This is a genomic window from Sporolactobacillus sp. PKPK-6, assembly GCF_056678885.1.
The window spans coordinates 807402-922744 of record NZ_JBWXPA010000001.1 but is presented as its reverse complement, the minus strand read 5'-3'; the positions used below and the strand labels follow the sequence as shown (position 1 = coordinate 922744).

The 115343-nt window shown below is 43.4% G+C and carries 112 protein-coding genes, 1 tRNA gene, 1 other RNA gene, 3 pseudogenes and 2 riboswitches (2 of these 119 cut by a window edge); of the genes and pseudogenes, 80 read left to right on the top strand and 37 right to left on the bottom strand.

The window, feature by feature from the left end; genetic code table 11:
* The 5 genes and pseudogenes from csrA to AC1MBV_RS04420 all read left to right on the top strand — a co-directional run.
* On the top strand, positions 1-157 hold the 3' portion of the coding sequence (csrA, locus tag AC1MBV_RS04440; protein WP_480947616.1) for a carbon storage regulator CsrA. 83 nt of this gene lie to the left of the window's left edge; only the last 157 of its 240 coding nucleotides appear in the window; its start codon lies beyond the left edge, outside the window; its stop codon occupies positions 155-157.
* 210 nt (positions 158-367) lie between these two features.
* Positions 368-450: riboswitch (cyclic di-GMP riboswitch) on the top strand.
* 197 nt (positions 451-647) lie between these two features.
* A pseudogene (locus AC1MBV_RS04435) lies at positions 648-1241 on the top strand (EAL domain-containing protein); the annotation flags it as partial.
* Between the two features lie 12 nt (positions 1242-1253).
* Positions 1254-1826 (top strand): PilZ domain-containing protein, encoded by a 573-nt coding sequence (locus tag AC1MBV_RS04430; RefSeq protein WP_255747480.1) that lies wholly within the window; start codon positions 1254-1256, stop codon positions 1824-1826.
* A gap of 182 nt (positions 1827-2008) precedes the next feature.
* Entirely contained in the window at positions 2009-2284 is a 276-nt protein-coding gene (locus tag AC1MBV_RS04425) for a LysR family transcriptional regulator (RefSeq protein ID WP_370645958.1), read from the top strand.
* A gap of 288 nt (positions 2285-2572) precedes the next feature.
* Positions 2573-2911 carry a hypothetical protein gene (locus tag AC1MBV_RS04420; RefSeq protein WP_255747478.1) on the top strand — a complete coding sequence of 113 codons (339 nt, stop codon included), beginning with the start codon at positions 2573-2575 and terminating at the stop codon, positions 2909-2911.
* A 60-nt stretch (positions 2912-2971) separates the two neighbouring features.
* Here the strand turns inward: AC1MBV_RS04420 and AC1MBV_RS04415 are convergent, their stop codons facing one another.
* The 4 genes from AC1MBV_RS04415 to AC1MBV_RS04400 all read right to left on the bottom strand — a co-directional run bounded on the left by AC1MBV_RS04415 (position 2972) and on the right by AC1MBV_RS04400 (position 7898).
* Positions 2972-3838 carry an aldose epimerase family protein gene (locus AC1MBV_RS04415; RefSeq protein ID WP_255747476.1) on the bottom strand — a complete coding sequence of 289 codons (867 nt, stop codon included), beginning with the start codon at positions 3836-3838 and terminating at the stop codon, positions 2972-2974.
* A gap of 167 nt (positions 3839-4005) precedes the next feature.
* A complete protein-coding gene (locus AC1MBV_RS04410) occupies positions 4006-5376 on the bottom strand; it encodes a dipeptidase (protein WP_480947613.1) in 1371 nt (456 codons plus the stop codon).
* A gap of 170 nt (positions 5377-5546) precedes the next feature.
* Positions 5547-6326 (bottom strand): hypothetical protein, encoded by a 780-nt coding sequence (locus AC1MBV_RS04405; protein ID WP_480947612.1) that lies wholly within the window; start codon positions 6324-6326, stop codon positions 5547-5549.
* Between the two features lie 108 nt (positions 6327-6434).
* Positions 6435-7898 carry an MFS transporter gene (locus tag AC1MBV_RS04400; protein ID WP_480947610.1) on the bottom strand — a complete coding sequence of 488 codons (1464 nt, stop codon included), beginning with the start codon at positions 7896-7898 and terminating at the stop codon, positions 6435-6437.
* 243 nt (positions 7899-8141) lie between these two features.
* On the opposite strand from AC1MBV_RS04400, the gene AC1MBV_RS04395 reads away from it, so the two are divergent.
* Positions 8142-8723 carry an RpnC/YadD family protein gene (locus AC1MBV_RS04395; protein WP_480947608.1) on the top strand — a complete coding sequence of 194 codons (582 nt, stop codon included), beginning with the start codon at positions 8142-8144 and terminating at the stop codon, positions 8721-8723.
* Entirely contained in the window at positions 8701-9051 is a 351-nt protein-coding gene (locus AC1MBV_RS04390) for a hypothetical protein (RefSeq protein ID WP_480947606.1), read from the top strand. The genes AC1MBV_RS04395 and AC1MBV_RS04390 overlap by 23 nt, the downstream gene beginning before the upstream one ends.
* A gap of 221 nt (positions 9052-9272) precedes the next feature.
* Here AC1MBV_RS04390 and AC1MBV_RS04385 read toward each other — a convergent pair whose 3' ends face one another.
* The 3 genes from AC1MBV_RS04385 to AC1MBV_RS04375 all read right to left on the bottom strand — a co-directional run bounded on the left by AC1MBV_RS04385 (position 9273) and on the right by AC1MBV_RS04375 (position 13573).
* Positions 9273-10241, bottom strand: a complete 969-nt coding sequence (locus AC1MBV_RS04385) for a hypothetical protein (RefSeq protein WP_480947604.1) — start codon at positions 10239-10241, stop codon at positions 9273-9275.
* Between the two features lie 124 nt (positions 10242-10365).
* Positions 10366-11631, bottom strand: coding sequence for a cation:dicarboxylate symporter family transporter (locus AC1MBV_RS04380; RefSeq protein WP_480947603.1), 1266 nt, complete (start codon positions 11629-11631; stop codon positions 10366-10368).
* 322 nt (positions 11632-11953) lie between these two features.
* Positions 11954-13573, bottom strand: coding sequence for a DUF7309 domain-containing protein (locus AC1MBV_RS04375; RefSeq protein ID WP_480947601.1), 1620 nt, complete (start codon positions 13571-13573; stop codon positions 11954-11956).
* Positions 13574-13877: 304 nt separating this feature from the next.
* Between AC1MBV_RS04375 and AC1MBV_RS04370 the strand changes: the two genes are divergently transcribed.
* Positions 13878-14141, top strand: a complete 264-nt coding sequence (locus tag AC1MBV_RS04370) for a DUF6429 family protein (RefSeq protein ID WP_255747454.1) — start codon at positions 13878-13880, stop codon at positions 14139-14141.
* A gap of 72 nt (positions 14142-14213) precedes the next feature.
* On the opposite strand, the gene AC1MBV_RS04365 is transcribed toward AC1MBV_RS04370, so the two are convergent.
* Complete coding sequence (locus AC1MBV_RS04365; RefSeq protein WP_480947600.1) at positions 14214-14741, bottom strand: IS1096 element passenger TnpR family protein; 528 nt, start codon at positions 14739-14741, stop codon at positions 14214-14216.
* 388 nt (positions 14742-15129) lie between these two features.
* Between AC1MBV_RS04365 and AC1MBV_RS04360 the strand changes: the two genes are divergently transcribed.
* Positions 15130-15213 (top strand): putative holin-like toxin, encoded by an 84-nt coding sequence (locus AC1MBV_RS04360; protein ID WP_370645969.1) that lies wholly within the window; start codon positions 15130-15132, stop codon positions 15211-15213.
* A gap of 756 nt (positions 15214-15969) precedes the next feature.
* Positions 15970-16689: a hypothetical protein gene (locus tag AC1MBV_RS04355; protein WP_480947599.1), complete on the top strand. Its 720-nt coding sequence runs from the start codon at positions 15970-15972 to the stop codon at positions 16687-16689.
* A gap of 111 nt (positions 16690-16800) precedes the next feature.
* On the opposite strand, the gene AC1MBV_RS04350 is transcribed toward AC1MBV_RS04355, so the two are convergent.
* Positions 16801-17073, bottom strand: coding sequence for a hypothetical protein (locus tag AC1MBV_RS04350; RefSeq protein ID WP_480947598.1), 273 nt, complete (start codon positions 17071-17073; stop codon positions 16801-16803).
* A 304-nt stretch (positions 17074-17377) separates the two neighbouring features.
* Here AC1MBV_RS04350 and AC1MBV_RS04345 point away from each other — a divergent pair, with 304 nt between their 5' ends.
* The 7 genes from AC1MBV_RS04345 (at position 17378) to fliT (ending at position 22841) form a co-directional block, all read left to right on the top strand.
* Positions 17378-17713, top strand: a complete 336-nt coding sequence (locus tag AC1MBV_RS04345) for a hypothetical protein (protein WP_480947597.1) — start codon at positions 17378-17380, stop codon at positions 17711-17713.
* A gap of 180 nt (positions 17714-17893) precedes the next feature.
* Positions 17894-18337 (top strand): hypothetical protein, encoded by a 444-nt coding sequence (locus AC1MBV_RS04340; RefSeq protein WP_480947596.1) that lies wholly within the window; start codon positions 17894-17896, stop codon positions 18335-18337.
* Positions 18338-18511: 174 nt separating this feature from the next.
* Positions 18512-19879 (top strand): flagellin N-terminal helical domain-containing protein, encoded by a 1368-nt coding sequence (locus AC1MBV_RS04335; protein ID WP_480947595.1) that lies wholly within the window; start codon positions 18512-18514, stop codon positions 19877-19879.
* Positions 19880-20082: 203 nt separating this feature from the next.
* Complete coding sequence (gene flaG / locus AC1MBV_RS04330; RefSeq protein WP_480947594.1) at positions 20083-20454, top strand: flagellar protein FlaG; 372 nt, start codon at positions 20083-20085, stop codon at positions 20452-20454.
* Positions 20455-20470: 16 nt separating this feature from the next.
* Positions 20471-22078 carry a flagellar hook-associated protein 2 gene (locus AC1MBV_RS04325; RefSeq protein ID WP_480947593.1) on the top strand — a complete coding sequence of 536 codons (1608 nt, stop codon included), beginning with the start codon at positions 20471-20473 and terminating at the stop codon, positions 22076-22078.
* Between the two features lie 21 nt (positions 22079-22099).
* Positions 22100-22495: a flagellar export chaperone FliS gene (gene fliS / locus AC1MBV_RS04320; RefSeq protein WP_480947592.1), complete on the top strand. Its 396-nt coding sequence runs from the start codon at positions 22100-22102 to the stop codon at positions 22493-22495.
* Positions 22452-22841 carry a flagellar protein FliT gene (gene fliT, locus AC1MBV_RS04315; RefSeq protein WP_480947591.1) on the top strand — a complete coding sequence of 130 codons (390 nt, stop codon included), beginning with the start codon at positions 22452-22454 and terminating at the stop codon, positions 22839-22841. Before fliS ends, fliT begins: the two co-directional genes overlap by 44 nt.
* A 155-nt stretch (positions 22842-22996) precedes the next feature.
* On the opposite strand, the gene AC1MBV_RS04310 is transcribed toward fliT, so the two are convergent.
* Positions 22997-23134: a hypothetical protein gene (locus tag AC1MBV_RS04310; protein WP_480947590.1), complete on the bottom strand. Its 138-nt coding sequence runs from the start codon at positions 23132-23134 to the stop codon at positions 22997-22999.
* A 409-nt stretch (positions 23135-23543) separates the two neighbouring features.
* Here AC1MBV_RS04310 and hpf point away from each other — a divergent pair, with 409 nt between their 5' ends.
* From hpf to AC1MBV_RS04190, 24 genes are all read left to right on the top strand, one after another.
* Positions 23544-24086, top strand: coding sequence for a ribosome hibernation-promoting factor, HPF/YfiA family (hpf, locus tag AC1MBV_RS04305; protein ID WP_255749724.1), 543 nt, complete (start codon positions 23544-23546; stop codon positions 24084-24086).
* A gap of 461 nt (positions 24087-24547) precedes the next feature.
* Positions 24548-27067 carry a preprotein translocase subunit SecA gene (gene secA / locus AC1MBV_RS04300; RefSeq protein WP_480947588.1) on the top strand — a complete coding sequence of 840 codons (2520 nt, stop codon included), beginning with the start codon at positions 24548-24550 and terminating at the stop codon, positions 27065-27067.
* A 28-nt stretch (positions 27068-27095) separates the two neighbouring features.
* Positions 27096-28194, top strand: a protein-coding gene (prfB, locus tag AC1MBV_RS04295) for a peptide chain release factor 2 (protein WP_480948255.1) whose coding sequence is annotated in 2 segments (ribosomal slippage) — positions 27096-27158 and positions 27160-28194 — 1098 coding nt in all. Because the reading frame shifts where the segments join, the coding sequence is not laid out codon by codon here.
* Between the two features lie 194 nt (positions 28195-28388).
* Positions 28389-29285, top strand: coding sequence for a YitT family protein (locus tag AC1MBV_RS04290; protein ID WP_480947587.1), 897 nt, complete (start codon positions 28389-28391; stop codon positions 29283-29285).
* A gap of 747 nt (positions 29286-30032) precedes the next feature.
* On the top strand, positions 30033-30728 hold the full coding sequence (ftsE, locus tag AC1MBV_RS04285) for a cell division ATP-binding protein FtsE (protein ID WP_255746647.1): 696 nt from the start codon (positions 30033-30035) through the stop codon (positions 30726-30728).
* On the top strand, positions 30718-31611 hold the full coding sequence (gene ftsX, locus AC1MBV_RS04280; protein WP_255746648.1) for a permease-like cell division protein FtsX: 894 nt from the start codon (positions 30718-30720) through the stop codon (positions 31609-31611). The genes ftsE and ftsX overlap by 11 nt, the downstream gene beginning before the upstream one ends.
* 170 nt (positions 31612-31781) lie before the next feature.
* Entirely contained in the window at positions 31782-33242 is a 1461-nt protein-coding gene (locus tag AC1MBV_RS04275) for a S41 family peptidase (RefSeq protein ID WP_255746649.1), read from the top strand.
* A 194-nt stretch (positions 33243-33436) separates the two neighbouring features.
* A complete protein-coding gene (locus AC1MBV_RS04270) occupies positions 33437-33796 on the top strand; it encodes a type II toxin-antitoxin system RelE/ParE family toxin (RefSeq protein ID WP_480947585.1) in 360 nt (119 codons plus the stop codon).
* Positions 33793-34161, top strand: a complete 369-nt coding sequence (locus AC1MBV_RS04265; RefSeq protein ID WP_255746652.1) for a helix-turn-helix transcriptional regulator — start codon at positions 33793-33795, stop codon at positions 34159-34161. The genes AC1MBV_RS04270 and AC1MBV_RS04265 overlap by 4 nt, the downstream gene beginning before the upstream one ends.
* 371 nt (positions 34162-34532) lie before the next feature.
* The gene (locus AC1MBV_RS04260; RefSeq protein WP_480947584.1) at positions 34533-35732 is read left to right on the top strand and encodes a cell division protein; all 1200 of its coding nucleotides are present in this window, start codon (positions 34533-34535) and stop codon (positions 35730-35732) included.
* A gap of 340 nt (positions 35733-36072) precedes the next feature.
* Positions 36073-36363, top strand: coding sequence for an AbrB/MazE/SpoVT family DNA-binding domain-containing protein (locus AC1MBV_RS04255; RefSeq protein ID WP_255746655.1), 291 nt, complete (start codon positions 36073-36075; stop codon positions 36361-36363).
* A 268-nt stretch (positions 36364-36631) separates the two neighbouring features.
* Positions 36632-38602, top strand: a complete 1971-nt coding sequence (gene uvrB / locus AC1MBV_RS04250) for an excinuclease ABC subunit UvrB (RefSeq protein ID WP_255746657.1) — start codon at positions 36632-36634, stop codon at positions 38600-38602.
* A gap of 7 nt (positions 38603-38609) precedes the next feature.
* Positions 38610-41504 (top strand): excinuclease ABC subunit UvrA, encoded by a 2895-nt coding sequence (gene uvrA, locus AC1MBV_RS04245; RefSeq protein ID WP_480947583.1) that lies wholly within the window; start codon positions 38610-38612, stop codon positions 41502-41504.
* A 95-nt stretch (positions 41505-41599) separates the two neighbouring features.
* Positions 41600-41791, top strand: coding sequence for a PspC domain-containing protein (locus AC1MBV_RS04240; RefSeq protein WP_255746661.1), 192 nt, complete (start codon positions 41600-41602; stop codon positions 41789-41791).
* Between the two features lie 5 nt (positions 41792-41796).
* Positions 41797-42174, top strand: a complete 378-nt coding sequence (locus AC1MBV_RS04235; RefSeq protein ID WP_255746662.1) for a phage holin family protein — start codon at positions 41797-41799, stop codon at positions 42172-42174.
* A gap of 323 nt (positions 42175-42497) precedes the next feature.
* Positions 42498-43418, top strand: coding sequence for an HPr(Ser) kinase/phosphatase (gene hprK / locus AC1MBV_RS04230; RefSeq protein ID WP_255747076.1), 921 nt, complete (start codon positions 42498-42500; stop codon positions 43416-43418).
* 32 nt (positions 43419-43450) lie between these two features.
* Positions 43451-44260, top strand: coding sequence for a prolipoprotein diacylglyceryl transferase (gene lgt / locus AC1MBV_RS04225; protein WP_480947582.1), 810 nt, complete (start codon positions 43451-43453; stop codon positions 44258-44260).
* 121 nt (positions 44261-44381) lie between these two features.
* Positions 44382-45032 (top strand): pyrophosphatase PpaX, encoded by a 651-nt coding sequence (ppaX, locus tag AC1MBV_RS04220; protein ID WP_480947581.1) that lies wholly within the window; start codon positions 44382-44384, stop codon positions 45030-45032.
* Positions 45033-45097: 65 nt separating this feature from the next.
* Positions 45098-46684: a tetratricopeptide repeat protein gene (locus AC1MBV_RS04215; protein ID WP_255746665.1), complete on the top strand. Its 1587-nt coding sequence runs from the start codon at positions 45098-45100 to the stop codon at positions 46682-46684.
* 139 nt (positions 46685-46823) lie between these two features.
* Entirely contained in the window at positions 46824-47774 is a 951-nt protein-coding gene (gene trxB, locus AC1MBV_RS04210) for a thioredoxin-disulfide reductase (protein WP_255746667.1), read from the top strand.
* Between the two features lie 377 nt (positions 47775-48151).
* Positions 48152-49018, top strand: a complete 867-nt coding sequence (gene rapZ / locus AC1MBV_RS04205) for an RNase adapter RapZ (protein ID WP_255746668.1) — start codon at positions 48152-48154, stop codon at positions 49016-49018.
* 4 nt (positions 49019-49022) lie between these two features.
* Entirely contained in the window at positions 49023-49985 is a 963-nt protein-coding gene (locus AC1MBV_RS04200; protein WP_255746669.1) for a gluconeogenesis factor YvcK family protein, read from the top strand.
* A 17-nt stretch (positions 49986-50002) separates the two neighbouring features.
* A complete protein-coding gene (whiA, locus tag AC1MBV_RS04195; RefSeq protein WP_255746671.1) occupies positions 50003-50935 on the top strand; it encodes a DNA-binding protein WhiA in 933 nt (310 codons plus the stop codon).
* A 43-nt stretch (positions 50936-50978) separates the two neighbouring features.
* Complete coding sequence (locus tag AC1MBV_RS04190; protein WP_255746672.1) at positions 50979-51233, top strand: HPr family phosphocarrier protein; 255 nt, start codon at positions 50979-50981, stop codon at positions 51231-51233.
* 64 nt (positions 51234-51297) lie between these two features.
* Here AC1MBV_RS04190 and clpP read toward each other — a convergent pair whose 3' ends face one another.
* The 3 genes from clpP to AC1MBV_RS04175 all read right to left on the bottom strand — a co-directional run bounded on the left by clpP (position 51298) and on the right by AC1MBV_RS04175 (position 53530).
* Entirely contained in the window at positions 51298-51882 is a 585-nt protein-coding gene (gene clpP, locus AC1MBV_RS04185) for an ATP-dependent Clp endopeptidase proteolytic subunit ClpP (RefSeq protein ID WP_255746674.1), read from the bottom strand.
* 209 nt (positions 51883-52091) lie between these two features.
* Entirely contained in the window at positions 52092-53156 is a 1065-nt protein-coding gene (locus AC1MBV_RS04180; protein WP_255746675.1) for a D-alanine--D-alanine ligase family protein, read from the bottom strand.
* 301 nt (positions 53157-53457) lie between these two features.
* Positions 53458-53530: transfer RNA gene (locus AC1MBV_RS04175), tRNA-Arg, on the bottom strand.
* A gap of 233 nt (positions 53531-53763) precedes the next feature.
* Here AC1MBV_RS04175 and AC1MBV_RS04170 point away from each other — a divergent pair.
* From AC1MBV_RS04170 to rpoN, 3 genes are all read left to right on the top strand, one after another.
* Positions 53764-54312: a CotD family spore coat protein gene (locus AC1MBV_RS04170; protein ID WP_480947580.1), complete on the top strand. Its 549-nt coding sequence runs from the start codon at positions 53764-53766 to the stop codon at positions 54310-54312.
* Between the two features lie 574 nt (positions 54313-54886).
* Entirely contained in the window at positions 54887-55828 is a 942-nt protein-coding gene (locus tag AC1MBV_RS04165) for a magnesium transporter CorA family protein (RefSeq protein WP_480947579.1), read from the top strand.
* A 254-nt stretch (positions 55829-56082) separates the two neighbouring features.
* Positions 56083-57393, top strand: coding sequence for an RNA polymerase factor sigma-54 (gene rpoN / locus AC1MBV_RS04160; protein ID WP_480947578.1), 1311 nt, complete (start codon positions 56083-56085; stop codon positions 57391-57393).
* A gap of 48 nt (positions 57394-57441) precedes the next feature.
* Here rpoN and AC1MBV_RS04155 read toward each other — a convergent pair whose 3' ends face one another.
* Positions 57442-57594, bottom strand: a complete 153-nt coding sequence (locus tag AC1MBV_RS04155; RefSeq protein ID WP_480947577.1) for a hypothetical protein — start codon at positions 57592-57594, stop codon at positions 57442-57444.
* A 181-nt stretch (positions 57595-57775) separates the two neighbouring features.
* Between AC1MBV_RS04155 and AC1MBV_RS04150 the strand changes: the two genes are divergently transcribed.
* From AC1MBV_RS04150 to ssrA, 17 genes are all read left to right on the top strand, one after another.
* Positions 57776-58810, top strand: coding sequence for a sugar-binding transcriptional regulator (locus AC1MBV_RS04150; protein WP_255746683.1), 1035 nt, complete (start codon positions 57776-57778; stop codon positions 58808-58810).
* A 15-nt stretch (positions 58811-58825) separates the two neighbouring features.
* The gene (gene gap / locus AC1MBV_RS04145) at positions 58826-59833 is read left to right on the top strand and encodes a type I glyceraldehyde-3-phosphate dehydrogenase (RefSeq protein WP_255746685.1); all 1008 of its coding nucleotides are present in this window, start codon (positions 58826-58828) and stop codon (positions 59831-59833) included.
* Between the two features lie 147 nt (positions 59834-59980).
* Positions 59981-61168 carry a phosphoglycerate kinase gene (locus AC1MBV_RS04140; protein ID WP_255746688.1) on the top strand — a complete coding sequence of 396 codons (1188 nt, stop codon included), beginning with the start codon at positions 59981-59983 and terminating at the stop codon, positions 61166-61168.
* A gap of 51 nt (positions 61169-61219) precedes the next feature.
* Entirely contained in the window at positions 61220-61981 is a 762-nt protein-coding gene (tpiA, locus tag AC1MBV_RS04135; protein WP_255746690.1) for a triose-phosphate isomerase, read from the top strand.
* 113 nt (positions 61982-62094) lie between these two features.
* Complete coding sequence (eno, locus tag AC1MBV_RS04130) at positions 62095-63378, top strand: phosphopyruvate hydratase (protein WP_255746692.1); 1284 nt, start codon at positions 62095-62097, stop codon at positions 63376-63378.
* Positions 63379-63608: 230 nt separating this feature from the next.
* Positions 63609-63830 carry a twin-arginine translocase TatA/TatE family subunit gene (locus AC1MBV_RS04125; protein ID WP_480947576.1) on the top strand — a complete coding sequence of 74 codons (222 nt, stop codon included), beginning with the start codon at positions 63609-63611 and terminating at the stop codon, positions 63828-63830.
* Positions 63831-63844: 14 nt separating this feature from the next.
* On the top strand, positions 63845-64591 hold the full coding sequence (gene tatC, locus AC1MBV_RS04120) for a twin-arginine translocase subunit TatC (protein ID WP_255746696.1): 747 nt from the start codon (positions 63845-63847) through the stop codon (positions 64589-64591).
* A 109-nt stretch (positions 64592-64700) separates the two neighbouring features.
* On the top strand, positions 64701-64934 hold the full coding sequence (gene secG, locus AC1MBV_RS04115) for a preprotein translocase subunit SecG (protein WP_255746698.1): 234 nt from the start codon (positions 64701-64703) through the stop codon (positions 64932-64934).
* A gap of 291 nt (positions 64935-65225) precedes the next feature.
* On the top strand, positions 65226-65975 hold the full coding sequence (locus tag AC1MBV_RS04110; protein WP_255746700.1) for an alpha/beta hydrolase: 750 nt from the start codon (positions 65226-65228) through the stop codon (positions 65973-65975).
* Between the two features lie 19 nt (positions 65976-65994).
* Positions 65995-68346 (top strand): ribonuclease R, encoded by a 2352-nt coding sequence (rnr, locus tag AC1MBV_RS04105; RefSeq protein WP_255746702.1) that lies wholly within the window; start codon positions 65995-65997, stop codon positions 68344-68346.
* A gap of 312 nt (positions 68347-68658) precedes the next feature.
* Positions 68659-70083 carry a PTS system trehalose-specific EIIBC component gene (gene treP / locus AC1MBV_RS04100; protein WP_255746704.1) on the top strand — a complete coding sequence of 475 codons (1425 nt, stop codon included), beginning with the start codon at positions 68659-68661 and terminating at the stop codon, positions 70081-70083.
* 49 nt (positions 70084-70132) lie between these two features.
* The gene (gene treC / locus AC1MBV_RS04095; protein WP_480947575.1) at positions 70133-71818 is read left to right on the top strand and encodes an alpha,alpha-phosphotrehalase; all 1686 of its coding nucleotides are present in this window, start codon (positions 70133-70135) and stop codon (positions 71816-71818) included.
* A 175-nt stretch (positions 71819-71993) separates the two neighbouring features.
* Complete coding sequence (gene treR / locus AC1MBV_RS04090; protein WP_255746707.1) at positions 71994-72713, top strand: trehalose operon repressor; 720 nt, start codon at positions 71994-71996, stop codon at positions 72711-72713.
* A 16-nt stretch (positions 72714-72729) separates the two neighbouring features.
* On the top strand, positions 72730-73590 hold the full coding sequence (locus AC1MBV_RS04085; protein ID WP_255746709.1) for a Cof-type HAD-IIB family hydrolase: 861 nt from the start codon (positions 72730-72732) through the stop codon (positions 73588-73590).
* 4 nt (positions 73591-73594) lie between these two features.
* The gene (locus tag AC1MBV_RS04080) at positions 73595-73774 is read left to right on the top strand and encodes a hypothetical protein (protein ID WP_480947574.1); all 180 of its coding nucleotides are present in this window, start codon (positions 73595-73597) and stop codon (positions 73772-73774) included.
* 85 nt (positions 73775-73859) lie between these two features.
* Positions 73860-74327 carry an SsrA-binding protein SmpB gene (gene smpB, locus AC1MBV_RS04075; protein WP_480947573.1) on the top strand — a complete coding sequence of 156 codons (468 nt, stop codon included), beginning with the start codon at positions 73860-73862 and terminating at the stop codon, positions 74325-74327.
* A gap of 103 nt (positions 74328-74430) precedes the next feature.
* Positions 74431-74788: a transfer-messenger RNA gene (gene ssrA / locus AC1MBV_RS04070) on the top strand.
* Positions 74789-75020: 232 nt separating this feature from the next.
* Here ssrA and AC1MBV_RS04065 read toward each other — a convergent pair.
* From AC1MBV_RS04065 to istA, 3 genes are all read right to left on the bottom strand, one after another.
* The gene (locus AC1MBV_RS04065; protein WP_480947572.1) at positions 75021-75149 is read right to left on the bottom strand and encodes a hypothetical protein; all 129 of its coding nucleotides are present in this window, start codon (positions 75147-75149) and stop codon (positions 75021-75023) included.
* 718 nt (positions 75150-75867) lie between these two features.
* On the bottom strand, positions 75868-76623 hold the full coding sequence (gene istB / locus AC1MBV_RS04060; RefSeq protein ID WP_480947571.1) for an IS21-like element helper ATPase IstB: 756 nt from the start codon (positions 76621-76623) through the stop codon (positions 75868-75870).
* 63 nt (positions 76624-76686) lie between these two features.
* On the bottom strand, positions 76687-78021 hold the full coding sequence (gene istA / locus AC1MBV_RS04055; protein ID WP_480947570.1) for an IS21 family transposase: 1335 nt from the start codon (positions 78019-78021) through the stop codon (positions 76687-76689).
* Between istA and AC1MBV_RS04050 the strand changes: the two genes are divergently transcribed.
* Both AC1MBV_RS04050 and AC1MBV_RS04045 read left to right on the top strand, forming a co-directional pair.
* The gene (locus AC1MBV_RS04050; RefSeq protein ID WP_304654789.1) at positions 78014-78679 is read left to right on the top strand and encodes a DUF6431 domain-containing protein; all 666 of its coding nucleotides are present in this window, start codon (positions 78014-78016) and stop codon (positions 78677-78679) included. The two genes, istA and AC1MBV_RS04050, sit on opposite strands and share 8 nt — an antisense overlap.
* A 48-nt stretch (positions 78680-78727) precedes the next feature.
* Positions 78728-79207 (top strand): annotated as a pseudogene (locus AC1MBV_RS04045) (helix-turn-helix domain-containing protein); the annotation flags it as partial.
* Between the two features lie 104 nt (positions 79208-79311).
* On the opposite strand, the gene AC1MBV_RS04040 reads toward AC1MBV_RS04045, so the two are convergent.
* The 3 genes from AC1MBV_RS04040 to AC1MBV_RS04030 are packed head-to-tail and all read right to left on the bottom strand — an operon-like array spanning position 79312 to position 82561.
* Entirely contained in the window at positions 79312-80361 is a 1050-nt protein-coding gene (locus tag AC1MBV_RS04040; protein WP_480947569.1) for a tyrosine-type recombinase/integrase, read from the bottom strand.
* Positions 80358-81320: a tyrosine-type recombinase/integrase gene (locus AC1MBV_RS04035; protein ID WP_480947568.1), complete on the bottom strand. Its 963-nt coding sequence runs from the start codon at positions 81318-81320 to the stop codon at positions 80358-80360. The genes AC1MBV_RS04040 and AC1MBV_RS04035 overlap by 4 nt, the downstream gene beginning before the upstream one ends.
* Positions 81317-82561 (bottom strand): tyrosine-type recombinase/integrase, encoded by a 1245-nt coding sequence (locus AC1MBV_RS04030; RefSeq protein ID WP_480947567.1) that lies wholly within the window; start codon positions 82559-82561, stop codon positions 81317-81319. Before AC1MBV_RS04030 ends, AC1MBV_RS04035 begins: the two co-directional genes overlap by 4 nt.
* 187 nt (positions 82562-82748) lie before the next feature.
* On the opposite strand from AC1MBV_RS04030, the pseudogene AC1MBV_RS04025 reads away from it, so the two are divergent.
* The 3 genes and pseudogenes from AC1MBV_RS04025 to AC1MBV_RS04015 form a co-directional block, all read left to right on the top strand.
* Positions 82749-83642, top strand: a pseudogene (locus tag AC1MBV_RS04025) (Mu transposase C-terminal domain-containing protein); the annotation flags it as partial.
* On the top strand, positions 83635-84435 hold the full coding sequence (locus AC1MBV_RS04020) for an ExeA family protein (protein WP_480947566.1): 801 nt from the start codon (positions 83635-83637) through the stop codon (positions 84433-84435). The pseudogene AC1MBV_RS04025 and the gene AC1MBV_RS04020, both read left to right, overlap by 8 nt.
* Positions 84432-84653 (top strand): DUF5348 domain-containing protein, encoded by a 222-nt coding sequence (locus AC1MBV_RS04015; protein WP_480947565.1) that lies wholly within the window; start codon positions 84432-84434, stop codon positions 84651-84653. Before AC1MBV_RS04020 ends, AC1MBV_RS04015 begins: the two co-directional genes overlap by 4 nt.
* A 117-nt stretch (positions 84654-84770) precedes the next feature.
* Here the strand turns inward: AC1MBV_RS04015 and AC1MBV_RS04010 are convergent, their stop codons facing one another.
* The 4 genes from AC1MBV_RS04010 to AC1MBV_RS03995 all read right to left on the bottom strand — a co-directional run bounded on the left by AC1MBV_RS04010 (position 84771) and on the right by AC1MBV_RS03995 (position 87542).
* Positions 84771-85004 (bottom strand): hypothetical protein, encoded by a 234-nt coding sequence (locus AC1MBV_RS04010; protein WP_480947564.1) that lies wholly within the window; start codon positions 85002-85004, stop codon positions 84771-84773.
* Positions 85005-85334: 330 nt separating this feature from the next.
* On the bottom strand, positions 85335-85892 hold the full coding sequence (locus AC1MBV_RS04005) for a hypothetical protein (RefSeq protein WP_480947563.1): 558 nt from the start codon (positions 85890-85892) through the stop codon (positions 85335-85337).
* Positions 85893-85921: 29 nt separating this feature from the next.
* Complete coding sequence (locus AC1MBV_RS04000) at positions 85922-86968, bottom strand: hypothetical protein (RefSeq protein ID WP_480947562.1); 1047 nt, start codon at positions 86966-86968, stop codon at positions 85922-85924.
* Between the two features lie 433 nt (positions 86969-87401).
* A complete protein-coding gene (locus tag AC1MBV_RS03995; protein ID WP_480947561.1) occupies positions 87402-87542 on the bottom strand; it encodes a hypothetical protein in 141 nt (46 codons plus the stop codon).
* A 690-nt stretch (positions 87543-88232) separates the two neighbouring features.
* Here AC1MBV_RS03995 and hemA point away from each other — a divergent pair.
* The 4 genes from hemA to AC1MBV_RS03975 all read left to right on the top strand — a co-directional run bounded on the left by hemA (position 88233) and on the right by AC1MBV_RS03975 (position 93740).
* Positions 88233-89591 (top strand): glutamyl-tRNA reductase, encoded by a 1359-nt coding sequence (hemA, locus tag AC1MBV_RS03990; RefSeq protein WP_480947560.1) that lies wholly within the window; start codon positions 88233-88235, stop codon positions 89589-89591.
* Between the two features lie 296 nt (positions 89592-89887).
* Positions 89888-91111 carry an L-lactate MFS transporter gene (locus AC1MBV_RS03985; RefSeq protein WP_480948254.1) on the top strand — a complete coding sequence of 408 codons (1224 nt, stop codon included), beginning with the start codon at positions 89888-89890 and terminating at the stop codon, positions 91109-91111.
* A 203-nt stretch (positions 91112-91314) separates the two neighbouring features.
* Entirely contained in the window at positions 91315-92973 is a 1659-nt protein-coding gene (locus tag AC1MBV_RS03980; RefSeq protein WP_480947559.1) for a LytS/YhcK type 5TM receptor domain-containing protein, read from the top strand.
* On the top strand, positions 92973-93740 hold the full coding sequence (locus tag AC1MBV_RS03975; protein ID WP_480947558.1) for a LytR/AlgR family response regulator transcription factor: 768 nt from the start codon (positions 92973-92975) through the stop codon (positions 93738-93740). Before AC1MBV_RS03980 ends, AC1MBV_RS03975 begins: the two co-directional genes overlap by 1 nt.
* A 204-nt stretch (positions 93741-93944) precedes the next feature.
* On the opposite strand, the gene AC1MBV_RS03970 is transcribed toward AC1MBV_RS03975, so the two are convergent.
* The gene (locus AC1MBV_RS03970) at positions 93945-95075 is read right to left on the bottom strand and encodes a vitamin B12 independent methionine synthase (protein ID WP_480947557.1); all 1131 of its coding nucleotides are present in this window, start codon (positions 95073-95075) and stop codon (positions 93945-93947) included.
* Positions 95076-95230: 155 nt separating this feature from the next.
* Positions 95231-95336, bottom strand: a riboswitch (SAM riboswitch).
* A 79-nt stretch (positions 95337-95415) separates the two neighbouring features.
* Complete coding sequence (locus AC1MBV_RS03965; RefSeq protein WP_480947556.1) at positions 95416-97473, bottom strand: helix-turn-helix domain-containing protein; 2058 nt, start codon at positions 97471-97473, stop codon at positions 95416-95418.
* Between the two features lie 215 nt (positions 97474-97688).
* Between AC1MBV_RS03965 and AC1MBV_RS03960 the strand changes: the two genes are divergently transcribed.
* The 8 genes from AC1MBV_RS03960 (at position 97689) to AC1MBV_RS03925 (ending at position 105534) form a co-directional block, all read left to right on the top strand.
* Positions 97689-99314, top strand: a complete 1626-nt coding sequence (locus tag AC1MBV_RS03960) for an ABC transporter substrate-binding protein (RefSeq protein WP_480947555.1) — start codon at positions 97689-97691, stop codon at positions 99312-99314.
* A 66-nt stretch (positions 99315-99380) separates the two neighbouring features.
* Positions 99381-100799: a M20 family metallopeptidase gene (locus AC1MBV_RS03955; protein WP_480947554.1), complete on the top strand. Its 1419-nt coding sequence runs from the start codon at positions 99381-99383 to the stop codon at positions 100797-100799.
* Between the two features lie 75 nt (positions 100800-100874).
* A complete protein-coding gene (locus AC1MBV_RS03950) occupies positions 100875-101030 on the top strand; it encodes an L-lactate permease (protein WP_480947553.1) in 156 nt (51 codons plus the stop codon).
* A gap of 78 nt (positions 101031-101108) precedes the next feature.
* Positions 101109-102050, top strand: a complete 942-nt coding sequence (locus AC1MBV_RS03945) for an aldo/keto reductase (RefSeq protein WP_255746843.1) — start codon at positions 101109-101111, stop codon at positions 102048-102050.
* A gap of 152 nt (positions 102051-102202) precedes the next feature.
* Positions 102203-103240: an N-acetylmuramoyl-L-alanine amidase gene (locus tag AC1MBV_RS03940; protein ID WP_480947552.1), complete on the top strand. Its 1038-nt coding sequence runs from the start codon at positions 102203-102205 to the stop codon at positions 103238-103240.
* Positions 103241-103501: 261 nt separating this feature from the next.
* Entirely contained in the window at positions 103502-103954 is a 453-nt protein-coding gene (locus AC1MBV_RS03935; protein ID WP_255746846.1) for a DUF3290 family protein, read from the top strand.
* Positions 103955-103967: 13 nt separating this feature from the next.
* Entirely contained in the window at positions 103968-104636 is a 669-nt protein-coding gene (locus AC1MBV_RS03930) for a DUF421 domain-containing protein (RefSeq protein ID WP_480947551.1), read from the top strand.
* Between the two features lie 157 nt (positions 104637-104793).
* Positions 104794-105534, top strand: a complete 741-nt coding sequence (locus AC1MBV_RS03925; RefSeq protein WP_255746848.1) for a YdcF family protein — start codon at positions 104794-104796, stop codon at positions 105532-105534.
* A 201-nt stretch (positions 105535-105735) separates the two neighbouring features.
* Here the strand turns inward: AC1MBV_RS03925 and AC1MBV_RS03920 are convergent, their stop codons facing one another.
* The 6 genes from AC1MBV_RS03920 to AC1MBV_RS03895 all read right to left on the bottom strand — a co-directional run bounded on the left by AC1MBV_RS03920 (position 105736) and on the right by AC1MBV_RS03895 (position 109767).
* Positions 105736-105852 (bottom strand): YjcZ family sporulation protein, encoded by a 117-nt coding sequence (locus AC1MBV_RS03920; protein ID WP_255746849.1) that lies wholly within the window; start codon positions 105850-105852, stop codon positions 105736-105738.
* 104 nt (positions 105853-105956) lie between these two features.
* Positions 105957-106769, bottom strand: a complete 813-nt coding sequence (locus tag AC1MBV_RS03915) for an energy-coupling factor transporter transmembrane component T family protein (protein WP_480947550.1) — start codon at positions 106767-106769, stop codon at positions 105957-105959.
* Entirely contained in the window at positions 106766-107629 is an 864-nt protein-coding gene (locus AC1MBV_RS03910) for an energy-coupling factor transporter ATPase (RefSeq protein WP_480947549.1), read from the bottom strand. The genes AC1MBV_RS03915 and AC1MBV_RS03910 overlap by 4 nt, the downstream gene beginning before the upstream one ends.
* A complete protein-coding gene (locus AC1MBV_RS03905; protein ID WP_480947548.1) occupies positions 107616-108476 on the bottom strand; it encodes an energy-coupling factor transporter ATPase in 861 nt (286 codons plus the stop codon). Before AC1MBV_RS03905 ends, AC1MBV_RS03910 begins: the two co-directional genes overlap by 14 nt.
* 87 nt (positions 108477-108563) lie before the next feature.
* A complete protein-coding gene (locus AC1MBV_RS03900) occupies positions 108564-109139 on the bottom strand; it encodes an ECF transporter S component (RefSeq protein ID WP_255746856.1) in 576 nt (191 codons plus the stop codon).
* A gap of 115 nt (positions 109140-109254) precedes the next feature.
* Positions 109255-109767, bottom strand: coding sequence for a GNAT family N-acetyltransferase (locus tag AC1MBV_RS03895; protein WP_480947547.1), 513 nt, complete (start codon positions 109765-109767; stop codon positions 109255-109257).
* Positions 109768-109929: 162 nt separating this feature from the next.
* On the opposite strand from AC1MBV_RS03895, the gene AC1MBV_RS03890 reads away from it, so the two are divergent.
* Positions 109930-110178: a glutaredoxin family protein gene (locus tag AC1MBV_RS03890; protein WP_480947546.1), complete on the top strand. Its 249-nt coding sequence runs from the start codon at positions 109930-109932 to the stop codon at positions 110176-110178.
* 253 nt (positions 110179-110431) lie between these two features.
* Positions 110432-111091: a VTT domain-containing protein gene (locus AC1MBV_RS03885; RefSeq protein WP_255746859.1), complete on the top strand. Its 660-nt coding sequence runs from the start codon at positions 110432-110434 to the stop codon at positions 111089-111091.
* 242 nt (positions 111092-111333) lie between these two features.
* On the opposite strand, the gene AC1MBV_RS03880 is transcribed toward AC1MBV_RS03885, so the two are convergent.
* The 5 genes from AC1MBV_RS03880 to larE form a co-directional block, all read right to left on the bottom strand.
* Entirely contained in the window at positions 111334-112338 is a 1005-nt protein-coding gene (locus AC1MBV_RS03880) for a HoxN/HupN/NixA family nickel/cobalt transporter (protein ID WP_480947545.1), read from the bottom strand.
* Positions 112339-112388: 50 nt separating this feature from the next.
* Positions 112389-113117 (bottom strand): MIP/aquaporin family protein, encoded by a 729-nt coding sequence (locus AC1MBV_RS03875; RefSeq protein WP_480947544.1) that lies wholly within the window; start codon positions 113115-113117, stop codon positions 112389-112391.
* A 78-nt stretch (positions 113118-113195) separates the two neighbouring features.
* Positions 113196-114407, bottom strand: coding sequence for a nickel pincer cofactor biosynthesis protein LarC (gene larC, locus AC1MBV_RS03870; RefSeq protein ID WP_480947543.1), 1212 nt, complete (start codon positions 114405-114407; stop codon positions 113196-113198).
* Positions 114404-115174 (bottom strand): nickel pincer cofactor biosynthesis protein LarB, encoded by a 771-nt coding sequence (gene larB / locus AC1MBV_RS03865; RefSeq protein ID WP_480947542.1) that lies wholly within the window; start codon positions 115172-115174, stop codon positions 114404-114406. Before larB ends, larC begins: the two co-directional genes overlap by 4 nt.
* Positions 115167-115343 carry the 3' portion of an ATP-dependent sacrificial sulfur transferase LarE gene (larE, locus tag AC1MBV_RS03860; RefSeq protein WP_255746866.1) on the bottom strand. 678 nt of this gene lie beyond the right edge of the window, so only the last 177 of its 855 coding nucleotides appear in the window; the start codon falls outside the window, past its right edge; the stop codon is at positions 115167-115169. The genes larB and larE overlap by 8 nt, the downstream gene beginning before the upstream one ends.

Genomic DNA, 115343 nt, shown 5'->3' with positions numbered 1-115343 from the left:
TCAAATAAAATTGGGAATCACGGCACCACGCGAAGTTGACGTGAATCGCGGCGAGATCTACGAAGCAATTCGCAAAGAAAATAATTCCGCGGCAACCAGCAAACTCCCCGCGGACATTCTGAACACAATGAAATCAATGAAGAAGAAGGATCATTAAATAGACGCGGGCAACCGTGTTTTTTATTTGGATTTCTTTAATGAGAAAATCGTATGTAAAGTGATAAAATTCAATTTGAAAAACAGCATAATAACGATTACATGTACCTTAATGATTGAAAAATTTTATATAAAGGTGAAAAAAGGTCAAAAGGTCTTGAATCTTTATCCCCGCTGTGCAAAAATGTTCATACATTAAAAAAACTATTTTCAATCGAAATGGCACACCTATTGAAAAATAGGGTCGCAAAGCCACGGGCCTACGGTTCATGCTATGGCAGCCGGGTTACCGAAAGGGAAGCAATGATCGTTCTACTCCCACATTTATTTCGGTGCGCCGTTTTGAAGTCAAAAAGGGGCGAGTGAATCATGTGGCTTTTTTATTATCTCAGGAAAGAAAATTTTTTTCATCATTATCAACCGATTGTCAATCTGCAAACAAAAGAAATTGAAGGGTATGAAGCACTTTTTCGCTCAAAGGTTTTTCTAAACCCGGAACGAGCATACCGACTGGCAATCAGGAAAAAAAGCTCTTTGAATTTGATGCACATTCAATAAGAAAGGCACTGTGTACCTTCGTCAAGGACGGACCTGCTCAAAAAGGCAGAAAACTGTTTATTAATGTTTACCCATCAACGATTCTTCATCCGAATTTTGCTACGTTTATTCTTCGGCTCATTGATCAGTGCTCCATTCCTGCTAGCCAGATTGTGTTGGAAATCGTCGAACATGAGATGATAACAGATTTTATCAAACTTACACAAGCTTTGAAAGCTTTGAGAAAAACGGGAATCTTAATTGCGGTCGACGATTTTGGTAAAGGGATTGACAACATTAATCGAACAATCGAAATTGATGCTGATTATATAAAATTAGATCGCTATTTCTCAATTGGTTTAAGCAAGTCAAATAAGAAACAGGCCTACGTCGAATTTCTTGTTCATTACTGTAATCGGTTCGATGTAAAGCTGATTTTTGAAGGGTTGGAGACCGAAAGCGACATTGATTGTGCGCAAGTGCTTGGCGTTTCGTATGCACAGGGTTTCGCTATTGGTAAGCCGCAGCCTATTTCTCAATCTATATAAGGTGATGTACCTATGTCAGAAAACGCAATTATAGTTCTTGGTGCCGGAATTGAAGGTATTTTCCTGCTCGCTGTTCTCTTTGCATTCATTATGTACTACAACAATATTTTGAAGAGAGATCGCTTGCTCATTACGGATCTTAGGAAAAAGATTTACAAAAAAAGCGAATTTGATCGTGAAAAGGAACCAAAAGAACGCCGCCGTCACTACCGCATTGAACTGAACGGAGAAAAGTGTACGGTACGTGTCCTTGATTTTGGCGAACAGACTCTGCAAGGTTTGAATAATAAATCAATTGACGTGGAAATGCTTGATCTTAGTGTAAGCGGAATGAAAATTAAATGCGGAATTGATTTTCCCATTAAGGAAGAGGTTCATGTATTTCTGTCCTTTGCCAAAGAGGATGGCACGATCATTCATGTTAGAGGCGAAGTGATGAGAAAGGAAACAAAACATGGATGTCCAACAGTAAATTATGGTATTCAGTTTGTGAATCCAAGTGCCAAGGAAGAGACGGAAATTCAATCTTATATGAATCAAAAAGAATTGTCAAAAAAGCTTTTGAACTCTGCAATCAGCCGCTGATTTACGGATGACAAAGGATTGGTAATAATTTGAGAAGCCTCCAATTGATTTTTAGAGGATTCTTTTTATCAAAAAACTAAATTATCCGAAATATCAGTGCAATGATGATGTTTGCGTCAATGAACAACTGCCATGGTCTTTATTCAGACGCTGTGGCGTGAGAGAAAGGAAAGTGATGACCATTGACCATTGATCAAATCGAAACATTCCTCGCAGTTGTCAGACATAATGGATTCCGTCATGCTTCGTGTGCACTCTTTTTAACCCAACCTTCTGTTCGTACACGAATTAAAAACTTCGAAAAGGAATTAAATGTGCCTCTGTTCATTCACACCGACCGCACAATTAGTTTGTATGAGAATGGAAAAATACTTTTACCGTACGCAGAAGGCATTACTCGACTGTGTCATGAAGCGAGAGCCGAGCTTGCAAAAATATGCACGATGCATCCTATATGAAATAAATCTTTGACAGATTGAGCAGTTCACGTTAAAATAAGAAAAATTAATTGATGCACAAATACAATGTGTCGTGCCCCGACATAATGGGGCAAAGCGCCTGCTTATTTTTCAAACAATTGTAAAGTGTAACAAAAAAGCGACTTTTTTAATAAAATGGACAAAACACACTTTTTTCGGAAGGAATGAACAGTCCATCGTCACATTTAAGATCCATTGTTGCATAAGCCATGCAACAGGATGAAAAATGGAAACAAGTGGGCTGTTATAAAAAGGAGGATGCAACACGTGATGAATCATCCGAATGACGCCAAAGTCGATGACTATCTGGACCTGTATCTCTTCGCTGCGAAAATCAAGGATCATGAATGGCAAAAGGAAATAAAAAATAGTTTGGCAGCTTTTGTAAAGGCAACAGCTGACCGTGATCGCCAGAGAGCAAGTGACTTGCGTGTCCAGCTCGGTTATGTCAATCGCAGAATTCTCGGCCTGTATCAACAATTGCGTAAACGCAATGTCGAGCTTACCGAAGGAATAACCAATGAGCTGTACGCGCTAAAGCAGCGCAGACTGGAATTGGAAGCGGAGCTTAGCCAAATTAGAGAGCAGAAGCGCCGCATCAGCTAAATGAGCAACCGATTGAAAAGGCCGCCCCATAATGGAGCGGCCTTTTTTTAATTCTTCACCTTATCGGTCACTAAGTCGGATTGCAATGCTCAGTTCCAATGGTTCGTCAGGTGTTACCATGAGCAAATCGTCTTTCTTTTCATTTAATGTGTTGGTAAGCGCGGTCCATGGTTCGACACACACGAATGGCTGATTGCCTTCAACCCATAAAACGGTGTAGCGATAGCGTGGATCCTGGCTGATCACGATTTTTTTCGTCGCGTTGAAATCAAAGACCAGTTGCGGGTCACCACTGTTCAGCAGTACGACAGACTCTTTTAGTCCCTTCATATTGATCTCACCGTTGAATGGCTTGGTTTCATGATCATTGTAATCCAAATAGCTGACTGCCTTGCTTTTTAGATGAAGCTGTTGATCTGTCATTTTAAAATATGGATGATAGCCCGGGTAGACGGGCATGGATTCACTTGAAAGGTTGTTGATGGTTTGACTGATCGTCAATTCACCGTCCGACAGTGTGTATGTGAGCACAGCCTCGAAATCGAATGGATAGGAGTTACGCGTATCTTCTGAACTATGGAAAGCGATCTTCAGCGCTGAGTGGTTGGAATCAGCGGATTGATCTGCGACTTTCCAAGCTCTGGTGCGTGCCAGTCCGTGGTTGTCCATGGAATAAGCAACGCCTTCCCATTCATAGGATTTATTGGTTAATTGCCCGGCGATCGGGAAGAGAACCGGAATACCACCGCGCACATTTTTGCTCGTGTCAAAAAGCGTGGCTTCGTTCATGAACAGGACGTCTTCGCCATTCGTATGGAAAGCGGTCACCATACCGCCGCGTTCCGGACAGATATCTATGTAAGAAATCCCGTCTGTTAGTCGAAAGAAATGCAAGCCTTGTTGATCAAATTCTTTAACCTGATACATGTCAATCCCTCGATTTATTGTTTTATGAACGACTGGAAAACTCTGCCGCCCTACATAACTACTCTATCAAAATTTTAATACGCTTACATCAATTTTGTGAAAAAAATAACAAAAAATTAAAAAGCCGCTGGGCCAACAAACTCAGCAGCTTTGTTCCTATAATTTTTTTATTCTTTAGCCAATTCCTGCAAGAGAAGGCAGTATGCTTTTTGAATACGTGTGAAACTGCTTAAACGGTAGAATTCATTCGGTGCATGTGGACGTTCATCATCCTGCGAACCGCCAAGCGACAACGTTTCTGCTCCGAGTACTTCTTTGAACAGGCTGGTCACCGGAACCGATCCGCCTGCCCATTGGCGCTTGACCGGGTGACCCGTCATTTCTTCCAATACGTGTTCGAGTTTTTTTAGCGCAGGATCATTGCCAGGAACGCGGTATGGAGGCGTACCGTGCTCGTCTTCAACTGTAACTTCTACCGAACGGAAGGTGTGCGCTTTGATATGCTGCTCAAACAACGCTTGAATTTTTTTCGGATCCTGATCCGGCACGAGCCGCGCGGTGATCTTGGCGTGTGCTTCACATGGAATGACTGTCTTGCCGCCGGCACCCTGGTAACCGCCCCATATACCGTTGACTTCTAACGTAGGACGTGCAACTCCACGTTCCATTGGCGTGAATTCCGGTTCGCCATAGAATTCTTTGAAGCCGACACTTTCACGCATTGCATCCGGAAAAGCATCGAAATTGGCGATCTGCTTCTTCTCATCATCCGTAAGCGGACGCACTTGATCATAAAATCCATCGATCAAAATGCGTCCATCCTCATCACGCATCGAATCAAGAATCCGAACCAATTCATGGATCGCGTTTGGAGCAATACCGCCGCCGAATCCCGAATGCATGTCCATGGCAGCAGTCTTCACGTTGATTTGTGCCGAAAATACACCGCGTACGCCTGTTCCGACGGTTGGCTGTTCCTCAGTGCCGACACCGCTGTCGGCACTGACCACAAGATCACAGGCAAGCAGATCTTTGTGTGCATCAAGGAAACCACTGAACGAACGGCTGCCGATTTCTTCTTCGCCTTCAAATAAAAATTTAATGTTAATCGGAAGCACGCCATCTGTTTGCAGCAGAGCTTCGCAAGCGACAATCGGCAAAAGCAGATTTCCCTTCATATCAGTAGCAGCACGGGCAAATACCTTGCCATCATCAATAATTGGTTCAAACGGATCGGAATCCCATAATTCCAGCGGCTCCGCCGGCTGAACATCGAAATGTCCGTAAACCAGTACCGTCGGCTTTCCTTCAGCATGCAGCCAGTCACCATAAACCACCGGATGTCCGCCGGTTTCCAATGTTTGTACATGCTCAATCCCTGCCTTTTTCAAACGCTCGCCAACCCATTTGGCAGCCGCGCGCACATCCTTCGCATAGGCAGGATCTGCCGAAATACTCGGAATACGAAGCAAGTCAAACAATTCCTCGATAAAACGGTCTTGATTTTCATCCAAATACACATTCCATTTGCTAGACATGATGATCCAACTCCTGCTGTCAAAATTGAGCGATTCTTGCTCGTATTATTATCGTGAGAACTGTTTAAAAGTAAATCTATTATTAGTTTAGTTTATTCTGACAACAGTGTAAATCCCAGAGATATAGGAGTGTGAAAAAACAGGTGACCAAAGTCACCTGTACTGAGGCATTATTTTCGATGATCCTGTGAATGCTCTGCACTGCCGATTTGTTTCAGCTCAATTAAATCCTGCTCGAACAGATCAGGATTGTCGGTCAAACCTGCCGCAAGTTCCTTCTGCAAACGACGCGCCATCGGTTTCATTGTGGCATAGGTGATTCCGCCGGCTAGTGCGCCTCCTAAGACCGGAACGATTTTCGATACACCGCGAGCGAATGTTCCTTTTGTTATCTTCGCACCGAAGAAGGTAGCAACTTTGCGAATCAGCGGATAATAAATTGTTTGTTCCAGTGCTTTCTGTGGGATGCGTTCGAGTGCGCGAGCAGAAAGCTTGGACGACAGCACACGCAGCAATGCACCCGTACCGCTGACTCCGAGCATCGCACCAAGATAGAGAATCAATGTTTCACGTCCTTTTTTTGTCGCGATCTCTTGATTGCTCCATAATTCTTCTCGTCCGTAGAGATAGCCGAGCTCCTGCGCGAGACGCAATGCCATCGCATAGAACTGCGTCGTATCGGCGGGAATCGTTGCCGCGATAGCCAAACCGCCTGGAATGCCCGCGGCAAACGACATCGCTGAGCTTCGCAACGTCGCATTTTGAATCAGCTGTGCTGCTTGTTTCTCAAGTTCAGCTTGTCCAAAATAGCTTGCAGGTCCGATCTCAATCAGCCGTTCCGTATCCTCTTTTGGGAACGACCGTCTGAAGAATTCTTCACGATTAATCTTCAATCCCGGCATCTTCAAAATTACGTCTAGAATGGTATGCGTAAGCTTCGTTGTCTGCATCGTTTGCTCCTTGTGTATGGCCTGCGTTCAATGAGTATCTTCCTATACTACTGTTTCCCATAGGAGCAGGTTTCATTTGCAAGGTTTGGCTTTAACGGACAGACTGCGTTAGGATACAGCCTTGCTGTGCATCTGATGTCGTGCGTTTAGGAGCCGAATGCCTGTAATCATGGCACAGAACACGCATATTCCGGCAGATGCCAGAAAAACGATGTGCATGCCATGTAAAAAGATGGACGGATGACCCGGGATCATTCCGGTGACATGATAACCGGCAGCTTGCGACATGCTGGCAAACAGAAGCGTTGTCGCAAAAGTGATTCCACTGATCATGCCCAAATTTCGGATTAGTGCGTTGACACTCCCCGCGCTTCCAAGCTGATTTTTCGGAACCGTCGACATGACAAGCGAATTATTCGGCGACATAAAGAATCCGCTGCCGGCACCGAGCAGAGCAATCAACACACCCGCATAGATGATTGAGCTTTCCCCATTCAGAAAACCGAGACCAATTTGTGCCGCTACGAGGACAAGCAATCCGATAAACGTTAGGATTTCCGAACCGATTTTGTCAGACAGTGCGCCGCTGAACGGGGCAATGACAGCCATCATGATGGGGAACAGCATCAGCAGCAGTCCGGAATGGCCTGCTGACAGATGCAGAATATCCTGGGTATAGAATGGCGCAATAATGTTGAAACAAAAGTTGGAGAGAAAGACCAAATAGCCGCAGAAAATGCTGACTGAAAACATAAGATTTTTAAACAACCGCAGCTGAAGCATCGGCTGATCAATCTGCCACTCCATAATGATAAACACGACCAGAAGCACAGCAGAGAGAAAAAGCGATCCCAGAATACGTCCGTCGCTGAACCCTAAATGCTGTCCAAGCAGCAATCCGCTGAACAGGGCTATGATGAATAAGCCGAAGATTGACGTACCCACCCAGTCCAAGCGGCCTCTTGATGCAAACAAATCTTTAGGCAGAACACGCCAGCCCAGAATCATTACCACCAGCCCAATCGGTACGTTAATCCAGAATATATAATTCCAGCTCAACGTGGAGACAACCAGCCCGCCGATCCCCGGACCAGTGATCGAGCCCAAGGACACGAACGTGCCGATTAAACCAAGCGCCCGCCCGCGTTCGGATCTCGGGAAAATATCCGTTGCGATGCCAAAATTATTAGCCATCGTCATCGAAGCGCCTATGGCCTGAACCACGCGGCCGACAAGTAGAAAATTCAGGTTTAGACCGAATCCGCACAGCAGCGACCCAAGAACAAAAAGAGCGGTGCCGATCTTAAAAATGCGAAGTTTGCCCAGCATGTCGCCAAGCCGCCCGAAAAGCAGGATAAAAACACAGATCGTCATTAAATAAATCGTGACAATCCACTGACTGCTGGCGATCGGCAAATGCAAATCACGTGAAATCTGCGGCAGTGCCACATTGACAATACTCGCATCAAGCGTCGACATAAATGTGAACATATTAATACTGATCAGGATCATCCAACGTCTCTTCTGGACGGTTGGGTCATCCTGATAAGTTAAGGGTTTTGAGGTATTCATAAATCTGCAGCCTCCAGTTACTCGTGCTCTGTACAAAGAATAGCATAATTATTGAAACGGGGTGGAAGCAAAAGATCCGATTCCGCATATGTCAGAAATTAACCTTTTACCATGGATTTTTTTCTAGACATTTTGTTTGGAATTCGGTTATACTTTTACTGTGAAAGATCATACGTTCGCCTTTAACTCCCTGCTTTCCCAATTCCTCACAACAATAAATCATACCTCGTAAGGAGGCCTCTCATGCCTACTGACCACGATCGGCGTTTCAAAGTGCTGCTTCACGAGTTTTTTGATGAGTTTCTCGAAGCCTTTTTCCCAAAAATTTATCACATGCTTGATCTGTCTGGAAAAACGTTCCTTTCAGAGGAACTGTTTCCGGATCTAATCGAAGGCGACAAGAAGAGGGCGGACATCATTGCGGAAACGAAGCTGAAATCTAAAAAAGCTGTAATTCTGATTGTCCATCTTGAGGCACAAAACTATTATCAAGATGATTTTTCCGAACGGATGTATCTTTACTACATCATGATCTATCTGAAATTTCGAAAACCTGTTTTACCCATTGCCATTTTCAGTTATGATGGTGTAAGAGATGAACCGGATAAATTTGTGGTAGAAATACCTCATTTTATGATGATCAGCGAATTCCATTTTTTGAAGCTTGAGCTTGCCCAAATGAATTGGCGAACATTTATTCACAGTAATAATCCGGCCGCTGCCGCGCTCATGAGCAGGATGAACTACTCAAAAAAAGGAACGTGTTCAGGTTCGACTCGCCTTTATCAGACAGATGATCGGCATGCATCTTGGAGAAGCACGTGAAAGCATAATCAATGGATTTTTCGAGACCTATCTTCAATTAAATAAGAAAGAGGTGGATCAATTGATGGACCAAGCGAACAAACTCCCGGAGGAAATCCGTGAAGAAGTGCTCAAATGGCCGAATTCGACTTATGATCGTGGAGTGGAGGACGGCATGGAAAGAGGAATTAAAAGAGGAATTAAAAAAGGAATTGAAAAAGGTGAATTAAACGCCAAAAAACAGGTTGCCCTAAAGCTGCTGCAAAATGGAATAAGTCATGGGAAAATCAGTGAGTGGACAGGATTAAGTGCCAAAGAGATCACTGAACTGGAAGCAATCAATGAATGAAGAAATTCGTGAAGATGCGGTTACAGCTTTGGACACTACTGGCAAATAACAATCGAGAAATAACCAATGCATGAATCGTCTGTTCTGTGGAATGTTTGGAAAGGGGAGCCCGGCTTTTAAAATGCGGTTTATATCCAGTAAGGAATTTACGTGATTTAAATAGCTATGTCATCGCGTTTCTATTCCGGGAAAACGAACCGATGAAAGGATCGGCCTATCGATCAAACCAGAAAACTACCAACAATTTGTGCAATGAAGCGCATGTCCGTCTCAGTGTAGCGCTGATCAATGGGCAGCGCGATCAGATTTTTCGCCAGCTTATAATCGAAACGTGCAGGGGGAACGCGCGACAACACTTCCTGCCAATAATCATTGGCATAGATGTGGCGCTCCAACAAACAATCTTTTAATTTTTCCCCGTGTTCAATAAGAAAAGGGTAGCACATCGGTCCGTTCACATTGGTGAAGTCTGCACGCAGCAGATTGTAGGTGCCGATTTGTTGATGAAGAAATCGGAAGTTCTCATTTCGAATGGTGCGCACCTGCTCATAATCAACACTCATCAACAGTCGCTGAGTCGTTCGTGACATCGCGTGCATCCCGCATGTATCTAAATAGGCCTCATTTTGTTCAAAAAGCGGCTCGGCGGAAACACTCCCTAGATCAATTTGCTTCAACAGCGCATCGTAACGGTAGTAGGACGGATCCTGATCCAGCTCAAGCCGCTCTTCAGCATTGGTATACAAGTAGCCGCCATCCGGAACGCCAAAAAACTTGCGTGGCGAATACAGGGTATCCACATGCAGCTGCGGTCGTTCAAAAAACGCCTGCGTATTGTCAATGATAACATTTGCTAGATTGCTGCAGACATTTTGGACATTCTTGTTGTTCATGCCGAAGTAATTGACATAAAGAAAGCAGGCATTGTCCTCCGGCACACGATTAAAAACTGGAGCGAAGTGCTCATCAATAGAGTAGAACGTATAATCAATGTTCAGTCGCTTAATCGGTTGAAGCACACTGTCACAGATATAGGCCGGCAGATAGATTTTTTTGTAGTGACGCACGCGCAGTACGTATTCGAGCGCGTAGCGCGCACTGTTCAGGCGCAGTGCCTGGCTGTGGTACTCGCTTCGCATGGGTAGTTCAAGAGAAAAGAAACCACCGATTATTTTTTGCTGATCAGTCATGTAATCACCTTACCCTATCCTTGCGCATTTCCATTGAGCACGTCAACTATTTTTTTTAATGAAAAACTCCGGCGGGAACCGGAGTCTAAACTTAGTTTTTTGTATAAATAATTTGTATTTAAAATCAAGACGATTGCTGAAGCGATTTCAGACAGGCATCAGCTTTTTCCTGATTGAATTTACCCTCTGATTTGGACATAACCACAGCAGCCAAACCGTTGCCGACAACATTGACAACCGTACGAAGCATGTCCAGAATGCGATCAATGCCGGCAATGAAAGCAACACCTTCGAGCGGAAGCCCCATTGTTCCCAGTGTAGTCAGCAGCACAACAAACGACGCGCCGGTTACACCTGCCATCCCCTTAGATGTTAGCATCAGTACAACGAGCATCGTCAGCTGATGGGCAAGCGAGAGGTGGACGCCGTATACTTGGGCGATGAACAGCGCGGCAATGGATTGGTAGATGGCCGACCCGTCTAGGTTAAATGTATAACCGGTTGGAATCACAAACGATGTGATCGGTTTCGGACAGCCGAATTTCACCATTTTATCCATCAGTTTCGGCAGAACCGCTTCGGAGCTTGCGGTTGTAAACGCCAGAAACAGTTCGTCCTTTAAGATACGGAACAGCGAGAAGATATTTATTCCGGCAAATTTTGCAATCAGACCTAAAATGACTACGACAAAAAAGATCATCGTGCCATAAATGACAAAGACCAGTTTTCCTAGTGGAATCAGCGAAGCAATTCCGAACTGAGCGACGTTCACCCCGATCAGTCCGAATACGCCGAATGCGGCAAATTTCATGACCAGGTTCGTCACCCAGTACATCGCTTCCAAGACACCGCCGAAGAAGTTCAGCACCGGCTTGCCTTTTTCACCAATTGTAGCCAGCCCGATTCCGAACAATACGGAGAAAAAGATCACCGGCAATAAATCGCCATTGGCAAGCGACTGAAAGACGTTGCTTGGAATAATGTCCACAAAATGACTGACAATACTTGAATGTTCAGCTGTCTTGGCCGTCTGTTCATACGTCGATATATCGCTTTTCGCCAAATTTGATAAATTGATGCCACCGCCAGGGTGAAACACATTGGCTGCAATCAAGCCGATTCCGAGCGCCAGCGTTGTTACAATTTCAAAATACAGGATTGTTTTCCCGCCAAGCTTTCCCAGCTGTTTCACATCGCCGACACTGGCAATTGAAACAATCAGCGCCGATACGATAATCGGGATCACGATCATCTTGATCAGATGAATAAAAATATCGCCAAACGGTTGGAGAATCGCCATCACCGTTTCATTTCCATAGAAAAGCGCACCAACCAGAATACCAAGAACAAGCCCAGTAAAAATTTGGGTTGCCATACCAAATCTCTTCAATTCAAGAAACCACCTTTACTGTTTTCTCTATCTTTATTTCTCTATATGAAAGAAACGAGCAAGAACCTAGAGCGTCATTCAGACATGATTCTTAAGTAAAACGAACTGATCGGAGAACGTTTCGCCAAAATCTGAACGACCAAATACCGTTGTCGAAAAAATGTGATTGCATCGAACTTTCATTATACAGCATCAACGCAAAAACACGAACGTTATATTTATCCAGTGAGAAAGAGCTTAATTCGTTTCGCAGCATTCAAAAAATCCGCCCACGTGTCGTTCTTGAGCGGATTAATGGATTTCATTGTTTAAAAAGGGACAATCAAGGCTGGTTTTCAACAAATTCAACTAAGGATTCCCATGCTTGGTTCCATTTTGGCAAGTCATGAGAAAGGTTGCAGATGATCCCGAGCTTTTTACATAATAAGAATAACGCATGATAGAGGTGATCATCGGCTACAAGTATGCCACTTGGACGCTGCGCCGTTTCTTGAATCATATTTAAAAGGAATTTTTGGGCTGTGCGCACATAAACGGACTGTTCATTTACTTGATCAGGCATCACTGAGGCATGAAGCAGCACTTGTTCGTTCGTGTGATCGACAGCGAATTCAATCCAAGGGAAAATCGGCCGCTCGTCACTTTCTTGTGCAACAGGAAACGGTGCGAAGCTGCCTCCAAGTTCCACCCATGATTTATTTTGGCGAGCCGTTTTCTTGATTCGCTGAAGATCAATGGCATTGGTCAGTGGTTCGGCATGATGCCATTCACGTTGCTTGCTCGCCGGCTCAATGGTAGCATCGACCGATTTCTCATTGTCATGATCATCCAAAACATATTTTCTAAGAAACCATTCATGATCTTGGTAAAAAGGAAACCGCGCAGCACGATCCCGATAATCAAGTGCAAGATCTGAAAGCTTCTCAATGATCTCAGCGAATAGAAGTGCCTCTTCGCCGCGCGGTATCCAGTTCATATAGCCGGGTGTTTGAACACGCAGCATCGGCCAATGATCCGCATGTTCTAGATCCAAACCCAATAGACTGAACAGTGCCCGATCATCTTCCGGAAACGTTCCGCGCCTGCACAGCGAGAGATGGAACACTTTGGCAGTTAATGTTGTGTTAAGAGAAGCATCCGATTGTGCGAAGAGGCGATGAATCATTGCCAATCCCTCATCTCCGGCATAGGCAACAAGACCGAATTCATTACCCATTTGACCAAGGACGCAGCAGTACACGCATTCCGGACGGTTGGGAAGGTCAAGTACAATAACCTGATCGGAATCCAGCCATTGCCAAGGCTCAAGATCCGCAAACCTTTCCGAAGCACGCAAGAGATCGAACCAATTCTCTACATCTGAAGGATCAACATTAAATGGAGATAGGTCTTCCTCATCGTCATCGAGCTGATGATAGATGCTCAAGCATTCAGTAAGATCCTCAACAGCCTCTGCCTGATTTCTTAAAGGATCATCAAAATATGTCCCATCTTCATCCATTAATAAGTCGTTCAAATAGGGAACCATTGCCCGACTACACCCAACACAGCGAGGCACGGGCTGCTCATACTCATCCCTAATCGGTTCAAGGAGGATTTCCAGCCGTCGGCTATGATCCGGAGTGGAACAGTGGCCTTTGTCACCAGGTTCAATGAGAAAATCAGAAACCAAATAATGAGTGTCATTCAGAGCATCCGGACCAAATTCGGTCATTTGCCCATACTCCTCATCAAAGACTCCGAATACCACATCGGTTGTTGCAGAGCGGAGCGAATACCCGAGATGTTTTGGTAATTTAATAGACGACTCATTATAGTCAAAACCAAACAGTTCGTTGATATAATTATGCAGATCCGAAACGGTAATCATACTGTCCGCTTGGATCCTTGCCCAAACAGGAGGCTTACTGCCTTTTATCGAGATTTTCAATTGAATGTTCATCAGTGTGTCCTCCAAAACAGAAAGTGATAGGATGACTTTGTTAAGTTGCACCCTTTTTGCTGCACAGTCCAAGTCCTCATCGCCTTAACCCAATTATAATGAAAATAGGCGAGTTTGGACAAGTGCAGGTCATACTTACTTGCGGAACCTTCCGTTTTCCTCATTTCCTACTGATTTCTCATAAATAGGCACGAGTACTCACTTTTCTATAGATTCGACGCATAATTTAGGTATACCATAAATAGATCGATCAAATATTACAATGTGATGGTTTGAACGTAACAATCGATGGAGGTGTTGAATCATGAGTCATGATTCCGAAAATCACTTAGAAAAAGACTTAACCTTGATGTTGCTGTATTTGACCTCATGGGAAGAAAAAGAATACGGCGAAACATATCGGCGCAGCTGGAAGGGCTACGATTTTGATCTTTTAAATGAGTTGGGTGATGAGAAATTGATAAGCGGCAGTAACAAATCTAAATCTGTTTATCTCTCGGAAAAAGGAGTGGAAGCTGCGAAGAGATTGCTGAAGAACTATGGGATGAGCGGTCAAGAAGATAGATGATGGATTTCGCAATCGGCTCGTACGTGTTATAAAAAAAGAAAAATGTTCGTTCCTGTTAAAGCGGACGAATGCTCAAAAAGCATCAAACGGATTCAGATCCTCTTTTTTTAAGAATGCATTGATGTGAGCTACAAGTTCCTCACGTGTCTGAGTTGGGGCGTATACCTGAACGAAGTCTCCTTCCAACGGATCGATGAACCAGGGTTTATTTTGGGCAATGAATTCACCTAAATGCTTGCAAACAGTGGTGCATCTGGGATAATCAATCCCCTTCTCAGGTTGAATGATTTGTTCAATAAAAAGATTAAACATCATTGTACGGACATCATCTTGGTAGGTGTCATTTCCCATATATCCACAATTGGAAAAGCATTGGGTTAATGTTGCCCTTTTGCGAAACGCAGATGTATCTGAAAAAGCAACCGGATTGTCCCGGCTACTCGTGAAAAGCTTAAAATGGTGCAATCCTTTTTTTGACAGATCAAATGCTTCATCAAGATCATCTTGCAAGGTCGCCAAGGTTGTTTCCCCATCCAATTGCAGACGAACCCATATTAAAGGACTCTGGTTTTTTAAAACAATTTTTAATTGATAGATCATTGATGACCACCATCTTTTGAGTGTACGTAATTTTGTACGTGCGGATTTTCTCGCAAGAAAGGGAAGAGTAATTGATTTACCTCATCCTCTGAATTTGATTCAACTAGTGTCGATAACTCATGATCTTTGTCTCTAGTTTATCGGGCATGTTTTCTTTTCTCCATAAACTTTCTGCATCTAATAAACGTTCTTTTTCTGTCTGCACAATCAGGTGATCAATCAGCGGGGAAGGGGTGACAGCAATAGGTTTACTAGTCCATTCAGAGTAAACGTTCAAAAAAGAGAATATTTGTTCTTGTTATTGCGGATTTCATGGTACACTAATTAAGACAGCAAAAGCTCATGGGCGGGTGCCGTGCCTCTCTTTTGATGGAGGGAGGTGAGGCCAATGACGACATATGAAGCATGTTCACTAATGATCCAATTTGCAATGCTCGTGCTGATTATCGTGTCGTCAAAAAACAGAAAATAATCCGCCCATGACTTCCCCAAGCCAAGCGGATTATTTTCATAATTAACGTTCGGTGCGGTAGCTGCCTTTGAAGCAGTTTGTTGTCACCTTGCCGCCGATGTTCGACCATCGGCGGCTTTATTATATGCACCTTTTATTATAGTATAAACGATTCGAAATGATTTAACCATATCTGAGCTGTCATGAGATAACAATGATTCAGGCTGGAGACGATGAATCATTCGACATTTAACGAATGAAAAAAGGCGTCAAGAATGGGACAAACAATTTTTTAATTAAAACGAACGGAGGACACAATGGTTCTGATTAGCAGTAGGTGATCAGAGGTCTTCAAAGATCAATAAAGAAGTTCATTGCATTCTAAAATGCAACGCTACTTACCCCAATACCGAGTCAATCCGGGATAAGTAGTAAGAACGACAATCACCGTCAGCAGCAATGGCAGCCAGACGGCTTTTCTTTTATTCTTCACTTGTTTGATCATGAGGAGATAAATGATCATCCCATTCAGAATGAACAGGGGCATGCCATACCTGTGGAAGAAACGTCATTAAGGCTGATAACACAAGAATATAAAGAAAGATTTTCATCGTAAAAAAGACACCACCCATTCGCATCTTCAATAAGATTAAGTTTACCATACAGCGAAAATCCGACATTCGAAAATCAATGATTCATTTTTTGCCAAAAAGAAGGAAAGAAGTCGTATACTGCCGAATAATAGGTATAAAAATCTACTGCGAAAGTTGTGATTCGATGACAGTGGCTGAACTTCATGGAAAAATCTCAATGCTTGAAGGGCGGGAGGATCTGCTGACGTCTGATGTTTTTTCCGCATTTCGTTACTTACCCGTAAATATAGCACTCATTCCATTTCTCAAAAAGGCAATCCATGCTCAGACTGCAAAACCAATCCACAATCTTTTCAAGGATTGCCTAGCGGTTGATTACATTTTCTGGCCTAAGACTACCTATTACAAACGAGAACCGGATTTGGTTCTCTTAATCACACGCAAGACAAAGCCGCCGATCGCCATAATAATAGAAGCAAAGTATTACAGTGGGCGGCATGACGTGAACCGAGAGCAGGCTGAAAGGGAACTTCAAGTGTTACAAGGCGATCAATTAGCCGAGCAATACGTCGATCTGATGAATAACGAATTAGATCTCAGCAAACAGCAAAAGCAAATGCTGCAAGAAGCCGACCATCGTTTGCTTCTGTTTGTTACCGCACATGATGCCTTGCCAAGAGAAATTACCGATGATTCGATCAATAAATTAATGAAGAAAAACTATAAAGGCGATCAACTCTACTGGATAAACTGGCAGGCGGCATTTGATGCCGCAAACGATGCACTCGGGACACAAATACTTGACGAAGGACAGAACTGCATTTTTGAAGATCTAAGAGATTTGTGTTTTTCAGAAGACTTCAGTCTTGAATGGCGACTTTCAGTTGTAGACATTTATGTCTGAACGAGGCTATCCCAAATGAAATCTAAAATAGAAAAACTCGAGAGTGAATAAATCCTCTCGAGTTTTTTGCTTAAGCTGCCTTTTAGAACAGTATCTGGTTTGGAAAATGGACTACTCATGTCCATTATTCTTAAGCTTAAGACCATTATCGCATGCCCTTTGGAATGCCTGTGATGCTTCTTTAATTCTCTGAATAGCACTTTCTGATACATTATGAGGCGCATTTTCATACACTTTCAATGAATACTCAAGATTTACTAATTCTTCGCAATATGCATCTGACTTTGCAATGTCATGATTCTTTTTGGATGTTTTTAAGGCATCATTGAGGCAACCTGCACGTTTTTTAGCATTGGCTATATCTAATGGATAAATTTTTGTCAAAAAAATCAACTCCTGTAAAATCACAAATGATTGAAACTGACCGCCGAAAGTGAATGATTAAATTTCTAACATACTCCGTAAACTGACCGCCTTTAAACAATGACAATAATTGTATAGATATAACAATTCTGACTGATTTCACCTAAAAATACGACCACGTCTTAGATTTATTAACTAATCAGGAGGATTCGTAATACATTTCTTTTATAGGCTATGGATACGATTTCAAATAGCTCCAACAGCAATTGGTCAATTTAATCTAATGACCTTAATATGATATTAATAAATAGAGGAGGTCATTATTTTGGAAAATAAAATAACACAATATACAAAAAGAGTCAATATATCAAGCAAATCAACTTACAGTCATGTTAACGAAAAAAAGGTGATGAATAATTTGAATCAAAAAATTATATGCTCAAATTGTGAATGCCAACGAACTTATGATGAATCAAACTGTCCAAATTGTGGGTCTGTAAATAAAACTTTAGTTATTGGAGTTTCAGATAATCTGTATATTGATCTTAGAGAAAAACTTAGAGGAAAAGCAGAGGTAGAAGGAAAGAAAAGAGCTATTAAAGAGTTTAAATATGGTGATGACTACAGTTACAGCCTAAAAAATTTGTTGATCGAACAATGATAGTTGATCGGGAAAATAATCGTTATTTCGAAAAAATTATAGATAAAGAAAAAAATGAGGTTATTCACGAATGTGACGAGAGCTTGAGGGATCATTTTGGACACGGAGATGCCAAATTAAGAATGACTAAAATGTCACATAGTCAAAAGTAAGTGTAAAACTGTATGTTTCCAAATTATCTTGGAGAATGAAAAATGTTGGAATGTATTAGGAAACAGCGACAAGATGAAAAATATAAAAAAGCTGTATATTCTTGAAGAAATTCAAAGTGATATGAAGGTGGCATTAGAGAAAGCGAAGCATATTATTTTTGCGGGTTATTCTCTTCCAAATGATGATTTTATTTATCGTAGTATACTGGCTGCTCGACACAATATGAAAGATGAGGTAAGGTGCTCGGTTATTGGCTATTCTGATGGAGCGGAAGACAAATGGCTATACGATAAAGGTTTGCACCTTAATAATACACAGGACAAATCCGCATTTATTAAAACTTGTAAACGTGTTGCAGATATATTTGGTATAGAGAATGTACGTGGTTATGCACAAGGAATTCCTAATGTGTTTTTGAAAAATGGACAGGCAGATAAGGTGAAAGTGGAAGAGACGCTTAGAAAGTGGTAGCTCAGGCAGATAAGTATTCTGTTAAAAAATATGAAAAAATATCCTAGTCTGCTAAACATCTTTTTCCTAATGACGATATATAGATTGTAAGGCGGTTGGGAAGGCGCCTTTCCAATTGCCTAAATACTATTCCACATGGACGTGGGAATTCACAATTCAGGGAGGAAACAATTTATGATTATCAATCACAACATTGCTGCGTTGAACACACTCAACAACTTGAGTAAAAACACAGCAGCAACTCAGAAATCTCTTGAAAAACTTTCTTCAGGTCTTCGTATTAACCGTGCTGGTGACGATGCTGCTGGTCTCGCAATTTCCGAAAAAATGCGAGGTCAGATCCGTGGTTTGGATATGGCAAGCAAGAATGCTCAAGATGGTATTTCTCTTATTCAGACAGCTGAAGGATCATTAAATGAAACACATGACATTCTCCAACGAATGAGAGAACTGGCTGTACAGTCTGCAAATGATACAAATACGGATTCGGATCGTTCTGAAATTCAAAAAGAAATCAATCAATTGGTGTCCGAAGTTGACCGTATTGGAACAGACACAGAGTTTAACACGAAAAAACTTCTGAATGGTTCCGCTGGTGTAACTGTTCAAGCTACTAATAATGCTGTTAAAGATTTATCAGGTACTGCGGATACAAAGGATGGAACTATCAATTTAACTGCAGCTAATACAACTCTTGCTGTTGCTGCTAACTTTAAAGATTCTGGTTCTGTAGGATTAGCGACTACAGCAACGGCTCTTGGAGCTGATAGTAGCATTACAGTTAACGGAACGTCTTTTTCGTTTACATCTGCTCAAACTGTTCAGCAAGCCTTAGATGCGTTTAATGAAAAGTCATCAGTTACAGGCGTTACAGCTTCGTGGGCTACAGGCGCAGGTAATGGTTTTACATTTACAGCCGTAAATGCTGGCTCATCACATCAGATCACTTACAGTGCTGGAACCGGTGTATTTACTACGGCTACTCCTGGTACAACTTCTAATGGTACAGATGCAACATTGAGTGTTAGTGAACTTGGTGGTTCATATACTGCTTCAGGAAACAAAGTTTCTGTTACTTCTGGAAATTATGAAGGACTAGAATTTACTCTAGTAGCAGACCAAGATGTTGATATTGTTGTTGGCACGAATAACGCATTGAAAATGCAAATTGGTGCTAATGAAAACCAAAATATGAGCATCGGAATCAATGATATGCGAGCTGATGCACTTGGTATTAAAGGTATTGATGTTTCTTCACAAGATGCCGCAAATACAGCTGTAACAACAGTTCAAAATGCAATAGAAAAAGTTTCGGCAGAACGCTCAAAACTTGGTGCTTACCAGAACCGTTTGGAACACACAATCAACAATTTGAGTACTTCTTCAGAAAACTTGTCAGCTGCTGAATCACGTATTCGTGACGTTGATATGGCTAAAGAAATGAGCAACTTCACGAAGAATAATATTCTTAACCAGGCTGCTCAAGCAATGCTTGCTCAATCTAACCAACTTCCACAAGGTGTTCTTCAACTCTTGAGATAATGAATTATGGATTGATTTAACTTTTTCAAACTATAGCAACTTTAAAGACGAATCTCTTAAACATCGGAGGTTCGTTTTTATTTTGGTAGATATTTTTGTAAAGCCTGAGATTTGGTTGAAGGTAATGTAGAAATCTAAACTTTTTATAAACGATACCGATATTTAAAGTAGAAGAAAAAGTTGCAGCTTTGGGAGGGCTGGACATGAATGGCGATGTTTCACTTGATGTAACTTTGCAGAATCATGGAAGCGAAATATCTGCACCACAAAGAGATACACAAACAAATCAAGCACATAATCAACCAAATGGAAATCAGAATATAAAAGAGGAGAGAACCTATTCCTCTTTTAATAAAGAACAACTGGATGATTTGGTTTCTGAAGCAAATAAGTTGTTGAATCCGGAATTGACAGAAATGCACTATGTACTCCATGATAAATTGAACAAGTATTATGTGCAGGTCGAGGATGTTAGAACACATCAAGTGATCCGGGAAATCCCACCGAAAAAATTTATGGATATGTACGCAGCAATCGCTGAGAAGTTAGGACTAATTGTTAATAAAAGAGTTTGATTAAGAGGTGAGCAGTATGGCAGATTCAAGTTCAAATAGTGTTTCCATAGATTCAATTAATAGTATGATCGGTGCGACGAATACAAGTCGGGTAAGTGGTTTGGCAAGTGGAATTGATGTAGATAGCATCGTTGCCAAATTAATGACTGCTGAAAGCCAACCGCTTGTCCAAATGCAGCAGAATTTGCAATTGACAGAATGGCAGCGTGATGATTATCGTTCGATGAATACACTGCTGAGTAATTTGCAATCAACGACGCAAAAAATGCGACTACAAGGTGCATATTTAGCAAAAACGGCTACATCAAGTGATTCTTCTAAAGTTACAGCAACGGGTGGAGCGAATTCTGGTAACGTAGCTTATACACTATCAAATGTAACTTTGGCAACTGCAGCGCATAATAACAGTACTGAATCAATTGTGACGAATGTAAAGGCATTTGATTCTTCGAAATCATTGTCATCACAAGAAGATGCACTTGGTCAAACGTTTAGTGGTCCGATAGAGTTCTCGATTACGACCTATAATGATGGAAAACCGACTAACCATGATTTTTCGTTTGATCCTGAAAAAACGTCGCTTGATAAAATTATGGCAGATATTACTAGTTCGAATATTGGAGTTAACGCATTTTATGACTCGGTAACAGGACAAGTTTCCATGACACGAACGACAACTGGTGACAACAACCCGGATACGAAGAATCAAACAACAGGGGAGGTTACTGTTCACAAGGCTGAGATTGAATTTAGTGGTGATTTTCTCACAAAGACACTAAACTTGGATTCAACTAAGGAACAAGAAGGAACAGATGCCGAGTTTACATTAAATGGTCTTAAAACATCTCGTCATTCGAACACATTTACAGTTAGTGGCGTAACCTTTAATTTACAGAGTTCTTTTGAAGGTTCTGCGTCAATTAATATTAGCACAGATACTGATGCTGTATTTAAATCCATTTCTGATTTTGTCAGTCAATACAACGACACAATCAAACAAATAAATGATAAAATTTCTGAGACTCGCAATCGTAGCTATCTTCCTTTGACAGATGCTCAGAAATCTACGATGAAGGATTCGGATATTACGAATTGGACAGACAAAGCGAAATCCGGGATGCTTGCCAATGACAGCATTTTGAGTGGTGCTTTGAGTCAATTGCGTATGGATCTCTATACATCTGTTAATGGTACGAGTAATACAAAAATGAACCAACTATCTGAGATTGGCATTACTACAAGTACGGATTATCTTGATCATGGCAAGTTGGTGATTGATGAGGACAAATTAAAAGAAGCGATTAGTACTGATCCACAAGCAATAATGGAGATGTTCTCGAATACGGGGACTTCATCCTCATCGCAAGGCGTTATGCAGCGTCTGAACACAACCTTGAAAAATACAATGAATCAAATTGAGGCTAAAGCCGGAAACACGAATATGGTTTATACTCAATACTCGATGGGCAAATCGATTGACGACATGAACGACCGGATTGATGCATTCAAATTACGGCTTCAGGATATCCAAACCCGATATTATACTCAATTCGATGCGATGGAAGCGGCGATTCAGCAGGCAAATAGTCAAGCTTCGTATCTGTCACAGTTTATTAGTTCATGATTAGGGTGAGGGGGAACGAACATGCAAGCAAGTGCTTATAAAAATTATCAAAAAAATTCTGTACTTTCAGCAACGCCAGGCGAATTGACATTGATGCTCTATAACGGTTGTATCAAATTTATTCGGCAAGCGAAGCTGGCAGTTTCAGAAGAAAATATCGAAAATAAAAACACATATATTCAGAAGGCACAGGCGATCATTAATGAATTAATGATCACTCTTGATCAGAAACAACCAGTGGCAAAGAGTATGATGCAGATGTATGACTACATGAATCGACGTCTGATTGAAGCGAACATCAAGAATGAGGAGGCAATTCTTGATGAGGTGGAAGGCTTTGTGACTGAGTTTCGTGATACATGGAAGCAGGTCATTGAAATCACGCAGAAGAATCAGCCGAAGCGGGATCGTGCTTAAGATGGTTCTTCAAGAGATCTATGATCAAACGATTGAACTGGATGAACTTGTTAAGGACTATGAGCGTGAGGATCGTGATGCGTTTATCGAGCGTCTGCAACAGTTGCTTGACGCGCGGGAAGCGCTTTTGAAGGAGTTGCCGGACCATTGCAGTAATTCTGATCGTCAAATCTGGCGAGAGATTGAAGCGATGAATCAAAGCATCAATCAATCGCTTCAAACGATTAAGCAAGAGATTGCCGGTGACATGAGTCAGTTCCGGCATCGAAAAAAAACGGTTAATCGCTACCGTAATCCGTATACCGGCCCGACCAAGGACGGTATGTTCTTGGATAAGCGGGAGTAAGGATCACTGCTGAGGCGGTGATTTTTTCTTTTTCACCAACCGCCCATTTTTTCATACAATAAGACCATTGATTCATGATTGATTTTTCGCTCCGAATAAATAAATCGCCCACCCGTTAGGATTAACGGATGGGCTTTCGCAGTGCTATGAGCGAATTAGTCGCCAACGACAGCTGCTTCTTCGGGTTCTGTATTCAGACTTGCGAGGAATTGCAAGTAATTGTAGGTCGATTCTTTCTCATCTTCATTGAGCTTCTCGAACAATTCGATGATTTCTTCCTTCTTGACTGACATGGTCAAAACTCCTTTTATGAGATATGGTCACCGTCTCACTCATTACCTTTGAGTTATGGATCATATACAGGCGAATGGTTAGATAATCTAACCATTAATTCATGAGTTGAATTAAGTAAAACATGAGACAAGAATGCGTAAATTGTCATGTGTTTTCTTGTTTGCGTTATCATTATATGTGCTAGAACAGGCATCGTCAATACAATTCAGCCCTTTTGTCACGTCTGATTTGATTGGAATATTGCATGTTATTGATACCTATTATGCATGAATGCGTTTGCAGGTTTAAATAAGCGGTACTTGTCGAAAATATAAAAAGCAAGACGCTTTTTGTAAAAATATTTTGATGTTTGGGAAGGAATTGGGACGGGAATAGCGAATGTATATAGTATTGAAGGGAGGCTTTCTCATGGATATTATTATTCGCGGGGAAAACATCACAGTGACATCATCTTTGCAGGATTATGCAGAGAAAAGAATCGGCAAACTGGAAAAGTACTTCAACACACCGCTTGATACAAGCGCACGTGTGAATTTGCGCGTCCACAACAAAGAACAAGTGGTCGAGGTTACGATTCCGCTTCAAGGCCTTCTCCTGAGAGCTGAGGTAGGCGAGGAAGATCTTTATACAGCGATTGATTTGGCTGTTTCCAAGCTTGAGCGTCAGATCAAGAAACATAAAACGAAGCTCAATCGTAAGAGTCGTCAAGGTGTGAAACAAGCGTTTCAAAATGCAAACAGTACGGCGACGAAGACAGTTGAGGATGAGGAAGCACTTGACGTTGTCCGCAAGAAGCATTTTGTGTTCAAGCCGATGACGGTTGACGAAGCGATCCTTCAGATGGATATGCTCGGCCATTCCTTCTATATTTTCAATAACGCGGAGGACAATACGACCGCAGTGGTTTACCGCCGTAAAGATGGACGATTTGGTTTGATCGATCAGGTATAACGAATAAGCGTGTTTATATACAACTGGGGAGAGATTCGCACACGCGAATCTCTCCCTTTCGGATTTTCGGATGTGCACATGCGTCAACCGATACGCTGAATACGGGATCTCGCGCAGCCTATTTGCTCAAGGCTGCTTTTTTCGAAATGTTCTTCTATTTTCTTGGCATACATTTTGCCGTATAATGGAAGATGTTGTGATCTGCCTATCGACTGATGCTCGCCCTGAAAAGCGGGAAGTATGGCGAATAGTTTGTGAATGGTTCCGTATTGATACGGAGGGTTCAGTGATTCTTGTCGTGGGTAATTGTCACCGTAGGCGAATATTGTTAAAATAGAGAACATATTGAAGAAGTGGATTTTTGGACGGGTTCATACGTGAACGCATGATACAAGTGATTGTTACTGATGGCGCGGGCATGTGGCGCTCAATCAGAAATCTTAAATGAGGTGTATGCAGGCATGATAGGAATGCTCAAACGAGTTTTAGGAGATACCAGTCTCCGCAAGCTCAGCAAGATGGAAAAATTAGCGCATGTGGTTGAAACTTATGCCGACCAAATGAAGGCGCTGAGTGATGATGATCTGCAGGCGAAGACGCCGGAATTCAAACAGCGGTTGGAGAATGGCGAAACGCTGGATGACCTGCTTCCAGAAGCTTTTGCGGTTGTTCGTGAAGCATCAACACGTATTCTTGGTATGACGCCTTATTATGTTCAGTTGATCGGTGCGATCGCGCTGCATCAAGGGAACATTGCCGAGATGAAAACCGGTGAAGGTAAAACGCTCGTTGCGACGATGCCGCTTTATCTGAATGCACTTGCCGGTGAGGGCGCACACTTGGTTACGGTCAATGATTATTTGGCTAAGCGTGACGCGGAGCAGATGGGGCTGCTGTATAATTTTCTCGGTCTGTCTGTCGGCTTGAATATTAACGGCTTGAATCCTGAGGAAAAGAAAGAAGCCTATGCTGCCGATATTACGTACGGTACGAACAGTGAGTTCGGTTTTGACTATCTGCGTGACAACATGGTGCTTTATAAAGAAGAAATGGTTCAGCGTCCGCTCAGCTTTGCGATCGTCGATGAAGTGGACTCCATTTTGGTCGATGAAGCGCGTACGCCGCTGATCATTTCCGGTAATGCGGAGAAATCAACGGATCTGTATGTCCGTGCCAATCAGTTCGCGCGTCTTTTGACGGAAAAACAGGACTACACGGTTGATCTGAAGACGAAGTCGGTGCAGTTGACTGAAGAAGGCATGACCAAGGCGGAAAACTTCTTTGGAATCAAAAATCTGTATGATTATTCAAATGTGACCACAAACCACCACGTCAGCGAAGCGATGAAGGCACATGCGATTATGCACCGCGACCAGGATTATGTGGTTAAAGACGGTGAGATTATCATCGTCGATCCGTTTACCGGCCGCTTGATGCAGGGCCGTCGCTACAGCGAAGGCTTGCACCAGGCGATTGAGGCTAAGGAAGGTCTCGAGATCCAGAGTGAAAGCAAGACGCTGGCGACGATCACCCTGCAGAATTTCTTCCGTATGTATCACAAGCTTTCCGGTATGACCGGTACGGCGAAGACGGAAGAAGAAGAATTCCAGAGCATCTACAACATGGATGTTATTGAAATCCCAACGAATAAACCGATGATTCGTATTGATAATCCGGATCTGATCTATAAATCGCAAAAGGGCAAATTCCATGCGGTTGTGGAAGAAATTGCCACGTTATATCATCGCGGTCAACCGGTGCTTGTGGGTACGGTTGCCGTTGAAACATCGGAATTGATTTCGAAGCTCCTGAAAAGGCGCGGTATTCCGCATAATGTCTTGAACGCGAAGAACCATGCGCGTGAAGCGGAGATCATTGAAAATGCAGGGCAAGCAGGCTCTGTAACGATTGCCACCAACATGGCCGGTCGTGGTACTGATATCAAGCTCGGCGAGGGTGTGGCTGATCTCGGCGGTCTGTTCATTCTTGGTACGGAACGTCATGAATCCCGTCGTATTGACAACCAGTTGCGTGGTCGTTCCGGTCGTCAAGGCGATCCCGGTGAATCGCGTTTCTATTTGTCTCTTGAAGACGACTTGATGAAACGGTTCGGCTCGGATAAAATGAAGAGCTGGATGGAAAAGATCGGTATGGACGATACATCCCCGATCGAAAGCAAGCTTGTCAGCAGGTCGGTGGAAGCTGCTCAGAAACGTGTTGAAGGTAACAACTTTGATGCCCGTAAACAATTGCTTAAATTTGATGATGTTATGCGTCAACAGCGTGAAATCATTTATAAGCAGCGTATGGAAGTTCTTGAATCCAAGAATTTGCGTGAAGATATTGAAGGCATGATCAAGCTTGTCATTGAAAATATTGTGCATGCACATACTCCGGAAAAAGAAGTACCGGAAGAATGGGATCTTCAATCAGTTATTGACTATCTAAATGCAAAGATTTTCAACGAAGGTGTACTGACTCTGAAGGACCTTGATGGTAAGGATCCGGAAGAGATGATTGATGATTTGTATGCGAAGGCAATTGCTCGTTACGATGAAAAAGAAGAAGAATTCACGTCGGAACGTATGCGTGAATTTGAGCGTGTGATCACGCTGCGTACGGTGGATACGAAGTGGATGGATCACATCGATGCGATGGAACAGCTTCGTGAAGGTATCTATCTGCGGGCATATGGTCAGGTTGATCCGTACCGCGCATATAATATCGAAGGCTTCAAGATGTTCGAAGAAATGGTTGCAAGCATTGACGAGGAGATCGTCAATTTCTTGATGAAGGCGGAAATCCGTGAGGAACAGCCGATTCAACGTGAAAAGGTAACGCACGGACTGCGTGTCATCTCCGGCGGCCAGGACGACGAACCGGCAAAGAAGCAGCCGATCAAGCGCAAGGTCCATGTCGGCCGTAACGATCCGTGCCCATGCGGCAGCGGCAAAAAATATAAAAACTGCCACGGAAAATAATCTGTGGAAAATGGAAAGTAGGATGAACATGGATTTACCTGAAATGAAACACGAAATTGATGAGATGGAAACGCGTCTCAAAGCATTTAGGGGGTCTCTTTGACTTAGATAACAAGAGGGCAAAGATCGCCGAATTGGATGAAAAAATGTCGATGCCAGGATTCTGGGACGATAATGAAAAAGCCCAGAAGGTCATTGATGAATCCAATGAATTAAAAGGCAAGGTCGACAGTCTGACCGACCTTGAATCGAAATTCGAAGATCTTCAGGTTGCCTATGAACTGGTCAAAGAAGAGGATGACGCGGATCTCAAAGCTGAGCTCGAGGAATCACTCGGCGAGGCACGGGAAGCGTTCAACAAATATGAAACACGGCTGCTCCTCAGCGGCCCGCATGACCGCAACAATGCGATTCTGGAACTGCATCCGGGCGCAGGCGGTACCGAAGCCCAGGATTGGGCGTCGATGCTGCTGCGTATGTATACGCGTTGGGCAGAAAGCAAAGGCTTCGCTGTCGAAACACTCGACTATCTGCCGGGTGATGAGGCCGGGGTTAAGAGTGTTACCTTGCTGATCAAGGGACCGGACGCGTTCGGTTACTTGAAAGCGGAAAAAGGTATTCATCGTCTCGTGCGTATCTCACCGTTCGACGCAGCCGGACGCCGTCACACCTCGTTCGTGTCGTGTGAAGTGGTGCCGGAAATCGATGATGATATTGAGATTGACATCCGACCGGAAGATTTGCGCGTCGATGTCTTCCGTTCCAGCGGTGCCGGCGGTCAGCACATTAACAAGACGTCTTCGGCCGTACGTATGACACACCTTCCGACCGGCGTTGTCGTCAGCTGTCAGTCGGAACGGTCGCAGTTCCAGAACCGCGATCAGGCAATGAAGATGCTGAAGTCGCGCTTGTACCAGTTGGAGGAAGAGAAGAAAGAAGCCGAGATGGCCGCGCTCCACGGCGAGCAGAAGGAAATCGGCTGGGGCAGCCAGATTCGCTCCTATGTTTTCCATCCATATTCCATGGTCAAGGATCACCGCACCAATGTCGAAATTGGTGACGTAAATCGCGTCATGGATGGCGATATCGATCCGTTTATTGATGCATACCTGCGCTTGCATTTGTGAGCCATGAATATTAGAAGGAACCGGTAGATCCGGTTCCTTCTTTTTGTTTTCGAAGCGAAGTGACCCGCGAAATTTGACGTGATATTTTTTTACCGATCACAATAGCGGTTTTTTGCGTGCATTGACCGTTTTGTGGCGAATGCATTAGAATAAAAGCATTCGACTAATTTTGCATCGGGAAAAGGAGCTTTTGCATGAAAATTTTTAAAAAAAGGGACAAGCATGTGATCCCTAATCGGGGAAAAACAGCATTGTTCATGGATTATATACTCGTAATTATTGGCTCGTTTATTGTGGGGATCACGTTCAATGTGTTTATGCTGCCGACGCATATTGCGTCCGGCGGCGTGGCCGGGATTAGCATCGTCTTTCACTGGACGTTGGGCTGGGCGCCGTCCTATGTACTGTGGGGCTTGAATGTACCGATTTTCGTGATCGGGCTGCTTATCCTTGGCCGCAGCTTCGGGTATCTGGATTATGCAATGAAAACCTTGCTGGGGACGGTTGCGCTTCCGTTCGCTGTGTTTGTTACGGCCGGTATGCCGGCGGCGACTGACAGTCCGTTGCTCGGAGCATTGTTCGGAGGAGTCGGTACCGGGATTGGGCTCGGTATTGTGTTCCGCGGCCGCGGGTCAACCGGCGGTACAGCACTTGCCGGTCAAATCATTCAAAAGTTCAGCGGTTTGTCGCTTGGCGTGTGCGTTTCCATTTTGGATGGACTGATTGTTTTAACTTCGGCATTTTTCTTGTCGCTTGAAGCTGCTCTCTATGCACTTATCAGCATCTACTTAACGGCGAAAATGATTGACGTGGTTCAGCTTGGTTTCAATACAGAGAAGATGGCCCTGATCATTTCGGATAAAGAAACTGAAATGCGTCAGGCGATTCTGGATGAGATTGATCGAGGCGTGACACGCATCACCAGTCAAGGCGGCTACACCGGCGATGATCGTCCGATGTTGATGACCGTCGTTTCACAAGGCGAACTGACACATTTGAAGCAGCTTGTCCGCTCGATTGATCCCGAATCCTTTTTCATCATTACGAACGCAACTGAGGTTTTCGGGAAAGGATTTTATCAAAGGACATAAGACAGCCTGTTCGGGCACGCGTGGAGACGATCCTCGCGTGTTTTTTACAGGAAAAGGAAAGTTTAGCGTTTTTCCTTGCTGATCCGACGATATGGTCATAGATGCTGATTCCCAATCTGCGCTTATCGGTTGGGCGATCAGGTAAGTGCGCAATCTGATAAATAGACGGAAAGATTACCCTTATTTAGAAAATGAACGAAAATAGAGCTTAAATAGACGGAGAAATTCCGCTTAACGAATCGAAAAATGTGAAAATGGAGGGTTCTGCTATGCATAAGCGGAAAAATTGCCCTTATTACCGGCGAAACAAGTGCCATGATGCAAATAACAGGAATATCTCCGCTTATTTTCACTTGTTACTTAGCGAAGGAACTTTCGCTATATGCACAGGCTCTGTACGCAACACAAAAGGCCGCCGCATCCTGCGGAAGTAAGGATCTCGCACTTTTGCCCAGTTTTTCTTACCGGCGGTCATTCGACAGCATTCGTTTCATTTCGATATCTCATTTGAAATTGAAATGTAATAATTTTCATCGGTCATTTGAAGGGTTCGGATGGTATAATGATGATTGTTTCATAGGTTACATAGGTTGGTGCAATGGGAATGCATCCGAACATGTTTTCGATGCGGGCAACCCTCCCATTCTTGTGTTTCGTGCGAATGGTTTACATAGAAATGCATAATCAGACAGATTTTTAGAGAATGTGACAAAAAAAGTGAAAAAGGATTTTGGGGGAAGGAACTTTATGGATGACGTTATTTTGATGCAAAATGTCTGGAAGGCTTACCCGAATGGGGTTATGGCGCTGAACGGCATTGATCTGTCTGTCAAACAGGGTGAATTTGTTTACATCGTTGGGCCAAGCGGCGCAGGGAAGTCGACGTTTATAAAAATGATTTTCAGAGAATTGAAGCCTACACGGGGCAAAATTTTCATTAACAATAAAAACATTGCGAATTTGAGAGAACGGCAGGTGCCTTATTTCCGCCGCAAGATCGGCGTTGTGTTCCAGGACTTCCGGCTGCTTCCGAAGCTGACCGTTTATGAAAACGTGGCTTTTGCGCTTGAGGTTATTGAAGAGCACCCGCGGCAAATTAAACGTCGTGTGATGGAAGTGCTTGATCTCGTCGGTCTGAAGCACAAGCTGCGCTCATTCCCAGATCAGTTGTCCGGCGGTGAGCAGCAGCGTGTGTCCATCGCACGTTCGATTTGTAACCGTCCGCCTGTACTGATCGCCGACGAACCGACAGGAAACCTTGATCCCGAAACGTCGTGGCAGATCATGGATGTGTTCCGGCGGATCAATGAGCAAGGGACAACGATCGTTATGGCGACCCACAACAGAGACATCGTCAACAAGATCAGGCACAGAGTATTGGCGCTTGAAGGCGGCATGATTGTGCGCGATCAGCAGGAAGGTGACTATGGCTATGAAGATTAGAACATTGCGAAGACACGTGAATGAAAGCTTTAAGAGTCTCGGTCGAAACGGGTGGATGACCTTCGCTTCGGTGAGCGCAGTTACGGTGTCGCTGGTTCTCGTCGGACTTTTCCTGATGGTGATGTTCAACTTGAATAAAATTGCCGGAGATATTGAAAGCGACGTCGAAGTGCGTGTCTATCTGGATCAATCGATGACGCAGGCAGAGCAGGACGCTTTGCAAAAAGATCTGAAGGAAGTCAAGAATGTTCAATCCGTTCGTTTCCAATCGAAAAAAGAAGGATTAGACAGCTTAATGGAGAGCCTCGGTAACGATAAGCAGAGCTTTTCGGATCTAAAAAAAGAAAATCCGCTGCCGAACGCATATATCTTAAAAACGAATAAACCGGAGCAGACGATCGCTGTCGCTAAAACGGTGAAGAGTCTCCCGAATGTTACGGATGTGCGTTATGGAAAAGGGACGGTTGAAAAGCTGTTCCGATTCATCAACATTGCGAGAAACGTAGGCATTGTCCTGATCATCGGGTTGCTGTTTACTTCTGTATTCTTGATCGCGAATACGATTAAGCTGACGATTGTTGCCCGCAGGCGGGAGATTGAAATCATGAAGCTTGTCGGTGCAACCAATGCTTTTGTCCGATGGCCGTATTTCATCGAAGGATTGGTTATGGGCGTTCTCGGATCAATTGTTCCTATTGTTTTAGTTATGGTTGTGTACCGATTTGCCTATTATAATCTTGGGGGCAACCTGCAGCAGATGTTCATCCGACTGATCCCTTATCACACTATGACAACGAATCTGAGCCTGCTCTTAGTGGGTATCGGCGCGTTGATCGGTGTCTGGGGCAGTATGAGTTCAGTACGAAAATTCTTGAAAATCTGAAGCCACCCGCTATGTCAGGTGGTTTTTTTTACATCAAGAAGCTTTGGTGCGGAGCTGTCTCCATTGTTCGAGACAATCGCGTGCCATTGTTGTATGATAGGAGCTAAGTTCATTTTGCCCGGCGAACGATTCGCTGCGGGTAAACAGTGTCATTGAGGAGGCAATTCTTTATGAAAAAGTTCAGCGGCAAAGTGGTCGCTTTGCTTATGGCGATCTCACTGATCGTGGGGGCGGCAGGCTCTTACGCGGTGTTTGGCTTTGTCCAGAATCGCAATCAGGAATCAACGGCATCAGCATCTGCCGGTTCGGCGGCGTCGGATAAGGATACGGCAAAAGTGAAGGCGATTCATGATCTGATTGAAAAGGAATATTTCCGGAAAATCAGCAGCACTGATCTGTATGACGGTGCCATAAAAGGTATGATCGAGGCGCTTAATGACCCATTTTCAAGCTATATGAGTACAAAAACGGCTTCGGACTTTAACCAATCGCTGTCCTCTTCTTTTGAGGGAATCGGCGCCGAAGTTCAGATGGTCGGCAAGCAGGTCACCATCGTCTCCCCAATTAAAGGAACGCCGGCTGAAAAAGCGGGACTGAAGCCGAAAGACGTGATCGTGAAAATTAACGGAAAATCGACGGAAGGTCTTGATATTAATCAAGCCGTCAACAAAATTCGCGGGAAAAAGGGAACGGTTGTCCACCTTGTGGTTAGCCGTCCAGGTACGAGCGGCAACTTGACCTTTAATATTAAGCGCGATACGATTCCGATCCGCACGGTTGAAAGCAAAATGCTGAAACAAGACGGTCAATCAATTGGCTACATCGCGATTACGCAGTTCAACGAAAATACGGATCAAGAATTCAGCAAAGCACTCAGCAAGCTCGAAGGCGATCAAATGAAGGGCTTGATTATCGATGTGCGCGGCAATCCGGGCGGATATCTGCAGGCGGTTGAGAAAATAGGCAATCTGCTGATTCCATCGAAGAAACCGATCGTCCAAATTGAAGATCGAGCCGGCAAAAAGCAGCCGTTCTACTCTACTCTGAAAAAGAAGAAGAGCTATCCGATCGCAGCATTGATTGACGGTGGCTCTGCCTCGGCATCTGAAATTCTTGCCGGTGCCCTGCATGAAGCAGGCGGATACCCGCTGGTCGGTGTGAAATCGTTCGGCAAGGGTACGGTTCAGCAAGGGATTGAGTTGTCGGACAAGAGCGAACTGAAACTGACGACGGACAAATGGCTGACTCCGGACGGCAACTGGATTCACAAAAAAGGAATTAAGCCAACGATTGCGGTTAAGCAGCCGGATTACTTCTATGTCGCTCCGATCACCGTGAAAAAGGGCAAGAACTTGAAAGCAGATGAGACGAGTACAGTCATTGCGGACGCACAGAAGATGCTGAAAGCCGCGGGCCAGAATCCTGGACGCGTTGACGGCTACTTCAGCGATCAGACCGCACAGGCAGTAAAAGCGTTCCAAAAACAAAAGAAGCTGCCGGTTACCGGTGAAATTGATCAGAAAACAGCCGACGCACTGCAGCAAGCAACGCTGACGGCCATCAAAGAACAGCAAAACGATCGCCAGTTAAACACGGCGCTTTCGGAAATCGAAAAAGAAATCAAAAAATAAAAAGCAAAAAGGAAAACAGGCGCAGCTCCGGCAGTGCCTGTTTTCTGTCGTAAGAGGCGCTGAATCTGGAACGCTCGATAAATTAGCCGGTTTTAAAAAAAATCGTTCCAAAAATTTCTGCGTGAAAAATGTACATTGGGATAATTTATTTATTTTAGAACATAATATCGCATATATGATATAATTCGAATACAATGAAATGGAACCTGATACCTTATGAGAAACAAAATGGTGAAAAACCAGTAACTGTATATTTAAATTCACTCGACACCAAGCATCGAGTAAAAGTTCTCCGTAACCTTCAACTGTTAGAGGAATTTGGTCCGACTAAGGAAATGAGGGAAAAAATCAAGCCATTAGGTAACGGAATTTTTGAGCTCCGTACACAATTCTCTAACAACATTTTCCGAATTCTTTATTTTCATTTGGTTGATAAGGATCTTATCTTGACCAATGGATTCACAAAAAAAACTGAGAAGACACTTCCACGAGAAATTAAAAAAGCAAAGGATTACCGCGATGACTTTTTAAAAAGAAAGGGTGATCAGCGATGAGTTTTCTTGACGATTACATTAACGATCAATTGAAAGATCCGGAATTTAAGAAGGCTTGGGATGAAAGTGAAGCAAGCTATCAATTAGCAAGGCAGCTTATTGACTTGAGAAAACAACGGGGATTAACGCAAAAACAGTTGGCTAAACGTGTTGAAACGCAGCAAAGTAGCATATCCAGAGCTGAAAATGGTGATCATAATCTTACGATTGGAACGATGGCCAAAATCACGAGAGGTCTTGGAGCGAGGATTGTTGTGGTTCAGGACAACGAAGAAGTGATTGTCAAAAGAAGAGCAAGAACTCTTTTCAGACACCGAAATCCGGATGGAGCAAAAGTCATTCGTGCTTCTAGAGTTAAGCGATAAACTTGGAAAGTTGATGGTCCCTTGGCCGTCAACTTTTTTGAAGGGAAAAGGAATTGCAGGGGGCTTTGCGTATCAGTGAGCAAAGCGCTCGATAAACTTGACGAACCGCTCGATAACTTGTAAATCATTTTATAATTTGAAGAACTTTTCCACTGATCAGGATGGAAAAGTTCTTTTTTGCATAGGGAAAGTTGCATGTGCAGTAAAAATTTTCCTAAGAAGTCGGCAACGGACACTGTTCGTCATGTATAATTAAAACAAAAACGATGGGCAGGAAATACTGTGCATCTTGTCGAAATACCAAAGAAGATCGGATTAAACGGTTATAAAATATGACCATTTAATCGGGGTACCAGGTGGGGGAATTGCAGATGGCGGACATCATTGGGTTTATTTTTTCAGGTATTGCCACTTTTTTTATCAATCCATTACTCTATTTACTTTTAATCGCGCTTTTTCTGTACGGCGCGCAGCGCGTGCGCAGGGAGCGGCGGTCATTTCGCGTCAAGGCATACGGTATGTTTAATACAATTTTTTCCAGTATTGCGCCGAGTCTGCTTGTCGGACTTGCAGCGACTATTGTGCTACTTGCCGCCGGAATCAGTCTGACGCCGGGAGTTATTGTTTTGCTTTCACTGGCATATATCATGACACTGTTCACGTGCCGGCAAAGCTTTTTGTCGCCGGCGGTGGCAGGTGGCTTGGCATTGATTGCCGCTTATTTTATGCCGGCACTGCAGACCCCGTATTCGCTCATCAACGGTTGGATTGGGGACATCCGAGCCATTGATTATGTATCATTCGGCATATTCCTAGTTGTCGCTATGCTGGCTGAGACAGCACTGGTCTATTTTTGGGGTGCGCAGCAGACTTCGCCGCGCCTCATCAGCAGCAAGCGGGGCAGTTTGGTCGGAGCTCATGAAGCTTGCCAGCTTTGGATCGCGCCGCTGCTCTTCCTTATGCCGGTTTCGGGTGCGATTTCGTCCATTGGTCCCTGGCCGTTTGTTTCCGGCGGCGCTTCATTTAGCTTTGCGATTTTCCCATTGGGCATAGGAATCGCACAATTGATCACGCACGCATTACCGAAACCTGCTGTTCGTCAAACGGCAAGCTGGTTGATGGCGTCGTCCGGCATAACGGCGATCTTCATCGGTGCGGGCTATCTGCTTCATATGGCGCTTTTCGTCGTGCTGGGCGGAGTTGTGGCACTCGTCAGCCGATTGCTGCTCACCTGGTACCACCATCACCTGCGTGAGACGCAGCCGTTCTATTATCTTATGCCGAACAGAGGACTGCGCGTTATTGGAGCGATCCCTCACTCGCTTGGTGCGCGTATGGGCATTATTCCTGGGGAAGAAATTTTGCGGGTGAATGATTTAGAGGTCAGCAGCGTGGATGAATTCTATGAAGCACTTCAAAAGCATGCGGCTTACTGCAAGCTGGAAGTGATCGATCGTTTCGGCGAGCAGCGCTTTGAAAAGGGGCCAATTCATGAAGATGACAATTATAAGATCGGGCTACTTTTTCTTGAAGGCGATCAATGGAATTTGAAACAAAAGACAAATAGTTAAGCCTTAATTCGAATAATCTAACAGGAACAAAAATCCGCAGGAGGGACAGCGAGATTCCTTTTCCTTCCTTTTTATGGGAAGAAAGGAAGATGCTTAAGGTGAGGCGCTGCCCGCAGACCTAAAAGGTGAGCAAGCTTGCTGGTCCCCTTGGCTGTTTGTTCCGTCAAAATTTACAATAATCCCAACTGTTAAAATGTGACTGATTTTGAAACTGGGTGTAGTTATGTGAGCAATTGGAATTTTTTAACCCCTGCACGAATTGTGGTGCATATTGGTGCTATAATCAAGTTAAAAGTGATGCAGGTCGTAGTATAGAAAAGGCGAGAGGAGGAGCGCAAAAATGAAATCGACAGGTATTGTGCGTAAAGTTGATGAATTAGGACGTGTTGTGATTCCGATTGAACTCAGAAGGACCATGAATATTAAAGAGGGTGATCCGCTCGAAATCTTCACGGAGGATGAACGGATTATCTTCAAGAAATATGTGCCGAATATGGCGTGCCAGATCACGAATGAAGTGTCGCCGGATAACCTTGTTCTGGCAAACGGCAAGCTGATCCTGAGCCGCAAAGCAGCAAAAGGAATTCTAGAAGAAATTGAAAAATACATGGGTGAAGATATTAAATCGTAATTCATGTTCTCAAAAAAGACTTCTGTGGCCGAGTGCCATGGAAGTTTTTTAGTTTCATTAAGTACTAGTAAATGACTTCTCCGGTTATCCTGTGTGAGATGAGCCGAGTTTAGAATAAATGACTGAAAAACATTGGGAATATCCGTTCGCATTTTGCTGTTATTTTGCTATAGAGGTATGCTATACTTTTTTTAAGAAAGATTTTTTACTATTAATGACAAATCATGCTTTTTTCATAGAAAAACAGTAAAGATTGGAGGAGGGCGCTATGGATTTTCAACTCGCGTCCCATTTTCAACCGCAAGGCGACCAGCCGGAAGCGATTCGTACATTGGTCGATGGGATCAGGAACGGTCAAAAGCATCAGACGTTGCTCGGCGCGACCGGTACCGGTAAAACATTCACGATGTCGAATGTGATTGCTCAAGTGCAGAAGCCGACGCTGGTCATTGCCCATAATAAAACGCTTGCAGGGCAGCTTTATAACGAGTTTAAGGAATTTTTCCCGAATAATGCGGTCGAATATTTTGTCAGCTACTACGATTATTACCAGCCGGAAGCCTATATTCCGCAGACGGATACGTATATTGAAAAAGATTCGAGCATCAATGACGAGATTGACAAGCTGCGTCACTCGGCAACCAGCTCATTGTTTGAGCGTCGCGATGTCATTATTGTTGCCAGTGTTTCGTGTATTTACGGTTTAGGTTCTCCGGAAGAATACAGCTCACTTGTACTCTCATTGCGGCCGGGTATGGAGAAGGAGCGGGATGCGATGCTGCGTCAACTTGTCGACATCCAGTACTCGCGTAACGATATTAATTTTACACGCGGGACATTCCGTGTGCGCGGCGATGTGGTGGAGATTTTCCCGGCTTCACGCGATGATCACTGCATTCGCGTCGAATTCTTCGGTGATGAAATTGAACGGCTGACCGAGATGGATCCGATGACCGGAGAGATTGTCGGCGAGCGTGATCATGTCGCCATCTACCCGGCTTCCCACTTCGTTACCGGACAGGAGAAAATGAAGCGAGCAATTGTGAACATACAGAAGGAACTCGAGGATCGGCTGAAAGTGCTTAATGAGAACGGTAAACTACTTGAGGCACAACGGCTTGAGCAGCGTACGCGTTATGATTTGGAAATGATGGAGGAAGTCGGCTTTTGCTCCGGAATTGAGAACTATTCAAGGCATCTGACCTTTCGAAAACCGGGTGAATCGCCGTATACGCTCATGGACTATTTTCCAAAGGACTTTCTCATTATGGTCGATGAATCCCATGCGACACTGCCACAGATTCGGGCCATGTACAACGGCGACCAGGCGCGAAAAAACGTCCTGGTTGATCATGGTTTCCGTCTTCCTTCTGCAAAAGACAACCGGCCGCTTAAATTTGAAGAATTTGAGGAACGTGTCAATCAGATCGTGTACGTTTCGGCGACTCCGGCGGATTATGAATTGGAGCATTCCAATAAGCCGGTCGAGCAGATTATTCGACCGACCGGATTGCTGGATCCGGAAATCGAAGTCCGTCCGATCAAGGGACAGATTGATGATCTCTACGACGAGATTAATATTAGGATTAAGAAGCATGAACGTGTCCTCGTCACGACGCTGACAAAGAAGATGGCAGAGAATTTGACCGACTATCTAAAGGGCATGGGCATTAAAGTCAATTATCTTCATTCGGAAGTTAAGACGCTCGACCGGATTGAGATCATTCGCAATTTGCGACGTGGCGAATTCGATGTGCTGGTCGGGATCAACCTGCTCCGTGAAGGACTGGATATTCCTGAAGTCTCACTTGTCGCTATCCTTGACGCCGATAAGGAAGGCTTCCTTCGCTCGGAACGGTCGCTGATTCAGACGATCGGACGCGCGGCGAGAAATGCGGAAGGGCGAGTCATTCTGTATGCCGACCGAGTTACCGATTCGATGCGGTTGGCGATGGATGAAACCGCACGCCGCCGCAAAATTCAAAAGAAATTCAATGAAGTGCATCATATTACACCGACGACGATTCAAAAGGCCATTCCTGAGCTGATTAAAGCGACATACGAAGTGGAAAAACAGGATGGCTCCGGCAAGAAGAAAAAGAAGAAAATGACAAAGAGCGAGCGCAACAAGGCAATTATCGGTATTGAAAAAGAAATGAAGCAGGCGGCAAAGTCGCTTGACTTCGAGCGTGCAGCGGAACTGCGGGACGCACTCTATGAACTGAAGGCGGAGGGATAACACGCAGATGGTACTTGAAAATATTGTTGTCAAAGGCGCAAGGGAACATAATTTAAAAAATGTCAGCGTAACAATACCACGTGACAAAATGGTTGTTGTTACCGGATTGTCGGGCTCAGGCAAGTCATCGCTGGCGTTCGACACAATCTACGCCGAGGGGCAGCGCCGCTATGTTGAATCGCTGTCGGCATATGCCCGCCAATTTCTCGGCCAATCCAACAAACCGGATGTGGACGCGATTGAAGGCTTGTCGCCGGCGATTTCGATTGACCAGAAGACGACGAGTCATAACCCGCGTTCAACCGTGGGAACCGTAACGGAAATTTATGATTACATGCGTCTTCTTTTTGCCAGAATCGGGCACCCTTTTTGCCCGACACACGGTGTTGAAATCACATCGCAGACTATTGAACAGATGGTTGACAGAATCATGGTTTATCCGGAGCGGACAAAGCTGCAGATTCTGGCACCGCTGGTCTCCGGAAGAAAAGGAACACATGTCAAGACCTTGGAAGATATTAAGAAAAAGGGCTATGTCCGGGTACGTGTTGACGGCGAGATGCGTGAGGTGTCGGAAGAAATCAAGCTTGAAAAGAACAAGAAGCATAACATCGATGTTGTGATTGATCGAATTGTTGTGAAACCGAATATAGAGGGACGGCTTGCCGATTCACTTGAAGCAGCAACTAAACTGACTGACGGTCGTGTCGTTGTGGATATTATCGGTGGTGAAGAACTGCTTTTTTCCGAACAACATTCATGCCCTTATTGCGGCTTCTCAATCGGTGAACTTGAACCTCGACTCTTTTCGTTTAACAGTCCGTTCGGAGCCTGCCCAGATTGTGACGGACTGGGCTCACGCATGGAGGTTGACCCTGATTTGGTCATCCCTGATCAGACCAAATCGTTAGCCGAAGGTGCAATTATCGCCTGGGAACCGACGAGTTCACAATATTATCCACAACTGCTTAAGGCGGCTTGTGCTCACTTTGGCATTGATATGAATTGTCCGGTCTCAGAGCTGCCGAAAGAGAAGATGAAACTCCTTCTCTACGGCTCAGGGACTGAACGCATCCATTTTCACTATGAAAATGAATTCGGCGATGTTCGGGATAAAGACATGTACTACGAAGGCGTCATGAACAATATCGGACGTAGATACCGTGAGACAAGCTCTGACTTTATTCGTGAACAAATGTCCGAATATATGATGCAGAAGCCGTGTCCGACCTGTCACGGTCACCGGCTTCGTCCGGAAGCGCTGGCAGTGAAAATCGGGGGCAGGCACATCAGTGAAGTGACCGAAATGCCGATTCGGGAAATGCTTTCGTTCTTTAACGGGCTGGAACTCACCGAAAAGGAACAGACGATTGCTCGTTTGATTCTTCGTGAAATTACACAGCGGACTCAGTTCCTCATCGATGTAGGACTGGACTATCTGACGTTAGGCCGTGCGGCGGGAACCCTGTCGGGCGGGGAAGCGCAGCGAATCCGGCTGGCAACGCAGATCGGATCGCAGCTCATGGGTGTGCTCTACATTTTGGACGAACCGTCAATCGGCTTGCATCAGCGCGATAATGACCGCTTGATTCATTCGCTGCTCGGCATGCGTGATCTCGGAAATACACTGATCGTTGTGGAACATGATGAGGATACCATGCTTGCTTCTGATTACATTATCGACGTCGGTCCGGGTGCCGGCGAGCATGGCGGTCAGATTACGGCTCAGGGAACTCCTGAAGAAATCATGAACAATGAACAGTCACTTACCGGACAATACCTGTCGGGCCGCAAGTTCATTCCGATTCCGGCGAAACGGAGAAAAGCAACCAAGCGCGAGATCAAAGTGATCGGCGCGAAGGCGAACAATTTGAAGAATGTGACGGTTAGTTTTCCGCTCGGTGTGATGACGGTGGTTACCGGCGTTTCCGGCTCGGGGAAAAGTACCTTGGTCAATGAGGTGCTGTTCAAGGCACTTGCTCAAAAATTGCACGGACGTCGCGATGCTCCCGGTGAGTATAAGCAGATCAAGGGCATAAAAGAATTGGATCGGGTCATTCAAATCGACCAGGCACCGATCGGACGCACGCCGCGTTCCAACCCGGCAACTTATACCGGAGTCTTTGACATGATTCGCGACGTGTTCGCGGCGACAAATGAGGCAAAGGTGCGCGGCTATAAAAAAGGTCGTTTCAGCTTCAATGTTAAAGGCGGACGCTGCGAAGCGTGCAGCGGCGACGGTATTATTAAAATAGAAATGCACTTCCTTCCGGATGTTTATGTGCCGTGCGAAGTATGCCATGGCAAACGCTATAATCGTGAAACGCTCGATGTGACCTATAAAGGGAAAACGATTGCCGATGTTCTGGACATGACTGTAGAGGAAGGTCTGGAATTCTTCAAAAATGTACCGCGGATCAAACGCAGACTGGAACCGCTCTATGATGTCGGCTTAGGCTATATTCGGCTCGGCCAACCGGCCACGACGCTCTCCGGCGGCGAAGCTCAGCGTGTCAAGCTCGCGTCCCAGCTTTATCGTCGTACGAAAGGCCGTGCACTTTATATCCTGGACGAACCGACGACCGGTCTGCATATGGATGACATCTCCCGGCTGCTTGTTGTGCTTCAGGCACTCGTAGACAGCGGTGACAGTGTGTTAATCATCGAGCATAATCTTGATGTAATTAAATGTGCGGACTACTTGATCGATCTTGGTCCGGAAGGCGGAAACGGCGGCGGCACGATTGTGGTTACAGGGACTCCGGAAAAAGTAGCGGATACCAAGGAATCCTATACCGGCAAGTATCTGAAGCCGGTGCTGGAACGTGACCGTGTGCGCATGGAGGAGCATCTTCATAACCAGCAGCAGGTAGCTGAATCGAGCGATCAGTTGCGCGTGTAAACCAGATTTTCCCCATAAAACGGGAAAATGTTCTTGTTACCTTGCATGATGAAAGGGTATAGTGGAATAAGATGAATGAGGCGGGAGGTTTTTTCGTGTACAAACAATTATTCCGATCAAGAGAAAACAGGGTACTTGGCGGTGTACTCGGCGGAATCGGCGACTATTTTAATATTGACCCCGTAGTTGTCAGGCTTGCCTTTGTGGTTTTGACAATCGTAACCGCCTTTTTTCCATGCTTGATTGGTTATTTTATTGCTTATCTAATTATTCCTGAAAGAGTGTGACGCTTTTGTTTAAAAACTGGTTTGCCAAAACCTTGCTTAATGTCATCATAAATATGGTGATTTTAATGACACTTGCCGGCTATCTTCATACGATGGTGCATCTTTCCGGCATTGGCGCGGCTTTTGCTGCCAGCCTGATCTTGTCATTTCTCAATCTCTTTATCCGGCCGGTTCTGTTATTATTCTCCTTACCGGCGACCGTCCTGACGCTCGGATTCTTCATTTTTGTCATCAATGCATTGATGCTGATGCTGACGGCATCGATCATGGGCCCGGCATTTGAACTGGACGGCTTTGGAAGCGCGTTGATCGTTGCGATCATTATGGCTATTTGCCAGATGATCATCCAAAACTTTATAATCAAACCCTTGCGGCGCGAGTAATTGCGCCGTTTTTTCTGCTGTTTCCCAAGGATTTGCCCGATCATTTAAAATCATGGGATTCATTTTTTGGCGCGCGGCGAATCTATGGTAAAATAAAGAAAATGTGACTAATCATCGGGCAGTACCCCGATTTATTAAATGAACCTGAGAGAGCACCGGACCGACACCCCGGTGCACTAATAGAAAGAAATGGAGGCTGATTCTCTCTCTCAGGCGTGTACGCCTTGCCCGGCGGATTTTATGCTTCCCGAACGCCTGTCAGCCCTAACATGAGGTGCGTGATGACGGAAGAAAACGGACAGGTTCCGGCGGCAAATGAAAACATGAGCAGAGTGCGTGTGCGTGAACTTATTGAGCATTTTGATTTGAAGCTGGTAAGCGGCAAGGAAGGGTTGGATCGTGAAATTATTGTCAGCGACATTTCGAGACCCGGCTTGGAAATTGCTGGCTATTTTACTTATTATCCCAGGAGACGTCTGCAGCTGCTTGGGCGTACCGAACTTTCTTTTTTTAATGAATTGAGCCAGGATGAGCGGTATAAACGAACCTCTCAGCTGTGCACCGCACAGACGCCGTGCATTGTGATCTCTCGTGGAATTGAAGTGCCTGAGGAATTCATCATTTCATCAAATAAACGCCATGTCCCTGTGCTTCAGTCGAAGATGCAGACGACACGACTGAGCAGTATGATCACAAACTATTTGGAATCGCGACTCGCACCGATGACAGCCGTGCACGGCGTGCTCGTTGATGTCTATGGTGTCGGAGTTCTGATTACCGGGGACAGCGGCGTGGGGAAAAGCGAAACAGCACTCGAACTCGTGAAGCGCGGTCATCGCCTTGTGGCGGATGATTCGGTTGAAATTCGTCAGGAAGGCGAGGCTGAGCTCGTCGGCAGCGCGCCGGAATTGATTCAGCATCTTCTTGAAATTCGTGGACTCGGGATTATTAATGTAATGACCTTGTTTGGCGCCGGGGCAGTCCGCAATTATAAGACCGTTTCATTGGTCATTCATCTGGAACTGTGGGATCAGAGCAAAGTATATGATCGGCTCGGACTGGATGAAGAAAAGATTAAATTGATTGATACGGAGATTCCAAGGCTTGTTCTTCCTGTACGACCGGGGCGCAACCTTGCTGTCATTATTGAAGTAGCGGCGATGAATTATCGGTTGAAAAACATGGGTTACCATGCCGCGCAGCAATTTGCTGATCGACTGAATGACAGTTTGAATGATCGATAATCCATTTTATTTAAGTTGAGGTGTCCATCTTTATGAACGAAGCAATTGAACCGCTCAATCGAGTGGCTTTTGAATTAGGACCGCTCCATATTTATTGGTACGGCATCATTATCGCGGCAGGCGCTTTAATTGGACTGCTTATTGCGATGCGCGAGGGCAAACGTCTTGACCTCCCGCCAGATACATTTACCGATTTAATTCTCTATGCAGCGCCAATCGCGGTGATCTGCGCACGTATCTATTATGTGGCCTTTGAATGGGGTTACTACTCCAAGCATCCCGGAGAGATCATTGCTATTTGGAACGGAGGCATCGCAATTTATGGTGCCTTGATCGGTGCAGTGCTGACCGCAGTTGTCTATTGCCGGCTCCGTCATCTGTCTTTTTGGAAGGTTGCCGATGTCTGCGCACCGAGCGTTATCCTCGGTCAAGCGATCGGACGATGGGGCAATTTTATGAATCAGGAAGCGCACGGCGGTCCAACAACACGGGCGGCACTGGAACACTTGCATCTGCCTCATTTCATCATCAACCAGATGTATATTGATGGGACCTATTACATTCCGACTTTCTTGTATGAATCGGTTTGGAATATCGTCGGTTTTGTTATTCTGCTGGTTATCCGGCGTGTCGTTCGATTGAAACGCGGCGAACTTTTTATGATTTATGTAACTTGGTATGCCTTAGGCCGCTGCTATATTGAAGGGTTGCGCACAGACAGTTTGATGCTCGGGCCGCTTCGCGTATCGCAATGGCTGTCCGTTGTTTTGGTTATTGTTGGCTTAGGACTGATCACCTATTGGCGAACGGCACAGAAAAACAGACCGCTCTATAGTGAGTAGACATAAATTTAATTGATCATCGCAATTCAAGAAACAATTGCGGTGATTTTTTTCTGTATAGAGAGATTTGATGCGAATTCATTAACACTTAGTTGAGTTTTCTTTTGGGGAGATGAGCAATTTGATAAAGACGGTTTTATTTGATTTGGACGGAACACTGATTGATACAAATAATTTAATCCTGACTTCTTTTCAATATACACTGGACCACTATTATCCAGGAAAATTTACACGGAAAGATCTGATCCCGTTTATCGGTGAATCCTTGGAGACAAGCTTTAACCGGATTAGTCCGAAGCTGACAAATGAAATGATTTCCATGTACCGCGATCATAACAGCCGATTCCATGACAGGCTTGTCAAGGAGTTTCCCTACGTGCGCGAAACCTTGACCGTGTTGAAAGAAGATGGCTGCAAACTCGGCGTTGTTTCAACCAAAACGCGAGATATGGTGGAGCGCGGTCTCCATTTGACCCGAATGGCTGATTTCTTCGAAACGGTAATTACGAGCAATGATGTTACGCGGCTCAAGCCAGATCCTGAACCTGTAGTACGCGCGATGAACGACTTGGCCGCACAGAAGGAAACAACTATTATGGTTGGTGACAGCCCGGCCGATATCCTGGCAGGAGAAAATGCACATGTTCGCACCGCGGCAGTCGGTTGGTCACTCAAAGGGCGGACGATGCTGGAACGATTGAACCCGGATTATTTATTGAATAACATGAAGGATTTGCTCAGTATCGTACGGAGTACAGAAGTAACAATCTGAATTAAGAGTTTCTAGAACAACCGCCAAGAGACGGTTGTTTTTACATGTCGGCAGGTAAACTGTAATTGGCAAAGGCTTTTCAAAAATGGCGAGAGCAGTTATGCTATAATTATTTGGGATTGGAAAAAGAGGCACGGGGGCAAAAGGATTTTATGGAGGAGAGAAACTGCACGAAAAAAGCACGCGTCATCGATTTTCATTGTGACGGTGACTTTTTTTATCAGAAAGGGATCGCTTGTTTTGAAAAAGGCGATCTTGAACGCGCCAGCAAATATATGGAGCGCGCAATCAAATTCAAACCGAATGATGTCGAATACCTTTGCCAGCAAGCTGAGATTCTTGCTGAGCTGGAAAACTATGAATCATCAATTCGCTTACTAAAAAAAGTGGTTTATGAACTTGATTCGAAAATGACCGATTGTTATTTTTTTATAGCAAATAATTATGCCTATCTTGGGGAATTTCAAGAGGCACTAGATGAAGTTCAAATCTATTTGACTTTGGAACCGAACGGAACATTTAAGCATGAGGCTCAGGAATTGTTTCAAATGCTGAACTCAGAAATGAAAGAATTGGATGAAGATGAATCTGCCTATGTTACGGTTCATGAACGCGGTCGTCTGGCACTGGAACACGGCCATTTTGACGAAGCAATCCATTACTTTAAACAAGTGATTGAGGACGAGCCGGATTTTCTTGCGGCACAGAATAATCTTTCAATCGCCTATTTTTCTATGGATGATCAGGAAAATGCGCTTGCCACTGCATGCCGCGTTTTGGAAAAGGATCCGGGAAATATTCATGCTTTGTGTAATTTAGCGACTTTTTACTATCAATTGCACGATAAATCCGGGCTGGAGAAAGTGGTTGCACGTCTTGATTTGATCTATCCGCTTTACCCGGAGCATTGCGGAAAACTCGGCTCAACCTATCTTTTTATCGGCAATTACAAGCGGGCTTACTACTGGTTGCGCATTGCGGAAAAGCGAGGCGCACGGCGTGATCAGGTTTTTTACTTCTGGATGGCACTTTCTGCTTATCATTGCGGCGATGAAGAGGCGGCTAAGCAGAACTGGAGACGTGTTGACTTTTTCAGTGATAAGCCCTTCCACCCGTTTAAGTACAGCAAGATTCAGGACATGATGTTCGAACCAGGGGCGGAAAAGAACTTCATGGTTCGGGAGCTCATTCGAAAAGAAGCATGGGAAGACGTAAAATCGTTTCAAATTTTTTCTCTTTTCTATGCTGCGCGGTGTCATGATCGTTCTCTGCTTCTGGATGTGGCGAAGAAAGGCACAGATCCGGAAATCATGGGTCATGCACGCAGGCTGGTTGAAGAAATGGACAGCGGCGTGCGCGACCTAAGTATGCAAGTCATGCGCGAGGTTGAGCGGTTAGCAGGAGGCTGCAAAGAGACGTTAAAGCATCCGGAGCTTTACAGTTTCTGGGCCGTTGTCGATTCGTTCGCGCATATCCGTGAGGAGGACATCAAGGGCTGGGCTGCTGCTTTGATTTATTTGTGGAAGAAGGAGTTCGGCAAACCGGCTGCTCAGAAGGACATTGCGATGGAAGCAGGTACGACACTGTATCGATTGCGAAAACATATTCAGGAATTATCAATTGCGCTTGAAAAACAGTGGGATGATGATTGATACGAATCAAGTGTTTTTACGTATGAGCAATTTTCTGGACTTTGGTCGCGCCATTCTTTAGCATAGAATTATCAGATCAGTAGATAATAATAATTATAAAGAAGACTAGCAAATTTGCTATGGAAGGAATGGATTGACGTTGGCTGAAGAACAGAAAATTTATGATGTCATTATTGCGGGGGCAGGGCCGGCCGGAATGACGGCCGCCGTGTATGCGGCGAGAGCGAATATGTCAGTGTTGATGATTGAACGCGGAATTCCAGGTGGTCAGATGGCGAATACGGAAGCAGTCGAGAACTATCCCGGTTTTGAATCGATTCTCGGACCGGATCTGTCAAACAAGATGTTTGAGCATGCGAAAAAATTTGGAGCAGAGTATGCGTATGGCGATATTAAGAAAATCGAGGATGGTTCGGATGTCAAAACTATTGATTGCGGAAGCAAGCAATACAAGGCGCGGACGGTCATCGTAACGACGGGTGCTGAATATCGCAAGCTTGGCGTTCCCGGCGAAAAAGAATTCGCTGGCCGCGGCGTGTCCTATTGCGCGGTGTGCGATGGCGCATTCTTCAAGGAGAAGAAACTGGCGGTGATTGGCGGCGGTGATTCTGCGGTTGAAGAGGGAACTTATCTGACACGTTTTGCATCCAAGGTAACAATCGTTCACAGGCGCGACCAGCTGCGCGCACAGAAGATTCTTCAGAACCGTGCATTCAATAATGAAAAAGTTGACTTTATTTGGGATACCATTTGCACGAAGATCAATGGTGCGGACGGCAAGGTAGCCAGCCTGACGCTGAAGAATAAGAAAACCGGAGAAGAAACCGATTTTCCAGTAGACGGTGTGTTTATTTATGTCGGTATGAATCCGCTGACTGGTGCTGTGAGCGATTTAGGCATTCTTGACGATGAGGGTTATATCGTGACGAACGAAAAGATGGAGACCAGTATTCCAGGTATTTTCGCGGCAGGCGACGTGCGCCAAAAGGAGCTGCGCCAAATTGTGACAGCGACCGGAGACGGCAGCATTGCGGCAGAAAATGCACAGAAATATGTTGAGAAGCTGAAGGATGCTTCGGCAGTCAAATAAGGCCTGTGCGTCTTTAGTCATGATTCTTTAGATGAATCATTGGGCGTAATTTCATAAGTGTTTAATCATCATGTAATCATTATGAAATGAAAACACGATATGATTAAAGTATGAAATTGACCCCCCTTTTTATATAAACATTTAGTGGCATCGCAATATGGCGGTGCTGCTTTTTTTGCCTTATTTCTCTGCGCTTTGTCGCTTCCGGGCAAGGAAAATAGTTGCCAATACGCATCGCATTTTTCATAAACGCACGTCTGCTGATTATCGTTTATCTTTCTGAATGCTTCTTTTTCGAGTATACTAAAGATGAAAGAATGCCTTGATGCAGGTGTTGCGTCACAGGTGAAAAATTGATCGGTGGGGACGGATGCAGGATGAAAGATATTCAAGTAGTGATCATAACCGGAATGTCGGGCGCGGGAAAGACAGTTGCGACCCGTATTTTTGAGGACTTGGGTTACTTCTGCATCGATAATTTGCCGCCGACTTTGCTTCCAAAGTTCATTGACTTAATTGAAGATTCAGATTCGGAAAAACTGAATAAACTAGCATTAGTCATGGATCTTCGCGGCAGAACTTTTTTCGATTCGCTTTTCGCATCACTGGATGCATTCAGCAAATCCGAGAAAGTCAGGCCGAAGATTCTTTTTCTCGATGCGAAGGATGATGCACTAGTTCATCGCTACAAGGAGACACGCCGCTCACATCCGCTGTCTCCGAAAAGCCGGCCGATTGACGGTATTCGCGCCGAACGAAAAAAACTTGAAGAAGTTAAAGGACTCGCCCAATATTATATAAACACAACAGACATGAAACCAAGAGAATTACGCGATCGCATCGTTCAGGAATTTGCCAGCGAAACGGAGACATTCCGCGTTAATTTGCTGTCCTTTGGTTTTAAATACGGGCTTCCCATCGATGCTGATCTCGTTTTTGATGTACGTTTTCTGCCCAATCCTTACTACGTGAAGCATATGCGTGAGCGGACTGGACTTGATACTGATATTTCTGAGTACGTGCTGAAATGGTCGGAGACGAAGCAATTTTTGAAGAAGCTGATGGATCTGCTTCAATTCATGATTCCACAGTACAAACGTGAAGGCAAAGGGCAGCTGGTTATTGCGATCGGCTGCACAGGCGGCAAACATCGATCAGTCGCCTTGACCGAGTGGATTGCCAAAAAACTTTCCGGAGATTTCCCGACGAATGTGTCGCACCGGGATATTGAGAGAGGAAAATAATCGAATGACAGATCGAAAAAAAGTCGTTGCGATCGGCGGGGGCACAGGGCTTCCGGCGGTGCTTCGCGGTTTGAAGAAGTACCCGGTGGATATCACTGCGATTGTGACTGTTGCGGACGACGGCGGCAGCAGCGGAAAGCTGAGAAATGAGCTGCAGATTCCTCCGCCCGGCGATATCCGCAATGTACTTGTTTCGCTATCAGATATTGAACCGATGTTCGAACAATTGCTTCAGCATCGGTTCAAAACAGACAGTGGATTAAACGGCCATTCCTTAGGAAACCTGCTGATTGCCGCGCTGACATCGATAACCGGTGATTTTGTCAAAGGTGTGCGCGAATTAAGCCGAATTCTCAATGTTCACGGCCAGGTGCTGCCTGCGGCGGATCAAATGATTGCACTCGGTGCAGTGATGAGCGACGGCAGTATCGTGGAAGGAGAATCGCATATTCCCGAAGTGAACAAACGGATTGAACGTGTTTTCTTAAAGCCGGCGGATATTCAGCCGCTCCCGGAAAGCGTCCGAGCGATTCGTGACGCGGATTTAATTACGTTCGGACCCGGCAGTCTTTATACGAGCGTGATCCCTAATTTGCTTGTACCGGAACTCGCCGATGAAATTGCGCGTTCGAAGGCCAGAAAAGTGTATGTGTGTAATGTCATGACGCAAAAGGGGGAAACCGACCATTTTACGGCATCTGAACATATTAAGGCCATTCATCGCCATGTCGCACATCCTTTTATCGATACAATTATTGTGAACAGCCGGCCCATTAAAGTCGACTTGCTGAAGCGTTACGCAGCTGAAGAATCAGAGCCGGTGCAGATTGATTGGGAGCAACTGAATGATCTAGGCATTGATGTCATTCATGCGCCGCTGATCAAGACTGCCGGAGGCGTTGTACGTCATGATGAAGAAGTCGTCGGCCGTATGCTGATGTCTTTATTTACGGAGAAAAAAGTGTAAGGTTTGGAGGGATTGGCATGTCATTTGCCGCCGAAACCAAAAAAGAATTGACGATGCTCGAGGTAGATGACTGCTGCGCGCGTGCGGAGCTTGCTGCGCTGACACGAATGAATGGCTTCATCTCAATTCGTAACAAGAGAATTGAATTGGATATCGCAACAGAGAATGCAGCAATTTCTCGACGGATTTTCCGACTGATTAAACAAGCGTACCATTATCAAATCGAGATCCTGGTACGGAGAAAGATGCGGCTGAAGAAAAATAATGTTTATATTGTTCGTCTGAAAGAAACGGCGCGTCCGTTCCTGGAAGATTTGAGAATCATTGATGACGGAGGACAGTTTACCCGTGAAATTGCCCCAGAATTAATTGAGAGCGACTGCTGCAAACGTTCCTATCTGCGTGGATCATTCTTGGCAGGTGGTTCACTGAACCATCCGGAATCCTCATATCACTTAGAAATTTTTTCGAATTATGAAGAACATACGTATTCTTTGGCTAAACTGATGAATACGTTCAATCTTAATGTTAAGATCTTGCCGAGAAAGAACGGATACATCATTTATATGAAAGAGGGCGAAAAGATCACCGATTTTCTGAGCATTATCGGCGCAAACAAAGCTCTGTTTTATTTTGAGGATATCCGTATTGTCAAGGACATGCGTAATTCAGTGAACCGGCTTGTCAATTGTGAGACGGCGAACTTGAATAAAACGGTCTCCGCTGCGATGAGACAGATGGAAAATATCCGGTTGATTGAGAAGAGTATCGGGTTGGAAGAATTGCCGGATAAATTGCGGGAAATTGCTGAGATTCGGTTGAAAAATCCGGACATTACGCTGAAAGAGCTTGGAGAAATGGTTAATGGTGAGCCAATCAGCAAATCTGGGATTAACCATCGCTTCCGAAAAATCGACGCGATTGCCAATCGGATTCGACAGGGCCAATAAATGGTTGTGCGCCTTCATTTTTATGAAAGGAGGAATGGACAACATGCTGACTAAGAAAGTGATCATCGGGCTGGAAAATGGCCTTCAGGCGCGGCCAGCCGCTCTATTTGTGCAGAATGCCAACCTTTATCAGGCAGCTATAACGCTTGAAAAAGACGGGCACGTAGCAAATGTGAAGAGCATCATGGGTGTCATGAGCATGGCACCGGCTCGCGGTGAGCAGCTCATTCTGACCGCTGAGGGTGAGGATGAACGTATGGCGCTTGAGACGCTGGCTTCTTTTATTGAAAACAAATGATAACGCTTACTAAAAGACAATAAGAAAAGCCGGAGCAGATGCTCCGGCTTTTCTTTATGGTCAATTATTTTGCTGAAACCATAATATCGTCAATCAAACCATACTTCTTCGCTTCTTCTGCGGACATGAAATTGTCACGATCCGTATCACGAGCAATCACTTCGTAAGGCTGACCGGTACGTTCAGCATAGATATGATTCAACTTTTCACGAATAGAAATGATCCGCTTTGCGTGAATTTCCATATCTGACGCCTGACCCTGCATGCCGCCAAGCGGCTGGTGAATCATAATTTCGCTATTCGGCAGTGCGTAACGCTTACCGATTTCGCCTGCAGTTAAGAGGAAGCTGCCCATTGAAGCGGCCATACCAATGCAAATGGTTGATACCTTTGGTTTAATAAACTGCATTGTATCAAAAATGGCCATTCCTGCGGTAATTGATCCGCCGGGGCTATTGATGTAAAGCGAAATATCTTTCTCCGAATCTTCTGCTGCCAGGAAAAGCAGCTGTGCGACAACCGCATTAGCTACATTGTCGTCAATTGCTGTTCCAAGCATAATGATACGGTCTTTCAATAAGCGTGAGTAGATGTCATACGCGCGTTCGCCGCGGTTTGTCTGCTCAATGACTGTTGGTATTAAAGGCATTGAACGAACCCCCTTTTTCCATTGAAGAAAGTTATTTTTCCCATTACCAACATCCATGATACATTAAAGGTCAATATAGGTCAAATTTAACGATCCACTGCTCAGCTTTTCATGAAGTTGAGGCAGTGGATCTCTCCTATAATGACAAACTGAGTGCAGAAAGCGCAAACTTCAGAGCCAATAATAGTTATCAGCTCTCAAGGTTTCAATTATTTGCTTTGGAGTGCTAATTGAATGGCCGTATCCGTAACTTGGGTCAGGCTGATGCCGGCAGCTTTCATCATTCGCGGATAGCGGCTGTAGCTGGTGAATCCGGGCATTGTATTTATTTCATTAAAGACAACTTCATGATCAGGTGTAAGGAACATGTCGACACGTGTTAATCCTGTACATCCCAGCGCACTATAAATTGCTTTAGCGGTTTGCTTGATACGTGCCTCAACGTCTGATGAAACATCGGCTGGGACGCGAATCGTTGAATTCTCGGAATCTGTTTCCGGATGTGATTCCTGATGAATGCGGAAGAAACCGTGAGACAGAACAATCTGATCAACTTCGCCGACTGTCAAGTCGTCCCCGTTTCCTAAGATGGAGCAGCCCACTTCACAGCCGTCGATTCCTTCTTCAATACAGATTTTGCTGTCGTAGTTCTGAGCATCAACAACTGCCGCTAAAAGACCGGCAGAATCAGCAACCTTAGTGACGCCGAACGAAGAACCGCCGTTTGCCGGTTTGACGAAAACCGGGTAACTCAAGCCGACACTAATTTTCTCTAACTGTTCCTTTGAGGACTTCCCGGTGATGGAAACTGTTTCAGGAACACGGAAGCCTGCGTCCTTCACGATACGGTGTGAAATATCCTTATCCATGCCCATTGAAGAACTCAGCACATTACAACCGACATAGGGAATTCCAGATAGTTCAAGGAGGCCCTGAATGGTTCCGTCTTCTCCGTTTTTACCATGCAAAACGGGGAAAACGACATCAAGATGTGTGCGAATAAGCTGATCATGATGCTGTTCAATCAATCCATGCAATTTTTTATCCGGTAAAATCCATGCAGGCACACAATTTTGTTCACTCCAAGTATCCGAAGGAATGGCATCTACCTGGCCTGTATATCTTTTCCATGAACCGTCCTGCGTTATGCCAATCAGTACCAACTCGTATTTTTCAGTATCCAGGCTGGTGATAATGGAGTATGCAGACTTCAGAGAGATTTTATATTCTGCCGAGTGACCTCCAAATAGAACGCCTACTGTTACTTTTGTCAATGTGTACGACTCCTTTTTATTCTGAGTATTTGTTTTCATTCCCGTTTAAGCGGAACATAATTTTCTTTAATGATTCAAAGAAAAATGAAAACACCAATTTGTACTTTATTGGTTAATCATAAAGCAAATTATAGATATTCGTCTTAATTATTTCTAAAGTTTTGCCTATAATTTGATACAAATTTCATAGACAATACGGTACAAGCACATTCATGGAATAAAAAGGGCACTTCCGAGCGTTTCTCAGAAGTGCCGTCAATACAATTACTGTATGATGCGTTCGGATTGCTGCACCATTTGATGCGCTCGAAGGGAGTCGAACCCCCGACACATGGTACCGGAAACCATTGCTCTATCCACTGAGCTACGAGCGCATAGGTAAGAAAATTCTCGCTGACATTTGTCTATTCTAAGTGATTTACTTCGCTTTTGCAAGCGTTTTTCAAAAATCAATGAGGTAATTTAGGATGATCAACACCAACAGTTTCTCATGTTATCTGCCCAAATTTAGGCGGAACGACTAAAATTAGGTGTTCTCATTAGTGCAATGGCTTTCCTCGACTCATAGGTTATTAGTGTACTTTAATTGACGAGGAGGAGCAAAATTATGGAGGTTTCACCTTATTCAAATCAGCCTGTTTCAGGCAATATGGGAAACGTCGGAAATGTAAGCAACACGGGGAATATCGGAAATTGGGGCAATGCCGGCCCAGTCAGCCCGATGCCAAGTCCGACACATGAATATAAGTCGGAAAACAAGCCGGCTTACAAACCTGAATTTAAACCGGCTTCCAAATGCTCAACAGCACCAATGGGCTTCCCAAGTAAAGGGAAAGGTAAAGGTGGTTATGCACCCTATGGAAATGTTGCCGGAGCTGGCACAGCCCCGGGAGCTGCCGCAGGAAAAACGACTGAAAATACGCTGCATTGTCCGCCAACACAAGGCGGTACAGTCTATGATCCGCAGACCGTCAATGTTCAGCATATTTACAAGCCAGTCATTGTGAAACATATTCATCAACTGCACACGATCAGAAAAACTCATTACATCTACGAACATCAGCACTACTACCCACACACGATGTCGGAGACTTGTGATGAGTGCCACTATGACGTACAATGCGGCAAACCATGTTTTCCAAAGCCGCACTGCTGAAGTAAGGTATTTACCGCACTATTAATGAAGAAGAGCCTGTCAAAGGGCTCTTTTTCTTTACCAAGTAAAGAAACATCATGACTCGCTTGAGGGGCGCTGGACACCAATGGACATGTAAATATAAGTTGCTTCTATTTATGTATAAACCGTTTAGCGTTTTGCCTTGTTGGTTAGACGATAGACGTCATAAGATGCTGATCGCCCAATCTGAAATAGAAGGAAATTCTCCGCATCCTGCGGACGTATGGACCGGGCGCTTTTGCGCGTTCTTTCTAGTCCGCTTAAAAAGATGAAAAAATATTTTGTGTAACGTTTGCGATCAGTTTGTGTTCTTTTGGCACACCATGTATTATAGAACGTGGCGGTATTCGACCGCGCACGTAATCCGATGCGCGCCAAATACACAATTCCGCTGAAGGAAGTGATTGTTCGATGAGTTCTGATAGTTCGAGTCCAAAGCCTGGTCCCAGTCATCGGCAGGGGAAGCTTATATGGCATCAGACGCTCTTGGGCAAAATCACGGCAGCGGACAGATATCTGTGTAGGCTTCCTCTAAATTAAGAGGAGGTGCATCATGATTGATATTTATTTAACTGATGAGCAAGACAAATTGGTGAAAAAAGAAGAGCTGGTTAAAGGATGCTGGATAAATTTGACACGTCCATCCGAATTTGAAGTGCAGAAGGTTGTGGACGGTACCGGCATTCCATCGGACTTTATCCGAGACTCACTGGATGATGACGAACGCTCTCGTATTGAAAAGGAAGACGATTCGGTTCTGATCATCGTTGACTTTCCAGTGCTGATCCAAGATGAATCCGACTCAGCTCCTTATGATACGATTCCGCTTGGCATTATTGTTACGCCTTATTATTTTGTGACCGTTTGTTTGCAGAGTAATCCGATCATTGATGATTTTATTAATAATCGTATCCGGAACTTTTTTACTTATAAGAAAACACGCTTTACCCTGCAAATACTCTATGCGATTGCACGCTATTATCTCAAATACTTGAAAACCATTGATCGCAGAACGTCGCTGATCGAACGTGAACTGCATGAATCAATGAGAAATAAAGAACTTTTTGATTTGCTTAGTCTTGAAAAAACGCTGGTTTATTTCACAACATCATTGAAATCAAACAATATTGTTATGGAAAAAATGACCAAACAACGCTTCTTGCGTATGTATGAAGATGATCAGGATCTATTGGAAGACGTTATTATTGAGATTAAGCAGGCGATTGAAATGTCGGAAGTGCACAGCAATATTTTAAGCGGCATGATGGACGCGTACGCTTCCGTGATTTCAAATAATGTGAATGTGGTTATGAAATTTTTGACCACGGTTACGATTGTGCTTTCGATCCCTACGATGGTGGCGAGTTTCTGGGGTATGAATGTGGGCTCAATTCCATGGGAACATGCACCGCATGCTTTTTGGATTCCGATCAGTCTTGCTCTGGGACTTGCCGGGATTACGGCATTATTCTTCTGGAAAAAGAAATATTTTTAAACAAAAATATTGATGAAGGGATACGGCCGGAACAGCGCTGTATCCTTTTTTGGTTTCCTTCTGTTTACGTGACTGAAATGATGCACTGCAGAATCATGAAAAGCAGCCCATAAATAGTGCATTATATTTATGTGGATTGGTCTAGAGCGGTCTATTGTTCGCTAAATGATCATTAAATGTGACAAATTCCGTCAATGAAAGCGTAGTCATTTTATTGATGAATTGCTATAATAATAGTAAAGGAGGTGAGCGAGATGGGATTGGCACTCGTTCAAACGCAATCGTTAAAACTGAAAATGACGCCGGCTCTATTCCAGTCGATGACCGTGCTCCAATGTAATAATGAAGAGCTTTCGCGGATGCTCCATGAAAAAGCTTTGGAAAATCCATTGCTGCATGTCGAGGATCGCGAGGATCGCAGAGATTATTCGTCCTATTCTATAGACGGTGCTGCGAAGAGCACGTCCGACGTGATCGAGGAAACTGCGGCGAATCGTGTTGATTTTCGTGAACTGCTGCATCAAGACCTGCATCAAACACGGCTTGATCACATGCTCATGGATGCTGCCGATATCCTTATTGATTCATTAAATGACAATGGATTCATTGATGAAGATCCGCAAGCCATTCTTGATCGGTTCGGGAAGTTTGATGCGGATCCGGAAGAAGCGTTGGAGGCCGTTCAAGCCTTGGACCCTGCCGGTGTCGGTGCCCGCTCGCTCATCGAATGCCTGTGTCTGCAGCTTCGCCGACTCGATCGGCGCTGCACGCTTGCGGAAACAATCTTGACTGAGTATCGGGACTGCTTTATGACCGGAGACTGGGCAGAACTTGCTTCTTTACTCGATGTGGCACAAGCCGATATTGATGCGGCTGTTGAACAAATTCGTAAACTGAATCCGAATCCTGTGGCAACGATTCAGGATGATCCGCCGCAATATATTGTTCCTGATGTCGTCATTTCGAAAAGGGACGGCGGACTTGTTTGCGAATTGGAGGATCAATATCTCCCGACGATTTCTGTAAATATGAACGATTATACGCGCTATATGGAGGCAGCGGATGCGGAAACGAAACGTTATCTTCGCGAAAAGTTTGATGAAGCTGACTGGCTTCTCTCTGGTGTATCCCGGCGTCGGCAGACGCTGATGAAACTTGCGCAGATGGTGATGGAGCGTCAAAAAAATTACTTTTTGAGTGGAGATCAGGATTGTTTGCTTCCATTTACCATGAAACAAGCTGCCGAACAGCTTTCGGTCCATGAGTCAACAATCAGTCGGGCAGCTGCCGGAAAATATGTTCAAACGAATTTCGGCGTTCTTCCGATGAAAAATTTCTTTGTCCGTGCTGTGCGTGCGGAACACGGAACCGTATCTGCCTTTCAAATTCAAAACGAAATTAAGCATCTGGTCAAAATGGAAGATCGCAGAAAACCGCTGTCTGATCAGAATATTACCCGGCTTCTTGAAAAATCAGGGATTCGCTGTTCCAGACGAGTCGTTGCGAAGTACAGGGCAAGCTGTGGAATTGGATCGACAATTGAACGCAGAGCAGCCTACAATTAAAAAATGTTGGGACTGGTTGAGTCCCAATTTGATTGGCGTTGTAAAATTTTACAACGCTTTCTTTGTTTCCTTTTGTCGAAACAGGGTATACTTCACATGGACAAAAAAGCCGCAAGAGAAGATCCGGACAAGCATGCAATCAATCGTGCAGATGTGACATTTTTCAAAATTTGCAGACAGTTTCGATTTAACAAGCCGCATTAAATCAACATTTTTTATAATGTGACGATTCTGCGTCATTGAAATGCCTATACAAAACATTTACATGATTATGCTTGTAAACAATGGCGAAAGTTGCTATCATGAAACATGGAGCAGATGGGACATAAATTGACTGTGTGGGACATTTTGAGACCTGAACAGGTCGATCGAGGGGGACGCTGTGGAACATTTGCTTGATCTTCAAAAAAGGCTGATCCCCGATGTCTTAGACATAATGTCCAGTCGCTACCGTATTCTTCAATCTCTTCATTTTCTTCAGCCGATCGGCAGACGGAGTTTGTCATCTCATTTAGGCATGACTGAGCGGGTTCTGCGCGGCGAAGTCACGTTCCTGAGCCAGCAAGGGCTTATCCAAATGGCGTCAAGCGGCATGTATCTGACGGAAAACGGAGAAGCCATTGTTAAGGCTCTTGGCACTGTGATGAAGAATATTTCCGGATTGAAGAACATGGAGAAGCAACTGGAAGAAGTTCTCGGCGTTTCCAAAGTTGTCATTGTCTCTGGCGACAGTGATCAGTACGCGACTGTCAAGAATGAGATGGGGCTGGCCTGCGTCAAGGAAATCGAACGCGCACTAGGTGAAGTCAACATTGTTGCGGTGACCGGGGGCTCAACGCTCGCAGCCGCTGCTGAAATGATGCACCCGCTTAGAAGAGCGCACCAGGATCTCCTGTTTGTATCGGCGAGAGGCGGTCTTGGCGAGAAGGTCGAAAATCAAGCGAACACGATCTGCGCTAAAATGGCGGAAAAAGCTGAAGGGCGCTATCATCTGCTCCACGTTCCCGATCAGCTCAGTGACGAGTCCTATCACAGCTTGATGGAAGAGCCCAGTATTCATCGGGTCCTGCAGCACGTCCGTCGTGCAACCATCATCGTGCACGGCATTGGTGATGCAAAAACGATGGCAATCCGCCGTCATTCCGGTGAAGAAATTCTCAAAAGAGTCGACACGGAACATGCTGTGGCCGAGGCTTTTGGCTATTTCTTTGATCAGACGGGTCGCGTCATTCACAAAGTTCAGACCATTGGATTGCAGTGGGAAGATCTGTTTGGCGCGCACGCAGTGATTGCCGTGGCCGGGGGCAAGTCTAAGGCTGAGGCAATTCAGGCTTACTTTAAGAAAGGTCCCGATTCCGTGCTTATCACGGATGAAGGGGCAGCACAAGAGATTTTAAAAAATTTCCAAACCATTTAGGAGGTCATTATTAACATGACAGTTAAAGTTGGTATTAACGGTTTCGGACGTATCGGTCGTCTTGCTTTCAGAAGAATTCAGGATGTTCCAGAATTGGAAGTTGTTGCAGTTAACGACCTTACAGATCCAGCAATGCTCGCTAACCTGCTGAAATATGATACAACTCAAGGCCGTTTCAATGGCGAAGTTAAAGTAGAAGATGGCTACTTCGTAGTTAACGGCAAGAAAGTAAAAGTTCTCTCACAACGTGACCCTGCTGAATTGCCATGGGGCGAACTCGGCGTTGACATCGTTCTTGAATGCACAGGCTTCTTCACTTCGAAAGAAAAAGCTGAAGCACACATCAAGGGCGGCGCTAAGAAAGTCGTTATCTCTGCTCCTGCAAAGGGCGATCTGAAGACAATCGTATTCAACGTAAACAACGATTCACTCGATGGCTCAGAAACAGTTATTTCCGGTGCATCTTGCACAACGAACTCTTTGGCTCCTGTTGCTAAAGTATTGAATGACAAATTCGGCATCGAAAAAGGCTTGATGACTACGGTTCACGCTTACACAGGCGACCAAATGACTCTTGACGGCCCGCACAGAGGCGGCGACCTTCGTCGTGCACGTGCCGCTGCTGAAAACATCGTACCTGCTTCTTCAGGTGCTGCTGCAGCCGTTGCTCTTGTTATCCCTGAATTGAAAGGCAAATTCGACGGATCTGCTCAACGTGTTCCAGTTAAATCAGGTTCTGTAACGCTGCTTTACGCAACGCTTGCTAAGAACACAACTGTAGAAGAAATCAACGAATCGATCAAAGCTGCATCTAACGAAACTCTTGGCTACAACGAAGATCCAATCGTTTCTTCTGACGTCATCGGTATTACTTACGGCTCTCTGTTTGACGCAACTCAAACAAAGATTCTTGACGTAGACGGCAAGCAACTCGTTCAGGTTGTTGCATGGTATGACAACGAAATGTCTTATACTTCACAACTTGTTCGTACGCTCGAATACTTCGCAAAGCTTGCAAAATAAGTATTGCCTAACTTTTTGAATAGAACTTGAATAGCGGAAACCTTAGTTGTTTCCGCTTTTTTGATGAATACTGTTCTTATCGGCGGTGGGCACGGACTGCAGCCTTGCCCCAGTGTCCGATGAAATATAGCGAAAGAGGGTCTAGGCATGGCAAAGAAAACCATTAAAGACATTGACGTTAAAGGCAAGAAAGTTTTCTGCCGTTGCGACTTCAATGTTCCGCTTAGCGGTACGACGGTTACGGACGACACACGTATTCGTGCGGCGCTCCCTACCATCAACTATTTGATCGAAAACGGTGCAAAAGTTATTCTTGCTTCTCACCTCGGCCGTCCTACGGCTGAAGACAAGGATTCCTTCAAAATGGATCCTGTCGCAAAACGCTTGAGCGAATTGCTCGGCAAACCAGTTGCTAAAACGGACCAAGTAGTCGGACCGGAAGTTGATGCAGCTGTTGCAAAATTAAACGAAGGCGATGTTCTTCTTCTTGAAAACGTTCGTTTTGAAAAAGGCGAAAAGAAGAACGATCCTGAACTTGCAAAAGCATTCGCTGCGCTTGCAGACGTTTACGTCAACGACGCATTCGGTTCTGCACACCGTGCGCATGCATCAACAGCAGGCATCGCTGAATATCTTCCTGCAGTCGCAGGCTTCCTTCTCGAAAAGGAATTGAAGATTCTTGGTGCTTCTCTCGAAAATCCGAAACATCCGTTCACTGCCATCATTGGCGGTGCGAAAGTAACCGACAAAATCGGCGTTATCGAAAATCTGCTTGACAAAGTAGATACTTTAATCGTCGGCGGCGGACTTTCTTATACGTTTGTTAAGGCACAGGGCTACGAAATCGGCAAGTCTCTGCTCGACAAAGACAAACTTGATCTCGCTAAGAAATTCCTTGCACTTGCAAAAGAAAAAGGTGTTAATTTCTTGACTCCTGTTGATACAGTCATTGCTGATGAATTCTCCGAAACAGCTAACAAAGACGTTGTCGATATCGACAAAATGCCTGCAGGCTGGCTCGGCGTAGACATCGGACCGAAGACGGTTGCTCTGTATGCAGACGCAATCAAAAAGTCCAAACTTGTTGTTTGGAACGGACCAATGGGTATTTTCGAAATGGAACCTTATGCTAAGGGTACTGAAGCAGTTGCTAAAGCACTTGCTGAAGCAACTGATGCAACAACGATCATCGGCGGCGGCGATTCTGCAGCAGCTGTTGAGAAATTCCATCTTGCAGACAAAATGACGCACATTTCAACCGGCGGCGGCGCTTCTCTTGAACTCATGGAAGGCAAAGTACTTCCAGGCGTTGCAGCCCTTGATGACGCTGAATAATCAGGACAAGATAACTAAGAAATAACCGCAAGAAAGGGTAGGTGTTCTTTCATGTCACGTAAACCGATTATTGCCGGAAACTGGAAGATGAACAAAACAGTTAAGGAAGCACACGAATTTGTTGAGGCAGTTAAGGACAAGGTTCCTTCTGCTGAACTCGTTGATTCTGTTGTTGCCGCTCCTTTTCTCGCTTTGGACCGCATTGTTGCGGACGCAAAGGGCTCAGATCTGAAAATCAGTGCTGAGAATGTTCACTTTGAAGAATCCGGTGCATTTACCGGTGAAGTCAGCCCGGTTATGCTTGAAGATCTAGGTGTTCAATACACGATCATCGGCCACTCTGAAAGAAGAGCGATGTTCGCTGAAACGGACGAAACAGTTAACAAAAAGGTGCTTGCATCCTTTGCACATCACCTCGTTCCGATTGTCTGTGTTGGTGAAACACTAGACGAACGCGAAGGCGGCAAATGGCAATCCGTTGTCAAGAACCAAGTAACAAAAGCATTTGCAGGTGTTCCAAGCGATCAGGCTTCTGACGTTGTTGTCGCTTATGAACCAATCTGGGCGATCGGCACAGGCAAATCTGCTTCGGATGAAGATGCTAACGAAGTTTGCGCTTATATCCGCACAACAATCGCAGCTCTTTATGACGAAGCAACCGCTGCAAAAGTTAGAATTCAATACGGCGGCAGCGTAAAACCGGCAACAATCGCCGGATTGCTCGCTCAGTCTGATATCGACGGCGCACTTGTCGGCGGTGCCAGCTTGCAGCCTGAATCATTCCTTGCACTGCTTAATGCAGTAAAAGGCTGATTCAAAATCAGTTTTATTGAAAATGATGTTTGAAGTCGTTCGTTATCGTCCGGACATAACGATCGATAACCAAAGTACTGTATAAATTTATATGAGGATAAGGAGAGATATGAATGTCTCAAATCGTTGAAGTTTACGGTCGCGAAGTTCTTGACTCACGCGGCAACCCAACTGTTGAAGTTGAAGTTTATACAGAAGACGGCGGCAAAGGCCGCGCACTTGTTCCAAGTGGTGCTTCTACCGGCGAACACGAAGCCGTTGAATTGCGTGACGGCGACAAGAGCCGTTTCGGCGGCAAAGGCGTTCTGAAAGCTGTAAAGAACGTTAACGAATTAATCGCTCCTGAAGTAATCGGCATGGAAGTTCAAGACCAAGTAGCTCTTGACCAAGCAATGATCGATCTTGACGGAACGGAAAACAAAGGCAAATTAGGCGCTAACGCTATTCTTGGTGTATCTCTTGCTGCTGCTAACGCTGCTGCAGACGAACTTGGTGTTCCGCTTTACCGTTACCTCGGCGGCGTAAACTCTAAAGTTCTTCCTACACCAATGATGAACATCCTTAATGGCGGCAAGCACGCTGACAACAGCGTAGACTTCCAGGAATTCATGATCATGCCTGTAGGCGCAGATTCCATCAAGGAAGCTGTTCGCATCGGTGCTGAAGTATATCACGCTTTGAAATCGGTTCTTTCTGCTAAGGGTCACCTGACAGCTGTCGGCGATGAAGGCGGTTTTGCTCCTAACCTTAAGAACAACGAAGAAGTTCTTGACACGATTCTTGAAGCAATCGAAAAAGCAGGTTACAAACCGGGCGTTGACGTTAAGCTCGCAATCGACCCAGCTTCTTCTGAATTGTTCGAAGACGGCAAGTACAACTTCAAAGGCGAAGGCGTTGTAAGAACGACCGACGAAATGATCGAATACTACACCAAATTGGTTGAAAAATATCCGATCATCTCGATCGAAGACGGCCTCGATGAAAACGATTGGGAAGGCTGGCAAAAACTTACCAAGGCAATTGGTGACAAAGTTCAACTCGTCGGCGACGACCTGTTTGTAACGAACACTGACTACCTGAAGAAAGGTATCGACCTTGGCGTTGCCAACTCGATCCTTATCAAGGTTAACCAAATTGGTACGCTGACGGAAACGTTGAACGCAATCCAAATGGCTCAAAAGGCTGGCTACACTGCAGTTGTTTCTCACCGTTCCGGTGAAACTGAAGATACGTCAATCGCTGATATCGTTGTTGCAACGAATGCAGGCGAAATTAAGACTGGTTCTCTTGCAAGAACTGACCGTATCGCTAAGTACAACCAGTTGATCAGAATCGAAGACGATCTCGCTTCTTCTGCTGAATACCTTGGCGATGCTTCATTCTACAACATTAAGTAAGATCGATTCTAATTAAAGAATCTTTAGTCAAAGAACAGGATCCATCATTCATGGATCCTGTTCTTTTTTTGTTAAATAAATCCTCATGTTTTGGTTCTGAACATAAGTCGCCTTGATAAAGAAACAAAAAAATTGACGAATCAACAGTAATCGTGCGAAGATCAAAATGAATATTGTGAGGTAAGTCACTTTGAAAAAATGGAAGATTTGACAATAAAGAGGTGTGTCTAATGGGTTTTTCAGGTATTGGTATTCCCGGTCTTATTCTCATTCTGGTGATTGCGCTTGTCATTTTCGGACCGTCAAAGCTTCCTGAGATTGGAAAATCTTTCGGAAAGACGCTGAAGGAGTTTAAAAAAGCAACGCAAGGACTTGGCGATGATCAATCGGATCAGCGTAATAAAACGATAATTACCGAAGCGGAGAAGACAAGCAACGAAAAAAAGGGTTAAGGAACTGGTAACAGATGACTGAAAAAAATATGTCGCTCATTGAACATTTCAATGAGCTGCGAAAACGAATCATTTCTGTTTTCGTTGTCTTTGTCTTAAGCGCCGCCGCTATGCTTTTTTTTACAAAAAACTTCTATCTTTGGCTCGTTAGTGATCTGGGTGTCTCTAATAAGTTGGCTGTGCTCGGACCGACGGATATTGTCAGCGTCTATTTTTTGATCGCCGGCGTTGTTGCAATAGCTGTAACCATTCCGTTTGCGGCGTGGCAGCTTTGGCTGTTTGTAGCCCCGGCTTTAAGTAAGAACGAGCGTAAATTGACGCTTTCTTACATACCGGCGATTTTCTTGCTCTTTATAGGAGGAATCGTCTTTGGCTACGAAATTGTTTTTCCGAACATCCTTCATTTTCTTCTTGGCATGAACGACGATATGTTCCAAGTGCTTTTTACAACGGATCGCTATTTTCGATTTATGATTAACGTTGTTTTACCGTTCGGAGTTTTGTTTGAAATGCCGGTGATCGTGGTGTTTTTGACCAATTTAGGTATCTTGACGCCGATACTTATGAAAAAAATGCGCAGAATTGCCTATTTTGTGCTGATCGTCATTGGCGTCGTGTTGTCGCCGCCGGATTTTGTTTCCGATACGGTCATGTCGATTCCACTTTTACTCCTCTATGAGATTTGCGTGACGGTTGCGACTATTACTTATAAACGGAAGCAGCGAAGAATGGACAGGGTTGCAGATCAAATGAACGATTGATCTGCGCGGTTAAAAATCATCCGTGGCCGGTTGCTCTTGGCACTTCGGTATGGTACATTAAAACTAATGACTGAATGAACGTTGATTCGAAGATAAGGGGTACACATCGATGCATACATTTTTATTAACGGTTATGATTATTTCAGCTGTTGTAGTCATTGCACTCGTTTTGATTCAAAGAAGTCAGGGCGACGGGTTGTCCGAAGCAATTACTGGTGGAGCTGAACAATTATTCAGCAAGCAAAAAGCGAGAGGCATTGAAGTCGGCATTAAAAGGCTGACGATTTTCTTCTCAATTGTCTTTTTTGCCTGCGCGTTTTTAATTGGCTACTATTTTAAATAATGCCAGTAAGTAAAACCGGAGCGGATACTCCGGTTTTTATTTTAATTCGAACTTGACAAGGGAACCGTCCATGCGGACTTGTCCGGCTAAAACTTCCGGTTTCCTTTAGACCTGGCAGAAGATATAGCGTATAATATATTTTGGAAGAAGATGCCTATTTCATTTCAATATGCTGTTCATTCATGCTGATCGCGATTGACTCTTTATAGAAGCAAAGTTCGCGTGAAACAGGGATAGAGAACGTGTGGAATAAGGCAAAAGCGGATCTTTTGTTTAGGGGATGAGGGAAGGATGGAATTAAAACGTCCAAAGCCATTTTTCCTTGAATCCGGACCGCGTGCTGTACTGTTGCTGCATGGATTTACAGGCAATTCGATTGATGTCCGGCAGCTCGGACGCTACTTGAATCAGCGCGGGTACACATGCTGCGGACCGATTTATTCCGGTCATGGCGGACCACCGGAGGAATTACTCAAAACAGGACCTAAAGAGTGGTGGCAGGACGTTTGCCGTGCTGTCGAACACTTGCAGCAAACTGGGCATACTGAATTTGCGGTTTGCGGTCTTTCATTAGGCGGGGTATTTTCACTCAAATGTGGATACACTTTTTCAGTGAAGGGTATTATTCCAATGTGCGCTCCGGCTTATTCCGCAATGCGTGACCGCTTGGTTGCCGGTACGACGGCATACGCACGTACGTACAAGCAGTATCAAGGAAAAAGCGGTGAAGAAATAACCGTCGAATTGCAAGAATTCAGACGTCGAATCCCGGTTGTTCTGGATCAATTATCCGCTCTGATTGACAATGTCAGGGAAGAAAGCCATAAAATTACGGCTCCTGCTCTGATTATTCAGGCGCAAAAGGATGAAATGATTAACCCGGAAAGCGCACACTATTATTATGATTCCATTCATTCTACAAACAAGCAATTAAAGTGGTACGAAAATTCAACACACGTGATTACGTTAGGAACAGAGAAAGTGCAACTGCACAAGGATATCTATGCGTTTCTTGAAAGCCTAGATTGGTCTGTTTCCTAAGTATAGGGAGGTTAACGACATGGCGGAAGAACGCATTCAGAAAATCCTGAATTATATGCGAGAAGAAACTTACCGGCCGATGACATTAAAAGAACTGGAAGCTGCTTTTGGAGCAGAACAGCCGGAGGACTTCACTAATTTTGTGAAAGAAATGAATGAAATGGAAGAGCAGGGACTTGTGATCCGTACACGTTCGGATCGCTACGGTCTGCCTGAAAAAATGAGCTTAATGACCGGCCGTGTACAAGCACACGCTAAGGGCTTTGCATTTATTATTCCGGAAGAAGACGAAAAACTGGATGATGTATTTGTCAGCCCAAACGATCTCGCCGGCGCTATGAACGGAGACACGGTTGTTATTCGTGTGTCTCACAAAACATCAGGTGAACGTCCTGAAGGTACCGTCATCCGAATTCTTGAGCGAGCAATCACCAAGGTCGTCGGAACCTTTAATGCCGGGAAGCATTTTGGTTTTGTCATTCCGGACGACAATAAAATTACCGGAGACATTTTTATTCCGGAAAATGCGGAACACGGTGCAATGGAAGGCCATAAAGTCGTTGCTGAAATCACGAAATATCCGGAAGGCCGCAAAAATGCTGAAGGTATGGTTACTCAGATTCTCGGTCATAAGAATGATCCCGGTGTCGATATACTATCCATTATTTACAAGCATGATTTGCCGCTTGAATATCCGCCGGAAGTTCTATCCGAAGCTGAAGCGATTCCGGATGAACTGTCGGAGAAGGATTATATTGGCCGCCGTGATTTACGTGAAGAGACGATCGTGACAATCGATGGTGAAGATTCCAAGGATTTGGATGATGCGGTAACGGTCTCTCGTTTGGACAACGGCAACTATAAGTTAGGCGTACATATTGCGGACGTCAGCTATTATGTGACAGAAGGATCAGCACTGGATGCGGAAGCATACGAACGCGGAACGAGTGTGTATCTTGTTGACCGCGTGATTCCAATGATTCCGCATCGTCTGTCGAACGGAATCTGCAGTTTGAATCCGCATGTTGACCGTTTAACGATCAGTTGCGAGATGGAGATCAATCCGCAGGGCATTGTTGTCGGCCATGATATTTTCCCGAGTGTCATTCGTTCGACAGAACGCATGACCTACAACAATGTGCGCAAGATTTTGAAACGCGAAGACGATGAAGTGCTGGAACGTTATAAAGACATGATTCCATTCTTTGATCTCATGGCAGAACTAGCCGGTATTCTTGAAAAGCATCGCCAAGATCGCGGCGCGATTGACTTCGATTTCACAGAAGCAAAGATTATTGTCGATGAACAAGGCAAGCCGGTGGATGTTGTCGTTCGTGAACGAACGATTGCTGAGCGCTTAATCGAGTCTTTCATGCTGGCGGCTAACGAAACGGTTGCTGAGCATGTAGACAAGCTACATCTACCGTTCATCTATCGTGTTCACGAAGAACCAAACCCGGAACGTTTGGAAAAGTTCTTTGATTTCGTTGTTAACTTCGGCTATGTGCTGCACGGTTCGCCGGATAAAGTACATCCGCGTACGCTGCAGTCCTTGCTTGAAAAAGCAAAAGGGCAGCCGGAAGAAGCGGTTATCAGTACCGTGATGCTGCGCTCGATGGCCAAGGCAAAATATGATGACAAATGTTTGGGACACTTCGGTTTGTCAACGGAATATTACACACACTTTACATCGCCAATCCGTCGTTATCCGGATTTGACGGTTCACCGTCTTCTGCGCAAATATCTGTTTGAGAAGAAAACGGATCCGAAGACATTGGCCTACTGGAAAGGTGAAATGCCGGAAATTGCGAAGCATACCTCCGAATGCGAACAGCATGCGGTTGAAGCGGAACGTGATACAGATGACTTGAAGAAAGCTGAGTATATGCAGGACAAGGTTGGAGAGACATTTAATGGTGTGGTCAGTGGTGTCACCAACTTCGGACTGTTTGTTGAATTACCGAACACGATCGAAGGACTTGTCCATATCAGTTATCTGACCGATGATTATTATCACTACAGTGAAGAGAATATGGCACTGATGGGCGAGCGAACCGGTCATATGTACCGGATCGGTGACGAAATTGAAGTTCGTGTGCTGGCTGTTAATCTGGATGAACATGCGGTCGACTTTGAAGTTGTGGGCATGAAACCGCAGAAGCCGCGTCAGAAAAAATCACGACCGACAATTATCCAAGGAAAAACCGGACCGAGCAATGGCCCCGGCAAGAAACGGTTCGGCGACAAAAACGGGGGCAGACATTCTGATTCGCGAGGTGGAAGCCGCAGTGGCCGTGGAGGTCGAGGCGGAAATAATCGTGGTTCAGGTCAAGGAAATTCCTATTCGAACAATAACAGCAAAAGTAAATAAGAGATAATAGGTGCCTCGGCATCCGAATCTTTGAATTCGGAGGTCGGGGCTTTTTACTTTCCATAGATACTGACATTTTATAAATGGACAAGCATTTATCTATACAAATCATATTATATAAATCATTTGACTATACAAATAAAAATGAAAGCGTTATACTTACAAATGTAGTAAATAGCTGAGCGGACATCTAGGCATTGCAACGGCCGTGTAGTGCTGAAATGCAGCTCAATTTATAGGGAAATAAATGAAAACGTTTTATAAAAATAATCTCGCACTAATTTGCAGAATCATAAAACAGGAGTGATTCGTATGGCAGTCATTAATGAAGAATCGGTTAATCAGATCATTGATACGGTCGGCGGTCGTGAAAATATTAGCGCCGCGACGCATTGCGTTACCCGGCTGCGTTTAATCTTAAAGGACGAAAATAAAGTAAACAAAGAAGAACTTGATAAGATTGACCTGGTCAAAGGCTTTTTCTCAGCAAATGGTCAATTTCAGATCGTGATTGGAAATGGTACCGTTGACAAGGTATATGATTTATTTGTTCGTTTAACGGGAATCGGCGAATCTTCAAAACAAGAAGTAAAAGATGCGGCGGCAGAAAAAATGAATCCGCTGCAGAAGGGGATTAAAACGCTGGCAGATATTTTCATCCCTATTCTTCCTGCAATCGTGACTGCCGGCTTGCTGATGGGCATTAACAACGTGCTTGCAAATCCGGGGATTTTCTTTAAAGAATCAGTGGTGCAAGCCTATCCACAGTGGAAAGATTTTGCTGATATTATTCTGGTCATCGCAAATACGTCTTTCGTCTTTCTGCCTGCACTGATCGGTTGGTCCGCAGTGAAGAAATTCGGCGGCAACCCATTGCTAGGCATCGTGCTCGGTCTTGTACTCGTTCACCCATCACTGTTGAATGCCTACAGCCTGGCAGAAGCACAGACCAAGGGCACCGTTCCGATTTGGAATCTGTTCGGACTGCACATTGACAAAGTCGGTTATCAAGGACAAGTGCTTCCAGTACTCGTTGCTTCTTATGTGCTTGCGAAAATTGAAGTTTATTTGAAAAAACATGTCACGGATTCCATCCAGCTGCTTGTCGTGGCTCCGGTTGCGTTGCTTGTCACCGGTTTGCTTTCCTTTACGATTATCGGACCTGTGACTCTGCAGCTGGCGAACTGGATCACAGCCGGCATCGTTGGTTTGTTCCATTACGTTCCGATTCTTGGCGGTTTGGTTTACGGATTCTTCTATGGCGTACTGGTTATCACGGGTATGCATCAGATTTTTCTTGCTGTTGACCTCCAGTTGATCGGAAGCACCGGTTCGACATTCCTATGGCCGATGCTTGCATTGTCAAACATTGCGCAAGGCGCGGCAGCTTTTGCCATTTTCCTAATGGCTCGTGACGCCAAATTGAAAGGGCTCGCGATGACATCCTCAGTTTCTGCATGGCTTGGTATTACGGAACCGGCGATGTTCGGGGTTAACCTGAGATTCCGCTATCCATTTCTTGCGGCAATTATCAGTTCAGGTATTGCCGGTGCATTCATTACCTTGTGCAGCGTTAAGGCAACATCAATCGGTATCGGTGGATTGCCGGGCTTTCTGTCAATCATTCCGAAATATTGGGGACCATTTTTCATCGGTATGCTGATCGTATTGATCCTGCCATTTATTCTGACGTACATTTTTTCTAAATTCAGCAAGAAGTCGATTGACGAAGGGTAACGCTAAAGAGATCAGGGTGCAAAGTAAAAAAGAGACAGGGTGTGACGATATGAATGAAGATTGGTGGAAAAAGGCAACCGTTTATCAAATCTATCCGAAGAGTTTCATGGATACAAATGGAGACGGTATCGGCGATATTAATGGAATCATCGAGAAACTGGATTATTTGAAAAAGCTTGGTGTCGATGTCCTTTGGCTGACGCCGATGTATCGATCACCGCAAAACGACAATGGCTATGATATCAGCGATTACTACAGTCTGCAGCCGGAGTACGGAACGATGGAGGATTTGAAACGCTTATTCTCTGAGGCACATCAGAGAGAACTGAAAATCGTTATGGATATCGTCGTCAATCATACATCAACAGAGCATTCTTGGTTCAAGGCTGCGCTGAGCAGTGCCGACAGTCCGTATCGTGATTATTATATTTGGCGCGATCCATCCAAAGATGGCGGAATGCCAAACAATTGGCAGTCGAAATTCGGAGGACCGGCTTGGGAGCTGGATGAAAAAAGCGGGCAGTATTATCTGCATCTGTATGACGTCAGCCAAGCGGATTTGAATTGGGAAAACAAAGCCGTCCGTGATGATGTTTACAAGATGATGAATTTCTGGGTTGATCAGGGTGTGGATGGTTTCCGCCTCGACGTGATCAATGTCATTTCAAAGGATCAGCGTTTTCCGGATGATCATGATCCGAAATCGCCTGGAGACGGTCGGCCGTTTTATACGGACGGACCGCGAATTCATGAGTTTCTGCATGAGATGAATCAACGGGTATTCAGCAGACGTGCGGGAACCGTTACCGTTGGCGAGATGTCCTCAACAACGGTTGACAATTGTATCCATTACACGAATCCGAAGTATGAAGAGCTTAGTATGGCCTTCAATTTTCACCATTTGAAGGTCGACTATCCCAATGGCCAGAAGTGGGCGCTCGGGAAATTAAGACTTGTTGATTTGAAAAAGGTTCTGGAAGAGTGGCAAAAAGGCATGCATGACGGCGGGGGCTGGAATGCGCTCTTCTGGTGCAATCACGATCAGCCGCGGATTGTATCTCGATTCGGCGATGAGGGTGAATACCGAATTGAATCTGCGAAAATGCTCGCCACTACCTTGCATATGCTGCAAGGTACACCGTATATCTATCAAGGCGAAGAAATTGGAATGACCAACCCGAACTTCAAGCGTATTGATGACTATCGGGATGTGGAATCGCTCAACGCCTATAAACTTCTTCGGGAAGAGGGCAAGTCTGAAAAGGAAATTTTGGCGATTCTCCGGCAAAAATCGAGAGACAATGGTCGGACGCCGGTGCAATGGAATGCGAGCGAGCATGGCGGGTTTACCCTAGGCAAGCCATGGATTGATGCCGCAAATAATTATAAAGTCATAAATGCCGAAGCGGCACTGAACGATCTGAATTCTGTCTATTATCACTATCAGAAGCTGATCGCTCTTCGCAAAAGGTTCGATGTGATCGTTAACGGTGATTTCCAGCTGCTGCTTCCCGAGGATCCGCAAATTTTCGCCTATCTTCGTAACGGGGTAAGTGATCGGTTGCTTGTCGTCAGCAATTTTGCCAATGCCAACGCAAAATTCTCTGTACCTCAAGAATTAGCAGGTGCTCAAAGTGAAGTGCTGATCAGTAATTATTCTGATACCTCGGAACAGCTGCAGGATCTGAAGCTTCGTCCTTATGAATCAGTGGTTTACCATCTTGAAGGTAAATGAGGAAGTTCATTAATTTGCCTGATATGTGAAGGCTTTCATACCGAAACTTTGATATACTGATATTGGGATTATGGATAAGAGGGCAGCTTTGCCCTTTTATTTTTACTGTCTAAAAAAGTTTTTTTGATAAAATAGAAATGGGCAGTCGTTCGGCAACTGAAGGGGAAAGGTAATTATGGGCAGGAGCAAATTCATTTCAATTTATAACGATCTCAGTGAAAAAATACACAAACAAGAAATTGCGGCCGGTTCGCTGCTGCCTACTGAGAATGAGCTCGGTGAGCAGTTCAAAGCATCGCGTGAAACCATTCGGAAGGCGCTTGCAATGCTGTCGCGCAACGGGTACATTCAAAAGATTCAGGGGAAAGGTTCCATTGTTCTGGATGTAAGCAGGCAGAACTTCCCAATCTCAGGATTAACAAGCTTTCGCGAGCTTGCCAATCATTCAAAGAACAAATGGACAACGCAAGTACATCAGCTTGTATTAATGAAACCTGATGATCATTTAAAAATGATGATGAATATTCGTGACGATCAGACGGTCTGGAAAGTGATCCGATCGCGCACGGTAAATGGGGAAGCAGTCATTTTGGATAAGGATTATTTACTTCAAGGGATCGTGCCCATGCTCACTGCAGATATTTGCGAACGTTCCATGTATGATTATATTGAGAATGAACTTGGGTTAAAAATCGGCTTTGCCAAAAAGGAAATTACAGTCGAACGTGCAGGCGTTGAGGATAAACGTTATTTGACGATGAGTCAGGATACCCATGTTGTGGTGGTGCGCAGTCTGGTCTACTTAGAAAATGCTGAACTGTTTCAATTCACCGAATCGCGGCATCGGGCTGATAAATTCCGCTTTGTCGATTTTGCACGGCGAGAACATCAATAATAAACAGGAGGATCTAATGATAAAATTAATAGCAATGGATATGGATGGGACGTTGTTAAACAAGCATCGCGGGATCAGCTGGGGAAACTTAAGAGCGCTGCGTTATGCACGTTCCAAGGGTGTGACGCTGGCGATTGCTTCAGGACGTGCCTTCTTTGATATTGAAAGCAAAATGACGGAATTCGATATGGAAACGCATCTGATTGGAGCGAATGGAGCAACCATTCATTCCTCTGACGGCAAACTGCTTGGCGCGGATTTTCTGAACCGAGATGAAGCACTGGAAATTGTAAAAGAGCTTGCGGAGCAGCACTATTATTTTGGTGTCTATTCAGAACATCATATTTATGTTCCTGAAGAAGGAACAACATGGCTTCGTGAAGAACTGAAAAGGCTGGGTATTCACGAGGACCGATCCGTTGGTTTTCAAGAGGCGACACGTGCTGACTTTTATCGCTTTGTTGAAGATTGGGACATTTTTAAAAATCGAAGTACAGAATTTTCCAAGATTATTATTTTTTCCTATGATGACGAAAAGTTGAAAAAGGCTCGCGATGTGTACGAAGCCAAACATAAATACAGCATTGTTTCAAGCGGAACGGGTAACTTTGAAATCATGCCCCCTAACGTATCGAAAGGAAATGCGCTTGATCATCTAGCACATTATTTAAACATTCCGATCGATCAGGTAATGGCGATTGGTGATAATTACAACGATTTGTCGATGTTTGAGGTCGCCGGTGTGTCCGTCGCCATGGGCAATGCTCATGACGATATTAAAGCGGTTTGCGACCGCGTGACCAAGAATTACGATGAAGATGGTGTCGCACATGCAATCTACGAAGAAATCGGCTATCCGGACGGAGAGAGGGCATAAAATCATGAAAAAGATTCTCTATTATGCCGGGCTATTCGCAGCCTGCTTTGCGATTCAATGGTTTTGGTACACGCAAATTATGACAAAGTCGAATAAAACACCGCTCGACATGCTGCTGGCTTCATTCGTATTTATCGTTATTGTCATTCTTCTTGATTATGTTTCGGTAAAAAGACGGAGGTAAACGGATCAATTAGTGAAGCGCTTGCCCCACTATGTCTGCATGACCTATAATGAAACAATGAATGAAAGTCTGGCAGGTGTTTGATATGGGAAAAGGCGAAAGACGTGTGCTTGCACAAAATCGCAAGGCACATCATGATTACTTTATTGAAGAAACAGTGGAAGCGGGAATTGTGCTGCAGGGCACGGAGATTAAATCGATCCGTCGCGGCAAAGTCAGTATTCAGGATGCGTTTGCCCGTGTGGAGAACGGCGAAGCATTTGTTTATAATATGCACATCAGTCAATATGAGCAGGGCAACCGCTACAATCACGATCCGCTCCGCACTCGGAAGCTGCTGATGCATCAGAAAGAGATCAATAAACTTGGTCCGGAGGCCGATAAGACCGGCTATGCACTGATTCCGCTCAAAGTTTATATTAAGAACGGATTTGCCAAGGTTCTTGTCGGTCTCGGGCGAGGCAAAAAGATGTTCGATAAGCGGGAGTCAATGAAAAAGCAAACCGCTCAACGTGAAATGGCCCGCGCGTTTCGCGATCACCAGAAAATGTAAGTTGAAAAGCTTGCTTTCTTTTGCTATAATGACCTTACTGTGTTAGTAACAGTTACAGTTATGGATGATTCACTTTCACCGCAAGTCCCGTTGCTTTTTAAACGGGGACGTTACGGATTCGACAGGGGTAGGTCGGGTTTAAGCGGCGAGCCGAGGGGGTCGGCCTCGTAAAAACGCCAAAGCCATAACTGGCAAAACTAATAACAACCTCGCTTTAGCTGCCTAAGTAGCTTTTGCGGTCCCTCCCTCCATCGCCCATGTGGTAGGATCAGGGACTCACTCTAGTGGGATACGCTGGACGCCCGCATCCTGAGGGCTAAGGAAGAGAACAATCGGGATAGCCTCGCAAAAGCCTGTCGGCAGGCCGACGCTGGGGCGAAATGCTAATATGCCGACTACGCTCGTAGAAACTTAAATCACGATGCTTCTGGACGTGGGTTCGACTCCCACCGTCTCCATTAATGGAGTATCAGAGATGGTTGAATAAACCAAGTAAAAGAGCTTTGAATCGTTGATATGACGCGGTTCAAGGCTCTTTTTGTTTTTCGGCAATCGTCAAAGATAATCAACGAAAATCAAATCATTTTGCGCTAATTTTGCATCGTTTTGGTGCTTTAAAGGTTGTTCATTGTGTTATCCAGTAATACATCCATGTGATTAGTATCATGTTCTTGTTTGGGACTACAATTGGACTTAATTGAGTATTGCGGATGGATTGAGCCAGCTGACGGCGGCCACGTCAGCGGCCCCCTTTTGCCAAAAAATAGTCCACTCAATGACAAGGAATAGGCCACCTTCTGCCATAATTTGATCCACAGGCATTTAATAATGCCTTCTGTCCGCAGCCGGTGGCAATGTCGCCATTGCAAAGATTTCGGTCATGATTATTGGTAATGGAAAAGCAGAAAAAAGTCCGACTGATATTCATCAATAGATGGCCATTTCTGCCCCTTCCCTATCCAACTACTGCGACCATTTTCTTTGAGGTTCTGACAAGGGCGACCGTAGGGAGGGCGAAGCCTTTACCCTTGCCAGGTTCTCAGAGAAAATGGATACTCTCTCGAGATAGGGAAGGGGGAGCAGCGTCAGAAACTGACGTGGCCACCGTCTACCTTTTGGCCTATTTTCTTGCAGAAGGTGGCTTCTTTTGTGGCAGAGCCTGGCCTATTTTTTGGCACGAGTGGCCTATTATGATGGCCGCCTTCACCAGCAGTGCGGAGTTTTGAGCCACTGTTGGCGGATATCTGAGCCAGTAAGTGCGGGAGGAAGAGCCACCGTTATTAAAATTACCAAAGTAATATTAAAAGCCATTGGAATCAGGTTCGTTCCAACGGCTGTTTGTACTATCTGAATCGTTTATCTCCTAATTGCTTATCAATAATCTCTATTGCCCAACGAACCAGTTCATCCTGATCTAAATTCTCTTCCTCATTCCATATGCAGGAGGGTAATAGTCTTTCCTCAACTGCCACCCTCACTTTATCCGGTAAATACATATGCATAAAATACCGTGCTATACGATTTTCAACTTCCGAGGGAATCATATAGATACCCTCAATCCATGACGTTCTCTCATCGAAACGTCGCCATCAACTAGAATCTTATAGGAATCGTGAACGATTCGGTCAAGAATCGCATCTGCTATCTGTGCCTGTCCTAGTTTCGAGTGCCATCCTTCCGGAGAAAACTGAGAACAGAAAATGGTGGATGCTTTCTTTAACCTTGCTTCAATAATTTCCAACACATGGAGTACATTATCTTCTGACAACTCTGTTAATAACCACTCATCTACGATCAATAAATCAATCTTTTTATATTTTTGAATCAACTTACGGAAACTTCCATCTGCTTCATACTTTGCTACAGCTAATTCATCCAGTAATTCTGGTAATCGAATATATTTAACTTTGTAATATTGGCGGCATGCATGAACACCAAAGGCGTTTGATATCCATGTTTTCCCGTTCCCAGAGGCTCCCATTAAAATAATGTTATGGTGGTTTTGAATGTAATTTCCTGTTGCTAACTCTAGTATTTGTTTCTTGTCTAGGTGACGATCAGGATGATATTCAATATCTTCAATAGCGGCTGTTGGATCATTAAATGTTGCCTGTTTAATTAATCTTTCTAGTCGATTAGATTTCCGTCTATCATACTCGTAATCGACTAACAGATTGAATCGATCATCAAAATCCATACTCTTGTAATCGTTATTCTGTCCTTGTTGCTTATAGAGTTCAGCCATCGCACCCATTTTCATTTCTATTAATTTACGTAACGTCTCTTGATTCATCATTTATTATCTCTCCCAAAGTATTTAGCCCCACGGATAAATCCATAATCATCAGAGGTGGTGCTACTATCTGTATTTTGTTTTTGTTTTCTTTTCTTTTCTTTTCTTCATTCTTTCCAATACACTTTTTAAAACAGAAACCGTTGGGTTTGTTGCTATTTCAAGTAATGTTTCTGTTGCTTTTTCCATGTCTGCCTTTGTGTATTTTGTTGATAGATTCCTGAGTGTACTAAGGATATTTAATGCCTTTTTCTCCACATTTTTTTCTAAGATATAAGAAACCAACTGAGTCACGGACGGTCCAATCGTTTCTGCCCACTTCCGATTATTATCAGGATTATGTTCTAGATATAATCGGTGATGATCAGGCATATGGTCCGCGTTCGTAGAAAACTGACCCATTTCACCTTTTAATCGTTTATGGGATGCAATACGGACTTCTTTGAAGTAAACTTCAATTAAGTCCGTGGTTAGTCGAATGTCGACATTCTCTCGGACATAATCATATGGAACGGAATAATACATTCGTTCAACTTGGATGTGGTAGTTCAGTTGAACTTTTGCTGTTTTCCATTCCGCAAGTTTGTACCGTGTTTGAGGAAGCGATTGAAGGTAGGATTTCTCTTCTTCCTCAAACACCTTTTTACGTGAACCAGGTCGCTTTTGAAAGTCAATGGTGTTAATTTCCTCTAGACTTTCAAAGATTTGTTGATTTAAATCTTCGATACGAAAACAATGATAGTTTCTTAGTGGAGCGATCATCTGCCGAGAAATATATCCAGCAGTCCCTTCAACGCTTGCTTTATCTCTCGGCCTGCGAACACGGCTCGGAACAATGACAGTATGGTAATAGTCTGCAAGTTCACGATAGGCTTCATTCAGAAGAGGCTCTTCTCGATGTGCTTTTGTCACCCCCGTTTTCAAATTATCGGGAACCAACGTTTCAGGAACTCCCTCGAAATACTCCAATGCATGAATGTGAGCAATCAGCCAATGAGCTGATTTCATATCTAAAAATGCTTCAACGTAGCTGAATTGACTATAAGGCAAGGTCGCAATAAAAACATAGGCTGGAATCGTTTCTCCTGTTGAACGATCAATTATTTGCAGCGTAGATCCAGCCCAATCTACCTCCATAACTTCACCTGGTTTTCTTCGAATAGGCATGGTTAACTTATACTTCTTCGCATATTTCCCATAGTTTTCACAGTAAGTACGATAGGCATAAGGAATTTTCCCACCATCACGTGCTTCTGTCGCATACTCGTGATGCAATAAAGTCAAGGTGACATTCTTTTTTTGTAACTCTTTATGGACTTTTTCCCAATTGTTATTGCTGCCTGAAAATAGCCGAAAGTTGACGGGATTGCCTGTCCAGTAGGTGCCAGCTATAATGTCCATAGGACTTTATAGCTGGCACTTATTTTACGAAAGGAAAAAGGTATCCCTTTACCGTGTAATCCTACTTACACGAGGGATACCCTTAAAACCAACAATATGGTTATTATATCAGACTATCGGCTTGTTGATAACCCATCCACAGGTGTTTTCTGTTAAGGGTGCGGAAAAGGTGCCTTGTCCTTGTTGTGGAGGAGAACTTAAAGTCATTGGAAGCCGTTTGAGAAAATACATAAAGGATTCAGGAACGTGCGTTTCACTGCGCATTCGTCGTTTGTGTTGTGGCACGTGTTCAAAAGTTCATCATGAACTCCCTGATCTGCTTATTCCTTATAAACGTTATGAGTCACGTTGCTTTGAAAAAGTTGTTTCCCAGCCTCACAAAAATGATGTCGCTGCGGACAATTCGACTCTATATCGTTGGAACCGTTGGTTCCTTGAGTATATCGATTACTGGCTGGCCTGTCTTCATTCGATCGTTCTCCGCTTTCAACAAATCAATTTAGCCCCAGTGGATCCTTCGTCCGTGGAATCACTGACCGCACTCGAAAAAATTGGACGGCTATTTGGCGATGCACCAGGTTGGCTGGCTAGAATGGCCAGACCGATTGTTAATGTTCATCTTTGGGTACAGACCCGTTCTGCATTTTTGTCCGGCTGACTCCCGTTTAAACTTCATGATGAAGGCTAAAACGAGGAGAGATGTGTGATGAGAAATTCTAAAAAGCTGGAAGAAATTGCGTCTCAACGTTTTCAACTGATCGCCCCATTGTTATCTGGCGATTTGGACACCGCCAGAGCGACTGAAGTGAAAAAACAGATCTGTGAAACAAGTGGACTCTCAGAAAGAACGATCCGACGTTATCTGGGCAGCTATCGAGAGCTCGGACTCGAGGGGCTCAAGCCCATGCGTAAACAGGCAGGCTTGATAAAAGGCGCGTTAAGAAATGAATTATTGGAAGAAGCAATCCTGCTCAGAAGAGAAGCACCCCAACGAAGTGTCCGGCAGATTATCCAAATATTGGAGTGGGAGGGACGAGCAAAACCGGGTGAAATTAAGCGATCAACACTGCAGGAAAGACTTACGGAACGAGGTTATAGCTCACGGCAAATGCGGCTCTACCAGTCAACAGCAGGAGCCGCTCGACGCTTCCAACAATCTCATCGAAATAAGCTCTGGCAGTCGGATTATCCCGATTTTTTTATTATTCCGATTCTTATTACAAATCACTAAAAAACTGCAGATCATTAAGCTTTCTGCAGCTTTCTTAGTAAATAATCGGGATAACTTTTTCATTTCAGTCCATAAAGTTTTTTGATCAGTTCATCATCGTTTTTCCAATAAGCTGGATTTTCTCCCACTATTAATGGATTGTTGGCTCCTGTTGCTCTTTTAATCGCTTCTCGTTTCATCTCAGTATCTGCGTAAGCGTAAATCAGTGTTGTTTCCAGTTGGGCATGGCCCAGCCATTCTGACAACAATGCCAATGGCATTCCAGCACGGTAAAGATGCATGGCCCTGGTATGGCGGAATAAGTGTGGATGTACTTTCTTAGGGATTTCGTCACATTTCTTTTTCGCAGTTGTTCCATATATCTTCATGAAACGTGCGACGTTGTCATCCGACATTTGTTGTTTTATTCCATGCCTTACGGTATAAAAAAGATACTGATTTAAGTTTTCCTCCGTTGGGCTGTGAAAGATCTTTAAATACTGATGAAAATGATTCACCGTTTTTGTCATAACAGGAACCACACGTGTTTTCTCACCTTTTCCAGTAAGATAGACACATGGATTTTTCAAATCCACACAAAAATCTTTTACTTTCATATCAAGGACTTCCCGGTCTCTGGCCCCCGTATCATACATCAGAATCATGAAAAATAGATCCCTAATACCGTTCTTTGTGCTTGTATCTGGCTGTTCCAATACAGTTTTCAATGCCTGTTCTGTCATGAATTCCACGACTTTGGCATCCTTATTCTTTTTTAAGGGTATCTTTTTGATTTCATTTTGATAAACAATCATTGTTAGTTCCATATTCCCGGCATACTTGAAAAAAGAACGGATACATGAGAGACGATGGTTTCTGGTTGATGTTCCCCAATTATGTTCTCTTTCCATCCAGTCCAGAAATTCAATGATCGTTTGACTGTTAAGCACTTCAAAAGTTATATCTGTCAGAGGAATTGCTTTTTGTGTCGTAATAAAATCAAATAGAAGGTTTAGAGACTCTCTATATGATTTTATGGTATTCAAACTGCAACATTTCTGATTTGGAAGATATACAGTTAGATAATCACGCATTAATCGAAATAGAGTCTCATCTTTCAACTTTTTCATTGATGCACCTCCGGTATCAATTCAGTAAATTTCGACCAGTTAATCGCAGAAGATTTGGTCAGATGTTCCGGAATGAGATGAATGTAGTATGAAGTGGCAGAAAAATCAGCATGACCCATGTAGGCACTAAGGTATGGTAGCCATGTATATAGATCTTTTCCTTCCTCTACCCATTTCATCATTAACCTAGTGGCATAATTATGCCTAAAGTCGTACACGCGCGGTCTGCCCCCATGAAAGTCAGTAATTCCTGAAATTCCCCAGCATTTACGGAACTGATCCTGCAGCCAGGATACCGAATAAGCTGTTCTATCAGGATGGGGGAAAAAGTATTTCCGGTTTTTACAGATCGTACTGATCCGATACTCGTAGTTTTTGCATAAGATTAGCATGTCGGAAGACATAACGATGGTACGGTCTCTATGCATCTTTGTTTCCCGGATATAAAGTTCTCCTGTCCTAAGGTTAATATCTGCACACTGAATTTTTATCCCTTCACTTGGCCGTAACCCACAGCAGTAAATCAGTCTAAAGATAACCGGTACGATGTAGTGCCTAAACGGTGAAAGTTTGTGGGGGATAAGACGGTCTGATGCTTTAAAAAAAGCAGACAGTTCTCGGTCTGTATAGAGATAAGGAACAAATGGTTTGAAGTTTCCGATAATCTCCGTTGGGATCACATATGCCTGAATACCGACGGTATTCAGATATTTACCCAGCTCACGAACAGCGATCATTCTTCTTTTTAACCCATTAGCGTTCTCTGAGGGATGAAGACGTGCCCATTGCATAACAAGATCTCTTGTGAGGATTGATTCATACGGGAAATTCATGAAACAAAACCTGTCGAAGTTGACGAAAAACTTCTCATAACTGCTTTTTGAATACCCCAGCGCTTCTTTGAACTGAATCATATCTTCCAAGTGTTTAGCAAAATGGCTAACAAAAATAGGATTCACAGCAATTCCTCCTTCTCTGTTTCGATAGCCTGTAGTCCCAGAGAACATTCCTGCAGTCCACAATGGTCCATTGAAAGATATTGTTTCGCTGAATTCTGGTTACGGTGTCCAAGAACCTGTGAGATTGTTGTTAGCGGAACTTTTGCTTCAAGCATCCAAGTGCCCATGGAACGGCGTAACGCATGGAGTCCTTTCCCATCACCAGGCTTATGTATGATCCCGGCCTTGTTTCGATATTTCTTAAATATATTGCCCATTGATCCAACATCCGCCAATTTAATAAAGGGCGCAAAAGAACGTAGAAAAATATAAGGTGAATCTGAAGTAGGTCGTCCATAGAGAATATATTCCGCAATCGCTCTTCCGGTATCTGGCTCTAATGGAAGAGCTAGTGCCTGTCCAGTTTTTCGTTGGATAATCTGTATCTCATCTTTTTTCCAATCTATATCGATTAATTTAAGATTTACTATATCTATAGAGCGCAATCCAGTATGAGCAGCAAGATATAATATAGCATAATCGCGCTTTCCTTCTGGGAGACTTATATCAATCTGCCGAAGGATAGACTCTACCTCTTCATGTGAAAAACAAGGTAAAACTTTTTTTCTGGATCTGGCAGGTTTCTGTAATATTAAGCCTGCGTCAATATGAGCTATTCCTGAATCCCTTAAATAACTGATGAATGATCGGAGCGAATAGAGGATATTACTCATGCTTTCACAGTGACTTTTTGAAATATACACGATAAAATCTCTAATTTCCCGTTGGGAAATCTTCACAAAATCTGAATGTCTGTTAGTCTCCAGATAACCGAGGAATGATAAAACATTTGATTGTATGCCGTTAATAGTACCCGCACTCAAGTTTTCATGTAATGTCTTAGTGTACTCCAAAAGAATAGTGGAAAAATACGCATTTACTTTGACTGTGGTATGGTTGTGCAGGTATGCCCATTTCATGGTACCCGTGGTATAGAATTCATCTAATAAAGCGGCCGACTTCTGTAGCTTTCTATAATAACGGGCAGATATTTTTTCCCTAATCAGCCTCCTCTTTTCAAAGGTTAAAAAATCTCCTGCGATTTTTGAGCTATAGTAAATTTTCTCATGACTAAAAAAGAATTTTCTAATTCGGTAGAAACCGCTAAGCCTATACGACTTTAGCGTAGATTCCTTTAATCCTAAAGATTTCATAGCGTTCAAAGTCTGATCAATGAGCCTGCTTATTTCAATTTGTTTCATTTGAATTACCCCCTAATAAAGTTCAGACTATTGGTCTGCATCTTTTATTAGTAAGGATGCCTAAATGTGCTGCGATAGAAACTAGAATATATTATTCCGATTTTTCATTTTACTTTTATAACATTTTCACTAATAATTAGATTAAATCGGAATAATAAAAAGATCGGGATAATCCGACTTATTCCGATATCGGAATAAGTCGGATATCAAATTTGGACCATTCCTCCCCATTGGTCAAGGCGGTATCAAGAAACAAGCCTATCTTGTTTTATTCATCGATGACGCCACTCGTTTTGTCCTTCATGGTGCTTTTTATCCCACTCTAGATCAGCGGATCGTTGAAGATGCTTTCCGCCAATCTGTTCAGAAGTATGGGAGACCGGAAGCTGTATTTTTTGATAACGGGAAGCAGTATCGCACGAAATGGATGGCTCGGACCTGTTCCAAACTGGGGACAAAGCTCCTCTATGCCCGACCGTACTCGCCTAGCTCAAAAGGCAAGGTAGAACGTCTAAACCGTGTTGTGGATGCTTTTTTGGGAGAAATCGCATTAGAAAAGCCCAAGTCACTTGATCAACTGAATGACCTCTTCAAAGTCTGGCTCAGTGAATGTTATCTGAACAAGCCTCACTCGGCCCTGGGCGAGCATGTCACACCGGAGATGGCTTACCGGAGCGATAAAAAGGTCTTACACTTTCTGGATGCGGAAACCATCCGCTTGGCTTTTCTTCATGCGGAAAAAAGAAAGGTAGATAAATCCGGATGTATCAGTTTTCAGAACCAACTGTATGAAGTGGGTACTCCATTTATCGGCACTACCGTGGATGTTATCTATGATCCATCAGATCTGTCACAAATTACTATTGAAAAAGAAGGTTATACTCCCTGGCAAGCTAAGAAACTTGAGATTGGCACACATGTCGGAAAACGACCAGAATTACCTGAAAACCTTCAACCCAAACAAACGGATGCGTCACGGCTCTTGCGTGCAGCAACTCAAAAGCACGAGGAACGGCAAGACGTGCAGAAACCGGCGGTTTCTTACAGCAAGGTGATGAGAGAAGGTGAGCACCTTGTTTGAGCCATTTTACCAGATGAAGCAGGCACCCTTCTCCCGATCAATTCCTTCAAGCAATCTCTATCACTCACAATCTATGGATGAGATTTTGGGGCGCCTGATACACGCAGCGGAACGTCAGCTCTTCGCTGTCTTAACAGGTGACTGTGGCACAGGTAAAACGACAATTGTCCGACGCTTTACACAAGAATTAGATCCAAGTCATTATAGTGTTCTCTATTTGTCCGATTCAAAGCTAACGCCACGTCATTTCTACAAGGGACTCCTGGAACAGTTGGGCTGTGAGGCTAAATTTTATCGGGGGGATGCGAAAAGACAACTGCATCATGAAATCGAACTCATGCGTGGGATTCATGGTATCCAGCCTGTCTGCGTTGTCGATGAAGCTCATCTGCTCAGTCGTGAAATGTTGGAGGAAGTTCGGTTCCTTTTGAACTTTAAAATGGATTCACAAAGTCCAATGGCTCTCATCATGGTCGGTCAAAGTGAGCTTTGGGACCGTCTGAAACTTCAAAGTTTCGCCGCTATTCGTCAGCGCATCGATCTTCAGTGCAAGATCGGTCATTATGATCGCTCAGAAACCAGTGCCTATATTGAGTGTCAACTCAAGTTTTCTGGTTGCGACCGTCCGGTATTTACAGAGGATGCCATTGAAGAAATCTACCGATTCTCTAGTGGTACACCGCGGCTGATCAATAAGGTGTGCACGCATTGCCTAATATATGGTGCTCAAAATGGTCATCCCATCATTGATGATCGGATGGTTAAGCGAGTGATTGAGGGGGAACTTTCATGAACCCACCCTATGAAATGTTCTATGATCGTGAACAGGATCGTTGGGCTGTACTATTTGAAGGTCAGTCCTACGGACTGCACTGTGGGGAAGGATTTAATCTGATTCTGGGTTACTACTACCTAAACTGCACCCTAGAATTCTGCAATTGTTGGTATATTATCACCGAAGGTGTTCGCTTCAACCTAAACGAAAAAGAAAGATATCAGGTTATTCTATAAATATCCGGTTAACTGACTGTCTTCTTTAAGATGGTCTTATTTTTTGGCGATCATTGGACAGCGTCCTCGTCAAACTGCGGTCAATAGCCACCGTCATTTTCTGGACATAAATGAGTATCAATAACACCAATCAACCGGAAAGTAACCTTTCTCTATAGCTTGTTTCTCTGGAAAAAGAAACGCTTCTAGCCATGGATTGGTCATTGTATCGTTCAAGCATTCCACATCAAGTTTCTTGGCACGTTGAACGACATCAGAAACAGTATTCCTTGAATGTCCAGTGCTAGAACTAATGGTTCTCTGACTGACTCCTTCAAAATACAGTTCCAGAATCTTGCGACAATTAAGCATAATAAAAACCTCCTGTATATTAGTGTCATGCTTGAATGCATGCAACATAATTATACAAGAGGCTTTCATGATTCTATCAATAATGGCTCTCCATTCCGCAAATGGTGGCTCTTTCTTCCGCAATGATTGGTTTTAAACTCCGCATAAGTGGCTCTTTCACACTGCAATAATCACAGTATTGAACAATATTGATATCTTCCTCTATTTGACACTTACAGACATGCACAGAATCGAAGAAATAATATAATGATTTAATCCCGGCTATTGTCGGAATATATAAAAAAGCCCCAGCTTTGGCCGGGGTGGTAACTATATAACTTGATTTACTAATTAGTTCTTACTAGAAGCATACGATTCATAAAAAGAGCTTAGAGATTGAAGACATCCGATATAAGTACCACGTAGATTATAGATACGAGTTTTTATTGATTGTCTTGTTTCAAAATTGATGTTTACTAATCTGATGCTTTGTTTTTCCATTGAACCAAGATTACTTATTAATAACTTTAGAAAATCTTTTGTCTGTGAGGTGTAATTGGTATTTTTGTTTAATAATGATTGTAAAGCTTTTTTCGTATTCTGAATGTTGGTTACCTGTTTGTTTAACTTATCTTTGCTCATATTAACTTTATTTGTTGTCAGCCATTTTTGCGATAATAGTCTTATTGTTTGTTTTGTTGTAAACTCGGTTGAATCCTTTTCGTTAAAGGAGTATTTCTTTTTAAATAGGGCTAAATCATTAGCATATTCCTTAACAACAACAGGGTCTGATTTGTATGACAGTTCCTTAGAGAGATTAAGAAAAGAAAAAGGATACATCCAAGTGACAATTAATAAAACAACAATACAAGTAATTACTGTTAGTGAAGGCATAATAAACTTCTTCAAAGAGAAACAGATCTCCCTTCTTTTTATAATTATATATACATTGTTGCTTGTGTGTTCTTCTGAATATCGAAGGAAGTTGAAGAAGCACCAGAGAAACTAAATCCAATACCTCCTAATGATATGCTGAAACCCATACTAGTGGATACATTTATTTTGGCGTGGCTATATCTTCCGTACGCATCAATTCTTGTTTCTTTACCATAACTATTTTCATCTACAGAATAGTATGCATACATTGATAATGAGGTAACAAACATCCCAAACCAATTTCCACCAGTTTTGGTACCTTCATCATTTTTTAGATTCATTTTTACTCCGTAACCACTAGAACCAAGTTGCCATTTATCACTACTGGAGGAATATGTGGCTGAATCAGTTCCGGATTTACCAGTTGTGTAGTTAACATAACCCCAACTTTGTTTGGCATATTTAGTACTATCATTATTTGGATTAAAGTGGCTAGAATTTATTGCCGCCCCTATTCCATCAATACTTCGAGTAGCAGGAAGTACATCCCATTTAACGCTGTTTTTAATTCTATATTTTCGTCCGCCCAAAGAACTTATAGAGGTAGTCATAGTTTTATATGAAGTAGTTCCTGAGTCAGGGTTTGACATTGGAGTTATACCATTCGCTAAATTTTTTGTTGATGGAAGTGCTGATTTTTGCGACGCAACTTCGCTATAATATTCATCTTTTGTAAGTTCGAGGGTCTCGGTGTTTTCTTCTGTAGTTTGAGTTGGAGTTAATTGTTTATTGGTGGTAGCTTTCAAAGTTTCAGTAGAAGGTACTTCTACTGTTTTATAATATTTAGTATCGCTCGAAATTTTTTGACCGTTCAGGTCTTTATTGAGGTTATATTCTTCACTATCAATATTTTTAATTTCTTCGTCAGAAAACCCCAGATTAATTAATCGCAAATAATCTGAATTAGTAATTTTAATTTTGTGGTTATTTACAAATTTAAGTTGATTGTTATCATTAGTACTTGCATACGTTGAACTTAAAGGAATTAAGGAAAAAAGTAGAGTTGATAAAAGACAAATAATTGAGTAAAATTTAGTTCTTTTTGACATTAATAGACCTCCTGTGGATATTCGAATTTGTTGATACGAGGTAATAAACTGTGTGCTTGTTTACATAGAAGGGGAGATATCTTATGAAGTGAGAGTTAAGCACATTAGGTTCTATTGATATAAAGAAAAAGAACAAAAAATTAGCTTGTCAACCATCTAAACAGAGTAGCAATTAATTAAGCCTCCTTAGTAAATTATTAATGGTATATATAAATAATAACATTTCTCCAAAAATTATGACAACACATTTATGCATGCGGAACACCGCACGATCCCGCATTGGCCCCGCATGATCCCGCACATAAAATTGAAACATAAGCAAAAAAAGAGCATCTCACACAATAAAAAATATATAAATTGTCTCAAGTTTCGTATAATTATTTTTTTATAAACAGTGTTCGCTCAATTCCTTTCTTACCATAATACGTAACCGTCACATTAATCTTCTTAACGGGATGGTTTCATCAATCACAGCGGCATACAATTTATTGATTTTTCTCATTCCATTATGTTTGGCTTTTGACTGTGCCCAACTGATGTCGTCCCAGCCTACAGCCTCTGCGTGTAGCGTCATGATACCATCTTTAACACGATAATAAGTATTAACACGTGGTCGTCAATGATGCGAAAGATGGTGTGTTTAAGCCCTACAGGCTTTCCAAGCATGCGATAGGCAAAAACAAATCACAATAAAATGTTAAATAACACTAAAGAGAGTTTGTGTGACATTTCAATCAGCGAGCTAACTATTTTCTTTTTCTAAATTCTCAATCTCATCGACGACAGTCCAGTATGTGGAATCAGAAGTTAGATCGTAACGGTGTTCGTTTTCGTATTTTTTTAGGACAATAAGTTTGCAGTTATATTCTTCAATCATTGTTAGTGAGGGCAAAGAGAGGGCAATATCAAGTGGATATGGCAATTGTTTGCTATTATGGTGCGCTTTTTTGAGTTAGGTTATATTCCCACCATCTCCATATGGAGTAAAAAAAGCTGCAAGCCTTGATTGAAAGGTTGTGCAGCTTTTTTCGTCTGAGACCATGAGTCATAGCAAGATAAATGTATCATTTAATTATTCTAGCTTGGATTCCTGTCTTATCCACTAAGAGATGCTTCCTGTTTGGAAAAATGATACAATGAACAGTGACTTTAAAGTGATAAAAGTCACTGCTTTGTTCTGCATTGATTTATTGGTTGTAATAAAAAAGAAGTTCATGATGTCCAAAGTCCATCTTTGAACAAAAAGATCGGAGGAAGCTGGTTCATGCATATTCTGACAATTGGAGTCAACCATCGAAACACTCCGGTGAACATGAGAGAAAAATTGACGTTTCAAACGTCGGATTTAGAGCAGGCACTCCTTAAATTAAGAGAAGCAAACACTATTGTTGAAGATGTGATTTTATCTACATGCAACCGGACGGAACTCTATGTTGTCTGCGATCAGCTGCATGCAGGTCGTTATTATAGCGAAAAATTTTTTATTGAATGGTTTGGGATTGAGCCTGAACGTATTGCTCCCTATTTGATCATTAAGGAAGATCAGGAAGCTGTTCGCCATCTTTTCCGTGTGACTTGCGGATTGGAGTCCATGGTGTTGGGTGAGACGCAGATTATCGGTCAAGTAAGAAACAGTTTTTTGACAGCTCAGCAAGCCGGGACAACCGATACTTTATTCAATGAACTGTTCAAGCAGGCATTGAATGTGGCAAAACGTGCACAAGAAGAGACACAAATCAATGATCATCCGGTTTCGGTAAGCTATGCAGCGGTTAAAATGCTTCAGAGTACGGTTGATTCGCTTGAAAGCAAATCGGTACTGATGATTGGTGCGGGCGAGATGAGCAGGCTGGCACTGAAGCATCTGACCAGTGTCGGTATCAGGCATTTGACGGTGATGAATCGAACGAGAGAACGAGCCGTTCAATTAGCAGCAGAGTTTCATGGTCAGGCTGCGAATCTGAGTGAATTAATTGTTCGGATGGAGCAAAGTGATGTTGTTTTTGCATCCACATCAGCTCCGGTATTTCTGATCACAAAGGAGACTATTCTCCCGCTTCTTGCAAGAAGGAAAGGGCGTCCTTTAATTTTGGTGGATGTCGGGGTTCCGCGAAATATTGATCCGCAGATTGCGCAGCTGAATGGAGTGCGTCTGTTCGATATTGATGATTTGGATCGAATCGTCGACGACAGCCTAGAAGCACGAAGAAGTGCTGCAAGGCAGATTGAGCGATTTGTCGATCATCAACTGGTGAACTATACAGAATGGCTGCAGACGCTTGGCGTTGTGCCGGTCATCTCCGGTTTGCGTAAGAAAGCACTCTCTTTGCATGCTGAGGCAATGAAGCGTATTGAAAATAAACTACCTGGGATGACGGAACAAGAACGTAAGATCATCAGCCAGCAGACACAGAGCATGATTAATCAGCTTCTGCATGATCCAATTCATAACATTAAAGAATTGGCAGGACATGATCAAGGCATCCGTGCGGTCAAACATTTTGCCGAAATTTTTAACATAGCCGCAGACACAGAACGATTCGCTCAGGCATACCAGTGGGACCTTCTCCCGAATTCCTCCGTTAAAAGCAAGGAGAATCATCTTCCCATTCATACGGGTTAAGAAAGTTTCATTTATAAAAGCAATTCTTCTATTTGTTTCAATACATGATGGTGGCCCGTAAATGGACACGCCATTTTTTTATGCTCCTGAATTGCTGATATCAGCATCATCCGAACTTGAATCCGCAATCAATGCTATTCATTCCTTGTTTTCGTCATCTCATTCTGTTAACGCTTTCACAATCCTTTTTGTTGCTACAATTAGTGTGTGGAAAGGAAATAATCCTTCAGAAAAGCTGATTTTACAGTTTATATAACTAATTGGAGCGAAAAGAGGTCATTAACATGACAAATGAAATGAAGAGCTCAAAACAATCCCGTCTGTCCGTGCTGATTGGAACGGTTATTGCAATGATTGGTTTAGGTACCATCTATACATGGAGTTTGTTTAATCAGCCGCTTGCCGATACGTACGGCTGGAGTGTCGGTGCAGTCGCAACGACGTTCTCGATTATGAGTTTTGCTTTGTCTTTCTCGACTTTATCGGCCAGCAGCATTCAGAAGAAATTGGGGATTCGCGGTCTGCTCATTCTCAGTGGAGTAGGTATGGGTGCTGGACTTATGATTACATCGATTTCCTCATCGCTGTGGATGCTGTATAGCTTTGCCGGGATTCTTGTCGGTGCATCGAACGGTATCGGGTACATGACAACACTCTCAAATGCAATTCAGTATTTCCCTGAGAAGAAGGGTTTGATTTCGGGAATCGCAGTCGGCGCATACGGAACCGGGAGTCTGTTGTTTAAATACGTGCTCGGATTCTTTATCAACTCTGTCGGCGTTGTGCAAGCGTTCCTCTATTGGGGCATTATCATTATGCTCTTGCTCATTGCGGGTGCGTTCTTAGTCAAAGAGGCGAAGGTCGCAGTAAAGCCGCAAAGAAGCAGTGTCAAGGTTCAAAATGATTATACCTTAAAGGAAATGCTTCACACGAAGGAAGCGTATCTCTTGTTCTTTGTCCTGTTCACGGCATGCATGAGCGGCTTGTATCTGATTGGCAGCGTGGCAAATATCGGTGTCAGTCTTGCCGGGCTGAATATGGCAACAGCCGCAAATGCGGTTGCGCTTGTCGCGATTTTCAACACAACCGGACGCATTGTACTGGGCACCGCATCCGATCATTTTGAGCGGCTGAAGGTGATTGCTGTATCGCTCTTCATTACTGCGGCAGCTGCACTTGTCCTCAGTGAATTGAAACTGAATTTTGCCTTGTTCTTTATCTGTGTCTCTAGTGTCGCATTCTGCTTCGGCGGGAATATCACCATCTTCCCAACCATTGTTTCTGAATTCTTCGGATTGAAAAATCAAAGTCGGAACTATGGAATCATTTATCAAGGGTTCGGGATTGGTGGTTTAAGCGTATCCTTCATCTCAGGATTTCTGGGGGGATTTGCGCCAACGTTCAACTTCATTGCGCTGCTTTGCGCTGCTGCCTCTGTTGTTGCGCTGCTGCTCCATGTCCCAGGTACGAAACGTGCTCCTTTGTTCGCCGCACGTAAAATACAGGAAGAGAGAAGATAATAGATTTTTGAGGATGAAAAATGGGTCATATAAATAGATGGCTTGTGAGATTTTGCAAAGGCTTCTGCTTCAAGCATCAACGGTCGATGTTTGAGGCAGAACTTTTTGTTGTTTAAAAGAAGTAGCGATACAGGTCCAAAAAAGTCTGTTAAAATGGTAATGAAATCGTTATCAGGACGAACTGAGAGCAGGTGAAATTCATTATGACATCGTTTGTGACCATGCTGTTTCAATTATTTGAGCGAGCAGCATTGCTGATTGTGTTTCTTTTTTTAATTACGAGAATTCCGCGTTTTAAAGAGATATTGCAGCGTGAAAAGCACTCGGCATCCGAGCTTGCGATTCTGACATCCATTTTTTGTTTGTTTGCCATTTTAAGTACCTATTCAGGAATTCATGTGGAAGGATCACTGGTGAATGTCCGTATTGCAACAATTGTATCGAGCGGAATTTTATTTGGTCCGATTGTCGGTTTGATTACCGGTATCGTTTCCGGTACACACCGCTATTTGATTGATATAGGAGGCGTTTCAGCACTTCCGTGTTTTATTACCAGTTCGTTTGCCGGAGTGGTTTCGGTATGGATCCATAAAAAGGTAAAAAAATCGCAGCGTTGGATATATGGTATCGCCGGCGGGATGTTCTGCGAGCTGTTAACGATGGTGCTCATCCTTTTGATGGCCGGTTCGTTTAAACTCGGCTGGAGTATTGTCTCGCAAATTGCTCTGCCCATGATTTTGGGTGAGGTCAATATCGGTTTTATCGTCCTACTGGTCATGAGTGTCGAAGGAGAAAAGGAGAAAATTGCCGCGATGCAGGCGAAACTTTCCTTGGATATTGCGAATAAAACACTTCCTTATTTTCGTTCCGTTAATAAGGATTCTCTGGCAAAAATCTGCAACATCATTAGAGAAGAAATTCATGCAGACGCTGTGGCTATGACGGATACGGAATCGGTACTCGCGTATGTTGGTTTCGGAGAGGAGCGGTACACGGTTGGTAAAAACATCGTCAGCGATTTGACGAAAAAGGTGATCAGTCAAGGGCATATCACCTTCTCCAACCATTCGTCGGAGCATCATTTGCCGCAAATTCAATCGGTACTGATCATTCCGTTAAAGGAAAAGGATGAAGTGACAGGAACGCTCAAGACATATTATTGCAAGGCGACAAAAATGACTTATTCTCAGCAGACACTCGCGATCGGACTCTCGCAAATGATCTCAACTTTATTGGAGATCTCTCGAATGGAACAAATAAAAGAGGCAGCAAGCAAGGCGGAGCTGCGGGCCTTGCAGTCAAAAATTAATCCGCATTTTCTCTTCAACGCACTCAATACGATTGCGTCTCTGACGCGCAGAGATCCGGGAAAAGCGCGTGAATTGATTATTCATTTATCCAGATATATGCGTTCAAATATTGAACGCACGGACGAATTGATTGATATGGATGAGGCAATTCAGCAGGTGAAAGACTATGTCGAAATCGAGCGTGCGCGATTCGGTCACCGACTGGAAGTAGCCTATGATTTGGATCCGGTCGATTTAAAAATTCCCAGCCTTCTAATACAGCCGCTCGTGGAAAATGCGATTAAGCATGGAGCACTGAAAGCAGGCGGACAAGGCAAGGTCACGATAAGCGTCGAGGCATTGAGCCATTGTGTTCGTATTCATGTGAGGGATAATGGACCGGGCATTGATCAGGCAACGATTGATCATTTGTATCAAGACCAAATGCCGGCAAAGAAAATCGGTTTGCTAAATGTTCATCAGCGCGTAAAATTAATTTATGGGAACGGTTTGATCATTCATCATTTGACACCGGGAACTGATGTTTATTTCGACATTAAGAAGGTGGGTTAATGAAAGCAATTATTGTTGAGGATGAACAATTAGCGCGTGATGAACTTGAATTTTTAATCAAAACATACAGTTCGATTGAAATTACAGACAGCTTTGAAGATGGTCTTGATGTATTGAGATTTTTACAAGAAAACGAGACCGATGCGATTTTTTTAGATATCAATATTCCGTCTCTTGACGGTATGCTTTTGGCGAGCAACATCAGCAAATTCAAACGGAAGCCGTATATTATCTTCACTACGGCCTATAAAGAGCACGCGGCAAAGGCGTTTGAACTAGAGGCTTTCGATTATATTTTAAAACCCTATGATGAAAAGCGGATCGCGCCAATGCTTGCTAAACTAGAGGCTGCCTTTCAGCGTGATCATGGATTGACAGGTGAGACGGCTGATCACCGCGAGCAAGCAGCAGCTGAGGACGAAACGATCCGTTCGCGGCGAATCAATCTGCGTCATGATGAAAAAATTATTGTCAAAGATGTTGATGACATCTATTATGCCGAAGCAAGTGAAAAGGTGACGCTGGTGTATACCAATGATCAGCAGTATACGATGCCAATGAGCCTGTCCGAATTTCAGGCGATGCTGCCTCAGAAGTTGTTCTTTCGCTGTCACAGGTCTTATTCAGTCAATCTTTCCAAAATACGTGAAATTGTTCCGTGGTTTAATCAGACCTATATCGTACGTTTGAATGATCTTAAAGCTGAAATTCCGGTCAGCAGAAGCAAAGTGAAGGAGTTTCGGCAGCGGATGCATTTGGATACGTAATTTTTTTGCGCCTAGACTTTGTTGAACCTTTTGCCGTAAAAGAAGTTACTGAGTCTGTAATTCAAGATAACGATAAACTGAAAAAAACACAGGAAAACGTGTTAAAGAATTCTGTGATAAACAAACCGCTCAGTCGGAATAGGACTGAGCGGTTTGTGATTTAATAAAGACATGTTTGTAAATAAGTCGGTTTTGATAATGGTGTTAATCGACGTTGTTCCAGATCTTTTTTGCGGTAGTGACGACGAGATCTATTTTTGCCCATTGCTGTGCTTCCGTGAGCTTATTTCCTTCTTCGGTCGATGCGAAGCCGCATTGTGTGGACAAACAGAGATTTTTTAATGGAACATACGCTGTTGCTTCTTCAATTCGTTTCTGAAGGCCGTCAACAGATTCCAGTTCGGGAAATTTAGAGGTTACAAGACCAAGGACGACTTTTTTACTGGAGCCTTCTTTGAAAATCTCTCCGAGCGGAGCAAAGTCGCCGGAACGCTCGTTGTCGTATTCGAGAAAATAACCGTCGAGATTAAGTTGAGCAAGGTATTTTGCAACCGGTCCATAACCGCCGGAGAACAGGAATGTAGACTGGAAATTTCCGCGGCAAATATGGGTCGTCACGGTCAGATCTTCAGGAAGTCCCGCTAAAGCCTTGTTAATTACGGTTACACTGTCTTCGGCAATTTGTTCATATTTTGCCTTCTCCTCAGCATTCTTGGCATTAATAATCTGATCGATCAGAAATGCCCAGGTTGTATCGTCAAGTTGAAGATAACGACAGCCAAGATCATAGAATCGCTGAATCGTTTGATGATAAGCAAGACCCAAATCTGTCAAGAATTCTTCATGTGAGTCGTAAAAATGAACGGCTTCGTCACTGCGATGGTCACGGAAATAGAGAGTCGGGCTGGGGATCGTTTGCTTGACTAGAATGCCTTCCGGTACGATGCTCTGCATAAATTTAAATGCTTCAAAAAAAGGATGTTCCGGATTATAGGAAACCTTGCCAACGAAGCGCACGTTTGTATCGCGTGTTTTTGCCCCTTTGAATTTATAACTTGCATTTTGGGCATAGCTTTCGACACCGTTTAATGCGGCGAGAAAGTCGAGATGCCACCAGCTGCGGCGGAATTCACCATCTGTGACGGCCTTCAATCCCAATTGGATTTGCTTCTCAACGATTTTTTTTATCTCTTCGTTTTCTACTTGAGTTAATGCTGCCTTGTCAATTTCTCCTGAGTCAAATTTCTCCCGAGCGATTTTCAATTCGGCCGGACGTAAAAAGCTTCCTACTTGATCAAATCTGAATGGTGCTTGTTTTGCAGTGGTTACGGTCACTTCTGTTTCCTCCTCAATATCATTTCCTGGTTTAATGGTTCTTTCACAACTGCCTAATTGGTGGTAACGGTCTGTCCGGAGAGATTCCATTGACTCAGCGTTTTTTATACAAAAAAGCCTTCTTCAGGGAGAAGAAGGCTGCGCGTTCAAGTCTCTTCTTATCCCTCCGGCACATCTTGCCAGCTGGGATTAGCACCTTGTCGTGAAACGACGGTTGCTGAAGTGTCATCGGGCCAGTCCCTCAACTTCTCTAGATAAGAAATTATCGTTAAATTATTCGATTGATTTGTAGTTTACGACAAAACGAGATAAAATTCAAGGGCTTTTAATAAGTCTAAGCTCAATGAATATCCTGGTCGTGTAAATTTGTATATCGGAGCAAGTAGCAGGCCAGCTGAAGTTTTAGCACATTTGTATGGTCGGAGAATGAGAGTGATAAAAGCTCTTCTATTTTTTTTAGTCTCTGATACATAGTATTAATATGAATATGAAGCTTTTTTGAAGCAGCAGATACAGATAAATTCGATTCCATATAAACGATTAATGTTTCTTCTAATTGATGATCCTGATGATTATTTGTCTTTAAAGGTCCGAATACTTCATCAATAAATGTGTCGATTTCTTCAATTGGCTGATACATAAATAGACGGTTAACCCCAATATCTCTGTACGCCATCGTTCCCGTTTGATTTGTTGATACTAAGTAGGCAAGTGATTTTTCAGCCTCGTGATAACTTTTCTCAATTTTTTCGATGGTAGCGTAGCATGTACCTATTCCAATACGTAATGACAGCAGATGATCTTGATGCCAGTAATTCAATAGCAATTGTATCTTTTTTATCAAAAACGTCTGATCTTTCTGGCTTTTTAGTGTGAACAATACAATGATCTTTGCGTTATATCCATAGATCACAGCAATTCGATCCTGAAAACTTAATTTGATCTCTGATATGAGTTTATATATTTGCACATTAATGACCTGAACATCGGTATTTAACTGAATAATCATTGCCTGAAAGTTTGCGTGGCGACTTATTCCTAATTCGCTCGCTTTTTCATGCAGAAGAGTATTCCTTTTGCAGTTTAAGAAAGAGAAAAAGAGATCATGCGTTTTTTTATAATAAAAATCGACGACCGCTTGTTTTCTTATCATTTCCAATGCAATGATTGAGCTGCTTTGTTCTACAGATACCCTGCAGTAATCTAGAAATGCCGTTTCGTCGACTTTAACCATGATGATGCCTAAACAGGAATGATTGGCTATAATTGGCTGAATATAATACGAGACCGTTTGATCGAACAAAAATTGAAATTGAGGCTTTCTTAAATGGCTGAATGTCTTGATCATTTGGTCGGTTTGGTCCCAACTATCTTTTCTTAGCCGACAAAAATAATTTGTATGATCGCTAAAATCGATAATCATAATTGGCAGATTAATGAGTTCACTCAATTTATCTGCAATATTTTGAATTCCTTTGCTTTCCAATGAAAGTTCCATAAATGTTTTATGAATTTTTGATTGTGTGACAAGTAACTGGTTTTGTTTTTGTAAATTACTGTAGAGCTGTTGGTTAGCAAGGACAATCGAAACTTGATCAGAAAATCCTTCGAGTAATTTCTTGTCATAATCGGTGAGCATTGGATGGTGTCCACTTTGATAAATGATTAAAACGCCTATCGTTTCTTTTGCAACGGAAATAGGAACGGTTATTACCGATTTCATATTCTTGAAATTATAGGATTTAAATAATTCCTGCATATTTTGGTCAGTCATTGTTACAGAGGCATGTTCAATATTTGCATAACCAGTGTAGATTCGTGATCGACGATCAAGAAATGTACTGCCAACAATTCCTTCGCCAGGCTTCATTTTCATTTTAAGTAAATTTTCATTCGGTCCGCCTGTCCATGCTTTTGCTTTCAGCCGCTTTTCTTTCGCATCAAACATCCATAATATGCCAACATTAGCAACCGGAATAACTGAAAGCGCATTTTCTAGAATCTTGGTCAGGAGTTTACTTTGATTTTTCAAGTCGGAAATATCTTGAACACTTTTTAGAATGATATCTAGTGTATAGTGCTGACGATAGAAAGCGACCAGTGAATAAAATAGATTGAAAAGCCGACGGAGTTCATCACTGTCAGGTTTCTTTTCATTGAAAATACGAAAAACAATCTGCCCAATTGAGGGAAAATTTAAATAGATGTCCTGTTTCGATTGAAATCGGGAAATGATGTAACTTTCTCTTTCTTTAAAAAAAACAGATTTCGGTGCTTGTGATGATGAAGAGGAAGGCGTAAGCAGGTTGAATTCCGATTGATTCAAACGAATCCAAATTTCATAATCACTTGCGTATAACGATGCAAGTGAGTCCTGAATATTGGCTAAAATGTTCAATGATTGCACCGCCTTTATGTGAAATTTTATATTCTACTAGAATTATTTGTGGAATAGTTCACATTGTTATTATACCTTACATCAGTTAAAGTTTTAATTATTAAATTAATCTAATTTTTTCGACGCCTTAATAGCTAGATTAATTGGAGATTATTAGCTTTATTCGACCATGAAGTAAACTAATTGGAGGAAGTGATTTATTAATGGCCCAATCAATGAAACAATCAATGAAACAATCAATCAAATTTTTAACAGCTGTATTACTGACTATGACTTTATTATTTCTCGGAGCTTGCGGGACATCATCGTCCAACACCAGCACTGTCAAAAATTCGATTTATTTAGGGCTGGTCAATCCACCAGCCGGTTTTAATCCCATTAACAATGGTGATATGGCGGGACAATTTGCTGTAGGTGTCATGTTTGACCCGTTCCTTGATATGACTTCACCGCTAAAATTTGAACCTAAATTGGCTGAATCAATAACCACAAAAGATAATCAAATCTATACGATTCATTTGAATCCTAAAGCAAAATGGACGGATGGAGAGCCAATTACGGCAGATGATGTTCTTTTTACCTTCAACTTAATTGCTAACCCAAAATCAGAAACAGCAATTGGATTTAATCTCTCTTCTTTAGAGGGCTTAGACAGCAGCGGTAAATTGACAAAGGGACTGTCGGAGATTCCTAATCTAAAAAAAGTTGATGACCACACAGTTTCATTTAAAACCAAAAATCCAATCGATCCGAATTATATTAAAGAAATGATTGGAACGAAAATTTTTACTTTGCCTAAACATGTGCTCAAAGATGTCGCGCCTGAGAAATTAGCAAACAGCAAATATATGACGGCACCTGATGTAACAAGTGGAGCGTACAAATTTGTTAAGTACAGTAAAAATACATTCATTGAGTATCAAGCAAACAACAATTATTATCTTGGAAAACCTAAGATACCTAAGCTATTTATCAAAATCATGCAAGCGTCCAACCTTGCTTCTGAACTTGAAGCGGGATCGATCCAGATGAATGTTGCCGGAGGAGTTGGTGATTTGCCTACTCAGGATGTAGATACGGTTAAAAAAATGAAGACGATTAAGACGAGTGTTGATTCACAGCTGTCAAATTTTCAAACGATGATGTTCAACACGGCAAACATACCAAATGCAAAGGTCCGTCAAGCGCTTGCACATGCAATTGATCGTGAGAAAATTGTGAATAAATTATTGAAGGGGAATGGTAATTTTAATGACGGACCATATACTGAAATGCATCCGTACTACGATAAGAATCTGAAAACACTTGACTATAACCCAGATGAAGCGAAACAAATGTTAAAAGAAGCGGGCTGGGATTTCAATCGGACACTCAATCTCGTTGTACCTATTGGAAATCTTGTTCGTCAGCAGTCAGCTGACTTAATTGTTCAGGATCTTAAGGCTATCGGCGTTAAAGTGAAAGAAACGACCTATGACTTCCCAACAATTATGCAGAAGGGGAAGCAGGGAGACTTTGATCTGCTGCTCATCGGTTTACCGATGACGGTAGATCCGGATACAAATTATTATTACAAGGATAATTCGTACAATTTCATGAAATACACGAATCCGAAATCCGATCAATTGCTTGAACAGGGGAAGAAGGAACCGGTTCCGGAAAAACGAAAAAAGATCTATAGCAAGTTGCAGGCAATTTGGCAGAAGGACATGCCAATGCTGACGCTTTATGCGGTTGATCAGGTCACTGCTGTAAGCAAGGATCTATCTAATGGTGGAATATCTTCATTTTGGCCGGGATCCCTACATGAACTACAAAAATGGCAATACAAGAAACAATAACAACGTAATAAAGGTGTATCAATACAAACTTGAACGAGCTTAGGAATGTTTTTAGGAGGACGTTTTATGAACTTATCAGATGAACTAGCGCAGAGTATTGATGGTGAACGTGCACTATTTAAAAAGATCAGTGATAAAATTTGGGGATTCGCTGAACTTAAATATCATGAATTCAAGTCGGCAGAGCTTTTGATGAAAACGCTCGAAGATGAGGGATTTACTGTTGAAAGAAATATAGCTGGAATGAAAACCGGCTTTGTAGGCAGTTTTGGATCTGGAAAACCAATTATTGCTATAATGGGCGAATTTGACGCTTTGGCGGGCTTAAGCCAAAAAAAGGGCGTGGTTTTCCATGATCCAATCATCGTTAATGGCAGTGGCCATGGGTGCGGACACAATCTTCTCGGAGTAGGTGCCATGGCAGCTGCTTTCGCAGTTAAAAGATACATTGAAAAAAATAATGTGTCAGGAACAGTGCGCTACTATGGTTGTCCGGCTGAAGAAAATGGCAGCGGCAAAACGTTTATGGTTCGATCAGGATGTTTCAAGGATGTTGATGCTGCTTTTACATGGCATCCAGGAACAAGCAATAGTGTGATGCATCTTTCATCAACAGCGTCCATCATGGCACGTTTTACCTTTCATGGAAAGAGTTCACATGCGTCGGCTTCACCGGAACTTGGTCGAAGCGCACTTGATGCGCTAGAACTGATGAATGTTGGTGTCAATTATTTAAGAGAGCATATGCCTAATCGGGCGAGAATTCATTATGCAGTAACGAATACAGGAGGATTTTCTCCGAATGTTGTTCAATCCGTTGCTGAAGAAATGTATCAAGTACGTGCAGAGAAACCTGAGGAGGTTAAAGAGCTTTTCGAGCGCGTGATCAATGTTGCGAAAGGTGCCTCTTTAATGACCGAAACGCAAATGACGTGTAAAATTGTCGGAGCAACCCATAATTTGATACCCAATAAAACACTTCATCAAACAATGGCAGAATTCATGAAGGAGCTAAGTTATCCGGAATGCAGCAAAGAAGATATCGAATTTATCAAGTCAATCTATAAAACTCTTAATTCATCCGAGAAAGAAAATGCATTAATCGAATTAAATTCAGAGCAAATAAAAACAGTTGAAAAACTGCCTATTGCGAATTGGATTCAGCCATGCCCGGAGAAAGAAGCATTTATGCAGCCATCGACTGATGTTTCTGATGTCAGTTGGAATGTGCCGACAGCTCAGTGCATGACGGCAACCTGGGCACTGGGAACTCCTTTTCATACTTGGCAGGCAGTTACGCAGGGTACTCAGAATTATGCGGTCAATGCGATGCTTTTGGCTGGGAAAGTGATTGCCTGCACGGCAGTTAAAACAATGATCGATGGAGAACTTTTGGAACATGCAAAACAGGAATTTAAGCAAAGACTTGACGGAGAACGCTATGAATGTCTCATTCCGGATGATACAAATCCTCCGGAAAACTAAGTGGTTTGTATTTTTAAGATTATAAAAAAGTGTAGGGAAGCAGTTGAAGGGGTAGCCCGATTTGGTACACCCGCGATGGTCAAGGCACCGCGGATGATTTGTGTTCATAATGTTGCGGCTGCCAGCGTGGTTGTCGATTTAGCTGGCAAAGAGGGAGAAATTATTCGTAAACGGTTGTTCCAGCTGTACTTTACGCTATGCGAGCAGATTTCGCACGTTCCTTTTTCTTGAGGTCACAGGCATAACTTTTGACAACGCTGTCACTTCTTTTTTACGATAAAAGTAATCTGTAGGAAAGCTGGCGATCTGATGGAAAAGATTCAAATTGGACGGACAGAATTAACAGTTAATCCGCTCGGACTGGGAACAAATAAAATTGGTGGATACAATCTTTTTCCGAATCTTAATGATGAAACAGGCAAAAAAGTTGTTCAGACTGCGATTGATCAGGGCATTGAGATGATTGACACAGCTTTTATGTACGGGCTTGGGCATTCAGAAGAGCTGATCGGCGAGGTGCTGCAGAAAAATGATCGGCATAAGGTTATTGTAGCTACCAAAGGTGCACAGCAAGTGGCACCCGATGGCTCCGTCACTTTGAATAATACTCCGGAATTCTTGACTAAATCTGTGGATGAGAGTCTGAAACGGCTGCAAACGGACTATTTGGATATTTTTTATATTCATTTTCCGGATCAGGATACACCGAAAGCAGAAGCGGTCGGCGCATTGCAACGATTAAGAGAAGCGGGAAAGCTTCGAGCAATCGGTGTTTCCAATTTCAACTTGGATCAGGTTAAAGAAGCCGATGCAGATGGTTATGTCGATCTTGTGGAAAATCAATACAACTTGCTGCAACAAGATGCTGTCAAGGAATTGGTTCCCTATTTGAATGAGCAGCACATCTCTTTTGTGCCTTATGAACCTTTTGCTGCCGCATTGCTGACCGGTCGCTATTCTCCGGAAAATCTGCCGCACTTCGAGGAGGGAGATCATCGCTTGAACATTGATCTCTACAAACCGGATCAATTGAAAGCAAATGTTACAAAGGTTGAAAAATTGAAACCAATTGCATCAAAATATGATGCGACCGTGGCTCAGCTCGTTCTTGCATGGTACTTAAAGAATCCGGTGATTGGGCCGGTTATTCCTGGCGCGAGAACTCCTGAACAGCTGCTGGCAAACCTGCAAAGCGAAAGTCTCCAGTTGAGTGATTCTGACTATACGGCCATTGAACAAATTTTTGCATAACATTATGAAACAGCCGCTTGTGAGGCTTTCATCTCATGAACGGCTGTTTTTTTGTTCACCAGGCAAACGTGCTTTTTTCTATATACTAGTGATCTGTCTTTTTCAAAAAAAGATGGACGGACATAAGAATATAGAAAAGGAGCTGTCGAAACATGGCAAAATACAGTATTCATGCCGGACATAATACATTTGTACCCGGTGCGCATGGATATATTAAGGAAGAAGTCGTGGATCGTAAAATTAAAGATGCAGTCATCACATATCTGCGGGCTGACGGTCAAACCGTTTATGATGATACAGACAACGAGGGCAAAACGCAAAATGAAAATTTGTCTGCAATCGTGCAGCATGTGAATGCCCATACCGGTCTCGCTTTAGCCGTATCCATTCATTTGAATGCCGGTGGTGGAACCGGAATAGAGGTTTATCAGTATGACAGTAAAACCGATGCAGCGGCCACACGCGTTTTAAATAATATTTGCGCGGTAACCGGACTGAGAAGCCGTGGCATTAAGAAAAATACAAGCCTTTATGTGCTTAGGAATACCAAATCGCCGGCAATTCTCGTTGAGTGCGGGTTTGTGGATACAAAAACGGATGCAGAGATTGTTTCATCTAAAACCGATGCAATCGGAAAAGCAATTGCTGAAGGAATTGTTAATAAGACGATCACTGCAGACAATGCAGCGAATCAATCAGCAAAACCTGCATCTGCGACACAGACTGCGTCATCTAAGAAAAGCCCATTATTACAAAATAAATCAACGGGTTCTGCTGTCAAGGAACTGCAGCAGGAATTGATTAAAGCCGGTTATTCTATAGGCAAAGCGGGAGCTGACGGTATTTTCGGAACGGCTACTGAACGAGCGGTTCGTGCTCTGCAAAGCGATTATAAAATTGCGGTCGATGGTGTTGTCGGACCAGATACTCAGGCGGCATTGTCAAAAGCGGTGAGTCAGAAAACGAAGGCGACAGGTTCAACAGGAACGTCGGTAGTGACTTATCCTGGAACAGCGATCAAACGAGGCAGTCAAGGAAAAAATGTGGAACGGATTCAACGTGCGTTGTCACTGACTGTTGACGGTATCTTTGGTACGAAGACGGAGTCAGCTGTTAAGGCTTATCAAAAACGTCACGGGTTGACGGTGGATGGCATCGTTGGTCCGAAGACATGGAACGTGCTGTTTTAATTTAGAAACAAATCTGGGGCATGCACAAATGCATGCTTTTTTTGCGCTTGCATTCCTTTACGCGACCGTGTGCTCATGAATTTCGCGGTTTCGCTTTAACGGGCACGGTTGTGTCGTTCATACTTCGCTGCCAATCTTTACTGTCCCATCATGACACTGAACCTGAACGTTTTTTGTACAAGTCGATTAGATTTCATCTGTTCCGTTATAATGAAAAGAGAATTTGATTGTATTCTTCTATAACATAAAGGGATGATATTCTTGAATTTTTACAGCTACCACTACATAGAAAGTCAGACGGACACAGCTGTTTATGTGCAAATTGCCTTTATGGCAGCAATTTTTCTTGCCCTGCTCTTCTTGATATTAAGATTCAGAATAAAGCGTATGCCTTATAAGTATAAAGAGATCAGTGTTCTCCTTCTTGTACTCTTAATCCTGCTTGGCGGCATCCAAGTCAATGATTGGGTAAATAAGGAGCATACACAGTCTGAATACCGCGGAGTACTGAACGAAATGAAACAGCTGGCAAAAGACCTGGACGTTCCTGTAAATCAGATTTATACCAATCATATGACTCCTGAAGAGATTATGTTATACAAAGTGGGCAAAAACTTTTTTCGATTAGAGCATAACGAGGATGATCCGGCTCATTATGTGCTGGAGCAAATTCATGTTCTAAATGGTACGGCTATTAAAATGGTCGATAAATAAAGGAGGAAAAGACATGTTTTCATACATGGATGTAGCAGTAAAGCTTGTCATCGGATTCATATGCTTGATTATTTTCATAAATATGTCGGGTAAAGGAAACTTAGCTCCGATGTCGGCAGCGGATCAAATTCAAAATTATGTATTAGGCGGGATTATCGGTGGTGTGATTTATAATCCCGATATCACGATATTGCAATTTTTGATTGTACTTCTGATTTGGTCCGGACTGATTATCACAACACGGATTCTCAAATCGAAAAACAGCGAGGTACGTAAGTGGATTGACGGAGATCCAATCATCGTTATAAATAAGGGCAAGATGATCCCGGAAAATTTTAAAAAAGCAAATCTGTCTGTCTCTGATTTTTCAACAATGCTGCGTATGCAAGATGTTTACACCATACAGGAAGTACGAAGGGCTCAAGTGGAGCAAAACGGTCATTTAACGGTTTTAAAAAAAGATAGCGACCGGCTTGGGATTATCCTTGTTGCAGAAGGATCGATTGATTATGATATGCTGGATTTGCTGGAAAAAGATGAACAGTGGCTTAAAGACCTGCTTCTAAAACAGGGGATTGACTCTGTTGATGATGTCTTTTGTGCAGAGTACTACAAAGGAACAATCAGCGTTTTCACCGACGATATGAAGAAAACAACGCGCAAGATAGCAGCCGAGAGCTGAATACAAAGGGAATCCAATGCGGGTGAGACGTACTCATCAAGTAAACGATTAAATTAAGGCTTCGTTCAATTTTTTCAGTATGCTCTTTTTTCAAGAAGTTATCATCAATTACTATAGAGAAGAATGAATCCAGATTATCTGATCGGAGAGGTGAAGCATGGAGTATGTCATTAAATTTATTTACGGTTTTTTGCTGCCGCCAGGTTTATTTGTAACATTGCTTGCTGCATTTAGTTTTCAATTGTTTCGAAAAAAGCGAAAATCTGCATATCTCACAGGCGGTTTAACGCTCTTTATGTATCTTTCCTTTATTCCGCTAACCGGGATCCTGCTTGTGCATCCTCTTGAAGAACGTTATCATCCGCCGACTGTGCCAAGGGGAGATGTGATTGTCATGCTAGGAGGCGGGGCAACGCTCGACACCCCCGACATGAATGGAAGCGGGCAGCTTTCCGGAAACGCAGCGAATCGGCTGCTTACTACATACAGACTGTACAGGCAAACAAAACTGCCGATTATTTTATCAGGAGGGAAGGTTTATCCGGATAGTGGGGTTGAAGCGGAGATCGGCAAACGACAGCTGATTGCGCTTGGTGTGCCGAAGGACAAGATCATCGTGGAAAAGAAAAGCATCACGACGAAAACGAATGCCAAGAAGACGAAACAATTGCTTGAACGTTTTCATTTTCGCAGACCTATTTTAGTTACCTCTGCTTTCCATATGCCGCGCGCCGTTTTGATTTTTAATAAGCAGGGCATGCACGTCACAGCTTACCCGACTGATTACTTGGAAAGCAGAAAGGTTTTCCTGTATCCCGGGCAGTTTGTTCCATCTAACGGCGGTGTTGCGTTCACGGCATTGAAGGAATACGTTGGGATCCTTGCTTCACTTTTTTGAAGACATGAAATGCAGATGTGCAGCGAACGGCGTATGAAGATATCTGAAGTTGGGCTGTTTGATACATACATTCTGATTGTGATTGTGCAAAAAAAGAACGTCCACAGTACGGACGCTCTTTTTCAGGAGGCTATGCATTTAACTAGAGACTGCGGCATCAACAGGTGCCGGATGGATGAGTCGCTTCAGAACTCAAACGGATCAGTAACAGAATGCAGCACCAACGATAACTAACAAAATGAACAGTACAACGAGCAAAGCAAAGCCGTTGCCGATTCCGCTACCGCAGCTGGCACCGCCTTTATCTGGACAGCCCATGAAAACACCCCCTCATCAATCGGATACTGCATTATATGTATGCAGTTCCGGTTTTGGGAGGGCGAATGTACCAATTATCGATTTCAATGTCCTATCACGAATGCTTAGAAGAATGACGGAAAAAACAGATTGAAAGCGATGGAGAGGCCAAAAGCAGCACAAAAAAAGACAATCGCTTGAACGTCCAATCGAGACAGCCTGAGTACATTCATCTTTGTTCGTCCGTTCCCGCCTTGATAACAGCGACATTCAATTGCATTAGTCAATTCGAATGCACGTCTGAAGGAGGACATGAACAAAGGGAGTATGATTGGAAAATAGGCATGGATTTTTTTTATCAGGTTTCCGTTGCTGAAATCAGCACCGCGTGCTTTTTGAGCATCAATAATTCGATCAAATTCTTCCGCGATCGTCGGCAGAAAACGGAGCGTGATCGATAGAGTCATTGAAAGCTCATTAACCGGAAAATGGAATCGTTTAAGCGGAGCTAGAAGCTGTTCAAGCCCTGCAGCGAGCGCGTTCAGCGAGGTTGTGTATGTAATCAGCGAGCATCCGGCAATGAGCGCGGTTAAGCGGACAAGTAATGTAAACCCCACAAATAAACCTTTGTCGGTAATCCGAATAAATGAATAGTGAAATACAGGATCACCGTCGACGTAGAAAATATTAATCAAAGCCGTGAAGACAATGACTGGAATCATTGGTCGTACGGCTCGAAACACTTTCCTTGCCGGTACATGAGAACAGGTAATCAGAAATCCGAGCACGAAAATAAGAAAGCATAGGCTCAGCGCACTTCTGGATATGAAAACTTGAATAATAAAAACAAAGGTTAGGACAATTTTTGTCCGCGGATCAAGTCGGTGCAAGAGTGAGTGGCCGGGAAGAAATTGGCCAACAGTAATATCGCGCGTCATTCATGATCCTTCCTTTCAAATAGTCTCAAAAGCTCATGCTCCGCTTGATCCATCGTAACAGCAGAGGTGTCGACAGAGTATCCCTTCGCTTTCAAACCAAGCAGAACTTTAGTCATTTGCGGGACGTCAAGACCGAGCTGCATCAGTTCATCTGCATGAGCAAAAACTGAGGGCACCGATCCTTCAAAAGCGGTCTTTCCTTTATCAAGGACAAGCACTCGCTGCACATGTTCAGCAATATCTTCCATACTATGAGAAACCATAATAATGGCCGTATTTGTTTTCCGACGATACTGTTCTATGTGTTTAAGCAGGTTGCGGCGTCCTTCAGGGTCCAGCCCGGCCGTCGGTTCATCCAGCACTAGCACCGCCGGTTTCATCGCCATGACGCTGGCAATTGCGACACGCCGCATCTCTCCGCCCGACATTCGAAACGGATTTCGATCCAAATACGAATCGTCTAGACCGACAAAATGCAGAGCTTCAAGAACGCGCTGATTGATCGTTTCTTGATCAAGCCCCATATTCTTTGGTCCGTATGCAATATCTTGAGCGACAGTATCTTCAAAGATTTGAGTTTCCGGATATTGAAAGACAAGTCCGATCTGAAAACGAACGGAGCGAATTTGTCTTGGATTTTTCCAAATATCCTCGTTGTTTACGAGGACTTGTCCGGAATCGGGGCGGAGTAATCCGTTAAAGTGACGAATTAACGTTGATTTTCCAGAACCGGTATGACCAATGATGCCAATAAAATCACCACGGTCAACAGATAAAGAAATGTTTTGGAGCGCCTGCTTCTCAAATGGAGTGCCGGCGCCATAACGGAAACTGATTGTCCTAAGCTCAATAATGGCCATAACGTTCCTCCAAAGCAGCAGCCAAGGCGTCCACGCATTGGTCGATTTGAACCATTCGTTTGGGAATAAGGATGCCCTGCTGTCGCATGCGATGGGTTAATTCGGTAATTTGCGGGACATCCAGCTTCAGCTTCTTTAAGAGTTCGATTTGCTCGAATGTATTTTCAGGCGTATCATCCGATGCAATTTGTCCCTGATCCATCAGAATCACTCGTTTCGCTCGTGCAGCTTCCTCCATGTGATGTGTGATCAGCACAATTGTGATACCCAATTCACGATTAAGTCGGCAAATGGTCTTCATCACATCGGAGCGGCCTTTTGGATCCAGCATTGATGTCGGTTCGTCAAGGACAATGCACTGTGGTCGCATCGCAAGAATTCCTGCGATTGCAACGCGCTGTTTCTGACCTCCTGATAATTTAAAAGGGGTATGCCTTTTGTAATCAAGCATATCAACAGCATCAAGTGCCCAATTTACGCGACTGCGAATTTCTGAAGGCGCTATACCAAGATTCTCCGGCGCAAAGGCTACATCTTCTTCAACAATTGTTGAAATTAATTGATTATCGGGATTTTGGAATACCATTCCGATCGTTTTTCTGATCTCGAATTGGTTTTTCTCGTCATTTGTATCCCTGCCGTTTACAAGTACCGTACCATCTGAAGGCGTCAGCAATGCGTTGAAATGCTTGGCAAGCGTTGATTTTCCGCATCCGTTTGATCCGAGAATAGCAATGAATTCTCCGTTTCGAATAGTCAAATCAATCCCGTTTAATATCCATTCGTTTTGGGATTGATGATGTAAATATTGAAAATGAAGGTTCTTCGTTTCAATCAGAGCGCTCATGTGAACTCTCCCTAAATGTAAGAATAGGTGCAGATATAAAAAAGTTCGGACCAATTAACTGTCCGAACTTAATCATACACGGTTTAATTAAATTTTGGAAACTCCTTTGTTTGAGTCGAAAACCGACAATCCTTTCTTTAATGGGAAATAGAGAGCGGTAACGATAATCACGGTTGAGACTGCATTAATCGCCGTTGCCGGCAGACTGGTAAATGCAGCAACCACTGAGGGTCCAAATGCACTTCCGAGAAGCAGTTTTTCAATCAAGCCGTGCAGGAACTCAAGTACAATTTTTGATGCACCTGCAACCAGAGCGAGAACGAAGATATTCACTGGTTTGTCAACATGCTTCAGAAGGCGGAAGGCAAAGCTTACGATGCCTGCGACTAGAAAAGCGAGGATGACGGTTACCGGTGCTGTTGACGCATAGCCGCTGAGCAGATCGAAAAGTCCGAGACCGATAGCGCCTGCAAGACCGCCGCGAAATCCTCCGAGAAGCAGGACGGCGAGTACGAGAAGCGAATTTCCGAAATGAATGAATGGTGCACCGACTGCTGCCGGAAGCGGGATTCTCAGAGCAGAGATGCCAAGGTACGTTACTGCGGCAAACAGTGCGACGAGTACAATGTCACGAACACCAAATGATTTCTTTTGATTGCTCATTGTTCGATTCTCCTTTAAAATAATGATGAATAATTTTATTAGGCCTATAAAACCCACTGATCTACAGGGGATTAAGAATGATTTTACTATTTGCCTCATGAACTGTCAATAGAATTCAGCAAATGGTTAACGAAGCTGTGGAAAGCCGATATGAATGACCGAAATGCGTTTTTTTATATGCGGAGAAACCACATTTTTGGAATGCACGCCTTGATCCGATATTATCGTCATAGATGTCTTCTACATAGAGTTCCTGCATTCCATGTTTCACTGCTCTCATTATTAATGCACGGATGACCTGACTTCCGATTCCTTTGCCGCGATACACTGGATCGCCAATGACGATTGGCAGATCATGAGGACATAGTGTAACGTCCCCTATGGCATGAAACAATCCGTTTACTGCAACTTCAATGTAGTATAATTCGCCATGCTGCTCAAGGTAATCATACATCCGTTTTAAACGTTCTTTATCAAATGGTGCGGCTTTGTTTCTGCAGACAAGCCGTAATGTTTCTTCATCTTGGTACCAAGATGAAGCTTGGGGGACGATCGTGTCGAATTTGCGGAGACGGAGATCAGGTGAGATACTGAGCATTTCCGGTTGATCTACATCAAACAGATTCATCTAAAAATCCCTCCATTATTAATGCTGTGCCTTAAGTATACATCAATTTTTCTTATATGCGATCAGTTCAATGGTCAGGAAACAGGTTGCATGACAGAATCAGTGATCATTGGTTACAATAGAAAAAAGGGAGTGAACATAATGGCTGAAAAAAAAGTATTGATGATAACAAAAACAGTATGTCCATATTGTGATCGGGCGAAGATGGTGCTGAACCATGCGCTCGACGGAAAATACAATGATCAAATTGAAATGTTCGTGCGTGAAGATGATGAAGAACGGTTTGCGCAGCTGAAAGAAAAGTATCAATTTATGACTGTTCCGACATTCATCGATAAGAAAACCGGAAAAACGTTGAGTGATTCACAAGAACAAACGATCACGGCCTTCATGAAAGAAGCAATCGGCTGATTTTGTTTGGATACCCGAGATTCTAATCTCGGGCTTTTTTTGTTCAATGAGCCCAAAAAAGTGATGAACAACATAATCTTTTAACACAGGTTTTGTTAAGAAATTTTTAAGAGTCATTGATTAGTATTGTGAGAATGAAAATTGGGGTTTTCTAATGACAGAAAATAAGTTACGATGAAATTTAGGTTCAAGCTTTGCCGACAGACATTTTTTTATTTTTGTTTGAAACAGAAAAATCTAAGGAGACGTGTTGATGAATTCTGTATCGTGGTTTATTGATGTCTTTCTGCATATTGATCAATTTCTTACCCAAATTGTGAATCAATATGGTGCATGGACGTATGCAATCTTATTTATTGTAATTTTCATTGAAACGGGGCTGGTCATTTGTCCGTTTCTTCCGGGTGACTCGCTGCTGTTTGCTGCCGGCGCAATCGCTGCCCACAGCGGCACAGAACTCAACATTTGGCTGCTCGTGATTTTAATTGCTATTGCTGCGGTACTTGGCGATACCATTAATTATTGGATTGGTCGTGAGATTGGCCAATCGCTGGAAAGTCATAATCGTTTTCACAAACTGATCAATAGAGAAAAAATGGAGAAAGCGCAGCATTTTTTCAATAAATATGGAGGCTTTGCTGTATTTCTCGGCCGCTTTGCACCATTCATCCGCACGTTTATCCCGTTCATTGCAGGAGCAAGCCGCATGCATTACCCATTTTTTCTTTTATACAATATATTAGGCGGTGTCGTTTGGACATTGGCTGGCCTAATGGCCGGTTTCTTCTTCGGACAAATCCCGTTCATTAAGGACAATTTCTCTTTAATGATGCTGTTGATCGTATTTGTGTCGCTCTTGCCAATGCTGCTCGTCATGATTAAAAATATGTTCAAGGGAAAACGTTTTGATTAATTGTTTTGTTGATTTTTCGAATCATTAGCACCGATTTATTTGCATGCTTGAATTTAATTTCAGCTATTTAAAGCATTACGCCCCTACTTAAAAGATGAGTCTTTTGAGTAGGGGCGTATGTTTGTTTTGTCTAAAATGAATTACCGGATACACAATGGTATGTACGATGAAGGAATGTATTGTATTCTTTTTAGTTTGGTACAAAAATACTCGTCAGTATAGGCAAAGCAATTTGTTTTTGACTATTGTCTTAGTATTGCTTTATCTTTCCGCCAAAGGATAAATGCGATCAACCATGATGTGAGTAGTAACGAAACAAGTAAATAGCCGATTGAATTCAAAGTTAACGAACGGATCAAATGCCAAAACCAACCCTTCCATTGAAAAAGGCTGGAGAATGTTTGCCCCAATTCTATAAAGCCTATAGACACGGCTGCAGAGACAGACAAACTTGTAATGATTAAATTATAAATAATTTTTCTAGCGGGATTCAGTAGCGCCATTTTGTAGGCACGTGACATCATGACAGAATCCAGCGTATCGACAATAATCATGCCTGACGCAAATAATAAAGGGATTGAAAGAATTACCGGAACTGAAAAGAATCCCTTTGTCATTTCAACTGATATAGCAAGTACAGCAACCTCAGTAGTTGTATCAAAGCCCAATCCAAACAAAAAGCCTATTGGATAAATGTGGTAACTACGGTTTACAAAATGAAAGAGACGATGGAAGACCCGAGTTAAAAATCCATAGGGTGCTGCGTCTGTCATTTCTTTATTGATCATATCTGTGTCTCTTTTTCTAAAAACTCTAATTAAATTTGAGAGCGTCATTAAATTTAATGTAGCAATCAAAAGTAGAAACACCCCTGAAATAAATGGACCGAAAAAGCCGCCAATTTGACTGATGATACCAAATTGTTTTTGAGACCAGTGAACAAACAAGCTCATAAGTAAGGACATAATGATGACCACGGTTGAATGACCGAACGAAAAGAAAAAACCGACCCCGGAAGAATCCTGTTTCTGCTCAACGAGTTTGCGTACGGTATTGTCGATCGCTGCAATGTGATCCGCATCAAATGCATGACGCAAGCCAAGTAGATAGGCAATGAAACCTGCTCCCATCATTGCCGGATGAAAGCCTGATACAATGAAGAAAAGAACGAAACTCATTACATTGAATAGAATACATGTCATAATGTAAACGACACTGTGCCGATGAATTTGAATAGTTGGTTTCATTGGAAAAGCCTCATTTCATGACAAAAAATAGAACATAGTATAGATGGAAATTAATAGACTCCTTTAAAAAGAAGAACGGCACAGATAGCAGCAACAATCGGCGAAACGACAGGAATCCATGAATAGTTCCAATCAGAAGTACCCTTCTGTCGCAGGGGAAAAAGGGCATGTACAATACGCGGCCCGAGATCACGTGCTGGATTTAGGCCAGGCCCGGTTGGACCTCCAAGTGATGCAACAAGTGCCCATACAAGGAATCCTACCCCAAGCTGAGCGACTCCTGCTTCATGAATCAATACAGGTGAATGACTGATCAGCATCGCGCCAAAAACAAGAATAAATGTACCAAGGAATTCATTAATAAAGCCATCCCAATGGCTTCCTGATGCTGAAATTGTTGAGCAAGTTCCTAAGATTGCTTGAAAATTATCCGTTTGATCATAAAAGGGTTTATAGGCAAAAATTAATAAGATCTGACCAAGCATTGCCCCGATCATTTGGGCAACAATATAGGGAAGCACGTCGGACCATGGTAAAAGTCCTCCGACAGCTGTTCCCAATGTGATTGCCGGATTAATCTGGCAGCCGCTGATCGGGCCGAACATCATGACGGGAATCATGACACCGAAACCGTAACCAACGGCAATAATCATCCAACCGTTGTGGTAGCCTTTGGTCCCTTTTAATTCAACGTTTGCAACGGCACCATTTCCTAAAATGATCATAATTGCAGTGCCGATGAGTTCACTAATACAGCGAACGGCTAATGAGTAAGTCATCTTGTTATCTTTCCTTCCGTTGCAATATTCTTTAAGTTTTATTTGCACGAGTCAATTTTTGGACATCGTGCTCATGGTTTAACTTTTCTGTAATTGAAGAATGCTTTGTTGAGCTGCATCATAAATAGCAGAAAGTGGAACCTGTTTTTCTTCAGCAAGATAAGCGCAATCATCAAATTCCGGTGCCCATTTCTCAACGGCATTTCGAGTGGCATGTTTGACATGAATTTGGCCATAGGGTGTTGATAACCGAATAAATTCTCGCTGCATCTTATAGCGCGGACAATGAGAAACGCGCACGCCAAGGGTAGTCGTTTCCTTGAAAATAATTTCTGAGAATTTTTCTTCATCTTCAGGTTTCGCAAGTACAGAGAGTTTAAATGCTGGCCGGTTTTTTTTCATATATATTGGTGTATAATAGACGTCCAAAGCCCCTTTACACAGTAAGTGGTTCATCGCGTAGCCAAGCATTTCACCTGTTTGGTTATCAATATTTGCTTCAAGTAGAACGACTTCATCCTGTGTATTTTTCTCTGCTCTTAATTGTTCACCGAGGATACCCCGCAGAGCATTTATTTGACCTGTATCTCGTTTGCCTGTTCCGTATCCGATTCGTTGAATATCCATCACAGGAATGGTTCCAAAATTGCTGGCGATGGTTTTAATAATGGCCATTCCGGTCGGTGTGATCAGTTCAGTTGCCACATCGTCTTGAATATAGGGAATCGTTCGGTTGCTTGACGCGAGCATTTGCGCTACGGCAGGAACCGGAACGGGCATTTGACCATGGGCGCAGGTAATGAAACCATGACCATCGTGCAGTGGCGAGGCATAAGTCTTCTTAATACCCAGTTTTTCTAAACCGATAAATGTGCCGACTATGTCAATAATACTGTCGACTGCGCCAACCTCATGGAAATGCACGTCATCAATTGATTTGCCGTGAACGTGGGCTTCTGCTTGAGCAACTTCTTCAAACACACGTACTGACATCGTCTTGACCCATTTGGATAGAGAACTTTCATTGATGATTTCACAGCAGTCTGATAAATTACGATGATGAGCATGGTGATGCTTCATATCATGGGCATCATGAGCAAGTACGACATCTACATCACTGCCGCAAATGGCTCCTGTTCGTTTTTTTGAATAGTGAATCGTGTAGTCGCTCATATTCATTTTTTTTAATTCTTCGGTCAGATAGGTTTCTTCAAGTCCTAAGTCAATGAACATGCCCAAAAGCATATCTCCGCTTATTCCGGAGAAACAGTCTAAGTATAAAACCTTCATGATTGACACCCATTCTTTATTTCTTTTATAATCAAGTTGGCGCTATATGCGGCACCAAAACCATTATCGATATTGACAACGCTCACGCCGCTGGAACAACTGTTCAGCATGGACAGCAGGGCAGCAAGACCGTTGAAACTGGAACCGTATCCGACACTTGTCGGAACGGCAATGACCGGATGGTCAACCAAACCTCCGACGACGCTGGCTAATGCACCTTCCATACCTGCGATGACGATAATGACATCCGCTTTTCTGATTTTATCGAGCTGAGCGAATAACCGATGAATGCCGGCAACTCCGACGTCATAGATACGTTCTACCGAGTTGCCGAATGCTTCAGCAGTTATTGCTGCTTCTTCAGCCACCCCGATGTCCGAAGTCCCGGCGGTGACAACGGCAAGATAATGCGTGTTTGACGTGTTTGTTTTCGACGGATGAATGACGATGCAGCGCGCCTCACGGTAATATACGGCTTCAGGAACAACTTCCAATACTCCTTGATAGTCTTGTTCCGAAGCGCGTGTTACAAGAACGGTGTTTCCTGTTCGGGCAAGCACATCGGCAATCTTCTGTGTTTGTTTCACTGTTTTTCCTTCACAATAGATGACCTCAGGAAATCCGTTGCGAAGCTTGCGATGATGGTCAATTTTGGCAAAGCCGAGATCTTCGAACGGTAATGTTTTTAAATGTCCGGCTGCTTCGTCAAGATCCATGGTTCCGTCTTTAACTTGAGACAACAAGGCTCTTAAGTTGTCTTCATACATGACTACTCATTCTCACTTTGATTTTTGTTTTATTATCTAAGGTTTCATTTAAACTGCCTCGTCGATAACCTTGCAGATCGAGTGTTGTATAAGCAAATCCAATTTTGCGAAACTGTTCGGCCACGTGGTCCATCACTTCGGTATTAAAGAAGATCTGGCGTTCCTCCGG

Bases quoted from the DNA above. Each gene is read 5' to 3' on its own strand.
- AC1MBV_RS03925 (WP_255746848.1), top strand. From the start codon at position 104,794: ATGGAGTATGTCATTAAATTTATTTACGGTTTTTTGCTGCCGCCAGGT.
- whiA (WP_255746671.1), top strand. From the start codon at position 50,003: ATGTCATTTGCCGCCGAAACCAAAAAAGAATTGACGATGCTCGAGGTA.
- istB (WP_480947571.1), bottom strand. From the start codon at position 76,623: ATGATGAATCAAGAGACGTTACGTAAATTAATAGAAATGAAAATGGGT.
- AC1MBV_RS04395 (WP_480947608.1), top strand. From the start codon at position 8,142: ATGCCTACTGACCACGATCGGCGTTTCAAAGTGCTGCTTCACGAGTTT.
- AC1MBV_RS04290 (WP_480947587.1), top strand. From the start codon at position 28,389: ATGAAAATTTTTAAAAAAAGGGACAAGCATGTGATCCCTAATCGGGGA.
- AC1MBV_RS04430 (WP_255747480.1), top strand. From the start codon at position 1,254: ATGTCAGAAAACGCAATTATAGTTCTTGGTGCCGGAATTGAAGGTATT.
- rnr (WP_255746702.1), top strand. From the start codon at position 65,995: ATGGCGGAAGAACGCATTCAGAAAATCCTGAATTATATGCGAGAAGAA.
- AC1MBV_RS03980 (WP_480947559.1), top strand. From the start codon at position 91,315: ATGACATCGTTTGTGACCATGCTGTTTCAATTATTTGAGCGAGCAGCA.
- istA (WP_480947570.1), bottom strand. From the start codon at position 78,021: ATGGACATTATAGCTGGCACCTACTGGACAGGCAATCCCGTCAACTTT.
- ftsX (WP_255746648.1), top strand. From the start codon at position 30,718: ATGAAGATTAGAACATTGCGAAGACACGTGAATGAAAGCTTTAAGAGT.
- AC1MBV_RS03975 (WP_480947558.1), top strand. From the start codon at position 92,973: ATGAAAGCAATTATTGTTGAGGATGAACAATTAGCGCGTGATGAACTT.
- AC1MBV_RS04310 (WP_480947590.1), bottom strand. From the start codon at position 23,134: ATGTCAGTCAAGAAGGAAGAAATCATCGAATTGTTCGAGAAGCTCAAT.
- AC1MBV_RS04110 (WP_255746700.1), top strand. From the start codon at position 65,226: ATGGAATTAAAACGTCCAAAGCCATTTTTCCTTGAATCCGGACCGCGT.
- AC1MBV_RS04405 (WP_480947612.1), bottom strand. From the start codon at position 6,326: ATGCAGACAACGAAGCTTACGCATACCATTCTAGACGTAATTTTGAAG.
- AC1MBV_RS03930 (WP_480947551.1), top strand. From the start codon at position 103,968: ATGTTTTCATACATGGATGTAGCAGTAAAGCTTGTCATCGGATTCATA.
- AC1MBV_RS04355 (WP_480947599.1), top strand. From the start codon at position 15,970: ATGACAGTGGCTGAACTTCATGGAAAAATCTCAATGCTTGAAGGGCGG.
- hpf (WP_255749724.1), top strand. From the start codon at position 23,544: ATGGATATTATTATTCGCGGGGAAAACATCACAGTGACATCATCTTTG.
- AC1MBV_RS03920 (WP_255746849.1), bottom strand. From the start codon at position 105,852: ATGGGCTGTCCAGATAAAGGCGGTGCCAGCTGCGGTAGCGGAATCGGC.
- AC1MBV_RS04050 (WP_304654789.1), top strand. From the start codon at position 78,014: ATGTCCATAGGACTTTATAGCTGGCACTTATTTTACGAAAGGAAAAAG.
- tatC (WP_255746696.1), top strand. From the start codon at position 63,845: ATGACTGAAAAAAATATGTCGCTCATTGAACATTTCAATGAGCTGCGA.
- hprK (WP_255747076.1), top strand. From the start codon at position 42,498: ATGAGCAGAGTGCGTGTGCGTGAACTTATTGAGCATTTTGATTTGAAG.
- AC1MBV_RS04165 (WP_480947579.1), top strand. From the start codon at position 54,887: ATGATTGATATTTATTTAACTGATGAGCAAGACAAATTGGTGAAAAAA.
- AC1MBV_RS03900 (WP_255746856.1), bottom strand. From the start codon at position 109,139: ATGAGCAATCAAAAGAAATCATTTGGTGTTCGTGACATTGTACTCGTC.
- treP (WP_255746704.1), top strand. From the start codon at position 68,659: ATGGCAGTCATTAATGAAGAATCGGTTAATCAGATCATTGATACGGTC.
- AC1MBV_RS04155 (WP_480947577.1), bottom strand. From the start codon at position 57,594: ATGCGGCTTGTTAAATCGAAACTGTCTGCAAATTTTGAAAAATGTCAC.
- AC1MBV_RS04335 (WP_480947595.1), top strand. From the start codon at position 18,512: ATGATTATCAATCACAACATTGCTGCGTTGAACACACTCAACAACTTG.
- AC1MBV_RS04415 (WP_255747476.1), bottom strand. From the start codon at position 3,838: ATGTATCAGGTTAAAGAATTTGATCAACAAGGCTTGCATTTCTTTCGA.
- clpP (WP_255746674.1), bottom strand. From the start codon at position 51,882: ATGCCTTTAATACCAACAGTCATTGAGCAGACAAACCGCGGCGAACGC.
- AC1MBV_RS03885 (WP_255746859.1), top strand. From the start codon at position 110,432: ATGAATTCTGTATCGTGGTTTATTGATGTCTTTCTGCATATTGATCAA.
- AC1MBV_RS03890 (WP_480947546.1), top strand. From the start codon at position 109,930: ATGATAACAAAAACAGTATGTCCATATTGTGATCGGGCGAAGATGGTG.
- AC1MBV_RS04410 (WP_480947613.1), bottom strand. From the start codon at position 5,376: ATGTCTAGCAAATGGAATGTGTATTTGGATGAAAATCAAGACCGTTTT.
- AC1MBV_RS04270 (WP_480947585.1), top strand. From the start codon at position 33,437: ATGAAATGGAACCTGATACCTTATGAGAAACAAAATGGTGAAAAACCA.
- AC1MBV_RS04170 (WP_480947580.1), top strand. From the start codon at position 53,764: ATGGAGGTTTCACCTTATTCAAATCAGCCTGTTTCAGGCAATATGGGA.
- ftsE (WP_255746647.1), top strand. From the start codon at position 30,033: ATGGATGACGTTATTTTGATGCAAAATGTCTGGAAGGCTTACCCGAAT.
- AC1MBV_RS04125 (WP_480947576.1), top strand. From the start codon at position 63,609: ATGGGTTTTTCAGGTATTGGTATTCCCGGTCTTATTCTCATTCTGGTG.
- AC1MBV_RS04275 (WP_255746649.1), top strand. From the start codon at position 31,782: ATGAAAAAGTTCAGCGGCAAAGTGGTCGCTTTGCTTATGGCGATCTCA.
- AC1MBV_RS04255 (WP_255746655.1), top strand. From the start codon at position 36,073: ATGAAATCGACAGGTATTGTGCGTAAAGTTGATGAATTAGGACGTGTT.
- flaG (WP_480947594.1), top strand. From the start codon at position 20,083: ATGAATGGCGATGTTTCACTTGATGTAACTTTGCAGAATCATGGAAGC.
- secG (WP_255746698.1), top strand. From the start codon at position 64,701: ATGCATACATTTTTATTAACGGTTATGATTATTTCAGCTGTTGTAGTC.
- AC1MBV_RS04040 (WP_480947569.1), bottom strand. From the start codon at position 80,361: ATGAAAAAGTTGAAAGATGAGACTCTATTTCGATTAATGCGTGATTAT.
- AC1MBV_RS03880 (WP_480947545.1), bottom strand. From the start codon at position 112,338: ATGAAACCAACTATTCAAATTCATCGGCACAGTGTCGTTTACATTATG.
- AC1MBV_RS03945 (WP_255746843.1), top strand. From the start codon at position 101,109: ATGGAAAAGATTCAAATTGGACGGACAGAATTAACAGTTAATCCGCTC.
- AC1MBV_RS03950 (WP_480947553.1), top strand. From the start codon at position 100,875: ATGGTCAAGGCACCGCGGATGATTTGTGTTCATAATGTTGCGGCTGCC.
- tpiA (WP_255746690.1), top strand. From the start codon at position 61,220: ATGTCACGTAAACCGATTATTGCCGGAAACTGGAAGATGAACAAAACA.
- AC1MBV_RS03895 (WP_480947547.1), bottom strand. From the start codon at position 109,767: ATGAATCTGTTTGATGTAGATCAACCGGAAATGCTCAGTATCTCACCT.
- AC1MBV_RS04010 (WP_480947564.1), bottom strand. From the start codon at position 85,004: ATGCTTAATTGTCGCAAGATTCTGGAACTGTATTTTGAAGGAGTCAGT.
- AC1MBV_RS04365 (WP_480947600.1), bottom strand. From the start codon at position 14,741: ATGATCTATCAATTAAAAATTGTTTTAAAAAACCAGAGTCCTTTAATA.
- AC1MBV_RS04400 (WP_480947610.1), bottom strand. From the start codon at position 7,898: ATGAATACCTCAAAACCCTTAACTTATCAGGATGACCCAACCGTCCAG.
- eno (WP_255746692.1), top strand. From the start codon at position 62,095: ATGTCTCAAATCGTTGAAGTTTACGGTCGCGAAGTTCTTGACTCACGC.
- hemA (WP_480947560.1), top strand. From the start codon at position 88,233: ATGCATATTCTGACAATTGGAGTCAACCATCGAAACACTCCGGTGAAC.
- AC1MBV_RS03985 (WP_480948254.1), top strand. From the start codon at position 89,888: ATGAAGAGCTCAAAACAATCCCGTCTGTCCGTGCTGATTGGAACGGTT.
- AC1MBV_RS04385 (WP_480947604.1), bottom strand. From the start codon at position 10,241: ATGACTGATCAGCAAAAAATAATCGGTGGTTTCTTTTCTCTTGAACTA.
- larB (WP_480947542.1), bottom strand. From the start codon at position 115,174: ATGTATGAAGACAACTTAAGAGCCTTGTTGTCTCAAGTTAAAGACGGA.
- AC1MBV_RS04015 (WP_480947565.1), top strand. From the start codon at position 84,432: ATGAACCCACCCTATGAAATGTTCTATGATCGTGAACAGGATCGTTGG.
- AC1MBV_RS04370 (WP_255747454.1), top strand. From the start codon at position 13,878: ATGAGTCATGATTCCGAAAATCACTTAGAAAAAGACTTAACCTTGATG.
- AC1MBV_RS04375 (WP_480947601.1), bottom strand. From the start codon at position 13,573: ATGAACATTCAATTGAAAATCTCGATAAAAGGCAGTAAGCCTCCTGTT.
- uvrB (WP_255746657.1), top strand. From the start codon at position 36,632: ATGGATTTTCAACTCGCGTCCCATTTTCAACCGCAAGGCGACCAGCCG.
- AC1MBV_RS03915 (WP_480947550.1), bottom strand. From the start codon at position 106,769: ATGACGCGCGATATTACTGTTGGCCAATTTCTTCCCGGCCACTCACTC.
- smpB (WP_480947573.1), top strand. From the start codon at position 73,860: ATGGGAAAAGGCGAAAGACGTGTGCTTGCACAAAATCGCAAGGCACAT.
- rpoN (WP_480947578.1), top strand. From the start codon at position 56,083: ATGGGATTGGCACTCGTTCAAACGCAATCGTTAAAACTGAAAATGACG.
- AC1MBV_RS04260 (WP_480947584.1), top strand. From the start codon at position 34,533: ATGGCGGACATCATTGGGTTTATTTTTTCAGGTATTGCCACTTTTTTT.
- lgt (WP_480947582.1), top strand. From the start codon at position 43,451: ATGAACGAAGCAATTGAACCGCTCAATCGAGTGGCTTTTGAATTAGGA.
- fliS (WP_480947592.1), top strand. From the start codon at position 22,100: ATGCAAGCAAGTGCTTATAAAAATTATCAAAAAAATTCTGTACTTTCA.
- AC1MBV_RS03910 (WP_480947549.1), bottom strand. From the start codon at position 107,629: ATGGCCATTATTGAGCTTAGGACAATCAGTTTCCGTTATGGCGCCGGC.
- AC1MBV_RS04000 (WP_480947562.1), bottom strand. From the start codon at position 86,968: ATGTCAAAAAGAACTAAATTTTACTCAATTATTTGTCTTTTATCAACT.
- AC1MBV_RS04265 (WP_255746652.1), top strand. From the start codon at position 33,793: ATGAGTTTTCTTGACGATTACATTAACGATCAATTGAAAGATCCGGAA.
- AC1MBV_RS04360 (WP_370645969.1), top strand. From the start codon at position 15,130: ATGACGACATATGAAGCATGTTCACTAATGATCCAATTTGCAATGCTC.
- AC1MBV_RS03960 (WP_480947555.1), top strand. From the start codon at position 97,689: ATGAAACAATCAATGAAACAATCAATCAAATTTTTAACAGCTGTATTA.
- gap (WP_255746685.1), top strand. From the start codon at position 58,826: ATGACAGTTAAAGTTGGTATTAACGGTTTCGGACGTATCGGTCGTCTT.
- secA (WP_480947588.1), top strand. From the start codon at position 24,548: ATGATAGGAATGCTCAAACGAGTTTTAGGAGATACCAGTCTCCGCAAG.
- treC (WP_480947575.1), top strand. From the start codon at position 70,133: ATGAATGAAGATTGGTGGAAAAAGGCAACCGTTTATCAAATCTATCCG.
- AC1MBV_RS04085 (WP_255746709.1), top strand. From the start codon at position 72,730: ATGATAAAATTAATAGCAATGGATATGGATGGGACGTTGTTAAACAAG.
- AC1MBV_RS03995 (WP_480947561.1), bottom strand. From the start codon at position 87,542: ATGACGCTACACGCAGAGGCTGTAGGCTGGGACGACATCAGTTGGGCA.
- AC1MBV_RS04325 (WP_480947593.1), top strand. From the start codon at position 20,471: ATGGCAGATTCAAGTTCAAATAGTGTTTCCATAGATTCAATTAATAGT.
- AC1MBV_RS04065 (WP_480947572.1), bottom strand. From the start codon at position 75,149: ATGCCTGTGGATCAAATTATGGCAGAAGGTGGCCTATTCCTTGTCATT.
- AC1MBV_RS04190 (WP_255746672.1), top strand. From the start codon at position 50,979: ATGCTGACTAAGAAAGTGATCATCGGGCTGGAAAATGGCCTTCAGGCG.
- uvrA (WP_480947583.1), top strand. From the start codon at position 38,610: ATGGTACTTGAAAATATTGTTGTCAAAGGCGCAAGGGAACATAATTTA.
- treR (WP_255746707.1), top strand. From the start codon at position 71,994: ATGGGCAGGAGCAAATTCATTTCAATTTATAACGATCTCAGTGAAAAA.
- AC1MBV_RS04080 (WP_480947574.1), top strand. From the start codon at position 73,595: ATGAAAAAGATTCTCTATTATGCCGGGCTATTCGCAGCCTGCTTTGCG.
- AC1MBV_RS03905 (WP_480947548.1), bottom strand. From the start codon at position 108,476: ATGAGCGCTCTGATTGAAACGAAGAACCTTCATTTTCAATATTTACAT.
- AC1MBV_RS03940 (WP_480947552.1), top strand. From the start codon at position 102,203: ATGGCAAAATACAGTATTCATGCCGGACATAATACATTTGTACCCGGT.
- AC1MBV_RS04140 (WP_255746688.1), top strand. From the start codon at position 59,981: ATGGCAAAGAAAACCATTAAAGACATTGACGTTAAAGGCAAGAAAGTT.
- rapZ (WP_255746668.1), top strand. From the start codon at position 48,152: ATGAAAGATATTCAAGTAGTGATCATAACCGGAATGTCGGGCGCGGGA.
- AC1MBV_RS04030 (WP_480947567.1), bottom strand. From the start codon at position 82,561: ATGAAACAAATTGAAATAAGCAGGCTCATTGATCAGACTTTGAACGCT.
- AC1MBV_RS03955 (WP_480947554.1), top strand. From the start codon at position 99,381: ATGAACTTATCAGATGAACTAGCGCAGAGTATTGATGGTGAACGTGCA.
- larC (WP_480947543.1), bottom strand. From the start codon at position 114,407: ATGAAGGTTTTATACTTAGACTGTTTCTCCGGAATAAGCGGAGATATG.
- AC1MBV_RS04200 (WP_255746669.1), top strand. From the start codon at position 49,023: ATGACAGATCGAAAAAAAGTCGTTGCGATCGGCGGGGGCACAGGGCTT.
- AC1MBV_RS04390 (WP_480947606.1), top strand. From the start codon at position 8,701: ATGCATCTTGGAGAAGCACGTGAAAGCATAATCAATGGATTTTTCGAG.
- AC1MBV_RS03875 (WP_480947544.1), bottom strand. From the start codon at position 113,117: ATGACTTACTCATTAGCCGTTCGCTGTATTAGTGAACTCATCGGCACT.